Genomic DNA, 112,689 nt, shown 5'->3' with positions numbered 1-112,689 from the left:
CGACGGAACATAGCTCTCTATCCCCAAAGCGCCGGCGACTTCGCCGCACGCCTTGGCGGTGTCACCCGACAGCATATCGATGGACACGCCGCTTGCCTTCAGTATACCCAGGGCCAGCCTGGCATCGGCGCGCACAGCATCCTCGAACGCGAACGTGGCGACAATCATCCCGTTCTTCGTCAGCACCGTCCCGCCGTAGCCAAGTTTACCCTCGCCGCCGGTTCTCGCTTTCCAGCCGGCCCAACCGCGCCTGCCGAGACGCCAGGTGTTGCCCTCGGTGAAGGCTTCCATGCCCAAGCCTGGGTGCTCGCTGACGGATCCGACCTTGGGTTGCGCGGACGAACTGGCAAAACGGGCTATTGCCTTCGAAAAGGGATGGTGGGAATGCGCTGCCATATCAGCCGCGATCGCCAGCATGGTCGGGTCGATCGATGACGCATTGATCAGCCTGGGTTGTCCGAGCGTCAGCGTTCCAGTCTTGTCGAACACCGCGGTGTCGATCATGGCCAGCCGTTCCATGGCCGAACCGTCCTTGACCATGACACCGGCTTCGAAAAGGCGCCGCGCCGCGACCACCTGCACGATCGGCACGGCAAGGCCGAGCGCGCAGGGGCAGGTGATTATGAGAACGGCAATCGCGATCGTCATTGCCTGGTGCCAGTCGCCGCTTGCTGCCATCCAGCCAAGAAACGTCAGCAGAGCGGCAAGGTGCACCACCGGAGCATAGAGCGAGGAGACGCGGTCGGCGATCCTGCGGTATTTCGAGCGGCCGCCCTCGGCGGCTTCCATCAATCGGACCATTTCGGCTAGGAAGGAGTCCTTCGCTGCGGCTGTCGCCGTCATCGTCAGCGGGCCGGTAAGATTGAGCATGCCGGCCTGAATATGCGATCCCGAACCGACTGTTCTGGGCGTGCTTTCGCCCGATACCAGCGAGCAGTCGAGATCCGAGGCGCCGCTGAGGATGGTGCCATCGACCGGGATCCTCTCCGGCCGCGATCAGCAGCCGCATGCCTGGTTCGATCTCAGCGATCGGCAGATAGTCGCGACCGCCTTCACCACGCAACACCACGGCGCCGCGGGCCGCCAGCCGCGACAGCCCGTTGACAGCCGTCCGCGCCCGCTCGCGCATGACATGGTCCAGCGTGCGACCAATCAACAGGAAGAACAGGAGCGAGACGGATGCGTCGAAATAGGCGTGCTTGCCATGGTTGATCGTCTCGTAGAGGCTCATCGCATAGGCCAGCGAAACGCCGACCGCGATGGGGACGTCCATGTTCATGCGCCCGTGGCGCAACGCATTGGCTGCCGAGCGAAAATAGATTCCGCCTGCAAAGAAAAGTGCAGGGACTGCAATCAGCGCCGAGACCCAGTGAAACAGGTCCCGGGTGGCGCCCTCGGCGCCAGACCAGACGGATACCGACAACAGCATGATGTTTCCAGCCGCAAACCCTGCAACGGCGACGGCCCGTATCAAGTCGGAAAGCGTCTTGTCTTTCTCAACCACGTCCGGATCGAACAGATGCGCCTGGTACCCCGAGCGGCCAAGCGTTGCGAACATGGGCGGTATGTCCTCGCCGTGCCAGCGCACCGATACGCGCTTTGTCGACAGGTTTACGCGGGCGCTTTCGACGTGTTCGAGCTTGCCGAGCGCTGTTTCGATGGTGTGGATGCAGGCAGCGCAATGAACGGACGGAACTGACAGGTCGCATTGGTGGAGGTCGCCGCCTAGCGAGCGGCTGGCCAGTTTGATCTCGGCGCTTGAGGGCATGACGGCGGCGGTAAAGTCCAACGCCATTTCAGCGCCAGGCGCACAGCAACTCACAGCATCGCCCCCTTGGCAATCATGATCCGGCGAACATCGCGATAGGGCTTAGCCAGGCCAGCATCGGCATCGATCTCGATAATCCAGACACCGTCCTTTGGCGTGTGCTGGGCACTGAATGCCTGCCCAGTGCCCGCGCCCAAGGTCACGACCTTATCCTCGGCTTCGTAGGCGGGATGACGAAACAGCACCTTTACCGCGCGCAACGGGACCGGCTTGCCCGATGCGTCCATCAATGAATAGCCGAGCTGTCCGGACGCGATGGTCAATTTCCCTGTCCAGCCGAGTGCGGCCTGGGCGCGCCCTTCCTTGGCCTTCTGGTTGAATTGCTGACTGGCGACATAGCTGTTCTCGACCACAAGCCCGGTCCAGCTTGTGTTTGCGAGCGTCGCCATGGTGACGTTGACGCCGATGACGACGGCAAAGAAGCTAACGATTGTGAGCAGCATGTGCTTTCCGGTAAACTCGCGGACTTTCTGCGGTTGGGCGCTCACTTGGCGATCTCCGGTGCGTTGAATGTGGCCGTATATTCGGCTGACTCGACGCCCGCCTGGTCCCTGATCCGGAATGTGAATGTCTGCGCGACACTCGCGATCTGCCCCGACGGTTGGCGCACAAAAACCTTCAGCATCTTCAACCGGTCGGGGTCCGCTACCGTCGTAAAGGACTGTGACGCCGGGAGATCGATGCCGACGGCATTCATTTCGCCCCCAGGCAAGCCTTGCAGGCTGACCTCGATCGTCCTCGGCTCGGGGATCATGTTAAGCAGCTTTACGGTATAGCCGTTGCGTATAGAGCCATCCGACAGGGTGACGAATTGCGGATTGCGGTCATGCAGAACGTTCAGCTCGAGACGCTCGCGCGTCAGCAAGGAATAGAGCAGGGCCAGTCCGATCGCCGACCACGCACCGAGATAGATGAAGGTGCGCAGCCGGAAGATGTTGCGCAGATGGAAGTGTGCCAGGCCGTCGGCGAACGTCCCTTCGGCCGTCCTGACCAATGCCGGGTTTACTGCTGTGGTGCCGCCAGCGGTCGCCAACGACATGTTGGCGTTGTAGTCCGAAAGCGTTGCATAGGCGATCAGGCCGCGCTCGCGGCCGAGCTTTTCCATGACGCCATCGCAGGCGTCGATGCAGAGCGCGCAGGTGATGCACTCCAGCTGCTGGCCGTCGCGGATATCGATCCCCATCGGACAGACCGCGACACAGGCATTGCAGTCGACGCAGTCGCCGACAGGTTGGCCTGCGGTGAGAGCTCTTTGGCGTGGCGCGACCTTGGTTCACCGCGCCAGTCATTGTAGGTGACCGTCAGCGAGCTCTCGTCCAGCATGGCCGCCTGGATCTGCGGCCACGGGCACATATAGGTGCACACCTGCTCGCGCATGAGCCCGCCAAACGTATAGGTGGTCGCCGTCAGCACCAGAATGGTTGCATAGGCGACTGGCGCTGCCGTGCCGCTCACCACGCTCACGGCGAGCGTCGGCGCATCGGCGAAATAGAAGATCCAGGCCCCTCCGGTTGCGACTGCTATTATCAGCCAGATGGCGTGCTTGGATACGCGCAACACGACCTTGCGGGCGGACCACGGACCGGCCTCGAGTTTGATACGGGCATTGCGGTCGCCTTCAACGGCACGCTCGACGACCAGGAACAGATCGACCCAGACTGTCTGCGGGCAGGCATAGCCGCACCACGCGCGTCCGACCGTGGATGTGACGAGGAAGAGACCGACGCCTGCCATCATCAGCAGGCCGGCGACGTAGTAAAATTCCTGCGGCCAGATTTCGATAAAGAAGAAATAGAAACGGCGGTTCGCCAGATCGAGCAAGACCGCCTGGTCGGGAGCGAATGGCCCGCGATCCCATCGCAACCAGGGCGTCAGGTAATAGACGCCGAGCGTGATCGCCATCACCAGCCATTTGAACTGGCGGAAGCGGCCCGAGGCTCGCTTCGGGAAGATCTTCTTGCGCGCCGCATAGAGCGGCTGTCGCAGCTTAGCGGAATTGACCGCCTCGGCCTCCAGCCGTTCCACCTGCGTCTGGTCCAACACGTGTTTCTCCAATGCCGGCAATGACAACGCCTTTTAATCAGTCTTGCCGAAGATCACGGCGCACCGCGTTGATGCAGGTCAAAGTCGCAAGGCCGCAACAAGTCGAGGCCCGGCATGGCCGGGCCTCGTCGCTTGGACGGCCGAGGGCTTAAGAACAGGCCCCGCTTCCTATTCTCCACCGCCAAGCGAATGGACGTAGACCGCGAGCTCCTTGACCTTGGTATCGCCGAGGCGTCCGAGCCAGGCCGGCATGACACCGTGTTTCGGCGAGCGGACCTGCTCTGCGATGGCCGTCTCGCCGGCTCCATAGAGCCAGATAGCGTCGGTCAGCTTGGGTGCGCCGAACTCCCTGTTGCCCTTGGCGTCGGCGCCGTGGCAGGCCGCGCAACTATCGGCGAAGACCTTGGCGCCTGGCCCGATCAGGCTCTCGTCCTTGACCTTGCCGGAGAGGCTGGCGACATAGGCGCTGACCTGTGCGATCTGGTCCGGGGTGATGACGTCGGCAAACGCAGACATCTCCGACATCCTGGTATCCGGATCAGCGGCAAAACGGATGCCGTGCATGATCGTCTGCTGAATCTGGTCGGCCTTGCCACCCCACAGCCAGTCGTCGTCATTCAGGTTTGGAAAGCCCTTCGACCCTTGAGCGCCGGAGCCATGGCACTGGACGCAATTGACCTTGAACGTGGCCGCGCCAGCCGCCACCGCGAATTCGCGCAATGCGTCGTCCGCCGCAATTTCGGATACAGTCTTGTCCTGGATGGCGTTAACAAATTTGACCTTGGCAGTCTCCGCAGCGGCCAGTTCGTTCTTGACCTCGTTGCGGGAAGAATAGCCGAGAACCCCCTTCGTTGCGGAACTCAACATCGGCCACGCCGGATAGGCGATCGTATACGCAGCAGCCCACGCGATGGTGACGTAGAAGGTTATCACCCACCACCGCGGCAACGGATTGTTGAGCTCCCTGATCCCGTCCCACTCGTGACCTGTCGTCGAGATGCCCGAGACGTCATCGATATGCTCGTTGCTCATGATCAGTCGTCCTTGAGCGGTATCTGGGCGGCCTCATCAGCCTGCGTCTTGCCGCCTGGACGGAGCGCAAAGGCAATACAGCCGACGAAGAACAGCGCCATGACAAGCAGGCCCCAGCTATCAGCGAATTCGCGCATCAGATTGTAAGTCATCATCTGTCCCTCAACGGTAGCCGGCGGATTCGTCATAGTTCTTGAAGTCGACGAGCGTGCCGAGCATCTGCAGATAGGCGACGAGCGCGTCCATTTCGGTAACCTGCTGCGGGTTGCCGTCCAGGTCACCGACCTTGGCCTTCGGATATCGGGCGAGCAGCGCGGTGGTGTCGGCATTGGGATCCGCCTGCGCCATCAGATCGGCATTGGCGTGAGCGATCATGTCGTCGGAATAGGGCACGCCGACACGCCGGTTGGCGATGAGATGTGTCGAGAAATCCTTCACCTCGATGGGAGTATCTTTCAGGAACGCGTAACTCGGCATGATCGATTCCGGCACCACCGAGCGCGGGTCAGTCAGGTGTTGGACGTGCCACGTGTTGGAATACCGATCGCCGACGCGTGCCAGGTCGGGGCCCGTGCGCTTCGAGCCCCACTGGAAGGGATGATCGTACATCGACTCGGCCGCCAGGCTGTAGTGGCCGTAGCGCTCGACCTCGTCGCGGAACGGTCTGATCATCTGGCTGTGGCAAAGATAGCAACCCTCACGCACATAGATGTTACGGCCGGCGAGTTCGAGCGGCGTATAAGGCCGCATCCCTTCGACCTTCTCGATCGTGTTGTCGAGGTAGAAGAGCGGCGCGATTTCGACGATGCCGCCGACAGTCACGACCAGCAGCGATCCGACGAGGAGCAGCGTGGCGTTTTTCTCGATGATCGCGTGTTTGTCCATCAAGCCCATGTCTGGTTCCTTATTCGGCTGGCTGGAGAACGGGCGCGGCACCCGGCATCGGCTCTTCTTGGCGCTGATAGCCGCGAATGGTCATGATCACATTGAACGCCATGAGCAGGGTGCCGCAGAGGTACATCGCCCCGCCAATGGCGCGCATGACGTAGTAGGGGTGCATCGCCGCAACGCTCTCGGCGAAGGAATAGACAAGGAAACCCTGCTCGTCGTACTCGCGCCACATCAGGCCCTGCATGATGCCGGACACCCACATGACCGCGGCGTAGACGACGATCCCGAGCGTCGCCAGCCAGAAGTGCCAGGTGACAAGCCGCAGCGAATAGAGCCGCTCACGGTTCCAGAGTTTCGGCACCATGTAGTAGATCGCGCCGAACGTGATCATGCCAACCCAGCCGAGCGCGCCTGAATGGACATGGCCGATTGTCCAGTCCGTGTAGTGCGACAAGGAATTGACCGTCTTGATCGACATCATCGGACCCTCGAAGGTCGACATGCCGTAGAAGGCGATGGCCGCGACCATCATGCGGATGATCGGATCGGTGCGGATCTTGTCCCAGGCGCCAGAGAGCGTCATCAGGCCGTTGATCATGCCGCCCCATGACGGCATCCACAGCATGATCGAAAACACCATGCCGAGCGTCTGCGCCCAGTCTGGCAGGGCGGTGTAGTGGAGGTGGTGCGGCCCGGCCCAGATGTAGAGGAAGATCAGCGCCCAGAAGTGGATGATCGACAGGCGGTAGGAATAGACCGGCCGGTTCGCCTGCTTGGGCACGAAGTAGTACATCATGCCGAGGAAGCCGGCAGTGAGGAAGAAGCCGACGGCGTTGTGGCCGTACCACCACTGGATCAGCGCGTCCTGGACGCCCGAGAAGGCCGAGTAGCTTTTGGAGCCGAGGAACGATGCCGGCATCGAAAGATTGTTGACGACATGCAGCATCGCGACCGTGATGATGAAGGACAGATAGAACCAGTTGGCGACGTAGATGTGCGGTTCCTTGCGCTTCAGGATGGTGCCGAGGAAAAGGATCAGATACGCGACCCAGACGATGGTCAGCCAGATGTCGACATACCATTCAGGTTCCGCGTACTCGCGGCTTTCGGTAATGCCGAGCAGATAGCCGGTCGCGGCCATCACGATGAAGAGCTGGTAACCCCAGAACACAAACCAGGCCAGATTACCGCCGAACAGGCGCGCGCGGCATGTGCGCTGCACGACATAGAGCGACGTGCAAAGCAGCGCGTTGCCGCCAAAAGCAAACACCACACCAGACGTGTGCACAGGGCGCAGCCGGCCGAAATTGAACCATGGCGGGATGTTGAGTTGCGGGTAGGCAAGCTGCAACGCGATAACAACGCCAACCAGCATGCCGACAACGCCCCAGAACACGGTTGCGATCGTCCCATAGCGGATTGGTCCATCCATGTAAGCGGAGGGGTCAACCGGAATTGCCGGTTTGAAATCTGAACTGCGCAACAGAATGGCGGTGAAGCCAGCCAGGACCAGGAACAGCACCCACATGTGCTGGCGGAAAGGTTCATCGACTCCGAAACCTGCGGCCACAAGCGCGGCAAACGCAAACAGGCTTAGTACGACGATCTCTGTGCCAAACTTCATCGCAAGTCCCCGATCTCGAATCCTGACGGTCGCCAAATCCGCGGGTGCATGAATTCCGCAGCCGCTCTTCACTCGCCTTGATCCATGTCAAAGCCGGGCGGTTTTGCTTTGGGCAGCGTCGTACTTCGCGAAAACCGGAGCTAGCGATTGAAGAGGAAGCCATCCCACGCGTCGTCGCTCCGCTTCCGCCGCGGACAAGCCACGAAGACGAAGCGAGACGGCATGCAGGCATCGTCGGCTGCCACAATGATGCACCTGCACCGGGAAAAGCTGCACCTGTGCGAAGCGCTGGAACGAATTGCCGATGCATTGCCCAAAGTCGATCGCTTCACTTGCCTTGCCATCGCAAACAGCATCATTCCACTGCTTCGTGACATCCACCGATATGAGGAGGACGTCATTTATCCAGTTTACGAGGCTGGCCTGTCGGGGGCGGAAGCCGACCTCCAATCCACCCGTAGGCTGCGCACCGAACATGTCGAGGATGAATGCTTCGCGGATGAGGTTACCGACCAGCTTCTAGCGATCGGGCACGGACGTCCGCTCGAGAACGCGGAGGTTCTCGGGTTTATGCTGCGCGGCTTTTTTGAGAGCCTGCGGCGGCATATTGCGTTCGAACGCGAGCACATCCTGCCGCGCATCGCTGAGGTCGATCCTGGTGATGGCAAATGAAACAACCGCGGTGTCTCAATCCCCGCAGCGCTGCTCCAGCCGCTTCATGTCATCGACGACTACATGCCGGTTGGTTTCGATCCGGATCACACCGTCGGACCGCAATCGGGTCAGCTGGCGGCTCACCGTCTCAATGGTGAGCCCAAGAAAATCGCCGATATCGGACCGCGTCAGCGGCAGGTCGAAGCGCGCTGACGGGGCCGCGCAATCCACCGCCGGATCGATATTCCTGGCGATCATGATCAGAAAGCTCGCGACCTTCTCCGACGCCGTCTTGCGGCCTAGTGTCACCATCCATTCGCGTGCCTCATCGAGTTCGTTCAGCGCCTGCTTGAGCAGGCGATGTTCCAGCTCAGGCGATTCCGTCATCATCCGTTCAATGACCGACTTCGGAAATGAGCAAAGCGCGACGGCTGTCGCCGCCTCCGCGTTGATCTCACTTTCCGCCTTGAACGGCCGTCCGAGGAAGTCTGGCGCGAACTGCAGGCCGACAATCTGCTGGCGTCCGTCCGAAAGGCTCTTCGTCAGCTTCACCACGCCGGAAAGCACATTCGAATAGCTGCCGATCGTCTCGGCGTCACCGACCAGTTCAACCCCAGCTTCGATCTGGCGTTTTGACGACGTCCTGGCGAGCCCGACAAGCTGATCAGGATCGAGCGCGCCGCAGACGCCACGGTGCCGCGCTTCGCAGGACTGGCAAAGCACGGGAATGCCGGTGTTGTGGACATCCTGTCTGATCGTCATTGCATCGTCCGAGGCTACCCTGAGGAAATGGGGAGCGCCGCCGCATCGCGTTACTGCCGATGGCGCCAAGCGCATTGATTTAAATCAATGCGCGGCATTGCAGCGCGCCTAGACTGGCGCAATGCAACCGAAAGCAGCGACTGACGCGCGCCCGATTTTGACGGCCGACCCGGCTGAGAACGTGCCACGTTACACGAGCTATCCCACGGCGCCGCATTTCCATGCGGGCGTCGACGCCGTGATCGTCCAGGGGTGGATGAACGCGCTCGAGCACGATGACGAGATATCGCTGTATTTGCATATCCCTTATTGCGACCGGCTTTGCTGGTTTTGCGCCTGTCATACCAAGCAGACGCGCCATTATACGCCGGTGCTCACTTTTCTGACCGCGCTGCACAGGGAAATAGAAATCGTCGGCCGCCTTCTGCACGACCGGGGAAGAGTGCGCGCCGTGCATTTGGGAGGTGGCTCCCCTACCATTCTGAGACCTCAAGACATCCTCGCACTGGGAAAAGTTCTGCGGGATCGGTTCAACTTTCTCCCCGATGCCGGTCTCAGCGTTGAGCTCGACCCGAACGATATGGACGGGGGTCGGCTTGACGCCTTCTCCGCCATCGGGATGACGCGGGCGAGCGTCGGTGTCCAGGATTTCGATCCCAAGGTGCAGAAGGCGATCAATCGGGAGCAAGGCTTTGCGCTGACCAAAGGTGTCGTCGATGCGGTGCGTGCCCGAGGTGTAGGCTCCGTCAATCTGGACTTGCTCTACGGGTTGCCGCACCAGACCTGCGAAAGCGTTTCAGCCACTGTCGCCCAGGCTCTCACGTTAGCGCCGGAGAGGATCGCGCTTTTCGGCTACGCGCATGTGCCATGGTTCAAGAAGCATCAGACGATGATCGATGAGGCCTGGCTGCCCGATTCCATCGCACGTCTGGCGCAGTCGCGGACAGCCGCGCAAATGATCGTCGATGCCGGCTACGAGATGCTGGGCCTCGATCATTTCGCCAAGCCTCTTGATGCGCTGGCGGTTGCCTACCGAGCCGGCCAGGTTCGTCGCAATTTCCAAGGCTATACCGAGGACCAATGCGAAACTCTGATCGGACTTGGTCCGTCCTCGATCAGCCGGTTTCGTCAGGGCTATGCGCAAAATATCGTTGCGACCGGCGAATACGAAAAGGCCGTCAATGCCGGACATATGGCGGTCGCACGAGGTATTGAGTTCAGTCTCGACGATCAGGCTCGGGGTTGGGTCATAGAGCGCCTGATGTGCAACTTCACCTTCTCGGCGTTAGATATTGTCGAGCGCTTTGGAGCGGTCGGTCAAACGCTTCTGCGCGAGGCGAGCCGCCTGTCCACCGGCAGCGCCGGCCAGCTTCTTCGGCTCGACGGTGAGAACTTCGTCGTACCGGTGGAAAGTCGGCCACTTGTCCGGACGGTGGCGGCGAAGTTCGACAGATATCTTGGCAACGGGATCGGCAGACACTCGCTGGCCGTTTGAGTGACCGTCCGGCGGCTGGTTAAAAATGCTCGCCGACTCTGAACGGGCCGATACGGGTACCGGCTGCGATCAGATAAGCGGTTGACCAGCCAATCAGCAGAAAGCCGTTTACGCCCTCCAAGGCCGCGAGGATCCGCCAGTTGTGGGCGGGCACGATGTCGCCATAGCCAACAGTTGAGAAAGTGATCGTCGAAAAATAGAGGGCGGTCTCGAAATCCGGCAGGATTCCCAGAAGACGATAAAGGCCTGCCCACAACCACACCTCGACAGTCATGACGGCAAAAAGTCCCATCACGACGCTGATCATCGCGACGATGCGGCTGCGGCGGCCATGCATGCGAAAACGCGCCACCATATGGCTCATCGCGTGGGTGACGGCGATGAGGCCAAAGGTGTGAATGAGGACCGTCAGGCTAATGACGATTGTGCCGATGAACAGGTTGAGGGCCACGAAAGGAAATTAGAATTCTCGCCGGATGGGTTCCTTGCGCAAAATCAAAACCTGGCGCTGATCTTTCGAGCTGAGGCAACCGGCGACTTTCGTCAAGCTAGACCCTATTGGCCACCAACCGTCGCGGCGGGGGTGAGGCGAAAGAACATCGCCAGCTTCAGGCTTGTCGCGATCCGCTCGGCTCGGTCGACAAACACCGCGGCCGTTTCCGGAGCGAAGAGTTCAGTCGCCGTCTGACTAAAAAGGCCCTGCCAGATCTCGAAATCGGCCTCGGTGACATCCTTCAGCTTGAGGTGCGCCGGCACCGGGCGTCCATGATAGTCACCGCTCTTCAGGATGACCGAGCACCAGAAGTCCGTCATTTTCTCGAGATGAGGTTCCCAATCGCCAACGACTTCGCGCGCGAAAATCGGACCGAGACGTTTGTCCTGCCTGACATTGGTGTAGAATTCACGGACCAATCTTCCGATCGACGTTCGATCGAAGCCGGCATGGTCCAATGGCTGCTCCGCGTCTGGACGCGCCCGGTCGGCCAAAGCTGATTTTAATGTCATCATGTACTCTTGTTCATGTTTATCCCGTCAGGAAAATCCCAGGCGTCGGAGAGTGACCTGCACAAGACTGAGCCGGTCGCGGACGAGACGAAAGCCCAGATTGTCAGGTGGGGTCCCGACCGCGCAGCCGCCGCTCTTGCCGTCTCGGATGAAGTTCGACATGTAGGTGCGGTGGAAGCCTTCCACAGCGTATACGCCGCAGTTTTTTATCGAGCTCGCCGTCTCTGTACCGTCGCTGGCGATTGTCGTGTGGACGTAGCAGGTGGAGGTCCATTCCCAGACATTGCCCGCAATGTCGGCCAATCCTTTTGAATTGATCCCAAAGGCCCCTGCTGCCCTTGGCTCCGGATCGGGCGCGCGCCCGAGCGACGTTTCCTTGCGATACTGATCGAGCCAACGCTGCGCCGGGTTGTTCGGGTCGCTTGCATTTCCCTCTATGTCGCCCCGAAAGCGTTCGCCGGCGGCATAGGCCCATTCGACGTCCGTTGGCAATCGCCAGGTTTCGCCTGTGCGTTCAGACAGCCACTTTGCATAGGCTTCGGCGTCAATGTGACTGATGCCGGTGACCGGAACGTCGCCCCCCTTTCGCATGTCGGCCGGTTTGCAGGCGCCGTCGGCAACGCAACGTGCATAGTCCGTCACACTGACCTGGTACTTCATGATTTCCAGCGGCGCTTCGATGGCCTCTCGGACGACGGGCGCCGCGACGGGATGATTGGCCCGGAGGAATTCTCCGGGCCTGGGGTGGTTGAATGAGCCAGGCTGCAAGACTGCGGATACAGGGGTCGGCAACGGCAGAGCTGGGCTGTCGACGACCTGATTGGCTATGCCCAGGCCGATCAACGTGGCGGCTGCGATGACGCCGAATGTGAAGACAGGATCAAAGGACATGGCGCAAAATCCGGTGACGGGTGCAACCCCGTGGGGGGCCGCGGGGCTGCACCCTCTTCTGTCCTGTTTTAGGAAGCGATTGCCTTCGGCGCCGCAACTTGGGTCATCAGGTCGTCATTCCAGACGCCGCCGTCGACCATAAAGTGGGCGGTTGCGCCCAGTTCAACCGCCTCGATCAGATTGTGGTTCACATAGGCGTAGACGCCGGGCTGCAGGAAAGTATAGAGCGCCGCTCCGGCCGAGCCGCCGCGAATGAACCAGGTTTCAAGATCCTTGGCCGGCGGGTTGGCGAACTTGCCCTGTTCCCAGACGAAGTCACCGTGGCCACCGATCAGGTGGGGACGGGTGTCGCGGTTGGCCTGGGAATGAACGATCAGCACCGTTTCCCCGACCTTCGTCTTCATAGCATGTTCACCAGTCAGCGATCCCGCCTTGCCGTTGAACACGACATGGGTGGGGATCAACCCGCGCATCACCTTCACCGTGTCGTCGTAATTGTCGCCGGCCGAGTCGTACTTCTTGAATTTCCCCTGTTCGTCGCGCGGGATGTAGAAGTCGTTTTCGCCGACATAGTAGATGCGGTCATAGCGGATCGGCTGGCCCTTGTCGTCTTTCAGCCCGTCGCGCGGCAACACCATGACGGCTCCACTCATGCCGGACACGACATGCCACGGGATCATCGCGCCGCCGGGTGCACAATGATAGACGAACGTGCCGGGCCGAGTGGCCTTGAAGCGCAGCGTGACCTGCTCGCCAGGATTGATCAGCGTCAGTCCGCCGCCGCCGAGCGCGCCGGTTGCCGCGTGGAAGTCGATGTTGTGCGCAAGCGTGTTCGTATCGGGATTGATGAGGGTGAGCTCGAGATAGTCGCCTTCATGCACGACCATCAGCGGGCCTGGAATCGACCCATTGTAGGTCATCGCGTTCAATTGCGTGCCATCGGCGTCGATGACGATCGGCTTTTCCTCGATCTTCATCGTGAATTCGACGACCTTTGGGCCGCTTTTGGCAATCTGGTCATGGGCGTGGACGAAAGGCGGCGCCACCAGCGTGACCTTTTCGCGTGGCAGGCCGGCAACTTCCCTCGCACTGGCTGCTGCCGGCATTGCACCTATGGTGGCAACAGCAGCGGCCGTAAGGACAGATCCCAACAAAGCTTCACGTCTGGTAAGCATCTTCATCTCCTTGGTTTTGAGCCGTTGATGCTGCCTGTGTAGACTGGCTGCGAAAAATTTTCTTTGCGCTAACGCAAGCCGCACGCGGTTGGTGAAGTTTCTTTCTTTCTGGAATACTTGCCTTCGCGCGAAGCCTGCCAGTTATTCGCCGGGCGCTGAAAATGAATCAGGCCGGGCTGGACCTCTCCCTGGTCCGCCCGGCCATTCCCTCCGGACATCGCCGGGACGGAGGGGTATCTGTCAGGCTCAGGTCTAGTTGGAAGCGGCCTTGCTCGCTTCCGTGAACAGTTCGGCGAACACCGGCTTTGCCTTGCCGATCTGCTTGACCGCTTGCGCCGCCTCGAGGTTGACGGGCTTGCCGACCAGGATCAGCGCGACCATGCCCATGCCGTAATGGGGAGCGCACTTGACACCATAGAAGCCCTCCTTGGTGAGGGTCACGGTGATTTCTTCGCTCGGCTTTCCCTTGAAGGGTTCGGCGCCGTCCGGGATCATGTCCTTGATGGTCTCGGCGTCGTGGGTCTTGTCGGTCGGCACAAACTTGATCGTGTCGCCGGGAGCCGCGCGAACAAAGGCGGGCTGGAAGACCATCGCACCCTTCTCGCCCTTGTTCAGCATCTGCACGACGTGTTCTTCGGCATTTGCCGCACCGGCAAGAGAGAGCAGGGCGACGGCCGCGGCGATCAGGGGCAGTTTCATTTGGAAATCCTTTCTTGGGTTGTTCACAGCATCAACCGTTGGCCCCTTCTACGCCGCGTCCTCATGGCGCGATTTGCGCTGGCGCAAATTGGCCAGCGAAAACTGTCGCTTCGGGACAGCAGGCAGCGGCGGATCATCCTGCCGCCTTTTTCAGGCGGCGTTCACGGGTCGACGCGCCCGCAAACGTGGCCGAACGAGCATTCGCCCGAACAAAACCGCATAGCCGATGAAGGCAACAACCCAGAACGCCGCCGCCATGTAAAGAAGCGCCGTGGCCGCGGGGGCAAAGGCCGCCACTATTCGCAATATGGCCGCGAGCACAATCGCGACGAAAATTACACATGTGCCAATATCCGCCCGCAATTCGCGGCCGGTGTGGCCTAACGTGGCGCGCGACATGACGGCGAGCGTCATGCAGGCCAACGCCCCGACCCCGAATGCATGAATTCCGGCGACAGCAGGCACCTGTCCTGGAAGGAGAGCGGCTAGTCCGGTGATGAGCAGGCCGATCGGCACGAAGGCAAACGACATGTGCAGGATCAATACCAGAGGATCGCGCAGCGAACGGTCTCCGGCCCAACGGGCAAGCCGGAGGGCGTTGAGGATCGCAGCAGCGATCAGGAGTGCTCCGGCGCCAGCGTTGTCTGGAAAGAACGTCCAGGCAATCAATCCACATGCCGAGAGCAGGATCGTCATGGCGTCGAACCTGCCGAACGGAACCGGCAAGCGCCCCGGTCTCTCCCGCGCCAGCCAGTTGCGGGTGAAGGAAGGAATGATCCGGCCACCGATGACCATGACCAGGACAACTGCGGCGGCAAGACCAAGGCGGCGGCTGATATTCGCCCCCCTTGATAGCGCGCCTCGATATGAAACATGATGTTGGCCGCCAGAAGCGCCGTCACAGGCAGCAGCACCTTGAGATTTCGCCAGTTTCTGCCGGCGACGATTTCCGTTGCGGCGGCGACGACAACCGCAAGAAGAAAGGCGCAATCGGCAATGGCGGCGAGCAGCCAGCCCGTCTGCGCCGAGAAGAAAACGACGACCCGTCCGGCTGACCACAGCAGCACCAACGCCAATAGCGGAAGGCCCTGCAAAGGCAGCCTGCCGGTCCAGTTGGGTATTGCGGTCAATAAGAAACCCGTCACGACAGCGGCCAGATAGCCAAACAGCACCTCATGGACATGCCAGTCCACGGGCGTGAAAACGCTGAAGGTTTCGAGCTTGCCGTAATACAAAGGCAGCCAGAACAGGATGGTGGCACCGCCATACAGCGAGCCTAACAAAAAGAACGGCCGGAAGCCGTTGGCGAGAATGGCCGGATAGGCGCCCGGCCGCGTGCGTGGAATTGCCATGTCATCCCCTGAATTACAATGACCGGTGGACCGGATAGGACCTGTGGGCGGCTGCCGATCCGGACGATTTATGCTGATTTGGGCAAGTGGAATTTGCCGCTGCGCAAACAAAGACACGAAAGTCCGGGAACGCGGCACCTCTTGCTGCTCGTCAGCTACCCGTGAGACAGTCCGTGATCTGGTGGCGATGCGTACGCTGAATGCTTTTGAGTCTAAAGGAGGACCACTTGGGTAGCCTCGATCCCTCGCTGATTTCCGGGCTTCCCGTGTTTGAGGGCCTGGCCGCCACGGACCTCGACCGCATCGTTGGTCAGGCGAGGTCGCTCCGGATCGCCAAGGACCAGTCGGTGTTTGAACAAGAACAGGAAGCGCATTCATTTTTCCTGTTGCTCGACGGACATGTACGCGTCGTGAAATCGACTCCGGACGGTCAGGAAGTGACTGTCCGGTACATAAGTCCCGGTGAATTGATGGGAATAGCCCACGCCTTGGGCCGCACCACCTATCCGGCAAATGCAATAGCTGCCGCCGATTGCGTGGTTCTTGCCTGGCCGAGCCGCTTGTGGCCGGCTTTCGCCGCTGACTACCCCAGTTTTGGCGCCAACACCTACAAGGTCGTCGGCAGCAGGCTGCAGGACGCCCACACGCGCGTCATCGAGATGGCCACCGAACAGGTCGAGCAGCGTGTAGCTCATGCGCTGCTCAAATTGGTCAAGCAGGCAGGCAAGAAAACAGACGAGGGAATTCTGATTGATTTCCCTATTACGCGCCAGAACATAGCCGAGATGACTGGAACGACGCTGTTCACGGTGAGCCGGCTGCTTTCGGCTTGGGAAGACCTGAATTTGGTCAAAGGGGGTCGTCAGAAAGTGACCGTGGTCGCGCCGCACCAACTGCTGTTGATCGCGGAAGGCAGGGCACAGAAGGGCTAGTCCCCACCGCCGACCGTGGCCTGCAAATCCCGGCTCAGTTGTTCCTCGTTGAGGTCGTGCTCGCGTGCCGCATCGGAAACCGTGTGGAACGAAGCAATCGGACAACCGATGCAAAGCATGCCGTGCTGGAGCACGATCCGGATCGCCGCCGGCGACATCCTCATGATTTCGTCCATCGTCGCATCGTCGCTGAATCTATGTTTCATGCTTCCTGTCCGGGCTTCGAGGCAGAGATCCTGCGCCTGTTTTGCAGACGTTCGTTGCGATGGCACAAAGAAGAAGCTCGAGCGGCGTTGCAGTGTCAGTGAACGTCAAACCGGCGATGAACGGGAACAAATTCCGGATACGGGCTGTTGTCATCCGTCCGGGCATCGTGTCCCATGGCCAGGCTAGGTACGTCCGACCTTAAGAAGCTTTGCAAAACTCAGGCTGTTGGGACAGAAATCCTGATAATGGCTTTCGAAATCGAAGGCGGCCAGGTGACCGCGACACTGCCGGAGATGTGGGCAGGTGATGCAGATGCGTGACATGCCACAACGCGCCGCCTGCAGCGCTAGAAGCTGTCTGGGTCGATGCCGGTCGAACGCATGGCTGACGTTAGCAGATCCTCCGAGGCGTAAGGCAACATCATGGCGGCTTCGAATTCGCGTCGCGATAGACCGATGTCGTTCAAAACTTTCGTGCACCTATCCAGAGCCTGCGCCCAGAATTCTTCTCTGGCTGCCTTGCTGCGCTCACGATCAACCAGAAAAGAGATTGCGAACCGCCAAGCTTCGACGGTTTCACTTTTGCGATTGCCTGCCATGAGATCCCCATTTGCCTCGATTGCTTCCTTGGAAGCGATGCCAACGCTCAAAATAGTGCCGAAGCGTTGACCCGTCCTTGCGCTAGCGCAAAGTCTCCCGGTGGCGCAGGCGTCACAATTGTCAGCGTCCTGACAGGTTCGATGATCCAATGTTCACCATCACGCGAAAACTGGCGCTGCCGTCATGGTCGAAGCTTCGACCGGATCGCCATTGAAAATGTTCAAACTGGAATCCTCGAATGAAGCCCAACTATGCCAGCTCCCAGAAAGCCATTCACTGGGTCGTCTTTCTGCTGGTCATCGGCCTTTATGGTCTGACTTACATCGCCGATATCTTCCCGCGCGGTGACCCCGGCCGTGCCTTTGTCTGGTGGCTCCACATCTCATTTGGGCTGCTGCTTTTCGCGCTAGTGGTCATTCGCATCGGCTTGCGGCTGGCGCTGGGGACGCCGGGTCTGCCGGTGGAAATGTCACAGCTTGAACGATGGATGGCCAAGATCGCGCATCTCCTGCTCTACGCGCTGCTTGTGGCCATACCCGTGCTCGGTATCCTGCTCACCTGGTACCGGGGCGATGCCTTGAGCTTCTTCGGCCTTTTCACCATCCCGGCTCCGGTTTCCGCGGACCGCGCCACGGCCGGGTTCATCAGGGAATTGCACAGCCTTTGCGCCAATCTGATCCTTATTCTTGCAGGATTGCATGCCGCTGCCGCCCTTTGGCACCACTACGTCTGGAAGGACGATGTGCTCAAGCGAATGCTGCCCGGAACAAGTGGCTCCTGACCGCAGTTCGCTCTACACCGGTCAAATGCAGGCAGAGTGGTGCCGCTTGCAGCGTCTCAAGACTCTGACACGTTGGTCCTGGATGAAATCGACACTGAAATGGCTGGCGGTGCTTGGTCTGTGCGGGCTCGTTCTCGCCGGCCCTTCCGCCGCGCGCGCCGACGTTGATGATGACGATGATCATGATCGGGCGCGCGACCTTTATGAACGCGGAGAAATCAAAGGGCTGAACAGCATCCTTGGGCTGGTTCAGGCCGAAGCGCCTGGTGACATCGTGGCCGTCGATTTCATCCGGATCGGCAACAGGTGGGTCTATCGTTTCCAGGTCGTTGCCGCCGACGGACGTCGCAGGATCGTCGATGTGGACGCCGGGTCTGGTATCCTCATGCGCGACGGGGGCGGCGGCTGATGAAGATACTTCTTGCTGAAGACGAGCCGCGCATCGCAAGCGACATCGCGGCGGTCCTCAAGTCTGCTGGAATGGCTGTCGATATCGTGAGCGATGGAGAGGCTGCCTGGTTCTCCGGCGACGTCGAGAATTACGACGCGGCGATCCTGGATATCGGATTGCCAAAACTCGACGGTCTCACCGTGCTTAAGCGCTGGCGGGCCAATGCGCGCCGCTTTCCAGTGCTGATCCTGACGGCGAGGGGTCTGTGGACGGAACGCGTCGAAGGCATCAACGCCGGCGCCGACGACTACCTGCCAAAGCCGTTTGAGATGGAAGAGCTACTGGCGCGCCTGCGCGCGATCTTGCGCCGCTCAGCCGGCCAGGCCGCGCCAGTGCTGAAATCGGGACCTTTGGTGCTGGACACGCGCCAGATGCGCATCTTGCTGCGGGACGTTCCCGTCGCACTGTCGCCGCTCGAATATCGGCTGATGGCATTCCTGATGCATCACGCCGGGCGAGTGGTGGCACCGACCGAGCTTGCCGAACATCTCTATGGTTCGGGCAATGATCGTGATCCCAATGCAATCGAGGTCATCGTCGCACGCCTGCGACGCAAGCTCGGCAACGATGTCATCGAAACACGCCGCGGGTTCGGATATTTCATGCCCGACGAGCCGTCCTGATGGGCAATTCGATCCGCCTCAGGCTCTGGTCGGCGGCAACCATATCGATCCTCATTGCCCTTGCCATCGCCGGGGTCGGGCTGCGCTACCTTTTCGAGCTGAATGTCGAACGGCGCATCGTCAGCGAGCTTACCGTCGATCTCAACGAGCTGATCGGCGCGACCAGCTTCGCCACCGACGGTCGGCTGTCGGTCGCGCCGGGCCTGACCGACCCGCGTTTCGCCAACCCGCTGTCCGGTCACTACTGGCAGGTGGAAGACCTGGCCAGCCATACTCTGGTCCGCTCGCGTTCGCTGTGGGACGCAACGCTTGTTTTTCCCGATCAGGGGACCACCGGCGAATTGAGAAAGATCGAGGAGCTCAAAGGACCCGGCGGCGAACTGACCATTGCCGTCGAGCGCACCATCACCGACGCCGATGGCCGGTCCTTTCGTGCCATCGTTGCCGAAGACCACCACAGCGTCGAAGTATCGGTGCGCGAATATGTTCGCGACCTAGTCCCAGCGCTCATCATGCTCGCAGCCGCTCTCATGGCGGCCTTCTTCGTCCAGATCACCGTTGGCCTTGCGCCGCTGGAGAACCTCAGGGTCGCGGTTAGAAACGTAATCGCACAGCGAACCGCCAGGCTTGACGTGGCGGCGCCAAGCGAGGTGCAGCCGCTCGCCGAGGAAATCAACCGCCTGCTCGAAGCGCAGGAGAAGGCGCTCGCACGAGCCCGGTCGCGCGCCACCGACCTGGCGCATGGCCTGAAGACGCCGCTGCAGGTGTTGTCGGCTGACATTCGGGCCTTGCGCAAGAAGGGCGAAACCGAGCTCGCCGACGAGATCGAGAAGAGCGCCGGAGCGATCCGTCGCCATGTCGAGCGGGAACTGGCTCGCGCCCGTCTGGCGCCAGGCGTTTCCAGCAAGGCATCGTGTCGGGTCAAGGAAGCCGCTGCCGGCGTCATCGCCGTCGTCAAGCGCACGCCTGGCGGCAAGCAACTCGCGTTCGTGATCGACGTCGAGGATGATTTCATGGCGCCGATCGATGAAGGCGACCTGTCGGAAATCCTGGGCAATCTGGTAGAGAATGCGGCTCGCTTCGCAAGATCCTCGGTACACATCAGTGCATTTGCAACGGTTGGCGAGGTGTCCATCGCCGTCGCCGATGACGGCCCGGGCATTCCCGATGCGGACCGGGAATCCGCCCTGTCGCGTGGCGTGCAACTGGACAGCAAGGGCGGTAGCAGCGGTCTCGGCCTGGCCATCGTTACAGACATCGTCGAAGCCTATGGCGGCCGTCTGACGATGGCCAATGCCGATCCCGGTCTGGTCGTGACCATCGCCTTGCCTCGGCACGGCTGAGCCGCGCTCAGGCAAAGCCGGGGAAGTAGTCGACCTTTATCCTCGAGCGGCGAACGCCCATCGCCAGCAGCTTGCCACGGAGTGCCCCGACCATGGCCTGCGGGCCGGAAATGTAGAAGGTCCGCTCCAGATAGTCGGGGATGGCGAGACGCACCAGGCGCGCATCGATGTAGCCAGGATACTGCCCGCGTTCAGCGCCGTTGGCGACTGCGAACACCGTCTTTATGCCCAGTTCTCTCTTTGCCGTGTCAAGGATGTCGCGATAGGCGATGTCCTGCTGGGTCTCGGCTCCGTAGAGGACGGTGATCGGCCGCTTTTCGTGGACGTCGAGGAGATAATGCAGCATCGAGCGGAATGGCGTGATGCCGATGCCGCCGGCCAGGAAAGCAATTTTGGCCTCGGGGTCAGCCGGCAGGGTGAAGTCGCCGGCGAGCTGAGAGGCGTGGATCGTGCCGCCCGGCTTCATCGCGCCCAGCGCCTGCTTGAAGGCGCTCGATCGCGGATAGAACTTCACGCCGAGTCGTAAGGATTGCTCCGTGGGCGCCGATGCGACCGTGAAATAGCGACGGTTGCCGCGATTGTCTGAGCGGTCGAGACCAAGCGTCCATTCAAGATACTGCCCCGCCTCGAAGGCGAGCTTGCGCGGTGAGCTGAAGATGAAGTCGTAGCTGTCGTCCGCCGATTGCTCGATGCGTTCGAGCGTGAGCACAAGGCGCCCCTTGGGGCTCACGGCGTATGCAAGCAGATTGCCTGTCAGAAGCGCCAGCTCCGGCGTGAAGTAGAACGAACCGACATGGACGTTGGGCGCAAACAGGAGACCGACGATCGCGGCGAAAGCGATGCGCGGCAAGCGCCTCGTCGGCGCTGTCAGCGGCTCGGTCAGCATCGCGAAGGCGAAGAAGAACAGCGGCGACGAGCCAAGCGTCTCAGTCAGTGCTGTCGCATATTGCGACGGCTCGGTCGTAGATAGGGTCATCGCCAGCGCCACGGCGATGAAGATGACGACGAGATCAAGCCGGCGCAGCTTGCGCACGATGAGCAGGCCACCGGCAAGCACGACGGGAAGCAATGGCAAATTGCCCCCGACCCACCAGGTGGCCGGGTGGTCAAGCAGCAAAGCGGTCAACGCCACGCCCAATGCCGCCGGATTGAACAGGTGCTTTCTGCCGATGGCGAGGATGAATTTGGATGAGACCGCCCAGACGCAGGCGAACATGACCGCGCCGATCCCCTTGAGGTCGGTGGCGGCCACAGGATCGAGGATAAGCGCCAGAATGAAGGCGGTGATGTAGACGGACTCCTGTTGGCAGGAACCTGAAAGACAGCCGCGAAAACCCTGTTGGTGATCCAGCAGGTGGCCAACATCAGTCCCGTCGTGAAGGCGAGAGCGATCGGATCATGCGGCACAAGCTTGAAGAAGCTGAGTATCAAGGCCGTACCCAGCAGGGCAATCAGGTAGTAGAGGACCAGCCGGTACATGGTCTGGTGGTCGAGAAACCGGTCGATGGCCTTGATCATGATTGGCAAAACGCTCCGAAGCCGCTTGTCAGCGTGGCACGGCCGTTGCTGTCCACGACGTAACCCTCGAGGCCCGCCGTCTGTTCGAGAAAGAGAATGCCATCCTGGCCCATGGCGAAGGCGGCGGTGGCGAAACGATCGGCCTCGAACACATCAGACCCGATGACGGTCAGGCTGACGATCTCGGTAATCAGCTCGCCAATCCCAAGCGGATTGTAGATATGCTGCCCGCGCACATAAGTGCCTGACGTCGCGACACCGTGTCCGCGCGGATAGACGACCTTGACGATCTCGTCCGCATTGAAGGGGTTGCGGATGCCTACGCTCCAGTCGAAGCCTGAAGCATTCCTGCCGAAGGACTGTATGTCGCCGCCGGCCTCGATGAAGAAATCGCCGACGCCGGCCCGCTGAACCATCCCGGCCGCATTGCGGATGGCCCAGCCCTTGACGATGCCGGATGGGTCCAGCGATCCGTCGGGCTTGCGGATGTCGAAGTATCCATCCGTCTCATTTTTTGTCTTTGCAGCGAGAGCCATCACTTCCATCATTTCGCCGCTCCAGTCGCGGACCGGAAGGTCGCCGCGGTTGATGGCCGAAATCTCACTGTTGGTCCTGTAGGTGCTGAAGCGTTCGTCGACGCGCTCGAAGTAGTCGAAGACAGCGTCGACAAGGGCTCCGGCCGAGGCGCCGCCGATCTCGACGGTGATGGGCATGCCCATCAAGATCCTGGTGTCGCGCATGGAACTAAGAGGATGCCTGCTTCAATGCACCAGCGAGCGACTGCCTGAAGGCCTTGCTGGTCAATGTTGCGCCCGAGATAATGTCGACATTGGCGCTCTGCGCGCTGATCGCCTCGTCCCGCAGCATCGGCAAAGCTTGCCTGTTGATGCTGATCGAAGTGCGGCGGTCATTCGGATATTTCAGCACTTTCAGGGACGTGAGACGTCCGCCTTGGATGGACGCCTGAATCTGCATGAGACCGTAATAGGCGTCGGTGATTGGACCAACATATGTGCCGTCGGTAAAGCCGTGGCCGGCGGCCTTTATCCTTGAATTCACGGAGGACTTCATGCCGGCCCTGATGACGCGCGCTGGAGTTTGCGGATAATCCGGCCTCGGCCTCGGCCTCGGCTGCGGAATGGGAATGTAGACCGCCGGGGTTACGGCGAAGGATTCTGTATGTGGCGCGGCATGGGCGATGAGTTGAGCTGACGACTGTTCGAGCTGTGGCGCGGACGCCAGGGATATCTGCTGCTGGCTGACTGCAAGCGGAGATTTTTCGGCTGCTATCGGAGTTGTGAAGGCAGGCGGCTTCGAAGCGAGCGTAGCGATCGCGGCCGTGGTTTCGGTGCCAACCGTGGCTGGTGACGTCGCCAGAGGTTCGAGCCGCACGCCCTGCTGCACGATCGCGGGCGAGGGCACCGCCGGTGGCGCGACGGCAGTGGCCGAAGCAGACGCAGGTCTGACCGGCTGCAGCAAGCTCTCGTCGATGGCATCGGCGGGCCCTGCCATGTCGATCGCATCGCTGGTGGAACCCTTGCCCGCCTGATCCCAGACGTAGGCGCTCGAAGACGCGATCACGAACAGCGATAGGGCGATCTGTTTCATCAGTGTCTGCATTTCCGCGTTGAAGCCGGCGAGCGTTGGGCCGCTGCCGGCGGGTTCAAGCGCAATATCTCATGACGAAGCTGACAACTGGCTGTCAGAGCACTTGCCCCGGGAGGAATTTGCCAGCGCGTAACCGTTCGTCGGGTGGCGCGCGAAACATGGACCGACTTGATCTGGTGCAACGCGGACAAGATCGATCCTGCTACTTGCCCGTCATCAAGCGGTGTAAATGCCACTCACGAACGATGGTCTGACTGATTGCAGGGCTATCTGTCGGGTATTGGAAGCAACCATGTTGCATGGGCCTTGTTGAGCGCTCGTGGCGTCAAGACAAAGCAGAAGCAGCCTGATGCACTGTCATCACAACTGAACAGCGCAGATTGTCGACCGCGTCAGGAACCGCTTCTCGCGTCCGTTGTCCAGCGAGAACATGCCGCCGCGACCAGGGACTACGTCGATGATGAGATCGGTATGCTTCCATGCCTGGAATTGCGAAGCTCCGATGTAGAACGGCGCGTCGCCGACGTGGCCGAGCAGTACATCATGGTCGCCGACGATGAACCCGGCACGCGGGTAGCACATGGGCGAAGAGCCGTCGCAGCAGCCGCCGGATTGATGGAACAGTACTGGGCCGTGGTCGGCAATGATCTCGGCAATCAATTCAAGGGCGGCCGGCGTTGCCGTGACCTTTGCATGCATGGCTCTTTCAACTTTCCAGCTTGGGGCGCGGCCCCCTGCGAGGCCGCGCCTGTGTGCCAAAGAGACGATCAGAAGAAGCCGAGCTTCTTCGGGCTGTAGCTGACCAGCATGTTCTTGGTCTGCTGGTAGTGGTCGAGCATCATCTTGTGGGTCTCGCGGCCGATGCCGGACTGCTTGTAGCCGCCGAAGGCCGCATGCGCAGGATAGGCGTGGTAGCAATTGGTCCAGACGCGGCCAGCCTGGATTGCCCTGCCGAAGCGGTACGCGCGGTTGGCGTCGCGTGTCCATACGCCGGCGCCGAGGCCGTAGAGCGTGTCGTTAGCGATGCTGAGCGCTTCGTCGTCATCCTTGAAGGTCGTGACCGATACCACCGGCCCAAAGATCTCCTCCTGGAAGATGCGCATCTTGTTGTGGCCCTTGAACACCGTGGGCTGGACGTAATAGCCGCCGGCCAGATCGCCGGGCAGATGATTGCGAGCGCCACCGGTCAGCACCTCGGCTCCTTCCTGGCGGCCGATGTCGATGTAGGACAGGATCTTGTCCATCTGCTCGGACGAAGCCTGGGCGCCGATCATCGTCGCCGGATCGAGCGGATCGCCCTGCACGATCGCCTCGACGCGCTTGAGGGCGCGCTCCATGAACCTGTCGTAGATCGATTCCTGGATGAGCGCGCGGCTCGGGCAGGTGCACACCTCGCCCTGGTTCAGCGCGAACATGACGAAGCCCTCGATAGCCTTGTCGAAGAAATCGTCGTCCTCGGCGACGACATCCTTGAAGAAGATGTTGGGTGACTTGCCGCCGAGCTCGAGTGTCACCGGGATGAGGTTCTGGCTGGCATACTGCATGATCAGCCGGCCCGTCGTGGTCTCGCCGGTAAAGGCGATCTTGGCGATGCGCGGTGACGACGCAAGCGGCTTGCCGGCCTCGAGACCGAAGCCGTTGACGATGTTGAGCACGCCTGGCGGCAGCAGATCGCCGATAAGATCGGCCCACAGCAAGATGGCGGCCGGTGTCTGCTCGGCGGGCTTCAGCACGACGCAGTTTCCGGCGGCAAGCGCGGGAGCAAGTTTCCAGCATGCCATCAGCAACGGGAAGTTCCACGGGATGATCTGGCCGACCACGCCGAGCGGCTCATGGAAATGATAGGCGACGGTGTCATCGTCGATCTGGGATAGACTACCTTCCTGGCCCCGCACGGCGCCGGCGAAATAGCGGAAATGGTCGATCGCTAAAGGCAGGTCGGCGGCCGTCGTTTCGCGGATCGGCTTGCCGTTGTCCCAGGTTTCGGCGCATGCGAGGAGATCGAGGTTTTCCTCCATGCGATCGGCGATGCGGTTGAGGATGAGCGAGCGCTCTGCCACGCTGGTGCGCGCCCAGGCGTCCTTGGCGGCGTGCGCCGCATCCAGGGCCGCCTCGATATCCTGGGCATCCGAACGAGCAACCTCGCATAGCAGTTGGCCGTTCACCGGTGAGTAGTTCTCGAAGTAGCGGCCGGACCGCGGCTCGGCCCATTTGCCGCCGATGAAATTGCCATAGCGCTTGTCGAAGGGCGCCTTGACCGAGCGTGAGAATTCAACCTTGTTCATGTGTCTTCCTCCCAAAGTTGACGTCGCGGGATGCGACGCTTCGGAAGAGACTTGCTGTTTCCGCCGGTAGTTGTCACCGCACCGGTTACCGTGGATGGACATGATGTGTCGCAGAATTGCGACAGTCATGATTGCTTGGGAGTTCAGTGTGACCGGTGGACATCCAGGCGGTTGAGTTTGCGGTGAAGCGTCGCGCGGCTGATGCCAAGCGCCTGAGCCGCGGCGGACACGTTTCCGTCAGCCCGCGCGAGCGCACGCTGCAGCGCTCCGCGCTCTGCGTCGGCCAGGACTTTGGAGTCACTCTCAGCCCAGCCGAGCAGATCGGCGGCGGGCATCGGCTTGTCGAGGCACTGCTGCGTAAGGCCAAGCGCCAGGCGGGCCGATCGGGTCGCGCCGACCACGAGATCGTCCGCGTCGACGGCGATCAGCGCGCCGGAGCCTTTGTCGGTCACCGGTGCGAGCAGAATGCGCGCTTTTGGGTACGCCATCTTGAAGTTTTCGCTTTCTATCCGACGCACAGCGTCAACCACGGCCATCGAAATAAGATTGGCGAAGGCTTCGGTCAGATCTGCCCGGCAGGACGACACGTCAAGCGCGGCTACCAGGTTCCCCTCGTGATCGTGGATCGGAGCGGTGGTGCAGCTGAGCAGCGTGTTGCGCGTGTGGAAATGCTGGTCGCGGTGAATTGTCAGTACGCGCCGCTCGACCAGACAGGTGCCGATCCCGTTGGTGCCCTGGCTTTCCTCGTTCCAGACGGAGCCAGTCCACAAACCCCAGGAACGAAACGTCTCATCGTCGACGACCGCGCCGCGCCGTTCGACCGGCACGCCGTCGCGATCGGCGAGCAGGACACAGCACCCGACGCCGCCTACTGCAAGATAGAGGCGGTCGAGACTCGATTGGGCAGCCCGGACGAGCGGTTCGATGTGTTGCCGGGCTCGCCCGAGTTCGGTCTCTGTCAGATAATATGGAGGGCTACAGTCGGCCGGATCGAGCCGATGCAAATCGGAAGACCGTCGCCATGAAGCAACCAACGCGGACTTCGCGGCAGCGTCCGAGGCAATCGCAGCCTGGATGCGGTCAGCATGATGGTCGTGTAGAATTTCTCCCATACCTATCCTCCCAATCCTGATGTAATTCCTCCCGATGTGACCGGTCTGCGGTCCGATCAGCGCATAGTCAATTCGTCGAAAGCAGTAGAAGGTGGATGTCTTCCTCTTGGCAATCTTTGAGCGATCATGGGTAGCCGATCGAAAAAGCCTACCGACAGATTGCGGCGCGTTCATTGATCGGGAGCAAATCCGACCATCGCCGCGGTCAAAAATGCTCGCCAGCCTTGCAAGGCCCCATGCAGGTGCCTGCTGCGATCAGTTTGGAAGGCAATGGCCGCAGCTACGAGCGGCGCCTTGGGGACGGCGATCGGACCGGTCTCAACTGCGGCCGCCGAGATCGAACAACCAGTGTAACCGTCCTACCGTTAAGCCTCGCATAACCTCTGCAATCTATGCTGACGCCAGATTGTCGAGGACAACATGAAGCGCAAGTCGATATTACTCTTCGCTTTTCCCGCATTCATCCTGGCGATTATGGGAGGCGAGCGAGCCGCGACGTTCCTGCTCGGAACCTATCCCGCCAGCCCCGCCATGTGGTGGATCTGGCTTGAGCTGCGACCGTTCTCGACCATGTTCTGGCAGCAGGCGCATGTCTATCTCGGCGGATCGATGGCGCTCGATGCGGCCATTATCGTCTTTGCGGCGGGCGCCTGCTGGATGATTTGCCAGGCAAAGAGGTCCGCCGGCATCTTCCTCGCCAATCATGCCGCGCTGCTCTTTGCCGGAAAGATGATTGCGCTGAGCAGCCATGCCGAGACGGCAAGCACGATCGCCGCCTTCACCATTCCGAATGGCTGGCATTTTTCGCTCATGCTCGATTTCAGCCTGAAGAATTGCCTTGTGCTGTGCTTCGGTCTCGCGGCCTGCGCCCACTGCCATGTCGCTTTCCTGCGCGAGGCAAGGCAGCGCGCCGAAGCTCGCGCGGTCCGGATGCTTTCGCTACAGCGCGATCTGTAATCCGCGGTCCAGGCGACGAAAACCGGCCTGCTCAGTTGATCTTCTTGTAATAGACCTTGCCGTCGGGCTGCTGGATGCGCTGGTAGGACGGGTTGGGCCCCGGAGGCGCAACCTTCCTCTTGAACGACGGCCGAGCGTCGGCGGTATCGTCGCCGCTTTGGTCGGCCGCGGCCGCCACCGTGGTATTGTCGAGCATGGCCGGCTCGGATGTGCTTGGCGGCGGCTCGTTGGCGGCAACGGGCTGACCTTGCTCCAGCTTGGCGATATTGCCGTTGATCTGGCCGAAATTCGCCTGCAGCTGGTGGTCCAGCGTCTCGAACCGGCTCTGGAAACCGTTGTTGACGGTATCGATGCGGGCGCCGATCCGCTGCTCGAACTGGCCGAGCTGTTCCAGCCGCGCCTCCATCGTCTTGAGGTCGCTGACGCCGCGATAGAGATAGACCGCAGCCGTCACATTGACGAAGGTGACTAGTGCAGCACCCACGGCCAAAACACCGATCATTCTGGCTCGGCTGGGCCGTCCCGGAGCAGCTTCCCTGTGACCAAGTTCGATTGCCGGAACGTCCGGCTCGCTGATCATCGTCATTCAACCACCACCTTTGCGCCCACCGCGACGCGCTTGAAGAGATCGATCACATCGGTGTTCGTCAGCCGGAAGCATCCGGACGTGCCGTCGAAACCGACGCCCTTGGGATCGTTGGTGCCATGGATGCGATAGAGCGTGTCGCGCCCGTCGCGCGACAGATAAAGCGCCCGGGCGCCGAGCGGATTGTAGGGACCGGCCGGCACCATCGCCGGCAGCTCGGGCCGGCGCGCGCGCATTTCCTTGGGCGGGCGCCATTCCGGCCATTCGGTCTTGGACGCGATCTTGACCGTTCCGGTCCAGCCGAAGCCGTCGCGGCCGACGCTTATCTGGTAACGCAGCGCCTGACCCTCGCCCGTCACCAGGTAGAGCGCCTTCTCGTTCTTGCGGATGACGATCGTGCCTGGCTGCTCGCCGGTCTGGAAGGCGACCGCCTTACGCAGGCTGGGGCCCATCGCCGGGAGCGGCGGCAGCCCCGATCCGGCTCGCGCCAAGTCGCAAGCCGACATTGACGCGATGCCGATCAGGCAGGCCGCCACGAAGCGCGCCGCCATCCGGCGCTTGGAGCTAGCGCTGGGCATTGTCCAGCCGTTCCTTGAATATCTTCTTCAGGTCCTTGTTGAAGCGCGCCCGCCCCTCCACCTCGGAAGGCAGGATGGCCCGGTTCAGCGAATCCGAGAGAAGCGCATTGTCGAGCGCCACCGACTTGATGTGCGGCGCCTTGAAGATCTTCTCCAGCTCGCTGCGCGAAAAATGGTTCCCGAACCATTTGCGCTTATGCTTGTTGGCGACGAGCGTGATGCTGACCGCGTTGCCGCGCAGTTCGCGGATCTTGGTGTAGAGCCGCTTGCCTTGCCGCAGCGACGCGACGTTGAGCTCGAAGACGATGAAGATCTCGTCGCTCGTCGAAAGCACGGAATTGTGCCAGGGCGTTTCGAGATTGGGCAGGTCGATGACGATGTCGTCGAAGCGGTAGGCGACGAGGTCAAGAAGCCGGAAGACGAAATCGCTGCCATGCGGCTCGAAGGGCAGCTGCGGTCGCTCGAACGCGTAGAGGGTGAGGCCGGACGGCCGCGACAGCTTGATGACGTCCATCAGCTCGACATCGAGCCTTTCGGGCTGGCCGATGATGCCCGTCAGGTCGAACTGGTTGAACTGATTGATATAGGCGCCGCAATTGGCGCTCTGGAAATCGAGGTCGACAAGACAGGTGGCGGCCGCGCGCTCAGCCGATTTCGAGGCCAGGTGCTCGGCCGCCGAGAGCGCCAGCGTCGTGGCGCCGGCGCCGCCGCTGGCGCCGATGAAGGTGATGATGCGGCTTTTCGTGCCCTGGTTGCCGGTGTCGTGGAAGGTCACCGCGTTGAGCAGCTCCTTGCCGTCGAGCGGCTTGTGCAGCCAGTCCGAGGCGTTCATCCGCACCAAAACGCGCGTCCGTTCCGAGGTCAGCTCGTCGGAAACCGCGATCAGCGGCACGGACGCCCACAATGCGCGCGCCTCGACAATGCCTGGCCTGGCGAGCAGCTCGCCATCGCCGAGATCGAGGATGACGATGCCCGGACGCGTATCGGCCGGCGGACCTTTCAGAAAGTCGCCCGTCTCGGCAACCCTGACATCATAGATCGCCAGCGCATCGAGCCGCGTCGCCACCTCGCGCTTGAAATTCGGATCCGACGAGAACAACGCCACCTGCTTTCGCTTGGTCGGTGTAACCTTAGTGTTGATGGCGTTCATGGAAAGGTGCTCTTCATGTCTTCGCCCGTGACCGTGCTCAGCATCGAGGGCATGGTGATGTTTCCGAACCCGAGCAGTCCGCCCAGGAAGAAGAACTGGAAGTGATGGTTGACGATGCTGACCGTGATGGTCGGGACAGGACCGTTGGGGCGGGTCCAATAGCCAAGACCCGAGGCCTGATACTGTATCTGAACCTGGGACTTCGTCAGCATCGGCAGGAATGTCTGCATTCCAGCCCGACCACTGCTGCCGCTGAAAATAAAGTCAAAGGCGGCCTGACTTGCGGTGAGGTCCTGGCATGTAGCGCCCGTTCCGCAGGAGCATGAGACTGTTCCAGCTGTGTTGGCCGTGCAGATATAGTTGTACGTGTTGGCTGGAACCGCCTTGCCGACGTCCAGCGAGTCAGCGGGCGTTTTTGCCTCAAGCAAAAGCCCGCTGGCGACCGGGCCGGAGATCTGTGCGAGCCTTGCACCGGCTTGCACTGCCTTGTCGGCCGCGTTCCACTGGTAAAAGGCATATCCGAAGTCGACGAAGCCGAGCAGGAGCGTGAGCAGCAGCGGCATGGCGATGGTCGCCTCGACCATCGTCGCGCCGGACTCCGCTGCCCAGAACCTGCGGCACAGCATCACCATCCGAAGACGCGCTCCTGATGGGCAACTGTGAGGCTGAGTTGGCCGAAACCGAGATAAGACCACAGGCCGAGATCGACGTAAGGATATGTCGTGCTGACCTCCACGACATCGACGGTGCTGGTGGGGCTGAGATAGAGTTCAGTGCCGGTAGCGGAATCGATCGCTTGAAGGGATTTTGACTTGCTGATTGTTACTTCGGTTGTGGTCCATCCTGTGACCCTTGCGCTGCCGCCGGTTATGGCTCCTTTCACGGCAAGGTTCGTTGCATAGCCCGAACAAGTGTCCCAATCGCTACTGCAGCGCGCCATATAGCGAGCAGCGTCCTTGACGCCGGCATCGAGCAGCATGCGTGTGTTGAGGATGTTCGAAAACTCGAAGACGCCGGCCGATAGCAGCAGAACGAACGGTGTCACAATGGCCATCTCGACGAGGGCGGTCCCATCGTCATCGCGTTTAAAACGCCGGATAATTTGTTTGAGCGCGGTCAGCATGGCTCTACCGGTAAAGCTGCGCTTCGTTGCGCTGAAGCTTCTTTAGAGTGCCTTGGCCAACCGAGGTGCTGATGTCTTCTATTTCAGCGTATATGTTGGCGTCCGGCGGTCCTCCCGCAGGTTCCGTAACGAACATGCTGGCGAAAGCCTGCACCGGCAACGTCTGATTGCCGCCTTTGACTGAGTTGTTAACGCAGTCGACGACCGCGACATAGAGCAGCCGCCTGTCGGCACTCTGCGTGGTCGTGTTGCACTGGGGGGCAGTTTTCTCCTGCCCGCTTTTCAGCGTCGGATTGTTGACCTCGTATTTGTAGACGCAATACCGGCTGGGGTTTGCGCCACACGCGGTCAGAACCCCGGAGGTGCTCGCATTGCCGTGATTGACACTCCAATAGCCAGTGAAGTTCCACAGGCCACTGCCAGGCACTCCGGCCTGCGCGCAGCAGCCAGTGTCATGTGGGAGAGCCATGTAATTACTTGCCTGCCCACTGTTTGGAGCGGAATAGGCGCAACTTTTCTTTCCGGCATTCGAGACAACCATGCCTTTGCGGACGTTGGGCGCCGGTGGATTAACAGTCGGATCGGTCTTATACGGGCCACTGTTGTCGTAAAGATCGAAGCGGGTGTTGATGCCCGCGTCGACGGGCGGAATGTTGCCGGGGCGCGTTGTCACCCCGTTTTGGCTGTAACAAGCCGGCGGGTTCGTCACGGCGAACATTTCGGTAATGGTTGCCGTGGACTTGTTGCCCTCGGGAGAAGACAGGAAGCCGTAATTGCCGGGAAGATATTGGGCGTTATTTCCGCCGGTCTGCTCCTTGAGTAAGATCATCGGCTTGCTTGTTCCAGAAACGGCCGTCTGAAGGGCGCCGAGGGAGGTGTAGGGATTGCAGATGAACATCGGCGTGAACTGACAAAGCGCATTGGTGAACCCCGCCACCGCCTGCGGTCGCAGATCCATACGGTCGCCGCCGCCAATGAAGCTGGCTGGAAGGATCGTCTCGAAAGCGCCGGCCCCGTCCGTCGTCGTGCCAGAGGCGTTCACGGTGACTTCCGCGAACTTTACAAGCTTGGGGTCCGTGCTGGCCCAATTTTTTCCGGTGGAGTCGACCCCAACCGCAGTCAAGCTTGTGCTGTCGCTGGCTGGTATGCCCGTCAGGTACGCAACGGTTACGTCGGCCAAAGCGATCTGGTGATCGCCCAACGTCGAAAACCGTGTCTTATTGGCAATAAGGGTCGACACAGCTCGGTTGGCCCGGGTAATGGCGTCTGTATTGCCGTCGAGCTCGGCGGCAGCGCCAAGAGCCAGCGCGTCCACGCCTTTCTGAAGATCGTTGTGCAGCCCGGTGGCACGGCTCATGTCGACGGCAAGCAAGGCGAAGCCAATGAGAACCGGCAGCATAATGGCAACCAGGATCATCGCTATGCCGCGTTGATCGTGCCAGAATTCACGAATGGTCCTCAACATAATCCTACTCTCCATTCGTGTCGGGTGTCCTCGCGCGCCCGACGCGCCGCATCCTTCTCTCTACTTCGCTGCGCTGGTCGCGCTCGACGGCCCGACATTCACCGTCATGTTCGTCGCCGGCGCTGACGTATCTGACGGAAGCTTGTATTTCTGGACCACCGCGACGGACCGTGCACCATTGCCTTCGATCTTCGTGTTGTTGGAAGCCGGATTGTACGGATCGACCGTCTGCAGCAGCTGGTTGGCTTTCTGCGAGTCGCCGGATGCCAACGTCATCGTGTCGTAATTGTTCAGGTAATCGGCCGCGCAGCCCGCGAGTAGGCTGGTGCCAAGAACAACGAGCAGGAGCTTACTTCTTGACATAGACCAGCTTGTCCTTCGATTTCACATCCAGCATGTGGCCGTAAGGGCCGGTGACGCCGTCGCCATGTTCATATTTTCGGATCATGTCCTTGCTGACTTCGAGCTGGCCGAGCAACATGAGCTCCGGGTCGTTGGCGGGCCTCGTCTTGTCGAAAGGAGTCGCCAGCTGCTCGCCGGGCCTCACCGGCCGCACGAGGTGCGGCGTGACGATGACGACCAGTTCGGTCTCTTCCTTCGCCGTGCTCGAATTCTTGAAAAGCGCGCCGACGATCGGCACCTGGCCGAGCCACGGCACCTGGTTTTGCTGTATGGTGTTCTTGCTGGAGAGCAGACCGCCGACCGCGAAACTTTGGCCGTCGCGCAGGTCGACGACGGTCGACAGTTTGCGGTTGGTGAAGATCGGATCGCCGGCGGCGGTGAAGCCGGTCAGGTCGCTCACTTCCGGCGCCAGTTTGATGTGGATCTTGCCGTCGTCCAGCACCACCGGGGTGAAGTTCAAATTCACGCCGAACTGCTTGAATACGATCTCGACCTCACCTTGCCCGTTGACGCTGCGCACCGGCACCTCGCCGCCGGCATTGAAGCTGGCCGTCTCGCCGGAGACGGTGGTGAGGTTCGGTTCGGCCAGGGTGCGAACGACGCCCTTCGCCTCAAGCGCCTCGATGATCAGGTCGACCTTGATGTTGCTGTCGATGATGCGGGTGATCAGAGCGGCGAAAGGATTGGTATTCGACAGGAGATTTCCGACGAGTTCACCTGCCCCAAGTCCTGTGCCGTTCGTGTTGACCGCTGCTGGCCCGGTTCCAACGAGCGTCGTTTTGCTGCTATTCGCGCTCCTGAACGACACCCCAAGATCGCGCCCGGCATTGCGCTTGGCCTCAAGGATGCGCACCGACAGATTGACCTGCTCGCTGTCATCGATCGTCACCGCGTTGATGATGGCGTCGGGGCCATATTGCTGAGTGACCTCCACAATGGATGCCAGCGTCGCGGCGTCCTTGACGTGGCCGCTCAGGCGCACCTTGCCGTTGATCGAGCCGATCTCGATGCGGGCCTTCGGCGCCACCTGGCGGATTGCGACCGCCATATCGCCGACATCCTGGCCGACCTCGATCTGGATGGTGCCAAGCGAGCGCTTGTCTTCGGAAAACAGATTGACGGTGGTGGTGCCGACGGTTTTGCCGATGATGTAGAGCGTCTTGTCGGTCATCGGCTGCGCGTCGGCGATCTTCTCGTCGCCGACAACGATATCGCCCAGTGTCGCATTCACCTGGATCGTCGCGGATTGCGAAACCGGGATGAACACGCGATGGAGCGACGGACGCGACACATCTATGAAGCGGTCAGCAGCCTGGGCCGAATGGCCGAGGATTGCCGATGCGCCCAACAAGGATAGCGCGACCGCCGCTATCCTAAGCCAAAACCGCTGCATCCCCGTCTCCCCGTTTGCTGCCCAAGGCAGCCTTCGCCACGCCGAACCCTCGTCAGTCTTGTCGCGGCACTTCGTATGATTCCAGCTTGATGCCCCGGAACACGCCGACCGTCGCCTGCTTCGGCGGTTCCGGTTTGACGTATTTGATCACTTCCTTCACCTGCTGCTGAGGCGCGGCGGCCACGACCGTAACCGGCTTTGTCTTGCTCATCTGGTCGAGCTGGCTGCCGACCCGCTCGACTGCCTTGGCCAGTCCATCGATCTTATCGTCGGCTTGCTTGCGCGCCGCTTCCTCGGCAGCCTGCCTGTCGAGCTCGGCCTGGCGCTTGGCGACATCGTCCGGCGTGTCGCCTGTCAGATCCGCAAGCGTCACCCTCTCATTCGCCTCGCCCTGGTTGCCGGCAGCCTGGCGCAACGCCAGCGACAATTGCCCGGCGCCCGCCGCGAGCGTCAGCTTCTGGGCGTCCTTGGTGCTGACTTCCACAGTGACTGCTTTCACGACAGTTGGGTTGTCCTTGCTTTCATCGGCCACCTGGTCGACGGCAAGCACCTTAACACTTTGCAGCAGCACGTCGACGAAACTCTTGTCGGCGCCGTCGTCACCACGAACGTTCCGGGTCAAAAGCACGTCAACTCGGTCGCCCGGGAAAACGAATCCCGCGACGCCGAGCACGTCGTTGACGCGGATGGAAACTGCCTTCATGCCCTCACTAAGCACGGCCGACAGCGTCGCGCGCTGGCCCGGGCCGGTGATCTTGGCAGTGAGAATAGGTTCGTTGGCACTGATGGACTGCAGCGCCTGGCGTGCGCCGCTGCCGGCCATCGCCTCTTTGACCGTCTTGAAGGCGCCAGCCGGCACTGCTCCCGCCGGCCATGCAATTTCGCGCAACTTGTCGGCGCTCAGCGTATCGCCGAATTTCAGGGGCACCGCCGCGACCACGACCGTGCTTGCTTGCACGCCGTTGGCCATGGCGTTGCGCTGCCCCGCCAGCCAAATATTGATAAGCACGACCGCCAAAACGCCAAATATCCCGGCGAGTACGATCATAATGAGTGTGTTGGCACGCATTTTTCCCAAGCCCTTTGACGCAAACCCGTGGTAACGCCAGCAGAGTGCGCTTTGTCCGAGATTGACCAAGCCCGCAAGTTTGTCTGCGGGCCTGGTCAGTTCTAGTTCAGGCGGGCGTGCAGCCGATCGTGGTGGTGTTAAGCGCTGTGCAGAGCGCGGTCCACGCGCCGGTGACATAGGCGCCTACCCCGATGATGAACGTGATCGTCGCAGCCGTGATGATGCCGATCAGGATAGAATATTCGACCATAGCAGCGCCGTTTTCGTCGTCGCGGAACTGCCGGGTCATCGTCATGAGCTTCTTCATGTCAATTTCTCCCTTTGGAGGTTTGAACCCGACGAGACAGAGCCAAGGATGAACCCCATACCAAAGCATCCCCCGTCACGTTCAATCCTGGTCGTGCGAAAAAGCAGTGTCAAACGGATTAACGGAAGCTTAACCTTTCAATACTGGAACGGAAGTCGTTTCAATTTTGACAAGGGCTTGATTCGCCTCATTTTTCAACCACTTTAACCATTCATTCACAATTTTGCCACGGTCGTGCCGCACCGCACAAACATTAGGATCCATACATATTCCTTTATATCTAAGGGCTTAGAGGCATGCCTTGCCGGCTTAAGACCAAGGGCCTAGGACTGGTCCTGCGACTTTTGTCTGATAGCCTGGAGCAAAAACTAAATAGAAAACGAGAAATCCAGATTAATTTCTTAACTATGTTGCAAGTAATACGCGGTGTTTCGCGTCCAGACCGCTTGTGCCCTTCGTGGTTAACGCTTAGTTTCCGGACCTGGGGAAATTAAGAGGGGTAGGCGGCATGTTGGGTCGCTTCATCAAAGGGCAGGGTGAGCAAACGGCGCCGCAGGCGTCGCGCGCAGTTGCTGCCGTGAACGGAACAGCCGCCACCATCGTCGCGGAGCCCGAACCGCAAGGTCTCGACTTCCTCACCTTGAAGGTCGAGCTGCATCGTCATCTCATCGATCGCTTCAACCTGACGGCACTGGAAAGCGCCTCCAAGGACGAAATCCTGAACGAGATCCGGCCGATCGTGCGCGAATTCGTGCGTGGCCGGAACGTGCCGTTGAATGCCCGCGAGCTCGATCTGCTGACCAGCGACACGGCGGACGAAATGCTGGGCCTTGGTCCTATCGAGCCGCTGCTTAAAGACGATTCGATCACCGACATAATGATCAACACGCATGAGCGCGTCTTCATCGAGCGACGCGGCATGATCGAGGAAACCTCGATCCGCTTCCGCGATGAGGCGCATCTGTTGCGCATCATCAACAAGATCGTCTCGGCCATCGGTCGTCGGGTCGACGAATCCGCGCCGATGGCGGATGCTCGCTTGGCGGACGGATCGCGCGTCAACATCGCCGTGCGGCCGGTCTCGGTCGATGGTCCGCTGGTCTCGATCCGCAAATTCTCCAGGAATCCCTATTCGCTGGAACGCCTGATGGCGTTGAATTCGATCCGCCAGCCGATGATCGACATGCTGAGGATCGCGGTGCAGGCGCGCAAGTCGATCCTGGTCTCGGGCGGCACCGGCAGCGGCAAGACGACGTTGCTCAACGCACTGTCGAGCTGCATTCCAGCGAAAGAGCGTCTGGTCACCATCGAGGACGCGGCGGAACTGCAGTTGCAGCAACCGCATGTCGGCCGCCTGGAAACGCGCCCGCCCAATGTCGAGGGCAAGGGCGAGATCCGCCAGCGTGAGCTGGTCAAGAATGCGCTGCGCATGCGCCCCGACCGCATCATCGTCGGCGAGGTGCGCGGCGAGGAAGCCTTCGACATGCTGCAGGCCATGAACACCGGCCATGAAGGTTCGATGACCACTATCCACGCCAACACGCCGCGCGACGCCATCTCGCGCCTGGAGCAGATGGTCGGCATGGCCGGGCTGCCGATGACGCATGACTCGATCCGCGCGCAGATCGCGTCGGCCATCGACATCATCGTGCAGACGCAGCGCCTGTCGGATGGCGGAAGGCGGGTCGTCTCCATCTCGGAGATCACTGGCATGGAAGGCAACGTCGTGCAGCTCCAGGAAATCTATCACTATGTCAGGCGCGATGTTGCTGCCGACGGCATGATCATCGGTGATTTCCGCGCCACCGGCGTTCGGCCGCGCTTTGCTCCCGAAGCCGCCACGCAAGGCCTTCATTTCGCCAAGGACGCCTTCAATCCGCAGGTGGCGCTGTAATGCTGACGGGGCAGTCGCTTCTTTATTTCATCTATGTGGTTGCGGCCGCCTCCGTCATCCTCGCCGGCGAGGCTTTTTATATATCCCTTACCCGTCGTCGCTCGCATCGGGTCGCGATCAATCATCGGCTGCGCCGGCTCGCCGATGACGCGCCCGCGGAGCAGACACTGCACAACCTGCTGCGCGAACGCGGCCTGACTGATTCAGGAGACTTTATCTCCGGTTTTGTCTGGCTGAACCGGCTGTACACACAGTCCGGCGTCACCGGAAACCCGATGACGTTCGCTGCGTCTTTCCCACTCGCCGGTTTGGCGCTGGCATTGGTGCTATGGTTTCTCGGTCTGTCGGCGCCGGCGGCCGTCCTTGTTTTCCTTGCTGTAGCTTTCGCACTGCCGCTGTTCATTCTGCGTCGTGCCGGCAAAAAGCGTATTCTGAAGTTTTCAAGGCAATTGCCCGACGCGCTCGACATGATCGTCCGTTCTCTCCGCGCGGGTCACCCGGCCACCGTCGCGATCGGCCTCGTAGGTCGCGAAATGGCGGATCCGCTCGGCACCGAGTTCGGCATCGTCGCTGACGAAATCACATTCGGACTGAGCATTGAACAGGCCGTCAGAAAACTGTCGGAGCGGGTTGGGTTCGAAGGGCTTCATCTGCTGTCCGTTTCGCTTTCCATCCAGGCGAAGACAGGCGGTAACCTTACCGAGATCCTTGCCAACCTCTCATCCGTGCTGCGTGAACGCCAGAAGCTCAGAATGAAGATCAGGGCGCTCTCGGCCGAGGGTCGCGCATCCGCATGGATCATCTCGCTGTTTCCTCTCGTGATGTTCGCGGTGCTGCAAGTCCTCGCGCCCTCATACTATGGCAAGATCTGGGGCAGCCCGTTGGTTGCGCCGGTGTTCCTGACCTTCGGGACCTGGGCGCTTCTCGGCGACTACATCATGTATCGCATGGTCACTTTCGATTTCTAGGAGCGACATGGGCCTTTCGAACTTGAACGACCTGACCCTGCTGGTCTCCCTCGCCGTCTTCGCGGCGGCGGTCGCTCTGTTTCTCTTCGCAGCGCTGGTGTTCCTGCCGGCGATGCAGACGCGCAGACTGGTGACGGGCAGTCTCGTCGGCGACGGGCCCGTGAATCGACGATCGATCCTGGCACAGGATCTTCTCGCCAAGGCCGCGGCGCAAAGGCCGGTCGAGGCCTATTTCAAGTCCATGGAGAAGGAGCGTGACGAGCCGGACGCCCTCGAGGCCAAGCTCTTTCGTGCCGGCTTCTATCATGCCAGCGCACCTGTTATCTATACGCTGTGCAGGCTGGGCGCTGTCGCAATAGGCTTTCTGCTTATGTACGCCTTGATGTCGAAAGCATTGCCGCCGCGGGTGCCAGGCTTCTTCGCTTTCGCGGGCGCCGCCCTGATCGGCCTTGGATGCATCGTCATCCCGAGTATCATGCTCGATCGCTTCGAGAATGCTCAGAAGCAGGTTTACCGTCGCTCCTTTCCAGACTTCATGGACATGATGATCACTTGCGCCGATGCCGGCATGAGCCTGGAGGCGGCGGTCGAACGGGTCAGCCAGGAACTGGCTGGCACGCACAAATGGCTGGGCATCCAGCTCACGATCATGAACCTGCAACTGCGGGCCGGCAAACCGCTCCGCGAAGCCTTGCGCGAGCTCGCCGATCGCGTCGGGCTGGAGGAGGCAAAGGCGCTGGCGGTGCTCTTTCGGCAATCGGAGGAACTGGGCACCAGCCTCACCGATGCCCTGCGCGTTTACAGCTCCGAGATGCGCGGGCAGCGCGTCCTGCAGGCCGAGGAGCGCGCCAACGCATTGCCAGTCAAGATGATGATCCCGCTGGGCCTCTGCATTTTCCCTGTAGTCATGATGGTGATCATGTTGCCTGTGATCATTCGCATGAAGGGCATTTTCTTCTAGTCGTCATATGCTTATGTTCTAAAATGGAATCGGAGAGCACGTTGGGGCACATAGCGAAAAAGCCGATACGCCTCGCCGCCGCGGCAATCTTGTTGGCGGTCCTTGCAGGTTGCCAATCGACCGATGGCGGCGTCGTGCGTACCAATGAGCCGGCCAAGGGCGACTATACCGGCTTCGGCGATGCCTTCGACGGGCTGAAGACGGTGAGCGATGTAGACTACTACGCCTCCGATCAGGCCGTCACTGAGGCCAAGACGCAGTTCCGTTCCGAAAACTACGGCAATGCCGGTGCTCTGTTTTACAAGGCGACCAGGCTTGCGCCGAATGATGGCGTCGCGTGGCTTGGTCTCGCCGCCTCCTGCGACCGCATCCGGCGCTTCGATCTGGCCGACATGGCCTATGGCAGGGCCTACCGGCTGCTCGGCGCGACGCCGGAATATTACAATAATCTCGGCTATTCTTATTTGCTGCGCGGCAAGCTGCAGGACGCGCGCAGCAACTTCCTCAAGGCCTATGAACTGGCGCCCAACGATCCGACCGTGGCCAATAATCTGAAGCTTTTGTCGTCGAGCATCCAAAACGTCGAGCGCTAGCATGTTGATTACCGAATCCCTATTGCTGAAGGCGCTCGCCACCCCTCTGCTCGCATGGATCGCGTGGACCGACTTCACCACCCAGAGGATAACCAATCGCGACGTATTGCTGCTGCTCTGTCTTGGCGCGGGATCACTGTTCCTGCAGTCGCTCCTGTCCGGATCCTGGTGGGACATGGGGCTGAGTGCCATGGCCGGTCTTTTGTTGTTTGTGGCGCTCTTCCCGTTCTGGGCGTTTCGCAAAATTGGCGCCGGCGATGTCAAGCTGATGGCGGTCGTGCCTTTCCTGATCGGTGGCAGCGGCCTCTCGCTGTTTTCCATCCTACTGCTGGCCTTTGCTGTTATCACCGCGATGGTGGTGAAAGCGCCATTCCTGTTGCCTGAGGGCGCGTTCCGGCTCTATGTGCAGCACATGGATCGTAAAGGGGTCGTGCCGTTTGGCGTGCCGATATCGCTGGCCGCGATCTGCACGATAGCGTTCCTGGTCTATAAAAGTCTGGTGCTGGCGAACAGCTCTGGGATCCTCAACCAGCTCAATTGAACCGCGTGGTCCGTTCCGCTGACGGAATACGGGCCACCCAGCATGGTCCTCCGCGACATTCGGTTAATAACAGTCGCCAAAGCGCGAAAGCCACTTCTCATTATATTCGAACATGCTAATGTTCTTGAGTTCGCGGCAGCCTAAGTCACCCCAGTCCAAAGACCGCGATCACGGAGCGCCGGCAAACTCTCCCCCAACCCTGATTATCGGGTTTGCCGGCGCTTGGTCCTCGATGGGCGAGGAGCTTCGTCTGGCGTAAGCAACCGGCTGGCATCGTCGAACATATTTCAACGTTCCCGGTTGGAGCGGGCCGTATTGAACAAGCGACGGTCGCCCTGGTCAGGCTGCGTGTCGCGCCACCACGCCGGGTTGCCGTGACCATTGGGCGTACCAGCCGTCGAACAGTTTGAGCTGCTGCTCGGCATAGCCGCGCTGGCTGTCGGTCAAGGCATCCGTCTCGTTGAAGTGCAGCCTGTATTCGGGATTACCCTTCAGCACCATCATGTGCTTGAAATAGAGCACCAGGTCGGGGCCCTCGTCGAAGGAAGACAGCACGGCGAGCGCGGCGTCCAGCTCCTGCGCGCGCTGGCGCGCCTCGACATCGCCCTTGGCCGCCGCCTGGCTCAGGCTCACGAGATGCAGCACCTCCTTCGGCAACACGTTGCCGATGCCGGTGATGGCGCCGGAGGCGCCGCAATTGACGAAGCCGTGGAAGACGGCGGTGTCGACGCCGATCATCAGCACGACCTCGTCGTCGCGGCTGGTGATGTTTTCCGCCGCATAGCGCAGATCCGCCGGGCCGCCGAACTCCTTGAAGCCGACGAGATTCGGATGTTCCGCGCGCAGCGCGAAGAACAGGTCGGCGCGCGTGGCAAAGCCGTAATAGGGGCTGTTGTAGATCACCGCCTGCAGGTCTGGCGCGGCGGCAAGGATGGCCTTGAAATGGTGGCGCTGCGCGCTCACCGAGGGGCCGCGCGACAAGACGCGCGGAATCACCATCAGGCCGAGCGCGCCGACGTTCTGCGCGTGGGCGGCATGCGCCACCGCCTTGGCCGTATTGACCGCGCCGGTCCCGACGATCACCGGCACGCCAGCCTTCACCAGGCGCTCGACCCCTTCCATGCGCTGCTCGTCGGTGAGCAGCGGCCAGTCGCCCATCGAGCCGCAATAGACCACCGCCGACATGCCGGCCGCGATCAAGTCGCGCCCCTTGCGCGCCAGCGCCTCGAAATCGGGCTGGCGGTCGGGCGTGCATGGGGTCATCAAGGCCGGCATGCAGCCGGAAAAGACATTGGCGCTCATTGGGACTCTCCTTGAGGCTGACTGGCAGATTGACCAGTTTGTCCCGGAGCAGCACTGCTTGCCAAGCAAATAGTCGTGGTCGCCAGCGATAAGCACAGGAGCAACAATGCGCACCAAAGCCTCTATTCGCGTCGTCGGCTGCCATGCCGAAGGCGAGATCGGCGACGTCATCGTCGGCGGCGTGCTGCCGCCCGCCGGCCGTACGATGATGGAAAAGATGATCACGATGCAGCGTGACCACGACCATATCAGGCGCATGCTGATCTGCGAGCCGCGCGGCAGCGTCGCGCGCCATGTCAATCTCCTGGTCCCGTCGACGCGCGAGGATTGCGTCGCCGGCGCCATCATCATGGAGCCGACGGAGTATCCGCCGATGTCCGGCTCCAACACGATCTGCGTCGCCACGGTGCTGCTCGAGACCGGCATGGTGCCGATGCAGGAGCCTGAGACGCGCTTCAAGCTCGACATGCCGGGCGGCGTCATCGAGGTGCGCGCCGAATGCCGCGACGGCAAATGCCAGTCGATCACCTTCCGCAACGCGCCGGCCTTTGCCGAACGTCTCGACGCAGTCATCGAGGTCGAAGGTCTAGGCGCCCTCAAGGTCGACGTCGCCTATGGCGGCATGTTCTACGCCATCGTCGACGCCCAGGCGCTCGGTTTCTCGGTCGTTCCCGACGAGGCTCGCGAACTGGCGGTTGCCGGCGAGAAGGTTCGCCGCGCGGCACGCGAACAGCTCGACGTCGTGCATCCGCAGTTTGATAACGTGCGCGGCGTATCGATCGTCCAGTTCGCCATGCCGTTCCAGGGGCCAGGCAACGTCACGCGCAACACCTGCATCGTCGCGCCGGGGCGCTCCGACCGCAGCCCGACCGGAACCGGCACCTCTGCCCGCATGGCGGTGCTGCAGGCGAGGGGCATGATGAAGGCCGGCGACGTGCTGATCCATGAATCGATCATCGGCTCGCGCTTCACCGGCAGGATCCTGGAACTGACCGAGATCGCGGGGCGCAAGGCGATCGTGCCCGAGATCACCGGGCGGGCCTGGATCACCGGCGAGCACAACTACTATCTCGATCCGACGGATCCGTACCCGCAGGGCTATGTGCTGTCGGACACCTGGGGCACGTCCACGTCGGTGACGCAGTAGGTTACCAGGCGCGCTCCTGCGGCAGCCTACGTGGCTTTGCCGGCAACCGCGTCGACGCCCATCTCTTCCTCGGAAATGTCGTCGAACGAGGCGTAGTTCATGTTGTAGAGGCGGGCGTAGAGGCCTTTGCGCGCCATCAATTGCGCGTGGTTGCCGCTTTCGACGATCTCGCCGTTCTGCAGCACGATGATCCGGTCGGCGCCGCGGATGGTGGCCAGGCGATGGGCAATGACCAGTCCGGTCCGCCCTTCCAAGAGCTTGATCAGCGCCTTCTGGATCAGCATCTCGGTGTAGGAATCGATGCTCGCCGTGGCTTCGTCGAGCACCAGGATCCTGGCGTCGGCCACCAGCGCCCGGGCGAAGCTGACCAGCTGGCGCTGTCCAAGCGAGAGGTTGCCGCCGCGCTGCTCGAGTTCGGTGTCGTAGCCGTCCGGCAACTGCATGATGAAGTCATGCGCGCCGACGGCCTGCGCCGCGCGCACCACTTCGTCGCGGCTGGCGCCGGTCTTGTGGTAGCGGATGTTTTCCAGCACCGTTCCGGAAAACAGGAACGGCTCCTGCAGCACCATGGCGACCTGCTCGCCGAGCGAATCCTGCGTCAGCGCGCGCACATCGTGCCCGCCGACCAGCACCTGCCCCGACCAGACATCATAGAAACGGTGCACCAGCGCCATCGAGCTCGACTTGCCCGATCCGGTCGGGCCGACAAGCGCCACGGTTTCGCCTGGGTTGACGCGAAACGAGATGTTCTTCAGCACCGGCTGGTTCTGGCGGTAGCCGAAGGTGACGTTTTTGAATTCGACCGAGCCGTCCATGTCGCGCGACAGCGTCAGCGCATTTTCCTTGTCGCTGACATCCACCGGCACGTCGAGCACCTCGGAGATACGCTGTCCCGAAGCCATGGCGCGCTGCATGACGCTGTACTGCATGGTGAGCGACCGGATCGGGTCGAAGAAGCGCTGGATGTAGAACAGGAACGCCACCATGACGCCGATGTCGAGCCTGTGCGACAGCACCATCGAGCCGCCGACCACGATGACCGTCGCCATGGCGATGCCGGTCAGCGTATCGACGATCGGCACCATCACCTGCGCATATCTGGCTGACCGCAGATGCGCGTGAAGGTTGGCCAGCACCTTCTCGTCATAGAGGTCGAAATTGACGTGCTGGCGCTCGAGGCTCTGTACGGTGCGAACGCCGTGAATGCCTTCGGCAAGCGCCCCGTTGGCGATCGAATTGGTTTCGTGCGCGGCCATGAAGGCGACCTTGGCGCGCGGCAGCCAGAACAGGCGCACGATGAACAGCGCCGGCATGGTCGACAGCGTCAAGAGCCCGAGCCGGAAATCGAGCCAGAGCAGCACGCTGACGATGCCGAACAACAGCACGATGTCGCCCACCGACATCACCGAGGTCTCGAGGAACTCCTGCATCGAGTTGACGTCGCCCTGCAGGCGCGACATCAGCCGGCCGACCTCGGTCTTGTCCATGAAGCTCAGCGAAACCCGCTGCAGGTGGCTGAACATGGCGCGGCGCAGGTCCGACAGCACGTTCTCGGCCACCTTGCCGACAACGCTCTCCTGCACATAGCTCGCGGCGTAGTTGATCAGGATGATCGCCGCGAAAATGCCGGTCGCCCAGACCATGACGGATCGGTCGGGCCCGCCCGCCGCCATGCCGTGATCGATGGCGTAGCGGATGACCAGCGGGATCGCCAGCTGTGTCAGCGTGAACACCAGCACGGCCGCGACCGAGATGAAAATGCGCACCCGGTACGGTTGCACGAAGCTCCAGATACGCCGCACGATGCGCGGATCGTAGACCTTGCCGAAAACCTCTTCCTCGTCGCGGTGCGAACCGACGACCGCCTTTGTCGGGCGACCGCTGGTGTCGTCGTCTTCCTCGTCGTCATGCGTCGACATCAGGCAGCTCCTTGCGCGGCGGGCCGCTCGTCGTCTGGGCGAAGCTGCAGGTCGTGCAGCGCGCGATAGCGTCCGCCGAGCGCCAGCAGTTCCTCATGCGTGCCGCGCTCGACGATCCGGCCGCCTTCCACGAACAGGATCTGGTCGGCATGCATCAGCGAGCTCAGCCGGTGCGAGATGATGAGCGTGACGCGATCCTTGGCGAAGCGCTTCATCGCCGCGCGTATGCGCTGCTCGGTGCCGGCGTCGACGGCCGCGGTGGAATCGTCGAAGACCAGCACCGAGGGCCGCAGCATCAGGCTGCGGGCAATGGTCAGGCGCTGCCGCTGGCCGCCGGAAAGCGAGGCGCCGCGTTCGCCGACGACGCTGTCATAGCCGGTCGGAAGTCCGATGATGTAGTTGTGCAGTTGCGCGGACTCGGCGGCGCGCTCGATGCGCGTCTCGCGCGCCCAGGGATTGCCATAGGCGATGTTGTTCTCGATCGAGGTGGTGAACAGGAACGCATCCTGCTGCACGATGCCCACCGCTTTGCGCAGCGACCGCAGCGTGACCTTGCGGATATCCTGCCCGTCGATGGTGATGGAGCCGGACGTCGCATCGTAGAAGCGCGGGATGAGATGCGCGATCGTCGACTTGCCGCTGCCCGGCGGGCCGACGATGCCGATGGTGTCGCCGGGCCGCGCCTCGAAAGAAACCCCGGACAACGCCGGCCGGCCGCCGGCGCCCTCGTAGCGGAAGCCGACATTGTCGAAGCGCAACACACCGTCGGTGATGACGAGGTCCTTTGCATCGGGCGCATCCGCGATATCGAGCTCGGTGTCGAGCAGCTCGAACAGCCGCGTGCCGCAGGTCGAGGCGCGGGCGAATGAATTCACCATCAGGCCGAGCTGGCGCACCGGCATCTGCAGGATGGTCATGAAGGTGAGGAACTGGGCGAGCGTGCCGACGCTGATCTGGCCCGCTATCACCTTCTGGCCGCCGAACCACAACACCAGGCCCATGGCGGCAAGGAAGGAAAAGTTCATCGCGCTGGTGTTGGCAACGCGGATGTCGACGCGCTCATTGGCAAGCTCCAGCGCCGACCTTTTGGCGCGGTCGAACTTCTGCAGCTCATGGCGCTGCGCCGCGAAAGCGCGCACGACGCGGATGCCGCCGAGATTCTCATCCATCACCCGGCTCAGCACCGACAACCGTTCCTGCAGCGTCAGCCAGGTGCTGCGCAGCCGGAGCTGCGTGACCGAGGACCGCCAGGCGACGAACGGTACGAAACTCAGGCTGAGCAGCCCGAGCACGAGATCGGTGCTGATCAGGAGATAGGCGCCGACGCCGATCAGCACGCCGAGCAGAACGACGCGTAAGATCCCTGTGGAAAAGAACATGCGCACGCCGTCGAGATCGAGCAGCCCCAGCGTGATCAGATCGCCGGTGTGGACCTTATCGTGAAAGGCGAAGCTCAGGCGCTGGATCTTCTCGTAGAAGGCCAGCCGCAGTTCATAGCCGGTGTGATGACCGACGGCCTCGCCGTAATAATTCTGCGCCATGGTGAAGAGGCCGCGCAGGATGCTGACGGCAAGCAATGTAAGTGCCGTGGTCCACAGCGCCTGCTCCGCGGCAGTGCCGGCGCCCGCGGCCATGACGCCATGCGCCTGATCGATGGCGTGTCCCAACAGGCGTGGAATGAAAAGCTGCAGCGTCGCGGCAATGAAGGTCGAGACGATGGTGATCGCCACCTGCCACGGATGGCGCAGCGTCATGCGCATGATGCGGATGAGGGTGCCGAGGCCTTTGCCCCAGGAGGCTTCCGCCACATGGGCAAACGATCCGCCGCGCTCCGAGCGCCGCTTTTTGCATCCTTATGCACAGGGAAACATCCAAGCCGATCCGGACATTAGCCCGGACGAATGAAACAGACTCAGTTGAGCGGATGCAATGTTACGCGCTTCGAACTTGGCCGTTCAAGGGCCAAAGCCGGCATAGCGCCTGTGCCTGTCGCAAACACCGCTACGGCAGCCGCCACCTGGCCTTCCCGGGCCCCGCGGCGCGGCGGAAAGAAGCAGGGCGGCGAGCGGAGTCGACATTGTGTGAGGATATCACTATATACCGGCGGCCTTCGGCCTCTGGCCCTTGAGTGCGACTGCGAAGTCGCGGTAGGTTGTGCAGTGCGCCGTGCTAAGGAATCGATCCGGAAAACCGGGAAAAAGCAAGCGGAAACAATAGGGTGTATGCTTGACGGCCCCGATCGAACCATCATCATTCTCAACAAACTGAACGTGCCCCTTGAACCTTTGCATCCCTTCGGCTTCACGAACCTTGGGCAAGATGTCTTGCCGGTCGAGGCCGACTCGGCTCGAATGGGGCATGCATCCTTTGCGGGGGTGCGGACGTTCATGGCTACCAACCGGCTTTGCCGCTAGGGAAAGAGCATTATGAGTGAACATGCGATCGAGTTCTTGCGCGGCTGGATTGGCGAGAAAGTTCATTGCCAGCATGCGCCGATCAAGATCGACAAGCACGCCGAGACCCTTGCCAAGGAGTGCTGCGCCAAGGCCGCCGAAGCAGGCATTCTCCTGGAGGATATCCAGGAAGAGGTCGGCGACATCCAGGAGCTGATAGCATCGCGCCTCGAGGAAGCCGTCGAGGAGAATGCTGGCGACACCAAATCGGACAGGCCGTCCGAGTAAGGCGCGGCTCCCGGCCCCTGGCCGGGACTTATTTTTCTGGCAGGGCCTGTTAGGCCTCCAAGCTAGCCAAATTTTTCGCTCAGCCACGTCTTAGGCAGTGCCGGTACGAAATTGCCGTCCCGCCCGGTCATATCCTCATTGGCGACCAGCGCATTGAGGATTGCTTCTTCCACCCCTTGCACCACCGCGTCGAAGAACGGGTCGATGTCGACGTCCGGGATGAAATCCGCGCGCGCCATGCGGCCTGAGGTCGCCAGCGCCGCCTCGGGATTGTTGGTCGAAAAGGCAAGAAAGATGTCGCCCGAGCTGTGATAGCCATAGCCGCCGGTCATGGCGACACCGAGCGGCACGCGCCGGGCGAGCCGCTTCATCTGGTGCGGCAGGAATGGCGCGTCGGTGGCCACGATGGCGATGATCGAGCTCTTTTCGGCGCGCGGCGTGCCTTCGCGGACCGCCGGTTCGGCCAGTTCCGGTCCAACGCGCTGGCCACGGATGGTGAAATTGCGCCTTTTGCCGAAATTTGACTGCACGAACACGCCGAGCGTGTAGCGTCCACCCTGCCATTCGACGATGCGCGATGCGGTGCCGCATCCCGCCTTGAAGCCGAAGGTGATCATGCCGGTGCCGCCGCCGACACTGCCTTCCTCGATAGGTCCGCCGACGGCGCCATCGAGTGCGGCGGCGACATGGTCGAAGCCGACATGGTGGCCGTTGATGTCGTTGAGGAAACCGTCATAGGTCTCGGCCGCCACCGGCAAGCCCCAGGTGCCGAGCGCGTCCGGCAATATCCGGCCTATCCAGCGCAGCGTGCCATCACGGGTGACGCCGCAGGAATGCGTGTTGGTGATGGTGATCGGCAGGTTGAAAGCGCCGGTTTTCTCGATGATATGCGTGCCCGTCAGCTCGCCATTGCCGTTTTGGCTGAACACGCCGGCGAACATCGGCGTCGCAAGCTGCGCAACCGGTCTTGGCAGGATAGCGGTGACGCCGGTCCGCACCGGGCCAGTGCCGACCTGCAGCGCACCGTCGCCGGAAATCAGTGTCGCGTAGCCGACCGACACGCCCGGCACGTCGGTGATGGCGTTGAAGCGGCCGGGCATGCCGTCGAGCGCGATGCCGAACGAGCGCAGCCGCGGCTTGCCGGACGGCGTGCGAAGATGCGGATCGTGACTGCTCATGCAATCCTCAGAACAACGAACCCTGGCTGCCGGGCGCTTTGGTTTTCGCGGATGGCTTGGCGGCGAGCTTCGGTCGCCCACCGCCGCTGGTGGCGATGGCTTCGGCGGTGCCGTCGGCGAATTCGAGCTGCAAGGCGGCCCCCGGCGCCAGCTCTTCGACCCGCTTGATCACCGCGCCGTCGGCATCCTTGACCAGCGCAAAGCCTCGCGCCAGCACCGCCTTGTGCGACAGCGTGGACAATAGCCGGTCGGCCTGGGTCAGCGCCGCGCGCAACCGGTCGAGACGACGTGCCAGCGCCTGGTCCTGCCTGCGCGACAGAGCAAGGAGCGCATCGGCTTGCAATTTCTGCCGCCTGGCGATCGGTGCCGGCGACAGTCTTGCCGCGGTGCGTTTGAAGCGGGCCCTGCGCTCGCGCACGATGGCGAAGAACGCGGCCTGCGCGCGGGCGATGTCGCGGCCGGTCAGCGTGCGTGCCTCGTTGATGCGGCGCGACAGCGTCGCCGGCGTCAGCCGCTGCCGCTCCAGCGTCGCTCGTTTGCGCTCGATGTTGACGGTCAGCCCACGGCCGAGCCGGCTCGTCGCCTCGTCGAAGCGGCGGCGCGGCAGCGCCAGCAACTGGTCGGGCGAAGGCAGGGCCCGCGCTGAGGCGCGCACTGCCTGGCGCTTGCGCTCCAGATGCCGCGAGACACAGGCGTTGAGCCGGGCGCCGAGGCTGGCCAAAGTCGCCTCGAGATCTGCCTTGACCGGCACGGCGATTTCGGCGGCGCCGGTCGGCGTCGGTGCGCGCATGTCGGCGACGAAGTCGATCAGCGTCCAGTCGGTCTCGTGGCCGACAGCCGAGATCACCGGAATGCCCGAGGCCGCGACCGCGCGCGCCAATCCTTCGTCATTGAAGCCCCAGAGGTCTTCGAGGCTGCCGCCGCCGCGCGCCACGATCAGGACATCGGGCTGGCGGATCGGGCCGTCCCAGGTCAAGGCGTTGAAGCCGTTGACGGCCGCCGTCACTTCCTTGCCCGCGGTATCGCCCTGCACCCGCACTGGCCAGACCAGCACATGCAGCGGGAATCGGTCCTTGATGCGGTGGATGATGTCGCGGATCACCGAACCGGTCGGCGAGGTGACGACGCCGATGACTTGCGGCATGAACGGCAGCCGGCGCTTGCGGCCGGCCTCGAACAGGCCCTCCGCCTGCAGCCGGCGTTTGCGCTCCTCCAAGAGCGCCATCAGCGCGCCGGCGCCGGCCGGTTCAAGATTGTCGATGACGATCTGGTAGTTGGATTTGCCGGGATAGGTCGTCAGCTTGCCGCTGGCGATCACCTCCATGCCTTCCTCGGGGCGGAATTTCAGCCTGGACATGGTGGTTTTCCACACCACGGCGTCGATACGCGCCCGATCGTCCTTCAGCGCGAAATATGCATGGCCGGAAGAATGCGGCCCGCGATAGCCCGAGATTTCGCCGCGCACCCGCACATTGCCGAAGGTGTCCTCCACAGTGCGCTTCAGCGCGCCGGAAATCTCGCTCACCGTGTATTCGGTGGCGTTGCTGCGTGATTCGCTTGCTGTTTCACTCATTGCGCGATTGGGGAACGCTTGCCCGCCGACGTCAAGCCGGAACAAACCTCGCTAATATTATAACGTGATTTTAAGGCCGATTTGTTTTGACTGGCCCCTAGGAGAGCCGGCCAGGGACCTGATGAGCGCACGCCACAACAGCAGCCCGTTGACGCATCAGGTCACGCTGACCGTGCTGACGCTCGCCGCCTTCGCGTTGGCCATCGTCGTCGGCTTCGGCTTCTACGCCGCCGACCAGGCCGACCATGCCTCGCTCGAACGCCAAAAACTGTTCATTGCCGATGGGCTGGAGGACCAGGTCGCCGCGGTGCAGCGCGAGCAGGAGAGCATCTCCGTCTGGGACGATTCCGTCACCAACGCCAAAGCTGGCAACCAGGCCTGGATGGCCGAAAACCTCAGTGTCTGGATGTACACCTATTACGGCCATAACCGGGTCTACATCCTGGACAGCGCCAACCATGCGATCCATGCCATGCGGGAAGGCAAGGTGGTCGATGCGTCCAGCTATAGCGAGGACCAGCCGGCATTTCGCGCCACCGTCGAAAAGTTGCGCGCCATGCTGGCCTCGCCGCCAAAGGCCGACACTTCCGGCCAGCTGGCCAAGATGGTTGCCGAGGATCTGGTGTCGCTCGGCGGCCAGCCGGCGATCCTGAGCGTCATGCCGCTGGTGCCGAGCTCGGACCGGATCACCCAGGCGCCGGGCACGGAATATCTGCACGTATCGGTCGAATTCATCGACGATGCGGTGATCGGCAAGATCGCTGGAAAATATCTGCTCGACGGCGCGCGTCTGGTGCCGCTGTCGCAACCGACCGGTCCGGCCGCCATACCGCTGATCGATTCCCGCGGCGTCATCCTCGGCTATATCGGCTGGGATCAGGATCGACCCGGCATCACGCTGGTGCGCAAAGTGGCGCCGGCACTCGCCATAGCGCTGCTCGTGGCCGGCGGCGTCCTACTGTTCTTGTTGCGCAGGCTGCGCCGCGCCTCGGCCGCGTTGCAGACCAGCCAGGACCAGGCGCAATATCTCGCCTTCCACGACACCCTTACCGGCCTGCCCAACCGCGCGCTGTTCGAGGACCGCTTGCGGCGCACGCTTTTGTTCGCCAACCACGACGCGGCAAGGGTGGCGCTGCTTTATCTCGACCTCGACCGCTTCAAGCATGTCAACGACACGCTCGGCCACCCGGCCGGCGACGAGCTGGTGCGGCAGACGGCGGCGAGGCTCAGGCACACGATCCGCGAGGTCGATACAGTGGCGCGGATCGGCGGCGATGAGTTCGCCATTATCCTGCTCGACGTCCGCGACGTCAGGAGCGCCGAGGATATCGCCGACCGGCTGCAGCAGAAGCTGCGCGAGCCGTTCAAGCTGATCGGCGACCAGGTCTTCGTCAGCGCCAGCATCGGTATCGCATTGTCGTTCGGCGAGGAGACCGATGCCGACGACTTGCTGCGCAAGGCCGACATTGCCCTTTACGAAGCCAAGAAGAATGGCCGCGGCCGCTATCAGGTGTTCGCCGGCGACATGGACGACCTTCTGTTGCGCAAGCGCAAGGTCGAGGCGGAATTGCGCAAGGCGTTGAATGGCGGCGGCATAAAGCTCGCCTATCAACCCGTCTTCGCGGCCGACGGCCGCCGCATTCTCGGCGCCGAAGCGCTGATCCGCTGGGGCCACGAGGTGCACGGCGCGCCGCCGGCGGCGCAATTCATCGCCATTGCCGAAGAGCGCGGCCTGATCGGCGAGCTCGGCAAGTGGGCGCTGACCGAAGCCTGCCGCTTTGCCGTCAGAACCGAATTGCCGTGGATCGCGGTCAACATCTCGCCGATGCAGTTGCGCGATAGCGGCTTTGCCGAACAGGTTGCCGCGATCCTCGACGAAACCGGACTCGATCCCGCCCGCCTGCAGTTGGAGACCACCGAAGGCGTGCTGCTCGAGCACAGCGAAACGATCGGCACGGTGATTTCCACGCTGCGCGCATCCGGCATCCGCATCGTGCTCGACGATTTCGGCACCGGTTATTCCTCGCTTAGCTATCTGCGCCGCCAGGCGATCGACAAGTTGAAGATCGATCGCTCCTTCGTGCGCCTGCTCGACGAAGACGACAGCGCCTGCGCTGTCGTCAAGGCGCTGATCGAGCTTGCGCTGGCGCTGAAGGTCGAAGTTACCGCCGAAGGCGTCGAGACCGACGGGCAGAAGGCCCTGCTGGTCGGCATGGGCTGCCATCAGCTGCAGGGCTATCTGATGTCGCCGCCGCTGGAGCCGGGCCAGTTGCTAGCGCTTCCAGGGCTCTCGTCCGGTGAGCTCAAGCGGTCCGCCGTTCGCGCATAGGGCACTTCTCCGTTTCGCGGAAACGGGGAAGCGCCCCATCTTTATTTTCGCCGCAATTCCTTACGGAAAACCGCTTCACACTTTTCCTGGAATTGCTTCAGTCTACCAGCCAGGCATGATCTGGTTTGCCTTGGTCCGCTTCATCTTGGCGAAGGCAAGCGCTGCGAAGTCGAAGCTGCCCGCCTCTTCGCTCAGCGGCACGGAAATGTTGTCGAGGCTTTCGGCGATGTGTCGGGCGAGTGCCGCGACAATCTCCGGCTGCGAGGTCTGGCCGCGCATGATGCCGATGCGGCAGTCGGGCAGCGCGCCGAAGCCGTCGGCTTCGCCAAGCACGCGCATGCCGGGCCTGAGCGCACACTCCGGCAGCACCGAGACCGCCAGGCCGGAGAGGACGGCAGCGGTGATGACGGTCGCCGAAAAGCTGGAAAACAGCACCCGGTAGTCGCGGTTCTGGTGATCGAGCACATCGACTGCGGCGCGCCGCCAGATGCAGTTCGGCCGGCCGAACGCCATCGGCAGGATCTCCTGCTCATGCGTGGCATGGTTGGCCGAGGTGACCCACAACAGCGGCTCGCGCCGCACCACTTCCGACTGGCCGCGCGTATCGTTATGCGTCACCAGCGCCAGATCGAGATTGCCGCGCTTGATATGCTCGACCAGGCCTGGCGTCGGCTCGCAGATGACGGTCAGCTCGACGCGCGGGTTGGAGCGCGAGAAGCGCGCCATGATCTCGGGCAGGAAACGGTCGGCATAATCGTCCGGCGTGCCGATGCGGATCGTGCCTTCGAGCCGCTGGTCGTCGAACGCGGCCAAAGTCTCGCGGTTGAGAAAGATCAGCCGCCTTGCGTAGGACAGCAGCTTGTCGCCTTCCTCGGTCAGCCTGTTGGTGCGGCCGTCCTTTTCGAACAGCGCCTTGCCGATCCGCTCCTCCAGCCGCCGCATCTGCATCGACACCGCCGATTGCGTGCGATGCACCTCTTCGGCCGCGCGGGTGAAGCTGCCGGTGTCGGCGATCGAGATGAAGGTCTGCAACTGATCGAGGTCGAGCGGCGCTTTCATCGGTCCAACCTATCATTGATGTTGATGCTAAAGATTAAAAACATTCGTTGGATTAATCAATCACGCAATGGCAAATTGCCATCGTTCACATGAAAGCACTGCATGTCGCCAAAAAAGTGGTCCCCGGTTTGGGGACAACGACATGCATCGCTTTAAGTGAATCGGAATCGGCGGCGCTTCTCCCAAGGCGCCGATTGACTGATTTCGTCCGCTCGACTCCGAAGGAGAGACCGACATGACCACGATCGAATTCGCCACCGAGACCTCGCGCATCACCACGCGTCCGGCCGTTGCGACGCGTGTGGCCAATGCTCTCGCCAACGCCTATGTCGCCTGGAAAAATCGCCGCGCCTTCTATCGCCTTGGCGAGATGTCGGATGCCGAGCTTGCCGATATCGGCCTGACGCGCGGCGACCTTCATGTCGCCATCGGCGTGCCTTTCGGCCGCGATCCGACGGTGAAGCTGCGCGCCATTGCCAGCGAACGCGCCGACACGGTCGAGGACCTGGCGCGTCAGGTAGCCTGAACGGGCTTGCCTGAATGGGCTTGATTGTCTGAAATTCCGGCCGCGTTGAACCTTTTCAAGGCCTTGCGCGACCAAGATTCATGCAGGCTCCCACACTCCCTGCCGGTTCCCCGCCGGCCCGCCTGCACATTGCCCGGTCCGCCTCCAGGACCGGGCATTTTTTATTACTTCGTCATCCACGGGCGTAGCGACGCGAAGCGGAGCGCAGACCCGAGGATCCATGCCGTGACTCTGGCCGAAGGGCGCGGCCGAGCAGAATTCTTAACCGTTGCAACGCCTTAGCGTCCCGGCATGGATCCTAGGGTCTGCGCGCGTCGTTTCGCTCCTTGCTCCGCCCTAGGATGACGATCCATGCTGCTAGGCGCGAGACCTACAGTCGGTCCATGTCGCGCTTGAACTGGTCGAAGATCGTCCCGACGTTCTTTTCATACTCGTCGCGCTGCTGCGCGCCGGTCTCGAACATTTTGCCGAAAATGTCGTCGAAGGGTTTTTTGGCCGGCCGCCCGGGTTGGTCTGTGGCTGTTGCGGCGCGCTCGGCGGCGCCTGCCGCTGTTGCGGTTGCTGCGGCGCCGGCTGTCCGCCGGGCAGGCCGCCGCCACCCTGGCGCAGCATCTCCTCGAAGATCTTGCCCAGCGGATTGTCACCGTAGGGGCTTTGCGTCGGCTGCGGCTGCGGCTGAGGCCGGCTTTGCGGCTGCTGTGGCGCGCCGCCACCGAACATATCCTGCAGCACCTTGCCGAGAGGATTCTCTCCGTAAGGATTGGGCGCCTGCTGCGGCTGGCTTTGCGGCTGCTGTGGCGCGCCGCCACCGAACATGTCCTGCAGCACTTTGCCGAGCGGGTTTTCGCCGTAAGGATTGGGCGCCGGTTGCGGCGCCTGACGTTGCTGCGGCGCAACGCCGCCCTGCCGCATCATCTCCTCGATGATTTGGCCGAGCGGGTTGTTGCTCCCGCCGCCGAAGCCGCCGGCGGCCCGCATCTGGTTGTTGGTCTGGTTGAACAGCCCGCCCATCATCATCGAGGCCATAGCCGGCAGCATCTGCTGCAGAACTTGCTGGCTGAGGCCGGTCGCCTGAGCGGCTTGGGCGGCGACGGCGCGCGAGAGGTCTTTCGAACCGAAAAGATGGCTGAGTATGCCGTTGCCTTCGTCGATGCCCTGGGGCGAGAAGGCCCGAGTCGCGTCCTCAAAATACCTGGCGTGTTGGCCGCTGGCCATTGCCGTCATGAAGGCGCCCATCCCATAGGGATCGGCGGTGTTGCGCTGGAGTCCCTGCGAGAAGGCGGGCAACAGCGCCTGCACCGCGGCTTGCGTCTGCTGCATGGAGAGCCCGTATTGCTGCGCCAGCGCCTGCATGCCGGCGCCATTCTGGGCTTGTGCAAAGATGTCGAACAGGGACGGCATGGCGTTTCTCCTCCGCAACGATGCTGCGGGAGAGACTAGTTCGTTTCCATCCTCGATTGAAGCGGCTTTTCCAACGTCCTCGGCCAGTAGGACGTACGGTTAATACGCGTATTCCATGAACACTGGCTCGATCGAGTCGCCCCAGCGTGTGTGATAGGCCGACAGCATCTCCTCGGCGCTGGTGGTGCCGCGCGCGACCACTTCGTCGAGCGTGTTGAGGAACGAGGTTTCATCGTAACCGTCGCGGTTCTTCTTGGCCCGGTTCTTCAATCCCATGCGCGAGATGCCGAGCACTTCGCGCGCGACCTCGCGCAAGGTGGTGTTGCGGAATGGCGCCGAGATGCCTTGCTCGGGCACGGCGTTGCGCATCGCCAACGCTTCCTCGAACGTCCAGCTCGCGGTCAGCGTCTCGGCGGCGTCGAGTGCCTGTTCGTCATAGAGAAGCCCGACCCAGAACGCCGGCAGCGCGCAGATACGCCGCCAAGGCCCGCCATCGGCGCCGCGCATTTCGAGGAAGCGCTTCAGCCGCACGTCGGGGAACAGCGTCGACAGATGGTTTGCCCAGTCGCCCATCTCCGGCAGACCGTCCGGTATCTCGTTGCGGGCCGCGCCCGCCATGAACTGGCGGAAGGTGATGTGCGTCATGTCGTGATAGCGGCCGTCGCGGATGACAAAATACATCGGCACGTCGAGCGCCCATTCGACGTAGTCGGCAAAGCCGAAATCCGGCGAGAAGCAGAATTCAAGCATGCCGGAGCGCTGGTTGTCGGTGTCGCGCCAGATGTCGCCGCGCCAGCTCTGCAGCCCGTTCGGCCGGCTCTCGGTGAAGGGCGAGTTGGCAAACAGCGCCGTCGACAGCGGCTGCAGCTTCAGCGACACCTGCATCTTGCGGCGCATGTCGGTTTCGCTTTCGAAGTCGAGGTTCACCTGGATCGTGCAGGTGCGGTACATCATATCGAGGCCCTTGCTGCCGACCTTGGGCATGTAGCGGGTCATGATCTCGTAGCGCGATTTCGGCATTTTCGGTGTTTCGGCCAAGGACCATTTCGGGCTGCCGCCCAGGCCGAGGAAACGGATGCCCATCGGCTCGGCGATCTCGCGCACCTGCGCCAGATGCGCATTGCCCTCGCGGCAGGTCTGGTGGATCGATTCCACCGGCGCGCCGGAAAGCTCGAACTGGCCGCCGGGCTCCAGCGAGATCGCGCCCTGACCGGTCGGCTCGACCAAGCCGATGATGCGGCCGTCATCGATGATCGGATCCCAGCCGAGCTTGTGCTGCATGCCTTCCAGGATGGCGCGGATGCCACGCTCGCCGCCATAAGGCACCGGCGCGTTGCCGTCGACATAGAAGGGAAACTTCTCGTGCTCGGTGCCGATGCGCCATTTCTCGCGCGGCTTGTTGCCCGCGGCCAGGTAGTCGACGAGTTCGTCAACGCCTTCGATCGGCTGGGAATCGGTTGTGTCGCGCGCCATGAATAGCCCCTCAGCAGGCGGCCCGACGGCCGCCGGGGGCTAGATGGACGAAATGCCGGCAGCCGATCAAGCGAAAAATCCTGAGCCACAGGTCAACAGGAATTGAAAGTCGCTCACCGGGCCACCTCTTGCAACAGACGAAGTCCTACCAGTCTCCAATAGTCGCTTGCATCACCGCCAGGGCAGCCACCGCCGCCGTATCGGCGCGCAAAATGCGCGGCCCGAGCGGGATGGCGCTGACGAAGGGCAGCGCCCGCAGCATCTTGCGCTCATCGTCCGAGAAGCCGCCTTCCGGTCCGACCAAGAGCGCGAGCTTTGTCTCGCGCAGTGCCTGTAAGGCCGGCAACGGGTTGTTGGTCGAAGCGTCTTCGTCGCAGAAGATCAGCCGGCGTTCCTTGTCCCAGCCGGAGAGAAGCCTTTCGAATTTTTCGACATCACGCACCTCCGGGACGGCCAGGATACCGCATTGCTCGGCTGCCTCGACGACATTGGCGCGAAGCCTGTCGATGCCGGGCTTTGCCACCTGGGTATGCTGGGTGATGACCGGCTGCAGCACGCCGGCGCCCATTTCGACCGCCTTCTGCACCAGATAGTCGAGACGGCCCTGCTTCAGCGGCGCAAAGCAGTAGACAAGATCAGGCAGCGGCGGCTGCGGCCGTTTCAGGTCAAGCACCTTGAGCCGGACCGCCTTCTTTGATTTGGCCGCGATCGCCGCCGACCATTCGCCGTCGCGACCGTTGAAGACCAGGATCTCGGCGCCTTCACTAAGGCGCAGCACATGGCTCAGATAGTGGCTCTGCTGTTGACCGGCATCGAATTCGAGGCCCGGCCCGAGATCGTCCGGAACGAACAGCCGCTGCATCTTGTAATTCGCGCGCATCGCCGAGCAATGGGCGAGGCGAAGGGCGGCGTCAAGTATTGGCGGTTGGATGCCAGACCGGCGCGAAACCGTGCCGCAAGACCGAGACACTCGTGGCCGGAGTAAGCAGCCGAAGCGGCTCGTTGGCAAGACGGTCGAAACCTATGGGATCTGCGTAACCGGCGAATGACCATTCGATCGCCTTGCCGGCGCGGATCGCATAGGCGGTGCCTCCACGGGCAATCATCGAACCATCCGGCAGGCTGCCGAGTTCTCGCGCGTTCACGGCCAGCGGCCGTCCGCCCGACGCCAAACGCTCCTTGTGCAGCCGCTTGTCGACCATTGGCGCGCGGGGTTCGTCAATGCCGAACGCTTTGCCGAAGCGCGCGACGAAATCGGTCGCCCGCTCGCGCCGGCAGTAGAAGCAGGGCCGGTGGCCGGCGGCCAAAGCCGTCACCTCGTCGAGGAAGAACAATTCCGTCCAGCCGGCTTTGCCACCTGGCCGGTTGCGGCCCATCGGCTCGCGCCGCACATTGCGGAACCGGCACACGCAGATGATCCAGGCTTGTAAGGCCCAGCGTTTCTTCAAAAGCGTCTTTGTCTCGGGGTCATGGATAATGCCGCGATTGCCGGTGAACAGGCCGCGCTCGGGCACGGCATGGATGGCGCCGAACGGATCGACCCGGTTCTGCAGTGGCATAGTCTTCTCTCCCGCACGCATCTTGGCTGAAATACGGGCTGCATGATATCGCTCGCCTCAGCGTTTTCATGTCAGCAGGTTTTCGATGCGGGTCCTGGTCGTGCAGAATTTCGACAATGAAGGCCTTGGCCAGATCGGCGCGGCGTTGGTCGAAGCCGGCGCCGATATCGACCTGCGCAAGCCCTATCGCGGCGAGATGTTGCCTGAGGATAGCAGCGGGCATGACGCGATTGTCGTGCTCGGCGGCGCGCAGAATGCGCTCGACGACGAAAAGTGCCCGTATTTCTCCGGTCTGCTCGACCTGACCCGCGACTTCGCCGACAAGGACCGCTCGGTGCTCGGCATCTGCCTCGGCAGCCAGTTGCTCGCCCGCGCCTTCGGCGGCAGCAACCAGATCGGCGGCGCCACCGAATTCGGCTGGCACCAGGTGTCGCTGACGCCCGCCGCGAAATCCGATCCGGTGCTGGCCGCCTTGCCCGAAACCTTCCCGATTTTCGAATGGCATGACGACACATTCGGCCTGCCGAAGGAAGCCGTGCGGCTGGCTGGCAGCCCTGTCGCCGCAAACCAGGCCTTTCGCCTTGGCCGCGCCGTCTACGGCTTCCAGTTCCACTTCGAGGCCGATACGCCGATGGTGCGCGACTGGAGCACCTCATTTGCCGCGATGATCGCCGAGCGTCATCCCGACTGGAATGACCGGCTTGACGATGAAATGGCCCGCAATGGCCCCGGCGCCGACGCCGCCGGCCTGGCAATAGCCCGCGCCTGGGTGGCCACGATCTGATCACAGAACCTGTCGCAGGGGAGGCGTGGCATAATTGGCACGCCTCAGCGCTTCCGTCTGGGGACAACGCTCTTCTTTCTTGGTTTGTGTCCGGCCGCTCGCCTAGGAGCAATTCCAGGAAAAGTGCGTAGCGGTTGGGCTCGGCGCCTTAGCCGTAGCCTTCCGTCCGGAATTGCGCCGAAACAAGAGATCAACGGCGCGCTTTGTATCGTCGGTGCAACCGCCATGAACCTTTTGTGTGATCCAGCCGACACACCGGCGATACGGAATCTGCTTAGAAGCGTGGAATCGTCGAAACATTGAGACGCATTTTATCGTTTCAACGCATTGGTAACCGCCTCGTGCCCAGATGCTGAAAGCTTAACCAGGGATGACGTCCGTGAAAGCAGCTATCCTGTCTTTTGTAATGCTGTCCGCCATCGTGATCTGCGGCCTGGGCATCTATGCCGCCGACGCAGCCACCAACCACCGTGCCGTCGACGGCTACGGCGTCACCGCCTCGCTCGATTGAGCCAACTCTCTTCCAAAGGCCGGAAATACTTGCTCGGGTAACGCGCCTAGAACGCTTTGCCTTGCACGGTGATGATGCGCTTGTCGTCGCCATTGACGGCCAGCGCGCTCAGCATGCCCGATTTCCAGGCCAGCGTGTCGACGTTGACCCGGTTGGCCCTGACCTCGGCCTCCGGGACGGGTGTGTGCCCATGCACGATCACTTTCGCAAAAAGCCCGGAATGGTCGTGGAATGCATCGCGGATCCAGATCAGGTCCTGCTGGTTCTGATGGTCGAGCGGCACGCCCGGCCTTATCCCTGCATGGCAGAAGAAGAAGTCGCCGAAGGTCACGCAAAACGTCAACGACTGCAGGAAGTCGACATGGCTGCGCGGCACCGCTTTCGCCAGGGCCGCATGTCCTCGCCGCACCGCCTCGGTCTTGCCGTACCAATGAGCGTCTCGCCTGAGATCGACGCCATAGGATTGCGCTGTCTGGATGCCGCCGTAATTCATGAACAGCCCGTCCGGCTCGCCATTGGCGAGAAACTCGAGCATGCCGATGTCGTGGTTGCCGGCGAGCATGATGTTGCGCGGATCGCGTTTGCGCGCCTCGATCAAGAAATCGATGACGCTCTTGAGTCCGGTCCGCGATCGACATAGTCGCCGAGATGGATGATGCGCCAGTCCGACGACGGCGCCCTGTATTCGATCTCGCTTTCGATGCGGCGATGCATCGCCGTGAGCAGGTCATGGCGGCCATGCACGTCGCCGATGGCATAGAGCCGCATGCCATCCGGCCCGCGCGCGTCGAGATAGTGGATACCGGTTTCGGTCAAGGCGAGCGTTTTCCCGACAGGAAGCTGTGGCGGAACCTACCGCCGATCGGTGAACAAGCCCCTAGCGATGCAACTGGTCCTTGCCCATGTCGGTCACCAGGCGCTTGCCGCAGAGCGCCAGCGTGACGTCCATCTCTTTTTGGATGATCTCCAGCGCCTTGGCGACGCCTTCCTTGCCCATGGCGCCCAGCCCATAGAGAAACGGCCGGCCGATATAGGTGCCCCTGGCGCCGAGGCAGAGCGCCTTCAGCACGTCCTGGCCGGAGCGGATGCCGCCATCCATATGGACTTCGATCCTGTCGCCGACCGCATCGGCGATCTCTTCGAGCACCGAGATCGACGACGGCGCGCCGTCGAGCTGGCGCCCGCCATGGTTGGAGACGACGATCGCGTCCGCTCCGGTCTTGGTCGCCATCAGCGCATCCTCTTTGTCGAGGATGCCTTTCAGGATCAGCTTGCCTCCCCAGCGCTCCTTGATCCAGGCAACGTCCTTCCACGACAGATGCGGATCGAACTGCTCCGTCGTCCATGAACCCAGCGACGAGACGTCGCCGACGCCCTTGGCGTGGCCGACAATGTTGCGGAAGGTGCGGCGCTTGGTCCCGGCAATGCCCATCAGCCAGCGCGGGCGCATGGCGATGTTGGCAATGTTGGCCAGCGTCATCTTGGGCGGCGCCGACAGTCCGTTGCGGATATCCTTGTGGCGCTGTCCCAGGATCTGCAGGTCGAGCGTCAGCACCAGCGCCGAGCATTTCGCCGCCTTGGCGCGGTCGATCAAATTGAGCACGAAATCCTTGTCGCGCAGTACATAAAGCTGGAACCAGAACGGTTTCTTCGTCACCGAGGCAACGTCCTCGATCGAGCAGATGCTCATCGTCGACAGCGTGAACGGCACGCCGAATTCTTCCGCCGCCTGCGCCGCCAGCATCTCTCCGTCGGCATGCTGCATGCCGGTCAGTCCGGTCGGCGCAAGCGCCACCGGCATCGACACCTTTTCGCCGATCATGGTCGATTCCAGCGAACGGTTGCTCATGTCGACCAGCACGCGCTGGCGAAACTTGATCTTGGCGAAATCCTCTTCGTTGGCGCGATAGGTGCTCTCCGTCCAGGCGCCGGAATCGGCATAGTCGAAGAACATTTTCGGCACCTTGCGGCGCGCGAGGTCCTTGAGGTCGGCGATGGTGAGGATGTCGCTCATGATGGGTCCCCGCTTGCGTGTCGGCTCGATGTCGCCGGCTTCCGCGCGTTGTCTGAGCCTGAGCCGCGACACGCGTTGCCAGTCGCCGCTGCGCTCGGCTTCCGCCATCGAACGCTCGACATAGGTGATGTGGTCCATGGCCGCCTTGCGCGCCGCGACGGGATCGGCCGCCTTGATCGCGGCGTGAATGGCCCGGTGCTGCGCAAGCAGCGCCTCGCGCGCGCCGGGAACGGTGAAGACCGGAAGCCTGTTCTGGAACACGCCTTCCGAGAGCAGCCTGTAGCAGGAGCGCAAAGTGTGTAAGAGGATCATGTTGTGCGCGCATTCGCACACCGCGTGATGGAACTCGATGTCGATCGCGGCCTCGTCGTCGAAGTCGCCCGTACGGTCGGCTTCGTCCATGCGCGCCATGATGCGGTCGAGCAGCGCCAGATCCTCCGGCGTCGCGCGCCGCGCCGCATATTCGGCCGCCACCGCCTCGATCTCGCGCCGGTACTCGAGATAGTCGGTCACGGCCTTGCGGTGCGTGGAAATGAGATCGGTCACCGGCTTGGTGAAGAGCTGGCCGATAATGTCGGCGACATGCGTGCCGCCGCCGGCCTTGGTCGTCAGCAGCCCGCGGCCTTCCAGCGCCTTCAGCGCATCGCGCAGGATCGGCCGCGAGACATCGAACTGACGCGCCAGCTCGCGCTCGCCGGGCAGCCGGTCGCCGGTGCGCAGCACGCCTTCGAGGATCAGGCTCTCGATCTGCTGCATCACCTCGTCGGCGGTGCGCGAATGCTCGATCCTGGAGAAAATATCGCTCAACGCGGCGCGCCTGGGAATGGAAAGGATGTCGCGCAGATTAAAGCCTCTGTCGCCAACTGGTCAAATTATTTATCCAATTCGTCCCAGCTGGTCGATTTCGACACGGCGCTCTCCGGCCGTCCTGCGCTAAACTTTACTGTTTACGTGCTTTGCCGATTGCCGCAAGACGACGCGACCACACGAAGGTCGAAACCAGGGGGACCAGCCGTGTCGGACGAAACGTCCAACCTCGAATTCCAGCCGCGCACCCAGGGCAGCGTCATGGGCTTTCCCGCGCATGAAGGCAGGCCGGGCGCGCTGGGCGAAGTGCATGCCCGCCCGCATCCGCTGGTCGAGAAGCCGCGCGTCATCGTGCAGCTCTCCTTCATGACCGAGGGCGGCTCTGCCGTTGACCACGCCGTGTTGTCGGAACTGTCGCGGCGCCTCGGCATAGCCGCGCCCGAGCGCCATGCCCGCCACCATGCGATGAAATGGGGCAAGGGCACGCTGCGCTGGGAGCGGCACACGGAGTTCTCGACCTATCTGTGGGAAGGGCCGTTGGTCGAGAACGGCCGCGGCCAGGAGGACTCGCCCTTTGGCAACGGCTTCTCGCCACCGGGCACGGTGATTTCCGGAATTCGTCTTGAAATCCGGAAGTGGACGCAGGCGAGCGAGAAGGTGATCGCCGGCTTCGATCCGACCAGCCTGTGCTATTCGCTGGTCGAGCGTGGGGCGGCCGCCATTATCACCGACTTCCGCCAGGACGGCGATGGCCTGACCCGCATGCTGATACTCGATCGCGGCTTGACGCCGGCCAGCACCGGCGCCCTGTCGCAGCGCCTGATCGACATCGAGACGTACCGCACGCTCGCCATGCTGGGCCTGCCGCTGGCGTTGACCTTGTCCGGCCGCGCCCGCCGCATCGAGGATCGCCTGGCGCAGACCACGCTCGAAATGAAGGCGGCCGAGACCCGCGACAGCCAGACGCTGCTTGCCGATCTCACCGAGCTTGCCGCCGAACTGGAGGCCGATGCCGCCTCCAGCCTCTACCGCTTCGGCGCCAGCCGCGCCTATGACGGCATCGTCACCGAGAGGCTGGAGGCGTTGGAGGAGGAGCCGGTGCAGGGCTACGACACCTGGGCGGGCTTTTTGCTGCGGCGCATGGCGCCAGCCATGCGCACCTGCCGCTCGGTCGAGGAGCGCCAGGCCAATCTGTCGCGCAAGCTTACCCGCGCCACCACGCTGTTGCGCACCTGGGTCGACGTCGAGGTCGAGAAGCAGAACCGCGATCTGTTGGCTTCGATGAACAACCGCGCCCGGCTGCAACTGCGCCTGCAGCAGACCGTCGAAGGCCTTTCCGTCGCCGCCGTCTCCTACTATGTCGTCGGTCTCATCGGCTATCTCGCCAAGGGCGCATCGGTCTTCGGCCACGCCTTCGCGCCGGAAGTCGTCACCGCCGCCTCCGTGCCGGTCGCCATCCTGCTGGTCTGGTGGGGCGTGCGCCGGGTGCGGATGATGCACTCCGAGCCGGCGAAGCATCCGGGAGAATAATCTCCCCCTTGAGGGGGAGATGTCGCCGAAGGCGACAGAGGGGTCGCCTCGCGTGGAGCGCCAACGCTCTACCCGACAAGAAATAACGTTAGCATTTTACGCGCGAGGACCCCTCTGACCGCTTCGCGGCCATCTCCCTCAAGGGAGAAAGCCAGCGGCAGATTGCCGCTGCGGAAGCCTGGAACTGTGCTCGCCGACGAGCACGGTCAAAGCAGCGTTTGCAACGGTCCCGCTTCACTGGTAAAAGATTTTGACCAGTCAAGCGAAGAGGCTGCCCGATGTCCGGCCTAGCCATGCCGAAGCCAGATGCCGAAACAATGCGCCGGCGCACCGAGATCGTTGCCGACATGCGCATCATCGTGCCGGGCGAGGGGGTCGTCGACGCCGTGAACGGAATGCGCGCCTTCGAGAGCGACGGCCTGACCGCCTATCGGCAACTGCCGTTGGTGGTCGTGCTGCCGGAAACGGTCGCGCAGGTGTCGCGTGTGCTCAAATATTGCAACGATCGCAACATCCGCGTCGTGCCGCGCGGCTCCGGCACCTCGCTCTCCGGCGGCGCAATGCCGCTCGAGGATGCGGTGCTCTTGGTGATGAGCCGCTTCAACCGCATCCTTCAAATCGACTATCCCGACCGCATCGTCGTCGCCCAGCCGGGCGTCACCAATCTCGGCATCACCACCGCCGTCGAGCAGGAGGGTTTTTACTATGCGCCTGATCCATCCTCCCAGATCGCCTGCTCGATCGGCGGCAATGTCGCGGAGAATTCCGGCGGCGTGCACTGCCTGAAATACGGCCTCACCGCCAACAATGTGCTGGGCATCGAGATGGTGCTGATGAATGGTGAGGTGGTGCGGCTCGGCGGCAGCCATCTCGACCAGGAAGGCTACGACCTGCTTGGCGTCATGACCGGCTCCGAAGGCCTGCTCGGCGTCGTCACCGAGGTCACGGTGCGCATCCTGAAGAAGCCGGAGACGGCGCGCGCGCTGCTGATCGGTTTTCCGACCAGCGAACAAGGCGGCCAATGCGTCGCCGACATTATCGGCGCCGGCATCATCCCGGGGGCATGGAGATGATGGACCGCCCGGCGATCCACGCGGCGGAAGATTTCGTCCATGCGGGCTATCCCCTCGATGTCGAGGCGCTGCTGATCGTCGAGCTCGACGGTCCAGGTGTCGAGGTCGACCACCTGATCGGCCTGGTCGAGGCGATCGCCTACCGCAACGGCTCGACCACCTGCCGCATCTCGCAGTCGGAGCAGGAGCGACTGAGTTTCTGGGCCGGCCGCAAGGCGGCCTTCCCGGCAGTCGGGCGCATCTCGCCCGATTATTACTGCATGGACGGCACCATCCCGCGCAAGGAACTGCCGAAGGTGCTGGCCGGCATGCGCGCGCTGTCGGAAAAATACGGGCTCGGCGTTGCCAATGTCTTCCACGCTGGCGACGGCAATCTTCATCCGCTGATCCTCTATGACGCCAACGTGCCGGGCGAACTCGACAAGGCGGAGAGCTTCGGCGCCGACATCTTGCGGCTTTGTGTCCAGGTCGGCGGCGTGCTGACCGGCGAGCATGGCGTCGGCGTCGAAAAGCGCGACCTGATGCCCGAGATGTTCAACCAGATCGACCTCGACCAGCAAATGCGCGTCAAATGCGCCTTCGATCCCAACCATCTGCTCAACCCCGGCAAGGTCTTCCCGCAACTGCGCCGCTGCGCTGAACTTGGCCGCATGCATGTGCATCGCGGCCAGGTGGCGTTTCCGGATATTCCGAGGTTTTGATGGGGGCGTGGGACAAGAGTTCCTCGCCCCCGCAAAGCGGGGAGAGGTGGCTCGGGCGAAGCCCGAGACGGAGAGGGGGACGCCCGATGCACCAAGCCGCCGGTCGCCCGAAAAGATCGCCCGTGCGCGCGAGCTTCGCCATGGCGACAATCAGGCCGAGGCGACCCTCTGGAACGAAGTGAAAGCCAAAAAACTCGGCGGCTACAAATTCGTTCGCCAGATGCCGATCGGTTCGTATTTCGCGGATTTTGCGTGCAGAGGCCAAAGGCTGATCGTGGAGTTGGACGGCAGCCAGCACGCCGAAAGCAGTTACGACAGGCGATGCGACGAATTCATGCGTGGCGAAGGCTTCTCGGTGTTGCGCTTTTGGAATCTTGATGTGTTGAAGAACACGAGGAGCGTTTGCGAAACGATCCTTGCGGTACTGGAGGGGCGGCTTGCTGAAGACGTAGTTGCTGCGGACCTGAGGTTCGTTTTCGCAGCCAGGAAGATTGGAGATAGCGCTCTATGATGGCCCCCTCTCCGTCTCGGACTTCGCCCGAGCCACCTCTCCCCCGCTTTGCGGGGGCGAGGAACTAGAGACATCTCATGACCACCTTCACCCCTGGCACCTCCGCCGAAACCCTCTCCACCGTCCAATGGGCGGCGGCGGAAGAATCGCCACTCGAAATCCTCGGCCATGGCTCCAAGCGCGGCATCGGCCGCCCGCAACAGAGCGAGCACACGCTTGACCTGTCGCAGCTCACCGGCGTCACACTCTACGAACCGGCCGAACTGGTGCTGTCGGCAAAGGCCGGTACGCCGCTGGCCGAACTCGAAACACTGCTTGCCCAAAACGGTCAGCAATTCGCCTTCGAGCCGATGGATTACGGCCCGCTCTTGGGCGGCGAGCCGGGCCAAGGGGCGAGACAGGCACAATCGGCGGCGTGCTGGCGGCGAACCTGTCCGGCCCGCGCCGTCTCAAGGCAGGCGCTGCCCGTGACCACATCCTTGGCGTCGCTGCTGTCTCGGGGCGCGGCGAGGCCTTCAAGTCGGGCGGCCGGGTCGTCAAGAACGTCACCGGCTATGATCTGTCGAAGCTGATGGCGAATAGCTGGGGCACGCTGGCCGTGCTGACCGACGTCACCTTCAAGGTGCTGCCCGCGGCCGAGACGGAAGTGACCTTGGCTATTCGCGGCCTGCTCGACGATTCCGCCGTCGCCGCCATGGCGCTGGCGCTCGGCTCCAGCGCTGAAGTGTCGAGCGCCGCGCATCTGCCGGAGCGCATCGCCGCGCGGGTCGCCGATGGCAGGCATGGCAGCGACGCCGCGACGCTGCTGCGCGTCGAAGGGTTTGGCCCGTCGGTCGTCTATCGCATCGAGGCGCTCAAGCAATTGCTCGGCAAGGCCGGACCGCTGGAAGAGATTGCCGGCGAGGCATCGAAGACGCTCTGGCGCGACATCCGCGATTGCCGGCCCTTCGCCGACGGCGGCGCGCGACCGGTTTGGCGCGTCTCGATGGCGCCGTCGCAGGCCCATCACATGGTGATGGCGCTACGCATGCAAGCGGCGGTCGACGCCTTCTACGACTGGCAGGGCGGGCTGGTATGGCTGTCGATGCGCGAGGACGATCCGGAAGCCGACCTTTTGCGCGGCTTGATCGGCAAACATGGCGGCGGTCACGCGACGCTGGTGCGCGCCTCCGCCCCGCATCGCGCCGCCTTGCCGGTGTTCGAGCCGCAGCCGCAGCATCTGGCAGCGCTGTCGGCGCGGCTCAAGGCCGAGTTCGACCCCAAGGCCATCCTCAACCCCGGCCGCATGGCCTAGAGCAATTCCAGGAAAAGTGTGAAGCGGTTTTCCGTCCGGAATTGCGTCTAACTGAAGACTAAAAGAGATGCAGACCAATTTCTCCCTTGCCCAGCTTGCCGATCCGCATGTCGCGGAATCGGAGAAGATCCTGCGCAAATGCGTGCATTGCGGCTTCTGCACCGCCACTTGCCCGACCTATGTGACATTGGGCAACGAGTTGGATTCACCGCGCGGCCGGATTTATCTGATCAAGGACATGCTGGAGAACGGCCGGCCGGCCGACAAGGAGATCGTCACCCATATCGACCGCTGCCTGTCCTGCCTCGCCTGCATGACGACATGCCCGTCGGGCGTGAACTACATGCATCTGGTTGATCACGCCCGCGCCCACATCCAGGAGACCTACAAGCGTCCGCTGCTCGACCGGTTGACGCGCGCGCTGCTCGCCTTCGTACTGCCCTATCCAAACCGCTTCCGCGCCGCACTGAAGCTTGCAGGACTCGGCCGTCCGTTCGTTGGCTTGTTCGAAAAGCTGCCGGCGCTGAAGCCGGTCGCCGCCATGCTCAAGCTCGCGCCATCGTCGCTGCCGCCGGCATCGACAAAGGCGAAGCCGGGCGTGCATGCCGGGCAGGGGATCCAAAGGCGCGGCCGCGTTGCGATCCTCACCGGTTGCGCGCAATCGGTGCTTGATCCGGCCATCAACGACACGACCATGTCCTTGCTGACGAGGCTCGGCGTCGAAGTCGTGGTGCCGGAAGGCGAGGGCTGCTGCGGCGCGCTCGTCCATCACATGGGCCGCGAGGAAGCGGCGCTGGCGTCCGCTCGGAAAAATGTCGACGCCTGGACGCGCGCCATCGACCAGGGCGGTCTCGACGCCATCGTCATCACGGCATCCGGTTGCGGCACGACGATCAAGGACTACGGCTTCATGCTGCGTCTCGATTCGGCCTATGCCGCTAAGGCCGCGCGCGTTTCGGCTCTGGCCAAGGACATCACCGAGTATCTCGCCACGCTCGACCTGCCAGAGCCGGTCCGCAAACCCGGCACGGTCGTCGCCTATCACTCTGCCTGCTCGATGCAGCACGGCCAGAAGATCACCCGCCAACCGAAGGAGCTTCTGACCAGGGCCGGCTTCATCGTGCGCGAGCCGCGCGAGGCCCATCTGTGCTGCGGCTCCGCCGGCACCTACAACATCCTGCAGCCGGAGATTTCGGCCAAGTTACGTGATCGCAAGGTGAAAAACATCGAAGCGACCGGAGCCGAGATCGTCGCCACCGGCAACATCGGCTGCATCACCCAGATCGCGTCCGCGGCAAAGCTGCCGGTGGTGCACACGATAAAACTGCTCGACTGGGCCTATGGCGGTGAGCCGCCCAAAATGGGTTAATCGGAACCAATTCGCGCAAGACAATACGGCAATGACCGATTTGGAAACGTTGGAGATAGAAACCGTCGTCCGGTTGCTCTCGAGGACGCCGCGCCTGACAGTGCAGGCGCGCTATGAAGATTGTTCGGCAATCGTTGCCCGTCATCTAGCGGATGGATCCGGATTCCTGCTTGCGCTGATAAAGGCGGCGATCGAAGGCGACGTTCACCAGACCAATCTGATCGAAGACGCGGTCTCGTTCCTCGACGATGCGGACCTGGGCTGCCTAGCAACCTTCCTGGAGGATGCGGCCGAGCAGGGGGCTGACGTTGAAGATCTGTTGGCCCAGGCCGCGCTGCAAGCGCCCGAATTGTTCGCGGACGACGTGCTGGCTGACATTCCCGATTTTGAGGATTGGCAGGTCCACGCCGATCCTCGCTCGCCGCCGGCCTGTCACCATCTCGTATTCGAGGGCGGCTCCCCGAGTGACTCGCCTTTTCCGACGCACCACAATCACCCCACCTGGCATCTCCCAACCATTGGCGGGCCACTTACGGTTGGCGGCACCGGTTCGGCGACGTGTCCGATCTGTCGGCAGAAATTGACGCACCTGGTTACGCTGGACCGTTTTGGCGAGGATCCACCAGTATCTATTCCGAGGCTCTTGCTCGAAACCTGTGCGAATTCGCTGGAACCGACCTACTATTCGCACGACGCTGCAGGCGTGCCGACGCCGATTGCGCCGTTTCATTCCGCCGATGATTTCACGCCGGAGCCGGCCACAAGCCGGAGCACCGTACACCTGGCACTCACACCGCCGCGCTGGCTCAGGCAGTCGTGGGGCATCAGCAATTCGCGACAGAACCTGTTCCGGCTCGGCGGGCTGCCGTCATGGGTTCAGGGACCGCAATTTCCGCTGGTTCCCGGAACGAATAGGGAAATGAAATTTCTGCTGCAGTTCGACTCGCTGGCGGGATTCTTCTGGGGCAGCGGCGGCATGCTTTACATCTTCTGGGATGAGGAAAGCCGCATCACCTGCCACGTGCCGCAATACACGTAACGAGTATCGTTACTCCGCCGCGAGCTGGTCCGGCACCCCGTAGGTCGCGCGATAAAGCGCGCGCTGGCGGTTGAGCGCCACCATCGTGTTGCGCAGCAGGATCGCCACCGTGAGTGGGCCGACACCGCCCGGCACCGGCGTGATCCAGGCCGCGACCTCCTTGACGCTTTCGGTGTCGACGTCACCGACGATGCGGTTTTCGCCGTCCGGGCCGATCTCGGAATTGATGCCGATGTCGATGACACAGGCGCCTGGCTTCACCATGTCGGCCTTGATCAGCCTGGGCTTGCCGACGGCGACGAACAGCGCATCGGCGCGTCGCGCATGCGCGGCCACCGAGCGCGTCATGTGGTGGCAGACCGTCACGGTCGCGCCTTCGCTCATCAGCAGGAAGGCGATCGGCTTGCCGACGATCTCGGAATGGCCGACGACCACGACTTCGAGCCCCTTGAGGTCGAGCCCGGTCTCTTTCAGCAATTCGACCGAAGCGGCCGCCGTGCAGGGCGCCAGATCGAGCTGGTTGTAGACGATGTTGCCGATCGAGGCCGGGTGCATGCCTTCGACATCCTTGAGCGGATGCACCGCCGCCTGCAGCGTCTTGATCGGAATATGCACCGGCACCGGCCGCTGGATGATGATGCCGGTGACGCGCGGGTCGGCGTTGAGGCCGTGGATCGCGGCTTCCAGCTCGCCGGCGGTGATGGAGGCGGCGAAGCGCCGCTCCTCGAAGCTGATGCCGGCAAGCGCTGCCTTGGCGCGCTGGTTGCGTACATAGACGTCGACCGCGTCGGTGTCGCCGACGGTGATAGAGACCAGTTTTGGCGGAAAGCCTTCGGCCGTGGCGATCGCGGCGTCTTCACGCACCGAAGCGATGATGCGCTGGGCGACCGGGCCGCCTTTCAGGTAACGGCTGTCATCGGTCCGGGACATGGGTGGCACCTCTGCCTTCTAGGGCAGTTCCGGGAAAAACGCCGAGGCGATTTTCCGTGCGGAATTGCGCAAAAACCAAGATTTGTGCACTGCAATAGCAGAGGCGCCCCCTTAAATCAGCCCCGAAAGCGAAACGCCCTGCTTTCGGGGCGACCTGTCGACCTACAAACGAAAAAGGCAGCGCGGTTTCCCGTCGCTGCCTTTTCGTGACCGACCGTATCCCCACACGGCCCGTCCCCCGTTATCTCTTCACCGGTTTAAGCACATCCTGAGGGACTGCACTATGCTTTCGCGGCAACAGCTCGGACGAAAAGGTGCTGCGCCGCCTAACCGACTGATTCGCGACGACTATATCACCTCGACCGTGGTTCCGACATTGACGAGCTCGTAAAGGTCGACCACGTCCTCGTTGCGCATGCGGATGCAGCCCGATGACACCGAGCCGCCGATCGTCCAGGGCTGGTTGGTGCCATGGATCCGGTATTCGGTGGTGCCGAGATAGAGCGCGCGCGCGCCGAGCGGGTTCTCGATGCCGCCGGCCAGATAGGTCGGCAGGTAACGGCCCTTGGCCGCCTCGCGCTTGATCATCTCCGCCGGTGGGCGCCAGTCCGGCCATTGCTTCTTGTCGGTGATCTTGTGCGTGCCCGACCATTCGAAGCCCGGCTTGCCGGTGCCGACGCCATAGCGGCGCGCCTTGCCGTCCTTTTCGACCAGATAAAGGAAGTTCTGATGGGTATCGATGACGATGGTGCCCGGCTTCGCCGGTCCATCATAGGCAACTTCCTGCGGCAAATAGATCGGGTTGATCTGCGGCCGCATGACCATGCGCTTGGCCGGCTGCTGCACGGCCGCCGTGCGCTGCTGGTCGGGCTGCGCCTGGAACAGCCGGCGCAGCGGCTGTTGCGTCACCTGGCGAGTGGGACGCACGATGCCCGGCGCCTTGCCAAGCTGCAGCACCCAGGGTGCTGAAAGGTCTGGGCTGACCATCACCGGCGGCCTGTCGGCATAGCGGTCGTTGGCAAGGGAGGTCGTGGCGCCGGCGGCAAGAACCGCCGCGGCACCTAGCAGGGAACAAAACGCTGTCTTCATCGGAACGCACCTCGATCGTCGAACTCGTCCAAGGGCGGGGAGAGCCCTCTGTCTCGCGATCCTTGGCGCGAAGGGCCAAGCAAAACATGAATCGGAATGCGTAAAATGCTCACTTGTCAGTAAACCTTTTGGTGTGGTTACCGGCCGGTTCAGGAATCTGGTAAAGCCACGGTAAACGCGCCGTTCGAGCGCATTAACGAATGGATTTGCGGCCATGGGAACTGAAAATACCGGCATCCTCGACGGCCCCGACGGCAAGGCGCGCTGCTCCTGGCACGGCAATCTGCCGGACTATCTCCATTACCACGACCATGAATGGGGCCGGCCCGTAACGGACGACCGCCGGCTGTTCGAAAAGATCTGCCTCGAAGGTTTCCAGTCGGGCCTGTCCTGGCTGACCATCCTGCGCAAGCGCGAGAATTTCCGCGAGGCTTTTGCCGGCTTCGACTTCGACAAGGTGGCGCTCTTCACCGACAAGGATGTCGAGCGCCTGCTCGGCAATTCCGGCATCATCCGCCATCGCGGCAAGATCGTCTCGACCATCAACAACGCCAAGCGTGCCCGCGAGATGGTCGATGAGTTCGGCTCCTTGGCCGCCTGGTTCTGGAAATTCGAGCCGGGTCCGGACGAGCGGCCCAAGATCGTCGACCTCGCGCATCTGCGCGCCAACCCGACGACGGCGGTTTCGGTCCGGATCTCGAAGGACTTGAAGAAGCGCGGCTGGAGCTTCGTCGGCCCGACCACGGTCTATGCCTTCATGCAGGCGATGGGCCTGGTCAACGACCATCTCGAAGGCTGCTACTGCCGCAAGGAAGTGGAAGCGGAAAGGAAGAAGCTGAAGCGGCCGAAGTAGGCGCGATCTCCTCTTCTCCCCTTGTGGGAGAAGGTGGCCGCGAAGCGGCCGGATGAGGGTGTTCCAGGGAACGCCGACGCCTCACTTCACTGGAACACCCCTCATCCGTCTCGGCGCTGGCGCGCCGATCCACCTTCTCCCACAAGGGAGAAGGAAAAGAGGCGCCTACTTCTCGAACGTTCCTTTGTGCCCGCTGCCGTTGATGTTCCAGACCAGGCTGGAGCCGGACACCGTCAGCACCAGCCCGCTGAAGCCGCTATCGTCCGGCGTGTGATGGGTGGAAGCCGATCTGCGGCCGGCCGGAATGACTTCGACCGTCGAACCCTTCTTCACCCAGCAGCCTTTGCCGTACTGGTCGTTGGCGCCATAGGCGAGCGCGAACTCGAAGCTGCCGTCTTTCTTCAAGAGCAGCTCGGAGCCGACTTCCATGACGCCGCGCAGATAGTAGTGCCCGGTAAGATGGGCATCGCCGGCCTGGCAGGCATTGGCCGCAACCGGCATGGCAAGCACGAGCGCGCCAAGAACTGATGCGCGACTGAGCGCGCACGCGATTTTCATTCGCATCGCAGATCCCTCGATTGATGGAAATCAGGCGCCGCTGGCGCCGGTCAGGAACAGTCCGGCAAGGATCGCGGCCAACGCCGCGAAGGCCGGATAGATCACCAGCAGCCCGGTCATCAGCGCATCGCGCGCCGACGAGGACTGGCTTGCGTCGACTGCAACGTCGAACGGACCGGCCGGATGGCTGGCCGCTCTGAGCGCATGACCTTCGGCAGGCCGCAACCTGCCGGCCGGCTCGCGGCTGTCGATGTCTTTCGCCGTGATCATTTGCCCGAAGCCCTTGTTTCGGCGCGCTTTATGATCGTCGATTGTGTCGGCAGCATGCCGCGCCGATGGCGGAATTGTTTCGTTTTCAGCGCGGTTTGTTTCGAACGCGCAGGCGCTCTTCCTTCTCCCCTTGTGGGAGAAGGTGGCCGCGAAGCGGCCGGATGAGGGTGTTCCAGGAACGCCAACGCCTCACTCCGCTGGAACACCCCTCATCCGTCTCGGCGCTGGCGCACCGATCCACCTTCTCCCGCAAGGGGAGAAGGGAAAGTGCTCGCCCTTGCCGCCCTAACCCGCATCGTTTAGGAAACGCGCGCCCATTACCAGAAAAGATCATCCCATGGCCGACAAATCCGAAAAGACGAAAGCGCGGCTGCCGCGCGGTTTTGCCGACCGCAGCGCCGAAGACATCCGCGCCGTCGAGAAGATGATGGCGACCATCCGCTCGGTCTATGAGCTTTACGGCTTCGAGCCGGTCGATCAGCCGATGATCGAATACACCGATGCCCTGGGCAAGTTCCTGCCCGACCAGGATCGGCCGAACGAAGGCGTCTTCTCGTTCCAAGACGATGACGATCAGTGGCTGTCGTTGCGCTACGACCTGACCGCGCCGACGGCCCGCTTTGTCGCCGAGAATTTTGAAAAGCTGCCGAAGCCCTATCGCAGCTATCGTTCCGGCTGGGTGTTCCGCAACGAGAAGCCTGGCCCCGGCCGCTTCCGCCAGTTCATGCAGTTCGACGCCGACACCATCGGCACGCCCGGCGTCGCCGCCGACGCCGAAATGGCGATGATGATGGCCGACGTGATGGAAGCGCTCGGCATCAGGCGCGGCGACTACATCATCCGCGTCAACAACCGCAAGGTGCTCGACGGCGTGCTGGAGGCGATCGGCCTTGGCGGCGAGGAGAATGCAGGACGCCGGCTGACGGTGTTGCGCGCCATCGACAAGCTGGACAAGCTCGGGCCAGAAGGGGTTCGCCTGCTCTTGGGTGAGGGTCGCAAAGACGAGAGCGGTGATTTCACTAAAGGCGCCGGACTCAATGAGGCGCAGACATCAAAGCTCCTCGATGTCTTTGGGCCGGAGAAAGTTCATTCGATTCAGACGGTGCACTACGAAGGGGTGGTCCTTGACGACGATGACGTCTCTCCCAACATGGGTGAGGGGTTCAGGGTCCTCAACTCCCTTCTCATTGATGATTGGGAAGAGATCCTAGGGGAAACGGAAATTGGAAGACAGGGACTGGAAGAACTCAGACAAATAGCTGCACTGCTAACGGCTTCCGGATATGGAACCAAACGAGTGAGGATCAGTCCCTCCGTCGTGCGCGGCCTCGAATACTACACCGGCCCGGTCTTCGAAGCCGAGCTGCTGGCGGAAATCCCCAATGAGGACGGCCAGATCGTACGCTTCGGCTCGGTCGGCGGCGGTGGTCGCTATGACGGGCTGGTCTCGCGCTTCCGCGGCGAGCCGGTGCCGGCGACCGGCTTCTCCATCGGCGTGTCCCGTCTGATGACGGCGCTGAAGAATCTCGGCAAGCTCGACATCTCCGATGTTATCGCCCCGGTCGTCGTTCTCGTCATGGACAAGGACACGGAGAGCCTCGGCCGCTACCAGAAGATGGTCGCCGATCTGCGCGCCGCCGGCATCCGCTCCGAAATGTATCTCGGTGGCGCCGGCATGAAGGCGCAGCTGAAATACGCCGACCGCCGCGGCAGCCCGGTCGCCATCATCCAGGGCGGCGACGAGCGCGCCAAAGGCGAGTTGCAGATCAAGGATTTGATCGAAGGCGCGCGCATGTCCGCCGAGATCATCGACAATGCCGAATGGCGCGCCGCAAGGCCGGCGCAGGTGACGGTGGCGGAAAGCGAGCTGGTCGCCGAGGTGAGGAAAATCCTGGCGGCGCAGGCGGCCGATCGCGCGAAAGGTGGCGCTTGAGCCCCCTCTCTGGCCTGCCGGCCATCTCCCCCTCAAGGGTGGAGATTGGATGTCGCCTATGCTTTCGCCAATCTCCAGCGCCGAAGGAAGGCGCTGCGCTTTGAACTGCTGATCTCCCCCTTGAGGGGGAGATGTCCGGCAGGACAGAGAGGGGGGCCTCGCGCCAAGCCTATCGATGACCTTCCGCCCCGCCATCGCCACCGCCATCACCGACCTCTTCGCCACTCGCGACACCCATGCGGTCGAAGTCGCCGTGCTGCAGCCGGCCGATCCGTTCCTCGACATGGCTGGCGAAGACTTGCGCCGCCGCGTCTTCCTGACCGAGAGCGAGACCGGCAAGACGCTGTGCCTGCGCCCGGAATTCACCATTCCGGTCTGCCTTGACCACATATCCAGCCAGGCCGGCACACCGCGTCGCTACTCTTATCTCGGCGAGGTCTTTCGCCAGCGCCGCGAGGGCGGCAACGAGTTCTTCCAGGCCGGCATCGAGGATCTCGGTGATCGCGACATAGCAGCCGCCGATGCCCGCTCGCTCGCCGACGCGCATGCGCTGCTGTCGCTGGTGCTGCCAGGGCAGAAGCTGGCGATCACGCTCGGCGACCAGACACTGTTCGAAGCGGTGCTGGCAGCCCTTGGCCTGCCGCGCGGCTGGCGCATGCGGCTGGCGCGTGCCTTCGGCTCGGCGCCGATGCTGGAGGCCGCCCTGGCCGATCTCGCCAACCCGCCGCGCAACAGCCAGCTTGCCGGGCCGGTCGCCATGCTGGTGCTCGACGGCGATGCGGAGGCTCTTGCCGCGCATATCGCCGACGGTATGGAACAGGCTGGCCTTTCCGCCTCGTCCGGGCGCGCGCCGGCCGACATCGCCAGGCGGCTGATCGAGAAGGCGGAACTGCGGAGCGTCAGGCTGTCGAACGAAGCCTTCTCGGCGTTGAAAGGCTTTCTCGAGATCGACGTCACGCTGGGTGAAGCGACCGCCGAGCTCGAAAACTTCGCCGTCGGCGCCGGCCTGTCGCTAGGCCCGGCCCTGGAGAATTTCGCCACCCGCGCCAAGGCGATCGAAGCCCATGGCCTGCCGGCGGCAAGCATCCGCTACGACGCCGCCTTCGGCCGGCCGCTCGATTATTACACCGGTCTGGTCTTCGAGATCGCGGCGGAAGGTGGCGACCGCGCGCTCGCCGGCGGCGGCCGCTACGACCGGCTGCTGACGCTGCTCGGCGCCAAGAAGCCGATTCCCGGCGTGGGCTTCTCGGTCTGGCTCGACCGCATCGAGGCTTTGCGGGAGAACGCCAGATGATCACGCTGGCGATCCCGTCGAAAGGCCGTCTCAAGGAACAGTCGCTGGAAGTGCTGGCCAAGTCCGGCCTCGCCGTCGCTTTGCCGGAGGACGACCGCAAATACCGCGCCCGCATCGATGGCCTCGACAATGTCGAAGTGGCCTTCCTGTCGGCGTCCGAGATAGCCGGCGAGATCGGTCAAGGGGCTGTCGACCTCGGCATCACCGGCGAGGACCTGGTGCGCGAGAACCTCGCCGACTGGGAAGCGAGTGCCGAAATTGTCGCCCGTCTTGGCTTCGGCCATGCCGATGTCGTGGTCGCGGTGCCCGACATATGGCTCGATGTCGAGAGTATGGCCGATCTCGACGATGTCGCCGCTGATTTCCGCCAGCGCCATGGCCGGCGCTTGCGCATTGCCACCAAATACTGGCGGCTGACGCAGCAGTTCTTCTCGCTGAAGCACGGCATCCAGGTCTACCGCATCGTCGAAAGCCTCGGCGCCACCGAGGGCGCGCCGGCAGCGGGGCTGGCCGACGTCATCGTCGACATCACCACCACCGGCTCGACGCTGCGCGCCAACCATCTCAAGGTGCTCGGCGACGGCACGATCCTGAACTCGCAGGCCTGCCTCGTGGCGTCCAGAAAAGATCGTGCGCCGGCGGATGAAGCCGTGCTTCGCGACATCGCCGCGAAGATGGGTGCCCTCCCTCCTTCCTGAGGACCGGGAACCACCCATACCAACGGCGGGTTTCCTCTACCCCGGCAGGCTGATAGGTTGGCCTATCCCGAGGAGGAGACGGCGATGGCGATCAAACTCGACGAACTCCAGAACGCCACCAATCTGCGGGGGCGCAAATCGCGTGGCACCTTCATTGCCCCGGTGGACGGCACGGCGCATGTCTCGGGCGACCGCTCGGTGCCGCTGCTCGATAAGACCATCCCGCAGCTGTTCTCCGACACCGCAAGCAAATACGCCACGCAAGACGCCGCCGTTTTCGTCGGCCAGGACAAGCGCTTCACCTGGGGCGAGCTGTCGGACACGGTCGACGCTTTGGCCGCCGGCTTCCTGGCGCTCGGCCTGGAAAAGGGCGACCGCGTCGGCATCTGGTCGCCCAACCGCTGGGAATGGCTGGTGACCCAATTCGCCACTGCGCGCATCGGCCTGATCCTGGTCAACATCAACCCGGCCTACCGGCTGACCGAGCTCGAATATGCGCTGAACAAGGTCGCTTGCCGGGCGCTGGTCACCGCCGCGCTGTTCAAGACCTCCGACTATCTCGGCATGATAGAGACGCTGGCGCCGGAACTCGCCACCGCGGAGCCCGGCAAGCTGAAGGCAAAAAAGCTGCCCTCGCTCGAAATCGTCATCCGCATGGGCGACGACAACTCGCCCGGCATGTTCAATTTCGGCGACGTGCTGGCCATGGCCGGGCGCGACGAGCATGACAGCCTCGACCGCATCTCGGAGAGCCTGAAGCCGAATGAGGCGATCAACATCCAGTTCACGTCGGGCACCACCGGCGCGCCGAAGGGCGCGACGCTGACGCATTTGAACATCGTCAACAACGGCAATTTCGTCACCTCGGCGATCAAGCTGACCGTCGACGACCGGCTCTGCATCCCGGTGCCGCTCTATCACTGCTTCGGCATGTCGATGGGCACGATGGGCTGCGTTTCCAAGGGCGCGACCATGGTCTTCCCGGGCGAGGGTTTCGATGCCGGCGCGACGCTCAAGGCCGTGGCACAGGAGCGCTGCACAGGGCTCTACGGCGTGCCGACGATGTTCGTCGCCATGCTCGACCATGCCGACTTCGCCAGCTTCGATCTTTCCAGCCTGCGCACCGGCATCATGGCCGGCTCGCCTTGCCCGATCGAGGTGATGAAGAAGGTGGTGTCGCTGATGCATATGTCCGAGGTGACCATCGCCTACGGCATGACCGAGACCAGCCCGGTCTCTTTCCAGAGCAGCGTGGACGACCCGCTGGAAAAGCGCGTCTCAACCGTTGGCCGCATCCATCCGCATGTCGAGGTCAAGGCCGTCGGCGCCGACGGCTCGACCGTGGCGGTCGGCGCGCCGGGCGAGCTCTGCACACGCGGCTACTCGGTGATGAAGGGTTATTGGGACGACGCGGAAAAGACGCGCGAGGCGATCGATGCCGACGGCTGGATGCACACCGGCGACCTCGCCACTATCGACCCCGAGGGCTATTGCAACATCGTTGGCCGGGTGAAGGACATGGTCATTCGCGGCGGCGAGAACGTCTATCCGCGCGAGGTCGAGGAATTCCTCTACCGCCACCCCAAGATCAAGGAAGTCCAGGTCTTCGGCATTCCCGACGCCAAATATGGCGAGGAGCTTTGCGCCTGGATCGTGTTGAAGCCCGGCCAGATCGCCACCGAGCAGGAGATCAAGGCTTTCTGCGCCGACCAGATCGCCCACTACAAGATCCCACGCTACATCCGCTTCCGTACCGAATTGCCGATGACGGTAACCGGCAAGCCGCAGAAGTTCCTGATGCGTGATGCGATGGTCGAGGAACTCGGGCTGGTGGCGCAAAAGACGGCGTGAAACTGGATTGACCCGAAATAGTCAGTCTTTGAAAACGCGCCCAAGGCGCGAACTGCCAACCATGCTTGTTTGGACGGGCGAATGGATAACGAGTTTCCAAATTTCGCGGCGCTGAAAGCCGCCAAAACCGAAAACGTAGACTTTCGCATCGTCATCCGGCGCGGCGCCCGAACCGGCAATGCGATCGTTATGGCCCCCCATGGCGGGAAAATCGAACCCCGCACATCCATGATCACCGAGACGATAGCAGGGCGCGATCTCGATATGTATTGCTTCGAAGGCCTCATGCCGGATGCCAATCGAGAGCTTCACATAACATCCAGGAACTTCGACGAGGAATCCGCGCTCGAACTGTTGCGGACAAAGTCCACGGTCGTCGCTATCCACGGTCGCCAGGATCGGGAAGATCCCTCGACAGTCTACATGGGGGGCAAGGACGAGGCGTTGGTTTCAGAGATAGTCGAGCATCTGCGGCAGGCCGGCTTCAAGACACAAAATGATAACCATCCGTTTCCCGGTATCCAGGATACGAACATCGTCAACCGAGGACTGACGGGGAGGGGCGCACAACTGGAAATACCCTTCTCGCTGCGCCGTCGACTCGGGAGCGAGCCGGAACTTCTGGAAAAATTCTGTGGAGCTGTTCGCAAGGCAATCGAGATATTCGATGCCCGAAATGGTGTTCAATCCTGGGCCGTGTCCTAGCTGGAGGAACCGTTTTCCCGCCGTGCCCGCCCTGCCGAGCGGCTCGTCGTTTCATGGACGAACCGCTCGAGGAATCTCAGGCTGCCGTCGAATAATCCGTGTAGCCCCTGGCGTTGCCACCATAGAACGTCGCCTTGTCCGGGACGTTCAGTTCGACATTCTGCTTCAACCGGCTGACAAGGTCGGGATTGGCGATGAACAGCTTGCCGAAGGCGACAAGATCGGCGTAGCCGTCGGCCACGGCCTTCTCGGCCAACTGCTTGTCATAGCCATTGTTCACCAGCCATGCCCCGCTTCCACCGGTCTTGCGATAGGCGGCCTTGAGCTCCGCGTAGTCGAACGGCCTGTCGCCTTGGCTGAAGTCGCGCGCGCCGCCGGTCGCTCCTTCGACGATATGGACATAGGCCAGGCCGCGGCCGCCCAGGCCGGCGACCACATGGTTGAACAGCGGCTGCGGGTCGGCATCCGAAGTGTCGTTGGCGGGCGTCACCGGCGACAGCCTGATCCCGGTCTTGCCGGCGCCGATCGCACCGGTGACCGCGTCGACCACCTCGAACAGCAGGCGCGTCCGGTTCTCGATGGAACCGCCATAATTGTCGTTGCGATGGTTGGTGCCCGAGCGCAGGAACTGGTCGATGAGGTAGCCGTTGGCGCCATGGATCTCGACGCCGTCGAAGCCTGCTTCCTCGATCGCCGCCTTGGCGGCGCGGCGGAAATCATCGACGATGCCGGGCAGTTCGGTCGCATCGAGCGCGCGCGGCTCGGAAGTTTCGACGAACTCGCCGGCGCCATCCGGCTTGACCAGATAGGTCTTGGATTTTGCCTTGATCGCCGATGGCGCCACCGGCTTGCCGCCGCCGGGCTGCAGCGTGTTGTGCGAGATGCGACCGACATGCCAGAGCTGGACCACGATCTTGCCGCCGCGCGCATGCACGGCGTCGGTGACACGTTTCCAGCCGGCAAGCTGTTCCGCGCCATAAAGACCGGGCACATCAGCATAGCCTTGGCCCTGATGGCTGATGGCGGTGGCTTCCGTCACGATCAATCCAGCCGTGGCGCGCTGGCTGTAATAGGTGACCGCGAGGTCGCCGGGCACCGCATTGGGTGAGCGATTGCGCGTCAGCGGCGCCATGACGATGCGGTTCGCCAGCGTCAGGTCGCCAGCGCGCAGAGGATCAAACAGGGTAGTCATGAGAAATGCCTTTCATGCATTCTTGGGGGCGGGGAAGGATTGTCAGAGATCGGACAGGGCGGCCTGAAAGGCGGCGATGGTTTCTTCGTTGCGCTTGTAGAATACCCATTGACCGACCCGTCGGGTGGTGACGAGGTCGGCCGACGCCAGCGTCGCCAGATGCGCCGAGACGCTCGACTGCGCCAGGCCGCGATTGTCGAACTGGCTGGCGCAGACACCCATCTCGAGCGGATGCGCCTGTTCGGCGAAGTGCTGTTCAGGCTCCTTCAGCCACGCCAGCACATCGCGCCGAAACGGATGCGCCAGCGCCTTCAATATGATGTCGTTGTCCATCTTCACCTGCATCGATCTCACCCGATACATAGATCGGGCAGAGACGATATGGCAGGAAATCCATGCCATTGTTGACGGCAATTGGAGAAAGTCGCTGCCTTACACGGCCACAGGCCGGAACGGACGAGCGCAAATGGCAGGTACTTCAGAGATGGTCTGCCACGGCCTCTCAAGCCGCCAGCACGGCCTGGTCCAGCCCGCGGATAATCCGCGCCAGCTCCACGCACTCGTCCTGGCGAGCCCTGTTGCGGCGCCATGCCAGGCAGATCATGCGCTGCGGCATCGGATCCTGGAAGGGCACGATTCGCAAGTCCGGCATGACGCCGGCAGCGCTTGCCGCCATTTCCGGCACCAGCGTGACGCCGAGCCCATGCGCCACCATCTGCAGCAGCGTGGTGAGGCTGGTCGCGCCATAGCTTGCCATCGCCACCGGCCGGACATTGCCGCAGACGGCCAGCGCCTGCTCGCGCAGGCAGTGCCCTTCCTCCAGCAGCATCAGCCGTTCCAGCGCCGGGCTTTCCGGCGGCACCGGCGGTGAAGCGAAGGCCGGGTCGCCGGTCGGCACGGCGAGGAAGAAGCGGTCGGGGAACAGATCTTCGGTGACGAGACCCGGATGATCGAGCGGCAGCGCGGCGATGAAGGCGTCGAGCCGGCCTGAAACCGCGTCCTCGACCAGCGATGCGGTCACCGCCTCGCGCAATTCGAGCTGCAGCACCGGATACTGCTTCTTCAGTTCCGGCAGCACATGCGGCAACAAATAGGGCGCGACCGTCGGAATGATGCCCAGGCGGAAACGGCCTTCCATGGAAGGGCGGCCCCGCCGCGCCGTCGTCTCGACGTCACGTATGTCGGCCAGGATGCGTTCGATGCGCGGCCGCAAGGCAAGCGCCTCGTCGGTCATGCGCACCGTCTTGCCGCCGCGCTCGAACAACAGGCAGCTCAGCCGCGCCTCCATTTCCGCGATCTGCGCGGAGAGCGCCGGCTGACTGACGCCGGCGAGCTTGGCGGCGCGGCCGAAATGCAGCGTCTGCGCCAGCGCGTCGAAATATTGCATCTGTCGGACAGTGAGGCCAATCATAAGCAAAGGTTATCAAAACAAACAGGAAAGGCAATTTGTCTTTATCGTCCGGCCGCCTTAGTCTGGAATCATTCCAGATCGGCGCGGGGCGCTTTCAGCCCCGACAGCTCGGCAAAACCTCGGCAAAAAATCGGAGACGAAGATGGACGCGAAAACCGACGACAACAGCGCGGGCAAGTGCCCCGTGGCGCATGGATCCACGGCGAGGACCAATCGTGACTGGTGGCCGAACCAGCTCGACCTTGCCGTTCTACACCAGCAGTCGAACCTCTCGGACCCGATGGGCGAGGATTTCGACTACGCCAAGGAATTCGCCAGCCTCGACCTCGATGCGGTGATCAAGGATTTGCACAAGGTCATGACGGATTCGCAGGACTGGTGGCCGGCCGATTTCGGCCATTACGGCCCGCTCTTCATCCGCATGGCCTGGCATAGCGCCGGCACCTACCGCATCGGCGACGGCCGCGGCGGCGCGGGTGCGGGCCAGCAGCGGTTCGCGCCGCTGAACAGCTGGCCGGACAACGCCAATCTCGACAAGGCGCGCCGGCTGTTGTGGCCGGTCAAGCAGAAATACGGCCGCAAGATCTCCTGGGCCGACCTGTTGATCCTTACCGGCAATGTCGCGCTGGAATCGATGGGCTTCAAGACCTTCGGCTTCGCCGGCGGCCGCGCCGACGTCTGGGAACCCGAACAAGATGTGGACTGGGGTTCGGAAACCAAGTGGCTTGACGACAAGCGCTATTCCGGCGATCGCGAGCTCAGCGGCCATCTCGGCGCTGTCCAGATGGGCCTGATCTACGTCAACCCGGAAGGCCCGAACGGCAAGCCCGATCCGCTGGCCTCGGCCCGTGATATCAGGGAAACCTTCGGCCGCATGGCCATGAATGACGAGGAAACCGTGGCGCTGATCGCCGGCGGCCACACCTTCGGCAAGACGCACGGCGCCGGCGATGCGTCGCTGGTTGGCGCGGAGCCGGAAGGCGCCGGCATCGAGGCGCAGGGCCTCGGCTGGTCGAGCAAGCACGCCTCCGGCGTTGCCGGCGACGCCATCACTTCGGGCCTCGAGGTGACATGGACGACGACGCCGACCAAGTGGAGCAACAATTTCTTCGACAACCTGTTCAACTACGAATGGGAGCTGACGAAGAGCCCGGCCGGCGCCCATCAGTGGACGCCGAAAGGCGGCGCCGGCGCCGGCACGGTCCCGGACGCGCACGATCCGTCGAAGAGCCGCGCGCCGGCGATGCTCACCACCGACCTCGCGCTGCGCGTCGACCCGGCCTATGAGAAGATCTCGCGCCGCTTCCATGAGCATCCGGACCAGTTTGCCGACGCCTTCGCTCGCGCCTGGTTCAAGCTCACCCATCGCGACATGGGTCCTGTCGCGCGCTATCTCGGGCCGCTCGTGCCGAAGGAAGAGCTGATCTGGCAGGATCAATCCCGGCCATCGACCATGAACTGGTCGGCGAGGCTGACATCGCTTCGCTGAAGGCGAAGATCCTGGCGTCCGGCCTCTCGGTCTCCGAGCTGGTCTCGACCGCTTGGGCTTCAGCCTCGACCTTCCGCAACTCCGACAAGCGCGGCGGCGCCAATGGCGGCCGCATTCGCCTTGAGCCGCAGAAGGACTGGGAGGTCAACCAGCCGGCCCAACTTTCGAAGGTGCTGGCCAAGCTTGAAGCCATCCAGACCGAGTTCAACGCGGCGCAGGCCGGCAACAAGAAGGTCTCGCTCGCCGACCTCATCGTGCTTGGCGGCGCCGCCGCTGTCGAGAAGGCCGCCAAGGATGGCGGTGAACCGGTGAATGTGCCGTTCACGCCGGGCCGCATGGATGCTTCTCAAGAGCAGACGGATGTCCACTCCTTCGCCGCGCTCGAGCCGAAGGTCGACGGCTTCCGCAACTATGTCAGAGGCAAGCCGCCGATGTCGGTTGAGGCGATGCTCGTCGATCGAGCGCAACTGCTTGGCCTGACGGCGCCGGAGATGACGGTGCTGGTCGGCGGCCTGCGCGTGCTCGGCGCCAATGTTGGAGGCTCCAAGCGTGGTGTGTTCACCGACAAGCCTGGCACGCTGACCAACGACTTCTTCGTCAACCTGCTCTCGATGGCGACTGTCTGGGATCCGGCGGCCGGCTCGACCCCGGGTTCGGACGAGGTCTACGAAGCGCGCGACCGCAAGACCAAGCAGGTGAAGTGGACCGGCACGCGCGCCGACCTGATCTTCGGCTCGCACGCACAGCTGCGCGCGTTGTCCGAGGTCTACGGTTCGGGTGACGCCAAGGCGAAGTTCGTCAAGGATTTCGTCAAGGCATGGACCAAGGTGATGAACGCCGACCGCTTCGAGATCGCCGCGAAGTAGGTCGTATCCTCCCAGGAAAAAGGCGCGGGGTCCTGCCCGCGCCTTTTTCGTTCGGCCTTGGAGGCCGTTCAGTTTTTCTCGAAGACGCCCGCCTTGGCGACGACGCCGGCAATGGCGCCGCCGATCAGCGGCGCAACGATGAACAGCCAGAGCTGGCTGAGCGCAGCACCCCCGGTGAACAGCGCCGGGCCGATCGAGCGCGCCGGATTGACCGAGGTGCCGGTCACCGGGATCATGGCGAAGTGGATGCCCGCCAGCGTCAGGCCGATCACCAGCCCGGCAAAAGCGGTGGTATGCTTGGCGTTGGTGACGCCGAGGATCACGGTGACGAAGGTGAAGGTGCCGATCAGCTCCCACAGGAAGGCCGAGCTCATGCCCCATTTGGCCTCGTCCCAGCCATTGGCGCCGAAGCCGCCGGTGTGGCCGCCGGCCTGGCCGGAAACGATGATCCACAGCGCCAGCGAGGCGATGATGGCGCCGATGATCTGCGCGATCCAGTAGGGGATGACATCCTTGGCCGGCATCCGCCCCGCCAGGAACACGCCCAGCGTCACTGCCGGGTTGAGATGCGCGCCCGAGATCGGGCCGATCGCATAGGCCGCCGCGATCAGGCCGATGCCGAACGCCAGGCCGATGCCTTCCTGGCCAAGCGGCAGCGCGCCGCCGAAGCCGCCCGTGACCACGGAGGCCGTGCCGATGAACACCAACAAGAACGTGCCGAGAACTTCTGCCAGATAAGTCTTCATTGCCCTCTCCTCATAGGACCCGCCTGAACCGCGTTGCTCGCGTCGCGAATCACCGGCGAAAGAGTATTCCTACCGGTGAATCTTGAAAAGCACGGTGGTTAAGCCAGGCGGCTTGCTTGCGCGCGCCAGTTGATTGCATTAGGGGCGATCATGTATTGCTGAAACTGCTCAAACCTTCTTGCGGATCAGGCAATTCATGTTGCCGGTCCGGTTTCCAGCATCGGCTGTTTCGCCGGGCTCGGAGGGCGACGCATGAGCGCCGCAACAGAACTGTTTCAATCCTGGCTGGAAAAGCTTTAAGAGCGGCCGGAACAATGCGGAACGACGGAAGACAAGAATGCGATTGGGCGGAAGGCTGGCGGCGGCCATAGAGGTTCTGGAAGACATCGACCGGCGGCATCGGCCGGTGGCCGACGCCTTGCGCGACTGGGGCCTGTCGCACCGCTTTGCCGGCGGCGGCGACCGCGCCGCGATCGGCAACATCGTCTATGACGCCTTGCGCCGCAAGCGTTCCGCCGGCTGGCTGTTCGGCGCGGACACGCCGCGCGCCATCGGCTTCGGCGCGCTGTTGCTCGAATGGGGTCAGACCGCGCAGTCGCTCAACGACGCGCTCGATGGCGACAAATTCGCGCCGCCGCTGCTCAGTGCCGCGGAACTGAAGGCGACGGCCGGCCATCGGCCTGCCGATGCGCCGGACGCCGTGCGGGCCGATGTTCCCGACTGGTGCGTGCCTCTGCTTGAGAAAGCCTATGGCGGCGCCTGGGTCGCGGAAGGGGCAGCACTCGCCAATCGCCCGCCGCTGGATCTCAGGGCCAACACCTTGCTGGCCGGGCGTGAAAAGGTGCTGGCCGAGCTGCAGGGCACCGGTGCGGCGCCGGCGGCAATCGCGCCGCATGGCATCCGCATCCCACCGATCGACGGCGACGGCCGGCATCCGAACGTCCAGGCCGAGCCGGCTTTCCAGAAGGGCTGGTTCGAAGTGCAGGACGAAGGCTCGCAGCTTGCCGCCGCCCTTGCCGGCGCCGAGCCCGGCATGCAGGTGCTGGATTACTGCGCCGGCGCCGGCGGCAAGACGCTGGCCCTGTCGGCCGAGATGGACAACCGCGGCCAGCTCTTTGCCCACGACTCGGAAAAGGTCCGGCTGGCGCCGATCTTCGAGCGCATCCGTCGCTCGCACAACCGCAATGTGCAGATCGTCAGCAAGCTGGCGGAGCTTGCGCCGCTCACCGCTCACATGGACATCGTGCTGATCGACGCGCCTTGCACCGGCAGCGGCACCTGGCGCCGCCGCCCGGATGCCAAATGGCGGCTGACCGATCGGCAGCTCGACGCCCGCCGGGCCGAGCAGCAGGCGATCCTCGACACTGCCCAGGCCTTCGTCAAACCGGGCGGGTTGCTGGTCTATATCACCTGTTCGGTTTTCGACGCCGAAAACGGCGAACAGGTCGCGGCTTTCCGCGCACGCCATGAAGGCTTTGCGTCGATCGATCATCGGAGGCTCTGGAACGAGCGCTTCCCCGGCCACGGGAAGGCCGCTCGCATCGCCGACACCGGCGGCATCTCGCTGTCGCCGGCGCTGAGCGGCACGGATGGTTTCTATTTCCATGCCTGGCGCAAGACTGCCTGAGCGCGTGGCTGAACAGGCTTTGCTGCGCTGCAACATAAGAGATTGCCTGTCCCGCTCGGCTCTGCAATAAGCTTCGCCAGCAAAACGAGAAGGCGAAGGCCATGGCAGCAGCCAAGATCGTACCCGCTCCCGACTTCGAGGAACGCGTCAGGACTTCCTTCGCCCGGCAGAAAGCGATGGCGACCATCGGCGCCGAGCTGACACTGGTGACACCCGGCATCATCGAGATCGAGATGCCTTATTCGGCGGCACTGACCCAGCAGCATGGCTTCCTGCATGCCGGCGTGATTTCCACCGCGCTGGACTCCGCCTGCGGCTATGCGGCCTTCTCGCTGATGCCGGAGAATTCCGGCGTGCTGACCATCGAGTTCAAGGTCAATCTGCTGGCGCCCGGCAGGGGCGAGCGTTTCCTGTTCCGCGGCTCGGTGACCAAGCCCGGCCGCACCATCATCGTCGCCGATGGCCAGGCTTACGCCTTCGCCGCCGACGGCGAGGCCAAGCTGATCGCCACCATGACCGGCACGATGATGACCGTGGTCGGCCGCGACGGGATCGAGGGCTGATCGATGGCAAGCGCCGTGCAGATTGCGGGCAGAAACGTTCTCTTCGTCATGGCGGTGGAGGCTGAATACGGCCCACATCTGAAAAAGCTGTTCGACCCCCTGATGACCGGCGTTGGCCCGGTGGAGGCCGCCGTGCGGCTCGCCGCCGAGCTTGCCGCGTTGAAGGCCGAAGGCTCGCTGCCAGACCTGGTCGTCTCGCTCGGCTCGGCCGGCAGCCGCGGACTGGAGCAAACCGAGATCTACCAAGCTGTTTCGGTGAGCTATCGCGACATGGACGCTTCGCCGCTCGGCTTCGAGAAGGGCGCGACGCCTTTCCTGGACCTGCCGGTCACGGTGCCGCTGCCCTTCGTCATCCCCGGCATCAAGACCGCCGCGCTCTCGACCGGTGGCGCGATCGTCACCGGTGCCGCCTATGACACAATCGATGCCGACATGGTCGATATGGAGACCTTCGCGTGCCTGCGCGCCTGCCAACTCTTCGGCGTGCCGCTGATCGGCCTGCGCGGCATTTCTGACGGCGCGGCCGATCTCAGGCACGTCAACGACTGGACGGAATATCTCCACGTCATCGACGAGAAGCTGGCCCAGGCGGTCCAACTGCTGGAACAGTCGATTGCGTCGGGCGCAATCGATCTTCAGACCCGCTGACGCGGCAGGTTTTTAGCGTTGCCGAACAGCACCCCGATCATCCTGAATCGAACGGCGTTGTCGCGGTTGACGTAGGTGACGGACCCCGGCTCATGGTCCAGGGTCCAGCGCCCGGTTACACCCGTGTCCCAGTCCGTGACATAACCATCATCGAGCATCCGCCAGCGCCCGCTGCGCGCTTCGCCATCATCGAGCAGCATGTGCGCGGCACCGTCGTTTTCGAAATAGACGTAAGCCTCCTTGCCGTTTCGCTCCAACACATGGGTCGCGCCCGGAATGAGGATCGCGAGATTTTCCTTTTGCAGTGCCGTCATGTTTTTCTCCTGAGTGAAGTCGGCGATTGCCTCGACCGGCGCCGCCACGTAAGGTGGGTAAGTAGTCAAGATACTTGACTACTTAGAGGGTGTTTTGAATTTGGTCAAGGAGCTTGACGAAAATACCGAGGCGTTGCCCGATCATGTCGGCTGGCGGCTATGGCAGGCGAGCCGTGCCTGGCAGGCGGAGTTCGCTGCCGCCATGCGGGCCGCTGGCCACTCCTGGTTCAGCGAAGCGCGCGCCGGGCTGCTCGGGCACATCCCCCGCGGCGGCACGCGCCAGGCGTCACTGATCGAACGCTCTGCAATCTCCAAGCAGGCAGTTCAGCAATTGCTCGACGGGTTGGAGATGGACGGCGTTCTGGAGCGTTTGCCCGATCCCCGCGACGGCCGTGGCAAGCTGGTCCGCTATACGCGCAAGGGCCTGGACGCCTTGCGAGACGGCGATCGCGTCAAGCTCCAGATCGAACAGAGTTACATCGCCCGTCTCGGCCAGCAGCGGTTCGCGGCCCTGATGGACGCCCTGCGAGCGCTCGAGCCTAGGCACGCAGAGGCTATCGATCGAGAGCCTGGCGCTCAGTGAACGGCACAAGCTTACGCCCATTGCGCCGAATCGGTTCTTTCTCTAAAGGCTCGCCATGACGACAGCCAATCGCCCCGACGCCGTCCCGCCCAACACTGTCCTGATCATCGATTTCGGCAGCCAGTTTACGCAGCTCATCGCCCGCCGCATCCGCGAGGCCGGCGTCTTCTCTGAGATCGTGCCGTTCCAATCGGCCGAAGCCGCCTTCAAGCGCATCAATCCAAAAGCCGTGATCCTGTCCGGCGGTCCGGCCTCGACCGGCGATATCGGCAGCCCGCGCGCGCCGCAGATCGTCTTCGACGCCGGCGTGCCGGTGCTTGGCATTTGTTATGGCCAGATGGCCATGTGCGTGCAGATGGGCGGCATTGCCGAAAGCTCCAACCACCGCGAATTCGGTCGCGCCTTCGTCGAGATCGAGAAGGAAAGCCCGCTGTTCGAAGGCCTGTGGGCGCCGGGCCAGCGCCACCAGGTGTGGATGAGCCATGGCGATCGCGTCATCGAATTGCCGCCGGGCTTCAAGGTGCTCGGCAAATCGGAAAGCTCGCCCTTCGCCATCTTCGGCAATGTCGAGCGCAAGATGTACGGCATCATGTTCCACCCCGAAGTGGTGCACACGCCGGATGGCGCCAGACTGCTCCGGAATTTCGTCCACAACATCGCCGGCATCGAGGGCGATTGGACGATGCGCGCCTATCGCGAGCACGCGGTCGAGACGATCCGCCAACAGGTCGGCAAGGGCAAGGTGATCTGCGCGCTGTCGGGCGGCGTCGATTCTTCGGTCGCAGCGCTTCTGATCCACGAGGCGGTCGGCGACCAGCTCACCTGCATCCTCGTCGACCACGGCCTGATGCGCAAGGACGAGGCGGCAGGCGTGGTGGAGATGTTCCGCCAGCACTACAATCTGCCGCTGATCCTGGTCGACGCTTCGGACAAATTCATCTCGGCGCTGGAGGGCGAGAGCGACCCGGAAAAGAAGCGCAAGACCATCGGACGCCTGTTCATCGAGGTCTTCGAGGAAGAGGCAAAGAAGCTCGGCGGCGCCGATTTCCTGGCCCAGGGCACGCTCTATCCCGACGTCATCGAAAGCGTCTCCTTCTCCGGCGGCCCGTCGGTGACGATCAAGTCGCACCACAATGTCGGCGGCCTGCCCGCGCGCATGAACATGAAGCTGGTCGAGCCGCTGCGCGAACTGTTCAAGGACGAGGTGAGGGCGCTTGGCAAGGAGCTTGGCCTGCCCGAAAGCTTCATCGGCCGCCATCCCTTCCCGGGTCCGGGCCTGGCCATCCGCTGTCCTGGCGGCATCACGCGCGAGAAGCTCGAAATCCTGCGCGAGGCCGACGCCATCTACCTCGACGAAATCCGCAAGGCCGGCCTCTACGATGCCATCTGGCAGGCCTTCGCCGTGCTCCTGCCGGTGCAGACGGTCGGCGTGATGGGTGACGGCCGCACCTACGAATTCGTCTGCGCGCTGCGCGCCGTCACGTCCGTCGACGGCATGACGGCCGACTTCTACCACTACGACATGAATTTCCTCGCCGCCACCGCCACCCGCATCATCAACGAGGTGAAGGGTATCAACCGGGTCGTCTATGACGTGACGTCGAAGCCGCCCGGCACAATCGAGTGGGAATAAAGCTCGGTCGTTCGCCAGCATTCGGTGACTATCGCCGAAACCCAATTAAGCGCTTGAATTTAATCTGCTTTGGTCTCTACGTCTATCGCTGACTATCGCCCCTAAGCGGAATCATTTGGCGGTAGATCTGACGGCATTCCTTTTCGCGCCATCTTCCCTACAGACTGATGCCGTCACTGCGCCGGACTCAAGCATGTTGGCGTCTTTCGAGGTAAAGCATTGAATTGTATTGGCTCTCACAGAGCCTTGACGGTAAAACGAATGACGGTAAAACTAGGCATTGAACAACCCTAGATGCGCCCCACCCGTCTCCTCCTATGCTCACCGACATCGCGCTTAAGAAGCTGAAACCAAAAGATAAAATATACAAAGTCACCGATCGTGACGGTATGTACGCGACCGTGGCTCCCACAGGGCAGATATCATTCCGATACGACTACCGAGTGAATGGTCGGCGAGAGACAGTGACGCTCGGTCGCTATGGTGAGGGAGGCATCTCGCTAGCAGAGGCGCGTGACCGCTGTCTTGCCGCACGAAAAATGGTGGCAGCCGGAAAATCGCCTGCCCAGGAAAAGCAGCGTGACAAGCGGCGCCTGTCTACGACGGCTACGTTCGGTGATGCCGGCAGAGTATGGTTTAAAGAGGCGAAGATGGCGGACAGCACGCGCTCGATGCGCAAAGCCGTCTTCGGTCGAGACATCTTGCCGATTTGGGACAAAAGACTCTTGACAGAAATCACGTCGGACGACTTGAGGGCGCTCTGCGCAAAGGTCAGGGACCGGGGCGCACCAGCAACGGCCATTCATGTCCGGGATATTGTGAAGCAGGTCTACGGTTATGCCATTCTGCACGGCGAGAGGATCGTCAATCCGGCGGACGAGGTAGGACCGGCCTCGATAGCTACCTTCGAGGCGAAAGACCGGGCGTTGTCACCCGCAGAAATTCGAATCATGCTGAAGGAGTTGGAAAATGTGCCGACTTTGCCAACCATTCGGCTGGGCCTAAAGCTGATCCTGCTCACGATGGTTCGGAAAAGTGAGCTTCTGGACGCGACGTGGGATGAGGTCGACTTCGAGAGCGCGATATGGAGCATTCCCAAAGAGCGAATGAAGCGGAAGAAGCCACATAATGTCTACCTGTCCCGCCAATCCCTCGACATCATGATTGCGCTCAAGACCTGCGCTGCTAACTCTCGATACGTGCTTCCATCTCGCTACGACGCCGACGAACCCATGTCGCGCGCGACTTTCAATCGGATTACTATGGCGATTGTGGACCGCGCAAAAAAACAAGATCTGCCGCTTGCTCCCTTTACGGTGCATGATCTACGGCGGACAGGCTCCACGCTCCTAAACGAGATCGGATTCAATCGCGACTGGATCGAAAAATGCCTCGCCCACGAAGACAGTCGCTCCTCCCGCGGCGTCTATAACAAGGCTGAATACGAACCGCAGCGGCGCCACATGCTGCAGGAATGGGCCGACATGATTGAAGCGTGGGCGGCTGGCAGCAAACACTCACCCACACTGCAGCCGATTTCCGGGGCAGCCGTCATCCTCGATCCGATTTGACGGGTCTCGTCTTTCGCGACCGCACGTCTGGTCCCGGGGCCAGTTCGATCGAACCAGCTGAGGACGCGTTCCGCCGTTCCTGAATCCACGCTTCGACTTCTCCCAGGTCCCAAACGACGCAGCGGGGGGCCAGATTGAACCGTCGGGGGAACTCGCCTCGTTGTTCCATTTCATAAATGGTCGTGTCCGATAGCGGGACGATTTCTCGCAATTGCGATCGGCGAACCGTTCGCACGACCTGTCGCGCCTCAATGTGCGGTAGAACCGGAAGGGGGCGATCCGCTGGTGCGGCCTCTATGTCCTGGCAGCTTTCGTGTTGAGTTTGCTTCTGCCGTTTGACCATTTGCATACCGAAGGGCTCCTTCGGGCCAATGATCGCGCATCTGCTCCAATCTGATTATAGCTCTCAACTACGTTCACATCGTCTCCTTTGACCAACCGGCAGGTTTAGGGTCTTGCTCACGAGCACACCGACTTCGCGACTGTGTGTCGAAGGCCTGCTGTCTCTTGGGCTGTTTAGACCGGTCCTCTTCGCTCACGGTCAATCTTTTGCATGGATCCACGTCGGGTGGATTCATGTAGTCCCGGTATCCAGGTCCTCATCGCTCGGATTCTCGGCTTGCGGAATGAACCTGATCGTCTCGGCGATGTCGCGGCGGGCGACGGTCCCGATGACGCGCCGCCGTTGCTCATCTCTTTCTGCCTCGCCGTGTTCGAGGACGGGATGGAGCACCAGGCCATCCATTACGGGCTGGATCACGCGCTCGTAAAGCTGGGCCAGGTTCACCTGAAATATCCGACGGACTTGCTCACCCAGGACCATCATGGCGTTCGCCACCTTCGGGACCAAGGAGACCGGTGAGATTCAACGATTCGCTGGCGTTCCCAATGTCCACAGCCTTGACTCTTCTACGCGCAGGCATGTCCCATATCTGTCCCGCAATTCGAGGAAGATAAATTTCATATGAGCCCCTACTCAGACGTCGCGTTCGGGGCCGTTGCCGGCCTGGCGGGTTTCGGCTGGGATTTGCGATAACTTGCCATTCTGCAGGCGACCTCATCGGGGTCATTCGCCGCCAGATTCGAGAACCAAAATAGCGGCCCCCGTCAACGTCAGGCTTGGCCAACTTCTCTTGAAAACTCCTTGGGGCGGAGCGTCTCTCACGGGGGATGCGCGACTTATCAAGCCCAGCCCTTTTTCGATTTGAGCTCCGACGCCTTTGAACCTGCTTTGTGGGCTACTGCGGAAGGGCCAAGCCAAGGTCTGAGTATATCGGCCCGAGTTCCTCATCGGTCAGTAAACCGGGCGAGGTGGCGATGCTCGGAAAATTGCCCACCACGAAGTAGAGCAATAAGATCGAGGGCAAGGCGAATACGGTTTGGTCCTCTCGCCGGCCCTTAATGCGCTCCATGATGAAATCCTTGGTGTTCAGCCAAAGGAGGATGTCTTCGATTGAGCTCTCGCCGGCCAGTGGGAGGTACGCGTCGATCAGCTCACCGTCGAGAGTGGTGACAGTCGCGTCCACGCCGATCTTGTCTCGGTAGTATACGGACAAGGCGTCGATCAGTGCCTTGACGCTCTTGACCGATGCGTCGATGAGGTTGCCGACTTGGCGGAAGTAGTCGTCGGTCGCTTCGATCAGCGCCATCGCCTTTGCCGCAGCCCGCATCATCTCAGGCGTCGATTTTACGCTCGGCTTGTAGATTGTGTCATGGGTGACTTCGCTGAAGGCATGCTGCAGCAGCGTGCGGACCTGGATCTCGCACGGAATGTCCAGCGGCATAGGGACGCCCTCGAAGACGATCCCCGCTTTTGCCCGAACCACGTAGTGGACCGACTGGTACCCAAACTCCCAAGGCTTGCGGGCTCGCTCCTCAGCGAAGTCCCGCGCCTTTTCCCAGAACCAGTATCTGTCGCCGAATTCGGTGATCGCCTTCTCGACGATGGGTATTTCGTCGGAAGTGAGCACGACGAAGCGGATGCCCACCTTGTCCTCGATGTCGTCATACGGGCTTGCGTAGCCCTTGCCGCGATAGAGTGCCTTCTGGATAAGTGACTTGCTCTCCTTCAGCCTATGCTTAACCGGAAGGCGCAAGAACAAGTCCGGCGCCTCCACTTGGGTTGAGAGCCCGTCGATGACCGTGTGGATGATGAACCTGCCCCACGCATCGTAGTACTGCTGCTCCGCCTCCCAGCGCCGCAGGATCTCGAACTCGGTCGTCATAACTGTTCGGTGACTGGCCTGCGGACCGTGATCCTGGTCCAGCTTGCAGCCTCGCCTTCGGAGATATCGCCTGGCGGCACATCCTCGATTGTCACGGTGCCATTCCGTATCGCGTCCGGGGACGCCGAGAACTCAATGTCTGGACCGAACTTGTACTTCCGGCGCCGCAGCCTACCACCCATCTCGCTGATGTCCCGAACCACGGCTCTATTGATCGGGAATTTCTTGGCTTCGAGAAACTTGTTGAACGGGTCGCGCAATTCGGGTGGTAGATACGTATCGCCGAACTGTTGCGAGGTGAACGTGGGTGCCTGATCTACCTTGACGAAGGCGAACAGCGCGTCGCCCAGGTCCCTTTGGAGATCTCGGTCATTTACCAATGTTCGAACGAATTCCTTCGTGAGGTCGAAGAACTTGGCGGTTTCGTATTTCCCGCTCTCAGGAAACGCGCAGCCAAGAAAGCCATCGTAGAAATATACGGCCGCGTTCTCTCGGCGGGCGGCGGTGATATTGCTGTCGAATACAAAGCATCGCCAACTTGTGCTCGCCGTGACGCCGACATCTTCGGAGATGAACATAGCAAGCTTGTAAAGCCTCGTGGCTGGCGTCAGGAAGATGTTCTCGAGGAATTCGGTCACGACTTTTGCCGCAGCCAGTCGGCGTTGAAAGCCGGACTGCATCTCCGCTTTAATTACCCCTACGAAGGGCTTTCCGTCGCCACCGACTTTTCCATCGAAGACTAGAAGCATTCCCCCGGGGATCCCTCGTGATTTCTGTGCGTCAGCGAGGGCATCGGCCATGTGATTGGAGATGTTAGGAAAATCGGTGTCGGTTGCGAGAACAAGACGTCGAGCCGTTCCAACTACGCTCGCGTCATCGGTCTTTACTATCTGCATCTCTATGCTCTTGGACTGTGCGGAGAGCGCGTCGGTGATACGCATCCCAAAATGACTGAGAGCCTTGGCATCTAATATTTCGAGCTCCTTGCCGTAGGATGGCGGCACTACATTGGGCCCGTCTTTCCTCTGGAATACCTCGTGCATAACGACTCGGCCGATAGAAAGATTCTCTACAAGCAAAACTCAATCCCCACTTCGAAAATATTGGAGAATGTTATTCTGAGCGGGTTAAGGAAGGATAATCAGAACAAAGCAAGAACACAAGGGTCCCTTCGCACGAAGAGTGACCGGTGGAATCGTGGGCACGGGTACGCCACTCGGCGCTGAACTGCGGGGTGACGCCCGTCGAGCCCGTACTCCATCGTGAGGCCTCGGACGTCTCATTTGGAGGAAATCGTTCTGTCTCATTCAAACTCCCATCTTGCGCACAATAAGGCCGTGGCGTGGAGGTCATCCGTACGCATCGAGGCGGCAGTGGAACTTAGGGATCGGGGTGTTAAAGCGATTACTGGTGCCTGTGGTTTCATGGCTTTTTTTCAGGAGGATGTCGAAGCTGCGGTCGAAATCCCGGTGTTCTTGTCCAGCCTGATGCAGATTCCTTTCATCCACGCTCTGTGCGGCGGCAGCGTCGGTCTCATCACCGCGAATGCCTCGCGCCTGACGCCGCGACATTTCGAGGCCTGCAAAGTGCCTTCCACCGTTCCGCTTGCCATTGCCGGAATGGAAGATCGCACGGAGTTTCGCGAGGCCATCCTCGAAGAGCGTGGAACGCTCGATTCCGCCGCTATCGAACGGGAAGTGACGGAGGTTGCGCGCGCTCTGGTGGAGCAGAACGCGGATGTCCGTTCGATCCTGCTTGAATGCAGCGACCTGCCACCCTATGCCCATGCGATACAGGCGGCCACCGGCAGGCCGGTTTTCGATTTCATCACGATGATCGATTACGTCCAGCAAAGCACGGCGCGCAAGCCGTACTTCGGCGGTATGTAGGCGGCAGTCGATCCGGCCTTGGTGCCATCGTCGTCGTTTGAACTTCGAGTGCGCGGAGCGGATCAAACCCAGCGACGTTTCCGACAGCGAAACGGCTTGGTTGTCCACCACACTGGCGGCTGCATCTGAACAAAGGCAGGCCGGGGCAGCCTTGCTAGCGGTGAGTTTGACCAATATCTACATGCGGAATCCGCGAACCAGGCGGCACACGCGTCTCAGCAGCTTGGCGCCGCCATTCCTTTGCGACACCCGCCTGGACGGGGCGCTGCGCGCATGCCGTCCCGCGCCACACACCGACCGGATCGAGCTCAGACTGAGGGGTTTCAGGCAGGGTGGAGAACCTTCCGCCGTGCTTCCCCGCCGAAAACTGGCCTTCTGGCTTCGCACAACTTTACATTCGCCTACAACACCCGAAAATGGGGCCGATAGTTTCGCCCAGTCGCGCAGATGCCGCAAAGACAAGGGCGGCATTGCTGCCGCCCTTGGGGATTGGTGAGAGGCGCAGGCCTCAGAAACCCATACCGCCCATGCCGCCGCCCATGCCGCCCATGCCACCGCCGCCCATGCCGCCAGGCATGCCGCCGCCGCCAGCCGACTCCTTCTTCGGAGCCTCCGCGATCATGGCTTCGGTGGTGACGAGCAGGCCGGCGACCGAGGCCGCGTCCTGGAGAGCCGTGCGCACGACCTTGACCGGGTCGACGATGCCCATGGCGATCATGTCGCCATAGTCGCCGGTCTGGGCGTTGTAGCCGAACGTCGCGCCCTTGTTCTCAAGGATCTTGCCGGCAACGATCGAGGCTTCCGCACCGGCGTTCGAGGCGATCTGGCGGGCCGGAGCCTGCAGCGCACGACGCACGATGTTGATGCCGGCGGCCTGGTCGGCATTGGCGCCGGCCGCCTTGATGTTGGCCGAAGCGCGCAGCAGGGCCACGCCACCGCCAGCAACGATGCCTTCTTCCACGGCCGCGCGGGTCGCGTTGAGGGCGTCATCGACGCGGTCCTTCTTTTCCTTGACTTCGACTTCCGTCGCACCGCCGACGCGGATCACGGCAACGCCGCCGGCGAGCTTCGCCAGACGTTCCTGCAGCTTCTCCTTGTCGTAGTCCGAAGTGGTCTCCTCGATCTGCTGCTTGATCTGGGCAACGCGGCCCTGGATCTCGGCCTTCTTGCCGGCGCCGTCGACGATGGTGGTGTTCTCCTTGGAGATCGACACCTTCTTGGCGCGGCCGAGCATGTTGAGGCCGACGTTCTCGAGCTTGATGCCGAGGTCTTCCGAGATGACCTGGCCACCGGTGAGGATGGCGATGTCTTCCAGCATGGCCTTGCGGCGATCGCCGAAGCCCGGAGCCTTGACGGCGGCGATCTTCAGGCCGCCACGCAGCTTGTTGACGACGAGCGTGGCCAGGGCCTCGCCTTCGACGTCTTCCGAGATGATGAGCAGCGGCTTGGAGGTCTGCACGACGGCTTCGAGAACCGGCAGCATCGCCTGCAGGTTGGAGAGCTTCTTCTCGTGGAGCAGGATGTAGACGTCCTCGAGTTCGGCAACCATCTTGTCGGCGTTGGTGACAAAGTAGGGCGAGAGGTAGCCGCGGTCGAACTGCATGCCTTCGACGACTTCCAGCTCGGTCTCGGCGGTCTTGGCTTCTTCAACCGTGATGACGCCTTCGTTGCCGACCTTCTGCATCGCTTCGGCGATCATCTTGCCGACCGACTCGTCGCCATTACCCGCAATCGTGCCGACCTGGGCGACTTCCTCCGAGGTCTTGATCTTCTTGGCAGCATTGCCGAGCGCCGCGACGACTTCGGTCACGGCCAGATCGATGCCGCGCTTCAGGTCCATCGGGTTCATGCCGGCGGCAACCGCCTTGTGGCCTTCCTGGACGATCGACTGCGCCAGAACGGTCGCGGTCGTGGTGCCGTCGCCGGCGATGTCGTTGGTCTTCGAAGCGACTTCGCGGACCATCTGCGCGCCCATGTTCTCGAACTTGTCTTCAAGCTCGATTTCCTTGGCGACGGTGACGCCGTCCTTGGTGATGCGCGGGGCGCCGAACGACTTGTCGATGACGACGTTGCGGCCCTTGGGGCCGAGCGTGACCTTCACCGCGTCGGCGAGGATGTTGACACCGCGCAGCATGCGCTCGCGGGCATCACGGGAGAATTTTACGTCTTTGGCAGCCATTTTTTAGCTCCTGGCAGGGGCTTGGGGTAAGCCCGAAATTCAGTTGACGGTGAGGCCTGATATCAGCCGATGATGCCCATGATGTCGGATTCCTTCATGATCAGAAGGTCTTCGCCATTGAGCTTGACTTCGGTGCCCGACCACTTGCCGAACAGGATGCGGTCGCCGGCCTTGACGTCCAGCGGGACCAGCTTGCCAGCTTCGTCGCGAGCGCCGGAGCCGACGGCGATGATCTCGCCTTCCTGCGGCTTTTCCTTTGCCGTATCCGGGATGATGATCCCGCCGGCGGTCTTGGATTCGGATTCGACCCGGCGAACGACCACGCGGTCATGAAGCGGCCGGAAATTCGACTGTGCCATGTTTTTTCCTCGATGAGAGCGGTGAGAAACACCGTCCGGCCACGCCGGACAAACTGCAAAGCCCGGCTTTGCCGGACCCGTTGTTAGCACTCACCACGAGTGAGTGCTAACAACGGGAGGATTAAGGGGTAAGCCGGAGATAGTCAAGGCGAAATAGGGCAGGCGAACGAGCAAAAGTTTCATCAAGCTCTCAGGCAAGGCGACCACGGCACGTGAGGCGAAGCTGGCACCAACCGGCCGGAGATACCAAGGAAAACAAGCGCGCCTGACTAAGCGCTGCAAGGTCAGCCGAGCCGGTGCAGAAGCAGGCGACGGCCAATTGGCGGACGCCGATCTCGAAATGCGCGACAGCCGCCTCGGCACACACGATCGCCGCGGGCAGCACGCCGGCCGCCTGCCCGGCAGTGCCGGCGCCCATACGGATGGCCTTCGCCACGTCGACACCGTTGCGAATGCCGCCCGAAGCGATCAGCTTCACTGTTGGCAGCGCCCGACGTGCTGCCTGGACGCTGGCCAGGGTCGGAATTCCCCAATCCGCGAACGCCATCGCTACTGCACGTCGGCGCGATCGCGGCCGCGCTCGCCCTCCACCGCGGCCCAACCGGTGCCGCCGGCGCCGGCGGCATCGATCACCGCCACGGCCGCATCGACGAGCGCAGAGGCTAGTGGTCGAGCCTGACCAGTTTTCTCAACGCGTAAATCTGGCCGGCCGGAACGACCGGCGGGAATTATCGGAAGAGCAGACGGACCGTTTGCGAAAATCATGGTTCAATTCCTTGGTCGGTGGGAGCGAAACCCGGCCAGTAGTGGCCGTCAGGCGTCGGCCGCTTGCCGAAGATGGCCTGACCGACGCGCACGACAGTGGCGCCTTCCTCGATGGCTTCCTCGAAGTCTCCGGTCATGCCCATGGAGAGCCCGGTCAGCGCGGCGTTGTGCTTCACGGCTTCGTCCCGCAGCCGGCGCAGCAGAATGAAGCAAGGCCGCACCTTGGCCATGTCGGAGGAAAACAGCGCAAGTGTCATTAACCCGCATGGCCGGAGACGGGGAAGCTGATCGAGCCTCTCCACGAAGGGCAGCACTGCGTTCGGATGGAGGCCGAACTTGCTGTCCTCGCCAGACGTGTTGACCTGCACATAGACGTCGAGGAAGCGATCTTCGCGCTCCAGCCGCGTGTTCAGAAGGTCGGCGAGCTGGAGGCTGTCGAGCGCATGAAACTCACGCGCGAAGCGGGTCAGATATTTGGCCTTGTTGGTCTGCAGATGTCCGACGATGCTCCAGTCGATGGCGAGATCGTGAAGCGCCTCGCACTTTGACATTGCCTCCTGGATTTTGTTTTCGCCGAAGGTGCTGATGCCGACCTCGAAGGCGTATCGCAGGATTTGGGTCGGCACCGTCTTGGTGATCGGCAGCAAACGCACGGAGGCTCGGTCGCGCCCGGCCCGTGCGCAAGCAAGCGTGATGCGCTCTTCAACCGACGCCAGATTGGTGCGGAAGCGGGTAAGGGGATTAGGCCCGAAGCGTTCGACGTCCTCGGGCGAAAGCGGCGGATTGTTCGTGCCCATTGTGATCTGCCCATCCGCCGATTGAAACAGTTGAACACTCCTGCTGACTTCGCCATTTGGCATTCTCAGCAGTGCGACAAGTTTCGACAATTTATGTTCGCCTACCATTCCCAGCGGCTTTGGAGTGCTAAGAGCCTGTGAATTTCTTTGAAGAATCCGTTGCAACGCCTGCACGCTGCGCGGAGGCTGATCAGGCAGCGAGACTTGCGAACTGCTTGGGCCAGGAGGCATTCGGATTGAAGGCGTATCTCGCTTGTGGTTTGCTCAAATTCAGGACGCAGGGGTTGCTGCCGCTTGACTTACATTTTGTCGGCCAGCCGACTACGGCTGTCGCCGCATCACCGCACCTGCGCACAGGTGCGCTTCGCGAGGAAGTCCATTCGGGAACAAACCCACTCGCAGTGCTGGTAGTCGGCAAGCGGTTTTGTCGCTGCCGGCGTAGGTTGGGGACAGATTGTCTAAATAGTCCTGCGGAGCCGAGGGCCGACTTCCTCGAACCCGTTCCGTAAGTAGAAATCGAGCGTGCGTTTCCATTTTGGTTGCGCGGGTGCTCCAACCTCAAGTCGCTTCCAACCACGAGCGCGGCCTTCCTGCAAGCCGACCTCGAGCAGACAAGGGGCAATCCCTTTGGAGCGCATCTCGGGTCGAACATACAGCTCCGAAATCTGGCCGAACTTGCCTCCTGCATAGATCGCCGTGCACTCATTCAGTACGATTATGCCGGCCGGCTCGCCACCTTCACTTGCGATCACAGCGACCGCGCCAGCGTTGGCAAGCACTGTCGCCGCGCTTTGTTTGACGAAGTCGGGCGTGGGCGCTTTCCCGCCAGAGAGTTCATCGAGTAGCGCGTGAATGAAACGGGCGACCGTCTCTGCGTCCAATGAGCTGGCCCGTCGAGTAGATACGGAAGGCATGGTTTCTCCTTCTCCTAGGGGTCGGCGTCCCGATTCCTGCTGCCAATCGCAAGGTGCGCTGGCAAAAAATGGAACTGGGAATCCGCATGACGGAGGCTGCTCTCCTGTATGGCAAGCCATCTTGGGAATTGCAAAACCGTCGCACGCTCGTCCAAGCCAGGAATCCCTTACACCATCTGACCGCACTCGAAGCAAGATTCTGGTTAGCTGCTAGCGAGGACCGAGCTTGCGGACCCCGACAGACCCCATGGTCAGCGTCGGGCGATTTCCCCAATCAGCCGAACATATTCGCCTTCCGGTTGCCCATATGTGCCAGCTGCTTGGGCAACGAGGCCATGGCGGTCTCGAATGACGATTTCACCTCGTCGCGAACGGATAAGGCCGCGCCCCTCGAGCAGTTGGAGCCCGACGGTAACTCCCGGCCGCCTCACGCCGAGCATAACAGACAGAAACTCGTGGGTGATGGCAATGTATGTGTCGTGGATCCGGTCGTCACACATCAGGAGCCACCTCGCCAAACGCTCTTCAAGGCTGGCTCGTGCGTTCATAAGGGCCGTATAGCTGGTTTGAATGTGAAGATAGTGGACATAGCGCAAAAGGAAGGGACGTAACGTCGGGCTGTCCACCAGAGCCGCCTTGAATGGCTCAACTCCGATGCGAAGTGCATTGCCTGCCAATTGCACGTAACAATCGTGCGCGGCATAGTCGGCACCCATCACCAGCGCGGGACCAGTCATACCCTCTAAGCCAATGAGGCCAACTTCGGCATCCTTGCCGTCCGAAGTCATCGCGACAACAGAGCCGATGCCTTCCTCGAGGAAGTAAACCGCCTCTATCCTTGAACCGGCAGTCTCCAACGGCATTCGCAGATCAAGGGCACATCGCTCAAAATGCGGCTCCAAACGCGCGAGGTCATCCGCGTTAAGCCGTCGCAGCAATTCGTTTTTGTAGGAAGCATTCACCGGATTGGTCATGGCTCAATCCCACTTGGGGCAAGAGCATTCCAATCTCCTTGCCATCCGCGCCCGTAAAAACGTGCAGACGATCTTGTGACACTACGCGCCTTGTTACGACAATGACAGCGGAATGCGAATCGATGCACGGCGAGCCCCCGCCGCGTGATTACAAAAGACGCGAGAAGTATGTCAGAGTGGGAAACGTACCAAACTCAGCTTTGTACGAAACCGACATTCTGAAGCCTCAGCTCTTTCCCGTTAACTGCCGTCCTAGCGCGCCGATTCCCTTGAGCTTCGTGAGAAGCGCACGAAGTCCGGATTTAGAGCCGGCGCGCTTTCAAAACGTAACTGTTCACTGAGAACGACGCCTCGCGCTCGGGGATGCGGCTAGATGCAACCGCTCCCCAAGGCCGCAGCGCATCCGGTCGGCCGCGTTGGGGGCCGCAGGATTTATGTTGTCGTTCGCCGATCGCTCGGATCTACGATTGCTCGGAAAGTTGCGTCGGCGGGACGTTAGCAACACTCAGCGTGTCCGATAGAAATGCCCTAGTGGCGGCTGACGGATCTATTCTGTGCGGGGACACTTGAGGATCGACTGATGTCAGCCCGGGGCCGTCTGGTCCAATGTCGCGCGGATAGCGCCGAATCCCAACTCGTTGATGATCATGTTGTGGTGACTGGCCGTCACCACATCCTGCAGGATGGACGGCCGCTCGGACTTGCCTCTGTTCGAGCTCAGTTTCCGCTGATGACGCGCAGGAAGAGTGAGCATGAGGTACTTTGGCGAATTCAACCGGCCAATCTACATTCGCGCTGCCGCGAGAATGTTGTGCACGCTCGGCCTCAATGCGCAAGGTCCTGCCGCACCGCACTTCCGTGGTTATCGGGCGTCCGCGACGCATGGGCACGGTCCGAGATCACGAGTGCAGTAGGCACTGGCTAGCATGCCGCGCCCGGCTGTGAACGAGGCGACATGACATTGCCGTGTATACGCAGGTGCGCGCGCCGGGGTCGCTTGCTTTTAGCGAACTTGCATGGCTGAATGGTTTATGAAAACGGCCGGGGGCTACATGACCATATACCTGTTTCTCAATAGTGTCGCTGCATTAGGCTTGCTTTATCCCACTCTACTTTATTCTCAGCTGAACCGACCATTCTCGAGACTTCACGGCCAGGCAGGGAGTCGCGTGGGACCGAAGATTAGCTGCGGTGATTGAGGCGGATTTCGGTTGAGGAAAACAGTGCGGCCTGTCGTTGCCGGGTGGAGGGGAGCGTGGCGATGGGCTTGAGCAGATTTGAGAGACCAGTCGTCGTTCAGGTCAACCGTAACAGCTCTGAACGCATCGTGCTTGACGTGAATGACGCGGCAACTATTTTGATGCGGGATCTTCGTTCTCAGACCAAGAAACGGAATGCAGCGATGGATGCCTGCCTGCACGTGTTGCGTGGTGAGGCTCATCCACCAACTGCAAGGCGGGCATTCGTTGCGGCCGCGCTCGAGGCGAAGATTCTACGCGGCGATTAGACCAGCTCGAACGTCGGCCGGATACCCATTCTGGTTCAATCCTCCTCCCGCTCGAAGCATAGAATGGGAAGTCCCCTCTGCGTGATCATGGCGCGATCAAGCAGGGTGGCGTGGAGCATGCATCCGGTGATCTAAATTTAACAGCTTCCAACGCCCGCAGACTTGGCTCAGCTATTGAACAGAAATGCCGCCTGGAACTCCCGAAGGGCGCCTCGACCGGCGCAGGGGTTTCATTTTAAGATCACCTCGACGCATCGCGGACCCCTCGCGCCCGACCACCGCCTGCTTCATACCACCAACGGACTTGCTTCGAAGACATTTGCTCAGTGTTGATCGCCACTTCCCTTATTCCAAAGCTTCCGCCACAGGACGGAACACGTTTCATAGCCACCCGGTAAATCGTGCCTTTGGCGTGATGCACGACCTGCTCCGCATCATCGAAGCGAATGACGGGAGCCGAGCGGCCGAATTTCTCGTCCTGCGCCCTGTCATGTCACTCGGCATCCGTGGAAGAAAGTACCGTCCCTAAGCGTAGACGGGCAAGGCCGGGTCGCGAACTGATCCAGGTCAGGGTAGTCCACCGCCACCCCAGATAGGTAGACGGCCACACTGCTTAAGAAGACGAAACGCTGGGCAGGCATAGCCACCGACGTAGCGTCACGCGGCTTCATGCGCCTTATTCGGACGAATCCTGATGTCGGCCCGCTGGCGCGGGCCGGACGGCCTGATCGCCGTCTTCAACCTCTAAAACGGAGAGCAGTCGTGGCAATCCCTCCTTACACAGCTCCTTCGCGCAATGCCTATGATATCGTGATCGTTGGTGGCGCGGTAGTCGGCTCGTCGACGGCGTATTGGCTGAGCCAGGCACTGGGTAAGGACGCCGCGATCCTCGTCATCGAACGGGACAGCAGCTATGAATTCTCTTCGACGGCGCTTTCCACCAGTGCGATCCGCCAGCAATATTCCAATCCGATCAACGTGAAGATCAGCCAGTTCGGCATCGAGATTATCCGGGGGTCCAGGAACGAATGGCGCCATTCTACACGCCTGGGCTGGCGCCCGATCTCGGCTTCAAGGAACACGGATATCTTTACTGCTGCTCGCCAGAAGGCGTGCAAGCGGCGCGCGAACGGGTCGACTTGCAGCGCAGCCTCGGTGCCCACACCGTGTTCCTCGAGCCCGGCGCTTTAAAGCAACAGTTTCCGTGGCTGAACGTGAGTGATCTTGGCGGCGGCTCGTGGGGCGCTCGCGATGAGGGCTGGTTCGATTCCATGGGGATGCTGAATGGCTTCCGCCGCGCAAGCTGTGCCAGCGGCGTCGAATATATCGACAATGCCGTGACCGCACTGGATGTCGTTTGCGGGCGAGTCATGTCGGTCCGGCTGGCGACGGGCGAAACGGTGACCTGCGGAACCTTGGTCAACGCTGCCGGCCCGCGGGCCCAGCAGGTCGGCCGCTATGGCCGGCCTCTCGATCCCGTAGCGCCTCATAAGCGCTACAGCTTTGTCTTCGCCAGCGCCAATGCGATCCCAGGCCGCATGCCCATTGTCATCGATCTTTCCGGCACATTCGCGCGTCCGGAAGGCGAGCTTTTCCTCGCTTCAACACGCCACAGGGCGACGGCCCGGCCGGCTATGACGACTTCGAAATGCATTTCGATGAGTTCGACGAGTATATCTGGCCGGCTCTGTGGCACCGCATTCCGGCCCTCGATGCTCTGAAAGTGCAAACCAGTTGGACCGGACATTACGAGTACAACATGCTCGACCACAACGGCATCGTCGGTTTCCACCTTGAGGTGACGAATTTCATGTTCGCCAATGGCTTCTCAGGCCACGGCCTGCAGCAGTCCCCCGCGGTCGGCCGGGCAGTGTCGGAGCTGATCATCCACGGCGGGTTTCAGACGCTGGACCTGTCGCCATTTTCCTACGAGCGAATTTCGCGCAACGAACCGTTCCTCGAGGAGGCTGTGATCTAGACCATCGAGGCCGCTGGGTTGTCTTGCGATGAGGCTAACTACGACGTTGGAATGATCGGTCGCATGTCACCCGGCGGCTCAAGGAGGGAGATGGCGCTTTAGCTTACGTGCCCACCTGAACCTTGTATCGTGATCCGCCTAGCCAAGGAGACCCAACAGCTGCCGAAGTTAGTGCCGAACTGGAGGTGGCGGCGAACTTCTCACGCTTTTTGCAACAAGGCTCCGCAGGGATGTGCGACCCGATGATTGCCGCGGCCGCGCTCCACGCCTGCGACCCATGTTCATTTCAGGAATCTGGCTGCGGCTGGGCCCTCAAATTGACTTGTCTTGGTCAAAAGCAACCCATCACACCAAACGTGGGTCTACGCAGCCCCACTCACAAGCGGCAGCAGCATCCGGAAAAAAACCACGTCCATTGAGATTTGCAGTTGCGCCCAAAGTCCGCGGAGTTCGCTGCCTGCCCGGCATCGTGGATGCGCCCCCCAGGCCTCCATAGCTATTTACCCATCGGGTTAAGCCTGGGGGCAGGGAAGATTTGCTCCCCAGGTTAATAGCTAGGGCGATCGTCTAGAAGCGACACACCCGGAAATGGTAGCACCTTCGCCTGTCGGCGGGGTTGTTTGAATTCTTCGAAGGCGACCGCCTCAATTATAACGTCCAAGGCTTCGCGCCCCGTCCGGCTCATCGGGTCATCACCACCAAGATAGTGATACGCTCGATCTAAATGCACCCGGGCGGCGGAAAAATCGCTCTTCATGTAACCTCTCAGTAGCCGCCCGCGTCAGCCCTCTACGAGGTCAGTGTCGCGCAACGGTCAATTTACACAGGACAATTTGATTCAAATTTGACACGACTAGGGGGAGTAGCTCGCTCGGATTGATATCATGCCAGCGCTGTGCGCGACGGTGAGAGCTTGCCTCGCAAGCCGCTGCGCAAGGATGTGGTCACATATCCCGAGGGACGGGAGGTGCTGCGCTCCCTCGGCACACACGGTGAGCGCGATGGGTAGGGGTCGAGAACTGTAATCCGTCGGTGGTCAGCACACCGCTCGAACGCGGGGCTTACGATTGGGCACCTAATCCTAAACGGGCCAGGACTTCGGCGACCTGGTACTTCGCGGCAGCGGAAACCGGCTTGATTGGCCGTGGGGGCTGGGTGGAACAGATTTCGAGGAGCTCGGCGATAGCGTAGACAATGCGAAGGCTCGAGAACGTTTTAAAAAGCTCCCACACGGGAGCCAGCGTGGCGCCTATCCGGTGTACTTCTGTGTGGTCGCCGTGCTGAGCCGCTCTGACCATCCCCAGGCAGGGCTCGGGCAAGATGCCACCGAGGACGCTGTACCATGTATCGGCGCCCGCAATCAGGGCCGCCGTGGCGTTCCAGTCGCCGCTGTAGCCGATCGAGAATCCTTTCGGCAAAATTTCTTTCTGGTGCGCAAGTTGGCCTTCGATAGCATCGCCCCGGTCCGCTGAGTTTTTCATAGCGAGGATCTCAGGCAACTGTCCCAGACGCGCGATGAGTGCTGGCGTGAAGCGAAAATGCGTGTTTCCAGGATTGTCGTAGATCACGATAGGAAGGCCACTTTCGCGCGCCACTGTCGAAAAATGCTCGAAAACTTCGTCCTCAGTGAGCGGACTGTATGACACAGCGGCAAGCAATCCCGCGGCTGCGCCGAGGGCCTTCGCATCACTTGCATATTTTACCGCTTCATCGGTGCGCAAAGCGCCCACGCCCACGAGCGGGACTCGTCCACCGTCTCGTCCAGCGCCTCGGAAATTGCCCGGCGGCGTTCCTCGCGTGACAGATACATGTAAGTGCCGGTGCTGCCGAGCAGGCCGATGGAATCCACCTTTGCTGCACAAAGCCGCGCTATGAGCTTTCGAAGCGCCAGGACATCGACGGTGCCGTCACTATCGCTTGGCGTTATTGGGAAGGCCAAAGGCCGCTCAGGAAAGCCATGCTGAAGCTCCCGTCGTTAGATTGCGTGAAGCGTTGGCCATCAGACCCCTTCCAGCGCCTGCTCGAGATCGGTGATCAAATCGGCGGCGTCTTCAAGCTCTACCGACAGGCGCATGAGGTCGTCGCCGACTGCGTCAGGCAAATGCGCGTTCTTGCGGATTGACTTGCGCGAGCGGGTCAGGATTGCCGGAGGATAGATGAGACTGTCAGCATCGCCAAGGCTGACTGCCCTGGTGATCAGCGTGAGACGGTCCATCATACGGCGCGCGCCCTCGAACCCAGTTTCGAGAGCCAACATGCCTGAGCCGTTCGACATCTGCCTGCGCGCGATCTCAGGGTCGGGATGAGAGCGGAGAAACGGATAGCTAACCCAAGCCACAGCCGGGTGCGTCGAGCGCCTGAGCGACCGCGAGCCTAGAGGCACTGTGACGCTCCATACGCAGCGTGAGTGTCTTCAGCCCGCGCAAGATCAGGAATGCGGACATGGGCGAGAGCGCTGCCCCGGTGAGATAGCGCAGGCCAGTTTCGCGCAACAGGTGCAATATCTTCGCATCGCCGAGTATGACACCGCCTAGCGCATCGCCATGTCCGTTGATGTACTTGGTCAGCGAATGGATCACGATGTCAGCTCCGAGTTCCAGCGGACGCTGGAGGGCGGGCGAGGCGAAGGTGCTGTCGACCGCGACCTTCACCCCGCGAGAATGGGCGTGTTCGGCAATGGCAGCGATGTCGAGGATACGGCTCAGCGGGTTGACCGGCGTCTCGAAGAAAACGAGCCGGGTCCTTTTCGGTGATGGCCCCATCGAGATTACTGGGATTTGACAGGTCGAGGGCAACGACCTTGATCAAAATGCGGCAGCCCCTGTTCGACCATGGCGAGTGTATTGCCATAAACGGTGTTGTGGACGATGAGTTCGTCACCTTGCGTAAGCAGCGAAAGGATCAACGTGCCGAAGGCCGCCATCCCCGAGGCGAGTACCAGCCCAGCTTCGGCTCCTTCGAGATTGGCGAGCCGCTTTTCGAGGACCTCGGTCGTCGGGTTGTATTCGCGTGCGTAGAAGTCTTCCGCCAGGCGCTGCGGCGGCTTCGTTTGCTGTCACGCTTTCAAATCTAGGTCGATGTAAGAAACACAGGCGTCTGAACGGAATTGCAAAAGCCAGCCGGATCGTAGCCGTGATGGATGGCCCGGGTGGCGAATGCGAGATCAACCTCGTTCCGGAGCGGCATTGATATTGCCTCGTTTTCAAGCGGATCTTCGGCGCTGGTCATCGGCTTTAGCCCTCTTGATTTCGGGGACAATGCCGTCACACTAACTCAGATGGAACGTCCAGTTGGCGATGAAAGAAATGGTCCAGCCTTCCCCTGCCGCTTCGACAGCTCGCTCGCAAGGTCTGGGCGCGCGCCAGATCTGCGAAGCTCTTCGCGAGCAGATCCTGGGCGGCATCTATGAAACGGGCAGCCAGCTGCCGTCGTCCCGCGGCCTCGCAAATGAACTCGGTGTGTCGCGAACCACGGTGACGGTGGCATATGACCAACTGGTCGCCGAGGGTTTCATTGAGGTCATCCAAGGCGCAAGACCCCGCGTTGCAGCTTCGCTAGTCGGGAGTAAAGCAACCAGCGCGGTGCGGAAACGGACTGGCCCGATCCACCTTTCCAGCTACGGCGAGCGACTGCGCGCCAGTCCTCCACGGCCCGACTACCTCCCCAACCGCCTCAAGCTCGATTTCCGGTATGGCGACCTCGCGCCATCTGATTTCCCGGCACTGACGTGGAAGCGCGCGATGAACGCGGCGATGTCACAAAGTCCCGGAAGGCTGGCCTATCACGATCCACGCGGTTCGCATCGCTTGCGCCAGGCGCTGCAGGGATATTTGTGGCGCGCCCGAACGCTTAGCTGCCGGGTCGAGCAGATCCTCGTCGTGAGTGGATCACAACAGTGCCTGGACCTTTGCGCGCGTCTGCTGCTGGATCCTTCTGACAGCTTCGTGATCGAGGATCCCTGCTATAGAATGGCGCGCCTCGTCTTTGCCAGCACAGGAGCCACTCCAGTGGCTGTCGCCGTCGATAGCGAAGGCATGAAGACGGAGCTGCTGCAGGAAGTCCCGGCGCGGCTGGCCTATGTCACCCCGTCGCACCAGTTCCCGCTCGGCGGCGTCTTGTCGATTTCGCGGCGCTATCAACTCCTCGAATGGGCTCGGCGCAACGACGCCTATATCATCGAGGACGATTACGATGGCGAGTACCGGTACGACATTCGTCCGGTGCCCCCGTTGCATAAGCTGGAAGACCGCAGTTCCGTGATCTATGTTGGGACGATCTCCAAGACACTGTCGCCGATGCTGCGCATCGGCTACCTGGTGGTTCCGGCCGAGTTGCAAGATGTCTTTGCGACGGCCAAGCAGCTTCTCGACAGGCATTCTCCGGTTGCCGAACAGGAGGCCCTGGCCTCACTTATCGAGAGCGGTGGTTATGAAAGCCATGTGCGACGCGTCCGCCGTCTCAACGGCGAACGCCGAGAGGCGTTGCTTGCCGTCCTTCAACGCGCGTTCGCAGACAGCATTGTCATCGAGGGTGCTGATGCAGGGCTGCATGTCGTCGTCTGGTTCAGGGATCTTTCTCGGTCGCTGGAGGACATCCTGGTTGAAGAGGCGCGGCGGGTCGGGGTGGGCATCCATCCGATTTCATCGCTGTACATTCGAGATGAAGGCCGTGCTGACCGGATTGGACTGGTGATGGGCTATTCCGCCCTGACCATTCGGCAGATCGAGAATGGCGTTCGGCTCCTTACTGGCGCTGTCCAACGGGTAAAAAGCCTTGCGAGCACTCGGCAACATCCTCAATAACCGGCCTGACGGTGCACAGGCCTGGCTCGTGACCCCAGAGTCACGCCGGCAGCGATCGCAGACTGGATCAGCAAGACTTGCCATGACTGGCTCTGTCGACCAGTCCGGGGCCCGGGCAGTAGTCTGACCCTGCGACCTGGAGAAGAGAGTTCTCAACGAGACTCTCACATGCAGTGGAAGCAAGGCGCCGTGCGGCCGGCTTAAAGGAGGAAGCGTTGATGGATTTTCCGCTGATCGACGAGGAAATAGCAGAGATCGCACCTGACTTTCGCGCTATCAGCATTCTTGTTGATGCACAGGACAGTGCACGAGGCGTCATGGCTCGAGACGTGTTGGGAGAGGCTTGCGATTTCGTCCGAGCGGGAGGACCCGCCTGGGGAGAAGCGCACTTGGCCAATTGGGCGGAGGCATACGTCCGATTCGGAGCGAAACCAAACCGGACGCCGTGCTCGGCGCACGCATTGAAAAAACGGGTGGAGCGGGACGGCCGCATCCCATCAATAAATCCTGTCGTTGACCTCTACAATGCAGTGAGCCTGCGTTTCTCGATACCCGTCGGCGGCGAAAATTTCGATGCATATGTCGGCAAACCACGGCTGACGATTGCGGAAGGAATGGAGTGCTTCCATACTGTTTTGAATGGGGAAGCGGTCGTCGAAAACCCTTCCAAGGGGGAGGTCATCTGGCGCGACGATCTGGCAGCTACATGTCGACGCTGGAACTGGCGGCAGGGCACGCGGACCCGGTTGGAGACGGTGGGCGGCCGCATGTGGTTTATTTTGGAAAGCTTAGCAGCGAT

At 62.0% G+C, this 112,689-nt stretch carries 100 protein-coding genes and 12 pseudogenes (2 of these 112 only partly in view); 45 read left to right on the top strand and 67 right to left on the bottom strand.

The annotated features are described in order from the left end of the window. From ACVDG8_RS14020 to ccoN, 7 genes and pseudogenes are all read right to left on the bottom strand, one after another. Positions 1-1,822: pseudogene (locus ACVDG8_RS14020) on the bottom strand (cation-translocating P-type ATPase); it reaches 459 nt to the left of the window's first position. After that, positions 1,819-2,316, bottom strand: coding sequence for a FixH family protein (locus tag ACVDG8_RS14015; protein WP_447255178.1), 498 nt, complete (start codon positions 2,314-2,316; stop codon positions 1,819-1,821). The pseudogene ACVDG8_RS14020 and the gene ACVDG8_RS14015 overlap by 4 nt, the downstream one beginning before the upstream one ends. Further along, positions 2,313-3,871, bottom strand: a pseudogene (ccoG, locus tag ACVDG8_RS14010) (cytochrome c oxidase accessory protein CcoG). The gene ACVDG8_RS14015 and the pseudogene ccoG overlap by 4 nt, the downstream one beginning before the upstream one ends. Positions 3,872-4,039: 168 nt before the next feature. Continuing rightward, entirely contained in the window at positions 4,040-4,903 is an 864-nt protein-coding gene (gene ccoP, locus ACVDG8_RS14005; RefSeq protein WP_447255176.1) for a cytochrome-c oxidase, cbb3-type subunit III, read from the bottom strand. Between the two features lie 2 nt (positions 4,904-4,905). Then, a complete protein-coding gene (locus ACVDG8_RS14000) occupies positions 4,906-5,055 on the bottom strand; it encodes a cbb3-type cytochrome c oxidase subunit 3 (RefSeq protein WP_447257345.1) in 150 nt (49 codons plus the stop codon). Between the two features lie 10 nt (positions 5,056-5,065). Next, positions 5,066-5,797 carry a cytochrome-c oxidase, cbb3-type subunit II gene (gene ccoO, locus ACVDG8_RS13995; protein WP_447255175.1) on the bottom strand — a complete coding sequence of 244 codons (732 nt, stop codon included), beginning with the start codon at positions 5,795-5,797 and terminating at the stop codon, positions 5,066-5,068. 10 nt (positions 5,798-5,807) lie between these two features. Beyond that, positions 5,808-7,418 (bottom strand): cytochrome-c oxidase, cbb3-type subunit I, encoded by a 1,611-nt coding sequence (gene ccoN / locus ACVDG8_RS13990; RefSeq protein WP_447255174.1) that lies wholly within the window; start codon positions 7,416-7,418, stop codon positions 5,808-5,810. Positions 7,419-7,640: 222 nt separating this feature from the next. Between ccoN and ACVDG8_RS13985 the strand changes: the two genes are divergently transcribed. Beyond that, positions 7,641-8,090 carry a hemerythrin domain-containing protein gene (locus ACVDG8_RS13985; protein ID WP_447255173.1) on the top strand — a complete coding sequence of 150 codons (450 nt, stop codon included), beginning with the start codon at positions 7,641-7,643 and terminating at the stop codon, positions 8,088-8,090. A 15-nt stretch (positions 8,091-8,105) separates the two neighbouring features. Here ACVDG8_RS13985 and ACVDG8_RS13980 read toward each other — a convergent pair whose 3' ends face one another. Beyond that, the gene (locus tag ACVDG8_RS13980) at positions 8,106-8,834 is read right to left on the bottom strand and encodes a Crp/Fnr family transcriptional regulator (RefSeq protein ID WP_447255172.1); all 729 of its coding nucleotides are present in this window, start codon (positions 8,832-8,834) and stop codon (positions 8,106-8,108) included. 121 nt (positions 8,835-8,955) lie between these two features. On the opposite strand from ACVDG8_RS13980, the gene hemN reads away from it, so the two are divergent. Further along, positions 8,956-10,329: an oxygen-independent coproporphyrinogen III oxidase gene (hemN, locus tag ACVDG8_RS13975; RefSeq protein WP_447255171.1), complete on the top strand. Its 1,374-nt coding sequence runs from the start codon at positions 8,956-8,958 to the stop codon at positions 10,327-10,329. A 19-nt stretch (positions 10,330-10,348) separates the two neighbouring features. Here the strand turns inward: hemN and ACVDG8_RS13970 are convergent, their stop codons facing one another. From ACVDG8_RS13970 to ACVDG8_RS13945, 6 genes and pseudogenes are all read right to left on the bottom strand, one after another. Beyond that, the gene (locus ACVDG8_RS13970) at positions 10,349-10,780 is read right to left on the bottom strand and encodes a potassium channel family protein (RefSeq protein ID WP_447255170.1); all 432 of its coding nucleotides are present in this window, start codon (positions 10,778-10,780) and stop codon (positions 10,349-10,351) included. A gap of 104 nt (positions 10,781-10,884) precedes the next feature. Next, on the bottom strand, positions 10,885-11,334 hold the full coding sequence (locus ACVDG8_RS13965; protein WP_447255169.1) for a group III truncated hemoglobin: 450 nt from the start codon (positions 11,332-11,334) through the stop codon (positions 10,885-10,887). 27 nt (positions 11,335-11,361) lie between these two features. Further along, on the bottom strand, positions 11,362-12,177 hold the full coding sequence (locus tag ACVDG8_RS13960) for an SUMF1/EgtB/PvdO family nonheme iron enzyme (protein ID WP_447255168.1): 816 nt from the start codon (positions 12,175-12,177) through the stop codon (positions 11,362-11,364). A 116-nt stretch (positions 12,178-12,293) separates the two neighbouring features. Further along, the gene (nirK, locus tag ACVDG8_RS13955) at positions 12,294-13,400 is read right to left on the bottom strand and encodes a copper-containing nitrite reductase (protein WP_447255167.1); all 1,107 of its coding nucleotides are present in this window, start codon (positions 13,398-13,400) and stop codon (positions 12,294-12,296) included. A 252-nt stretch (positions 13,401-13,652) separates the two neighbouring features. Continuing rightward, positions 13,653-14,099 carry a pseudoazurin gene (locus tag ACVDG8_RS13950; RefSeq protein WP_447255166.1) on the bottom strand — a complete coding sequence of 149 codons (447 nt, stop codon included), beginning with the start codon at positions 14,097-14,099 and terminating at the stop codon, positions 13,653-13,655. A 150-nt stretch (positions 14,100-14,249) separates the two neighbouring features. Next, positions 14,250-15,451: pseudogene (locus tag ACVDG8_RS13945) on the bottom strand (NnrS family protein). Positions 15,452-15,678: 227 nt separating this feature from the next. Between ACVDG8_RS13945 and ACVDG8_RS13940 the strand changes: the two are divergent. Beyond that, positions 15,679-16,383, top strand: coding sequence for a Crp/Fnr family transcriptional regulator (locus tag ACVDG8_RS13940; protein WP_447255164.1), 705 nt, complete (start codon positions 15,679-15,681; stop codon positions 16,381-16,383). Here the strand turns inward: ACVDG8_RS13940 and ACVDG8_RS13935 are convergent. Next, positions 16,380-16,559 (bottom strand): DUF1858 domain-containing protein, encoded by a 180-nt coding sequence (locus ACVDG8_RS13935; protein ID WP_455707753.1) that lies wholly within the window; start codon positions 16,557-16,559, stop codon positions 16,380-16,382. The two genes, ACVDG8_RS13940 and ACVDG8_RS13935, sit on opposite strands and share 4 nt — an antisense overlap. A gap of 377 nt (positions 16,560-16,936) precedes the next feature. Further along, on the bottom strand, positions 16,937-17,239 hold the full coding sequence (locus ACVDG8_RS13930; RefSeq protein WP_447255162.1) for a hypothetical protein: 303 nt from the start codon (positions 17,237-17,239) through the stop codon (positions 16,937-16,939). A 188-nt stretch (positions 17,240-17,427) separates the two neighbouring features. Between ACVDG8_RS13930 and ACVDG8_RS13925 the strand changes: the two genes are divergently transcribed. From ACVDG8_RS13925 to ACVDG8_RS13910, 4 genes are all read left to right on the top strand, one after another. Beyond that, the gene (locus ACVDG8_RS13925; protein WP_447255161.1) at positions 17,428-17,970 is read left to right on the top strand and encodes a cytochrome b; all 543 of its coding nucleotides are present in this window, start codon (positions 17,428-17,430) and stop codon (positions 17,968-17,970) included. A gap of 82 nt (positions 17,971-18,052) precedes the next feature. Then, positions 18,053-18,379 (top strand): PepSY domain-containing protein, encoded by a 327-nt coding sequence (locus tag ACVDG8_RS13920; RefSeq protein ID WP_447255160.1) that lies wholly within the window; start codon positions 18,053-18,055, stop codon positions 18,377-18,379. Continuing rightward, positions 18,379-19,044, top strand: a complete 666-nt coding sequence (locus ACVDG8_RS13915) for a response regulator transcription factor (RefSeq protein WP_447255159.1) — start codon at positions 18,379-18,381, stop codon at positions 19,042-19,044. The genes ACVDG8_RS13920 and ACVDG8_RS13915 overlap by 1 nt, the downstream gene beginning before the upstream one ends. Then, on the top strand, positions 19,044-20,387 hold the full coding sequence (locus ACVDG8_RS13910) for a sensor histidine kinase (protein WP_447255158.1): 1,344 nt from the start codon (positions 19,044-19,046) through the stop codon (positions 20,385-20,387). Before ACVDG8_RS13915 ends, ACVDG8_RS13910 begins: the two co-directional genes overlap by 1 nt. A 7-nt stretch (positions 20,388-20,394) precedes the next feature. Here ACVDG8_RS13910 and ACVDG8_RS13905 read toward each other — a convergent pair whose 3' ends face one another. From ACVDG8_RS13905 to ACVDG8_RS13880, 6 genes are all read right to left on the bottom strand, one after another. After that, a complete protein-coding gene (locus ACVDG8_RS13905) occupies positions 20,395-21,639 on the bottom strand; it encodes an RnfABCDGE type electron transport complex subunit D (RefSeq protein WP_455707752.1) in 1,245 nt (414 codons plus the stop codon). 262 nt (positions 21,640-21,901) lie between these two features. Then, the gene (locus ACVDG8_RS13900) at positions 21,902-22,618 is read right to left on the bottom strand and encodes an FAD:protein FMN transferase (protein ID WP_447255156.1); all 717 of its coding nucleotides are present in this window, start codon (positions 22,616-22,618) and stop codon (positions 21,902-21,904) included. A gap of 31 nt (positions 22,619-22,649) precedes the next feature. Beyond that, complete coding sequence (locus ACVDG8_RS13895) at positions 22,650-23,513, bottom strand: FMN-binding protein (RefSeq protein ID WP_447255155.1); 864 nt, start codon at positions 23,511-23,513, stop codon at positions 22,650-22,652. A gap of 360 nt (positions 23,514-23,873) precedes the next feature. Continuing rightward, on the bottom strand, positions 23,874-24,212 hold the full coding sequence (locus tag ACVDG8_RS13890; protein ID WP_447255154.1) for a DUF779 domain-containing protein: 339 nt from the start codon (positions 24,210-24,212) through the stop codon (positions 23,874-23,876). 68 nt (positions 24,213-24,280) lie between these two features. Then, positions 24,281-25,798: an aldehyde dehydrogenase gene (gene adh / locus ACVDG8_RS13885; RefSeq protein WP_447255153.1), complete on the bottom strand. Its 1,518-nt coding sequence runs from the start codon at positions 25,796-25,798 to the stop codon at positions 24,281-24,283. A 143-nt stretch (positions 25,799-25,941) separates the two neighbouring features. Continuing rightward, complete coding sequence (locus tag ACVDG8_RS13880; protein ID WP_447257344.1) at positions 25,942-26,910, bottom strand: GAF domain-containing protein; 969 nt, start codon at positions 26,908-26,910, stop codon at positions 25,942-25,944. 420 nt (positions 26,911-27,330) lie between these two features. Between ACVDG8_RS13880 and ACVDG8_RS13875 the strand changes: the two genes are divergently transcribed. Then, positions 27,331-27,867, top strand: a complete 537-nt coding sequence (locus ACVDG8_RS13875) for a hypothetical protein (RefSeq protein ID WP_447255152.1) — start codon at positions 27,331-27,333, stop codon at positions 27,865-27,867. A 31-nt stretch (positions 27,868-27,898) separates the two neighbouring features. On the opposite strand, the gene ACVDG8_RS13870 is transcribed toward ACVDG8_RS13875, so the two are convergent. From ACVDG8_RS13870 to ACVDG8_RS13825, 10 genes are all read right to left on the bottom strand, one after another. Then, the gene (locus ACVDG8_RS13870) at positions 27,899-28,369 is read right to left on the bottom strand and encodes a hypothetical protein (RefSeq protein WP_447255151.1); all 471 of its coding nucleotides are present in this window, start codon (positions 28,367-28,369) and stop codon (positions 27,899-27,901) included. 80 nt (positions 28,370-28,449) lie between these two features. Further along, positions 28,450-29,031 carry a L,D-transpeptidase gene (locus ACVDG8_RS13865; RefSeq protein WP_447255150.1) on the bottom strand — a complete coding sequence of 194 codons (582 nt, stop codon included), beginning with the start codon at positions 29,029-29,031 and terminating at the stop codon, positions 28,450-28,452. After that, positions 29,018-30,181 carry an AAA family ATPase gene (locus ACVDG8_RS13860; RefSeq protein ID WP_447255149.1) on the bottom strand — a complete coding sequence of 388 codons (1,164 nt, stop codon included), beginning with the start codon at positions 30,179-30,181 and terminating at the stop codon, positions 29,018-29,020. Before ACVDG8_RS13860 ends, ACVDG8_RS13865 begins: the two co-directional genes overlap by 14 nt. Then, a complete protein-coding gene (locus tag ACVDG8_RS13855; RefSeq protein WP_447255148.1) occupies positions 30,178-30,813 on the bottom strand; it encodes a TadE/TadG family type IV pilus assembly protein in 636 nt (211 codons plus the stop codon). Before ACVDG8_RS13855 ends, ACVDG8_RS13860 begins: the two co-directional genes overlap by 4 nt. Beyond that, positions 30,807-31,304, bottom strand: coding sequence for a TadE/TadG family type IV pilus assembly protein (locus tag ACVDG8_RS13850; RefSeq protein ID WP_447255147.1), 498 nt, complete (start codon positions 31,302-31,304; stop codon positions 30,807-30,809). Before ACVDG8_RS13850 ends, ACVDG8_RS13855 begins: the two co-directional genes overlap by 7 nt. Positions 31,305-31,308: 4 nt before the next feature. Then, positions 31,309-32,769 (bottom strand): TadE/TadG family type IV pilus assembly protein, encoded by a 1,461-nt coding sequence (locus tag ACVDG8_RS13845; protein ID WP_447255146.1) that lies wholly within the window; start codon positions 32,767-32,769, stop codon positions 31,309-31,311. A gap of 60 nt (positions 32,770-32,829) precedes the next feature. Next, on the bottom strand, positions 32,830-33,132 hold the full coding sequence (locus ACVDG8_RS13840; protein ID WP_447255145.1) for a hypothetical protein: 303 nt from the start codon (positions 33,130-33,132) through the stop codon (positions 32,830-32,832). Then, positions 33,119-34,564 (bottom strand): type II and III secretion system protein family protein, encoded by a 1,446-nt coding sequence (locus ACVDG8_RS13835; protein WP_447255144.1) that lies wholly within the window; start codon positions 34,562-34,564, stop codon positions 33,119-33,121. Before ACVDG8_RS13835 ends, ACVDG8_RS13840 begins: the two co-directional genes overlap by 14 nt. A 52-nt stretch (positions 34,565-34,616) precedes the next feature. After that, on the bottom strand, positions 34,617-35,633 hold the full coding sequence (cpaB, locus tag ACVDG8_RS13830) for a Flp pilus assembly protein CpaB (RefSeq protein ID WP_447255143.1): 1,017 nt from the start codon (positions 35,631-35,633) through the stop codon (positions 34,617-34,619). A 106-nt stretch (positions 35,634-35,739) separates the two neighbouring features. Beyond that, complete coding sequence (locus tag ACVDG8_RS13825; RefSeq protein ID WP_447255142.1) at positions 35,740-35,940, bottom strand: Flp family type IVb pilin; 201 nt, start codon at positions 35,938-35,940, stop codon at positions 35,740-35,742. A 508-nt stretch (positions 35,941-36,448) separates the two neighbouring features. Between ACVDG8_RS13825 and ACVDG8_RS13820 the strand changes: the two genes are divergently transcribed. From ACVDG8_RS13820 to ACVDG8_RS13800, 5 genes are read left to right on the top strand one after another with little or no spacing between them, the layout of a single operon-like run. Next, positions 36,449-37,834 carry a CpaF family protein gene (locus ACVDG8_RS13820; protein WP_447255141.1) on the top strand — a complete coding sequence of 462 codons (1,386 nt, stop codon included), beginning with the start codon at positions 36,449-36,451 and terminating at the stop codon, positions 37,832-37,834. Beyond that, positions 37,834-38,802: a type II secretion system F family protein gene (locus ACVDG8_RS13815; protein ID WP_447255140.1), complete on the top strand. Its 969-nt coding sequence runs from the start codon at positions 37,834-37,836 to the stop codon at positions 38,800-38,802. The genes ACVDG8_RS13820 and ACVDG8_RS13815 overlap by 1 nt, the downstream gene beginning before the upstream one ends. 7 nt (positions 38,803-38,809) lie before the next feature. Then, a complete protein-coding gene (locus ACVDG8_RS13810) occupies positions 38,810-39,763 on the top strand; it encodes a type II secretion system F family protein (RefSeq protein ID WP_447255139.1) in 954 nt (317 codons plus the stop codon). 23 nt (positions 39,764-39,786) lie between these two features. Continuing rightward, positions 39,787-40,356, top strand: coding sequence for a tetratricopeptide repeat protein (locus tag ACVDG8_RS13805; protein ID WP_447255138.1), 570 nt, complete (start codon positions 39,787-39,789; stop codon positions 40,354-40,356). Between the two features lies 1 nt (position 40,357). Then, positions 40,358-40,897 (top strand): A24 family peptidase, encoded by a 540-nt coding sequence (locus tag ACVDG8_RS13800; RefSeq protein ID WP_447255137.1) that lies wholly within the window; start codon positions 40,358-40,360, stop codon positions 40,895-40,897. A gap of 339 nt (positions 40,898-41,236) precedes the next feature. On the opposite strand, the gene ACVDG8_RS13795 is transcribed toward ACVDG8_RS13800, so the two are convergent. Further along, on the bottom strand, positions 41,237-42,199 hold the full coding sequence (locus ACVDG8_RS13795) for a dihydrodipicolinate synthase family protein (protein WP_447255136.1): 963 nt from the start codon (positions 42,197-42,199) through the stop codon (positions 41,237-41,239). Between the two features lie 106 nt (positions 42,200-42,305). Here ACVDG8_RS13795 and ACVDG8_RS13790 point away from each other — a divergent pair, with 106 nt between their 5' ends. Then, positions 42,306-43,346 carry a proline racemase family protein gene (locus ACVDG8_RS13790; RefSeq protein ID WP_447255135.1) on the top strand — a complete coding sequence of 347 codons (1,041 nt, stop codon included), beginning with the start codon at positions 42,306-42,308 and terminating at the stop codon, positions 43,344-43,346. A 26-nt stretch (positions 43,347-43,372) separates the two neighbouring features. Here ACVDG8_RS13790 and ACVDG8_RS13785 read toward each other — a convergent pair whose 3' ends face one another. Continuing rightward, on the bottom strand, positions 43,373-45,265 hold the full coding sequence (locus tag ACVDG8_RS13785) for an ABC transporter ATP-binding protein (RefSeq protein WP_447255134.1): 1,893 nt from the start codon (positions 45,263-45,265) through the stop codon (positions 43,373-43,375). Next, complete coding sequence (locus ACVDG8_RS13780; RefSeq protein WP_447257343.1) at positions 45,265-47,025, bottom strand: ABC transporter ATP-binding protein; 1,761 nt, start codon at positions 47,023-47,025, stop codon at positions 45,265-45,267. Before ACVDG8_RS13780 ends, ACVDG8_RS13785 begins: the two co-directional genes overlap by 1 nt. 666 nt (positions 47,026-47,691) lie before the next feature. On the opposite strand from ACVDG8_RS13780, the gene ACVDG8_RS13775 reads away from it, so the two are divergent. Then, positions 47,692-47,946 (top strand): hypothetical protein, encoded by a 255-nt coding sequence (locus tag ACVDG8_RS13775; RefSeq protein ID WP_447255133.1) that lies wholly within the window; start codon positions 47,692-47,694, stop codon positions 47,944-47,946. A 62-nt stretch (positions 47,947-48,008) separates the two neighbouring features. Here the strand turns inward: ACVDG8_RS13775 and ACVDG8_RS13770 are convergent, their stop codons facing one another. After that, complete coding sequence (locus ACVDG8_RS13770; protein WP_447255132.1) at positions 48,009-49,124, bottom strand: DmpA family aminopeptidase; 1,116 nt, start codon at positions 49,122-49,124, stop codon at positions 48,009-48,011. A 7-nt stretch (positions 49,125-49,131) separates the two neighbouring features. Further along, positions 49,132-50,697 (bottom strand): exodeoxyribonuclease VII large subunit, encoded by a 1,566-nt coding sequence (gene xseA, locus ACVDG8_RS13765; protein ID WP_447255131.1) that lies wholly within the window; start codon positions 50,695-50,697, stop codon positions 49,132-49,134. Between the two features lie 121 nt (positions 50,698-50,818). Between xseA and ACVDG8_RS13760 the strand changes: the two genes are divergently transcribed. After that, on the top strand, positions 50,819-53,026 hold the full coding sequence (locus tag ACVDG8_RS13760; RefSeq protein WP_447255130.1) for a bifunctional diguanylate cyclase/phosphodiesterase: 2,208 nt from the start codon (positions 50,819-50,821) through the stop codon (positions 53,024-53,026). A 102-nt stretch (positions 53,027-53,128) separates the two neighbouring features. On the opposite strand, the gene ACVDG8_RS13755 is transcribed toward ACVDG8_RS13760, so the two are convergent. Beyond that, the gene (locus tag ACVDG8_RS13755; RefSeq protein WP_447255129.1) at positions 53,129-54,085 is read right to left on the bottom strand and encodes a LysR substrate-binding domain-containing protein; all 957 of its coding nucleotides are present in this window, start codon (positions 54,083-54,085) and stop codon (positions 53,129-53,131) included. A gap of 235 nt (positions 54,086-54,320) precedes the next feature. On the opposite strand from ACVDG8_RS13755, the gene ACVDG8_RS13750 reads away from it, so the two are divergent. Then, positions 54,321-54,611, top strand: a complete 291-nt coding sequence (locus ACVDG8_RS13750; protein ID WP_447255128.1) for a DUF1127 domain-containing protein — start codon at positions 54,321-54,323, stop codon at positions 54,609-54,611. A 370-nt stretch (positions 54,612-54,981) separates the two neighbouring features. Here the strand turns inward: ACVDG8_RS13750 and ACVDG8_RS13745 are convergent. From ACVDG8_RS13745 to ACVDG8_RS13730, 4 genes and pseudogenes are all read right to left on the bottom strand, one after another. Further along, a pseudogene (locus ACVDG8_RS13745) lies at positions 54,982-56,012 on the bottom strand (DUF937 domain-containing protein). A gap of 99 nt (positions 56,013-56,111) precedes the next feature. Then, a complete protein-coding gene (locus ACVDG8_RS13740; RefSeq protein ID WP_447255126.1) occupies positions 56,112-57,485 on the bottom strand; it encodes a glutamate--cysteine ligase in 1,374 nt (457 codons plus the stop codon). Between the two features lie 145 nt (positions 57,486-57,630). Beyond that, positions 57,631-58,365 carry a 16S rRNA (uracil(1498)-N(3))-methyltransferase gene (locus ACVDG8_RS13735; protein WP_447255125.1) on the bottom strand — a complete coding sequence of 245 codons (735 nt, stop codon included), beginning with the start codon at positions 58,363-58,365 and terminating at the stop codon, positions 57,631-57,633. A 31-nt stretch (positions 58,366-58,396) separates the two neighbouring features. Beyond that, positions 58,397-59,044: a hypothetical protein gene (locus ACVDG8_RS13730; RefSeq protein ID WP_447255124.1), complete on the bottom strand. Its 648-nt coding sequence runs from the start codon at positions 59,042-59,044 to the stop codon at positions 58,397-58,399. An 85-nt stretch (positions 59,045-59,129) separates the two neighbouring features. On the opposite strand from ACVDG8_RS13730, the gene ACVDG8_RS13725 reads away from it, so the two are divergent. Continuing rightward, entirely contained in the window at positions 59,130-59,828 is a 699-nt protein-coding gene (locus ACVDG8_RS13725; protein ID WP_447255123.1) for a type 1 glutamine amidotransferase, read from the top strand. 379 nt (positions 59,829-60,207) lie between these two features. Continuing rightward, positions 60,208-60,339, top strand: a complete 132-nt coding sequence (locus ACVDG8_RS13720) for a hypothetical protein (protein ID WP_371011307.1) — start codon at positions 60,208-60,210, stop codon at positions 60,337-60,339. Between the two features lie 46 nt (positions 60,340-60,385). Here the strand turns inward: ACVDG8_RS13720 and ACVDG8_RS13715 are convergent. The 3 genes and pseudogenes from ACVDG8_RS13715 to ACVDG8_RS13705 form a co-directional block, all read right to left on the bottom strand. Beyond that, a pseudogene (locus ACVDG8_RS13715) lies at positions 60,386-61,155 on the bottom strand (metallophosphoesterase). Between the two features lie 61 nt (positions 61,156-61,216). Beyond that, the gene (locus ACVDG8_RS13710) at positions 61,217-62,356 is read right to left on the bottom strand and encodes an alpha-hydroxy acid oxidase (protein ID WP_447257342.1); all 1,140 of its coding nucleotides are present in this window, start codon (positions 62,354-62,356) and stop codon (positions 61,217-61,219) included. A 180-nt stretch (positions 62,357-62,536) separates the two neighbouring features. After that, positions 62,537-63,109 (bottom strand): annotated as a pseudogene (locus ACVDG8_RS13705) (FCD domain-containing protein); the annotation flags it as partial. A gap of 258 nt (positions 63,110-63,367) precedes the next feature. Between ACVDG8_RS13705 and ACVDG8_RS13700 the strand changes: the two are divergent. The 6 genes and pseudogenes from ACVDG8_RS13700 to ACVDG8_RS13675 all read left to right on the top strand — a co-directional run bounded on the left by ACVDG8_RS13700 (position 63,368) and on the right by ACVDG8_RS13675 (position 70,677). Continuing rightward, positions 63,368-64,690 (top strand): DUF3422 family protein, encoded by a 1,323-nt coding sequence (locus ACVDG8_RS13700; RefSeq protein ID WP_447255120.1) that lies wholly within the window; start codon positions 63,368-63,370, stop codon positions 64,688-64,690. Between the two features lie 278 nt (positions 64,691-64,968). Next, positions 64,969-66,464, top strand: a pseudogene (locus tag ACVDG8_RS13695) (FAD-linked oxidase C-terminal domain-containing protein). 46 nt (positions 66,465-66,510) lie between these two features. Beyond that, a complete protein-coding gene (locus ACVDG8_RS13690) occupies positions 66,511-66,975 on the top strand; it encodes an endonuclease domain-containing protein (protein WP_447257341.1) in 465 nt (154 codons plus the stop codon). A 77-nt stretch (positions 66,976-67,052) separates the two neighbouring features. Then, positions 67,053-68,269, top strand: a pseudogene (locus ACVDG8_RS13685) (FAD-binding protein). A gap of 67 nt (positions 68,270-68,336) precedes the next feature. After that, positions 68,337-69,638 (top strand): glycolate oxidase subunit GlcF, encoded by a 1,302-nt coding sequence (gene glcF, locus ACVDG8_RS13680; RefSeq protein ID WP_447255117.1) that lies wholly within the window; start codon positions 68,337-68,339, stop codon positions 69,636-69,638. Between the two features lie 31 nt (positions 69,639-69,669). Beyond that, positions 69,670-70,677, top strand: coding sequence for a hypothetical protein (locus tag ACVDG8_RS13675; protein ID WP_447255116.1), 1,008 nt, complete (start codon positions 69,670-69,672; stop codon positions 70,675-70,677). Positions 70,678-70,686: 9 nt separating this feature from the next. Here ACVDG8_RS13675 and ACVDG8_RS13670 read toward each other — a convergent pair whose 3' ends face one another. Both ACVDG8_RS13670 and ACVDG8_RS13665 read right to left on the bottom strand, forming a co-directional pair. Next, entirely contained in the window at positions 70,687-71,607 is a 921-nt protein-coding gene (locus ACVDG8_RS13670; protein ID WP_447255115.1) for a bifunctional 5,10-methylenetetrahydrofolate dehydrogenase/5,10-methenyltetrahydrofolate cyclohydrolase, read from the bottom strand. A 348-nt stretch (positions 71,608-71,955) separates the two neighbouring features. Continuing rightward, positions 71,956-72,696 (bottom strand): L,D-transpeptidase, encoded by a 741-nt coding sequence (locus ACVDG8_RS13665; protein ID WP_447255114.1) that lies wholly within the window; start codon positions 72,694-72,696, stop codon positions 71,956-71,958. A 214-nt stretch (positions 72,697-72,910) separates the two neighbouring features. Here ACVDG8_RS13665 and ACVDG8_RS13660 point away from each other — a divergent pair, with 214 nt between their 5' ends. Next, a complete protein-coding gene (locus ACVDG8_RS13660; RefSeq protein WP_447255113.1) occupies positions 72,911-73,549 on the top strand; it encodes a DNA-3-methyladenine glycosylase I in 639 nt (212 codons plus the stop codon). A gap of 165 nt (positions 73,550-73,714) precedes the next feature. Here ACVDG8_RS13660 and ACVDG8_RS13655 read toward each other — a convergent pair whose 3' ends face one another. Beyond that, positions 73,715-74,107, bottom strand: a complete 393-nt coding sequence (locus tag ACVDG8_RS13655) for a hypothetical protein (protein WP_447255112.1) — start codon at positions 74,105-74,107, stop codon at positions 73,715-73,717. Between the two features lie 30 nt (positions 74,108-74,137). Then, on the bottom strand, positions 74,138-74,377 hold the full coding sequence (locus tag ACVDG8_RS13650; protein ID WP_447255111.1) for a hypothetical protein: 240 nt from the start codon (positions 74,375-74,377) through the stop codon (positions 74,138-74,140). A 337-nt stretch (positions 74,378-74,714) separates the two neighbouring features. Between ACVDG8_RS13650 and hisS the strand changes: the two genes are divergently transcribed. From hisS to ACVDG8_RS13625, 5 genes are all read left to right on the top strand, one after another. Continuing rightward, on the top strand, positions 74,715-76,310 hold the full coding sequence (gene hisS / locus ACVDG8_RS13645; protein ID WP_447255110.1) for a histidine--tRNA ligase: 1,596 nt from the start codon (positions 74,715-74,717) through the stop codon (positions 76,308-76,310). A gap of 175 nt (positions 76,311-76,485) precedes the next feature. Next, positions 76,486-77,604 (top strand): ATP phosphoribosyltransferase regulatory subunit, encoded by a 1,119-nt coding sequence (locus tag ACVDG8_RS13640; RefSeq protein WP_447255109.1) that lies wholly within the window; start codon positions 76,486-76,488, stop codon positions 77,602-77,604. Next, on the top strand, positions 77,601-78,302 hold the full coding sequence (gene hisG / locus ACVDG8_RS13635) for an ATP phosphoribosyltransferase (RefSeq protein WP_447255108.1): 702 nt from the start codon (positions 77,601-77,603) through the stop codon (positions 78,300-78,302). The genes ACVDG8_RS13640 and hisG overlap by 4 nt, the downstream gene beginning before the upstream one ends. An 84-nt stretch (positions 78,303-78,386) precedes the next feature. Further along, positions 78,387-80,153, top strand: coding sequence for an AMP-binding protein (locus tag ACVDG8_RS13630; RefSeq protein WP_455707751.1), 1,767 nt, complete (start codon positions 78,387-78,389; stop codon positions 80,151-80,153). Between the two features lie 81 nt (positions 80,154-80,234). After that, positions 80,235-80,858, top strand: a complete 624-nt coding sequence (locus ACVDG8_RS13625; RefSeq protein WP_447255107.1) for a poly-gamma-glutamate hydrolase family protein — start codon at positions 80,235-80,237, stop codon at positions 80,856-80,858. Positions 80,859-80,934: 76 nt separating this feature from the next. On the opposite strand, the gene ACVDG8_RS13620 is transcribed toward ACVDG8_RS13625, so the two are convergent. From ACVDG8_RS13620 to ACVDG8_RS13610, 3 genes are all read right to left on the bottom strand, one after another. Continuing rightward, a complete protein-coding gene (locus tag ACVDG8_RS13620; protein ID WP_447255106.1) occupies positions 80,935-82,050 on the bottom strand; it encodes an alkene reductase in 1,116 nt (371 codons plus the stop codon). A 42-nt stretch (positions 82,051-82,092) separates the two neighbouring features. Beyond that, positions 82,093-82,383 (bottom strand): ArsR/SmtB family transcription factor, encoded by a 291-nt coding sequence (locus ACVDG8_RS13615; RefSeq protein WP_447257340.1) that lies wholly within the window; start codon positions 82,381-82,383, stop codon positions 82,093-82,095. A 169-nt stretch (positions 82,384-82,552) separates the two neighbouring features. Beyond that, positions 82,553-83,461, bottom strand: coding sequence for a hydrogen peroxide-inducible genes activator (locus ACVDG8_RS13610; RefSeq protein ID WP_447257339.1), 909 nt, complete (start codon positions 83,459-83,461; stop codon positions 82,553-82,555). Positions 83,462-83,603: 142 nt separating this feature from the next. Here ACVDG8_RS13610 and katG point away from each other — a divergent pair. Next, positions 83,604-85,816, top strand: a pseudogene (gene katG / locus ACVDG8_RS13605) (catalase/peroxidase HPI). Between the two features lie 68 nt (positions 85,817-85,884). On the opposite strand, the gene ACVDG8_RS13600 reads toward katG, so the two are convergent. Continuing rightward, positions 85,885-86,562 (bottom strand): MIP family channel protein, encoded by a 678-nt coding sequence (locus ACVDG8_RS13600; RefSeq protein ID WP_447255104.1) that lies wholly within the window; start codon positions 86,560-86,562, stop codon positions 85,885-85,887. Between the two features lie 337 nt (positions 86,563-86,899). Between ACVDG8_RS13600 and ACVDG8_RS13595 the strand changes: the two genes are divergently transcribed. From ACVDG8_RS13595 to ACVDG8_RS13585, 3 genes are all read left to right on the top strand, one after another. Next, entirely contained in the window at positions 86,900-88,189 is a 1,290-nt protein-coding gene (locus tag ACVDG8_RS13595) for an RsmB/NOP family class I SAM-dependent RNA methyltransferase (protein ID WP_447255103.1), read from the top strand. Positions 88,190-88,290: 101 nt separating this feature from the next. Continuing rightward, the gene (locus ACVDG8_RS13590) at positions 88,291-88,752 is read left to right on the top strand and encodes a PaaI family thioesterase (RefSeq protein WP_371011042.1); all 462 of its coding nucleotides are present in this window, start codon (positions 88,291-88,293) and stop codon (positions 88,750-88,752) included. A 3-nt stretch (positions 88,753-88,755) separates the two neighbouring features. Beyond that, on the top strand, positions 88,756-89,400 hold the full coding sequence (locus ACVDG8_RS13585; RefSeq protein ID WP_447255102.1) for a 5'-methylthioadenosine/S-adenosylhomocysteine nucleosidase: 645 nt from the start codon (positions 88,756-88,758) through the stop codon (positions 89,398-89,400). On the opposite strand, the gene ACVDG8_RS13580 is transcribed toward ACVDG8_RS13585, so the two are convergent. After that, positions 89,388-89,714 (bottom strand): hypothetical protein, encoded by a 327-nt coding sequence (locus ACVDG8_RS13580; RefSeq protein WP_447255101.1) that lies wholly within the window; start codon positions 89,712-89,714, stop codon positions 89,388-89,390. The genes ACVDG8_RS13585 and ACVDG8_RS13580 overlap by 13 nt on opposite strands. A gap of 94 nt (positions 89,715-89,808) precedes the next feature. Between ACVDG8_RS13580 and ACVDG8_RS13575 the strand changes: the two genes are divergently transcribed. The 3 genes from ACVDG8_RS13575 to ACVDG8_RS13565 all read left to right on the top strand — a co-directional run bounded on the left by ACVDG8_RS13575 (position 89,809) and on the right by ACVDG8_RS13565 (position 93,501). Then, positions 89,809-90,297, top strand: coding sequence for a MarR family winged helix-turn-helix transcriptional regulator (locus ACVDG8_RS13575; protein WP_447255100.1), 489 nt, complete (start codon positions 89,809-89,811; stop codon positions 90,295-90,297). A 55-nt stretch (positions 90,298-90,352) separates the two neighbouring features. After that, positions 90,353-91,930, top strand: a complete 1,578-nt coding sequence (gene guaA, locus ACVDG8_RS13570) for a glutamine-hydrolyzing GMP synthase (RefSeq protein ID WP_447255099.1) — start codon at positions 90,353-90,355, stop codon at positions 91,928-91,930. Between the two features lie 317 nt (positions 91,931-92,247). Next, positions 92,248-93,501: a tyrosine-type recombinase/integrase gene (locus tag ACVDG8_RS13565; RefSeq protein ID WP_447255098.1), complete on the top strand. Its 1,254-nt coding sequence runs from the start codon at positions 92,248-92,250 to the stop codon at positions 93,499-93,501. On the opposite strand, the gene ACVDG8_RS13560 is transcribed toward ACVDG8_RS13565, so the two are convergent. The 4 genes from ACVDG8_RS13560 to ACVDG8_RS13545 all read right to left on the bottom strand — a co-directional run bounded on the left by ACVDG8_RS13560 (position 93,482) and on the right by ACVDG8_RS13545 (position 96,805). Beyond that, positions 93,482-93,736: a helix-turn-helix transcriptional regulator gene (locus ACVDG8_RS13560; protein WP_077382326.1), complete on the bottom strand. Its 255-nt coding sequence runs from the start codon at positions 93,734-93,736 to the stop codon at positions 93,482-93,484. The two genes, ACVDG8_RS13565 and ACVDG8_RS13560, sit on opposite strands and share 20 nt — an antisense overlap. 339 nt (positions 93,737-94,075) lie before the next feature. Further along, positions 94,076-94,327 carry a hypothetical protein gene (locus ACVDG8_RS13555; RefSeq protein WP_447255097.1) on the bottom strand — a complete coding sequence of 84 codons (252 nt, stop codon included), beginning with the start codon at positions 94,325-94,327 and terminating at the stop codon, positions 94,076-94,078. A gap of 412 nt (positions 94,328-94,739) precedes the next feature. After that, positions 94,740-95,726 carry a GTP pyrophosphokinase gene (locus ACVDG8_RS13550; RefSeq protein WP_447255096.1) on the bottom strand — a complete coding sequence of 329 codons (987 nt, stop codon included), beginning with the start codon at positions 95,724-95,726 and terminating at the stop codon, positions 94,740-94,742. Continuing rightward, complete coding sequence (locus tag ACVDG8_RS13545) at positions 95,723-96,805, bottom strand: nucleoid-associated protein (RefSeq protein WP_447255095.1); 1,083 nt, start codon at positions 96,803-96,805, stop codon at positions 95,723-95,725. The genes ACVDG8_RS13550 and ACVDG8_RS13545 overlap by 4 nt, the downstream gene beginning before the upstream one ends. A gap of 204 nt (positions 96,806-97,009) precedes the next feature. Between ACVDG8_RS13545 and ACVDG8_RS13540 the strand changes: the two genes are divergently transcribed. Beyond that, entirely contained in the window at positions 97,010-97,615 is a 606-nt protein-coding gene (locus ACVDG8_RS13540) for an aspartate/glutamate racemase family protein (RefSeq protein WP_447255094.1), read from the top strand. Between the two features lie 508 nt (positions 97,616-98,123). Here the strand turns inward: ACVDG8_RS13540 and groL are convergent. The 6 genes and pseudogenes from groL to ACVDG8_RS13510 all read right to left on the bottom strand — a co-directional run bounded on the left by groL (position 98,124) and on the right by ACVDG8_RS13510 (position 103,603). Next, a complete protein-coding gene (gene groL, locus ACVDG8_RS13535) occupies positions 98,124-99,794 on the bottom strand; it encodes a chaperonin GroEL (RefSeq protein ID WP_447255093.1) in 1,671 nt (556 codons plus the stop codon). 62 nt (positions 99,795-99,856) lie between these two features. Then, positions 99,857-100,153: a co-chaperone GroES gene (gene groES, locus ACVDG8_RS13530; RefSeq protein ID WP_224662280.1), complete on the bottom strand. Its 297-nt coding sequence runs from the start codon at positions 100,151-100,153 to the stop codon at positions 99,857-99,859. A gap of 190 nt (positions 100,154-100,343) precedes the next feature. Next, positions 100,344-100,837 (bottom strand): annotated as a pseudogene (locus ACVDG8_RS13525) (alpha-hydroxy-acid oxidizing protein); the annotation flags it as partial. 77 nt (positions 100,838-100,914) lie between these two features. Beyond that, on the bottom strand, positions 100,915-101,715 hold the full coding sequence (locus tag ACVDG8_RS13520) for a YggS family pyridoxal phosphate-dependent enzyme (RefSeq protein ID WP_447255092.1): 801 nt from the start codon (positions 101,713-101,715) through the stop codon (positions 100,915-100,917). 458 nt (positions 101,716-102,173) lie between these two features. After that, the gene (locus ACVDG8_RS13515) at positions 102,174-102,596 is read right to left on the bottom strand and encodes a GNAT family N-acetyltransferase (RefSeq protein ID WP_447255091.1); all 423 of its coding nucleotides are present in this window, start codon (positions 102,594-102,596) and stop codon (positions 102,174-102,176) included. Between the two features lie 284 nt (positions 102,597-102,880). Then, a complete protein-coding gene (locus ACVDG8_RS13510; RefSeq protein ID WP_447255090.1) occupies positions 102,881-103,603 on the bottom strand; it encodes a Crp/Fnr family transcriptional regulator in 723 nt (240 codons plus the stop codon). Positions 103,604-104,864: 1,261 nt separating this feature from the next. Here ACVDG8_RS13510 and ACVDG8_RS13505 point away from each other — a divergent pair. The 4 genes from ACVDG8_RS13505 (at position 104,865) to ACVDG8_RS13490 (ending at position 107,088) form a co-directional block, all read left to right on the top strand. Then, a complete protein-coding gene (locus ACVDG8_RS13505; RefSeq protein ID WP_447257338.1) occupies positions 104,865-105,110 on the top strand; it encodes a DUF982 domain-containing protein in 246 nt (81 codons plus the stop codon). Positions 105,111-105,872: 762 nt separating this feature from the next. After that, entirely contained in the window at positions 105,873-106,301 is a 429-nt protein-coding gene (locus ACVDG8_RS13500; RefSeq protein WP_455707750.1) for an FAD-dependent oxidoreductase, read from the top strand. Then, complete coding sequence (locus tag ACVDG8_RS13495) at positions 106,223-106,831, top strand: NAD(P)/FAD-dependent oxidoreductase (protein WP_455707749.1); 609 nt, start codon at positions 106,223-106,225, stop codon at positions 106,829-106,831. Before ACVDG8_RS13500 ends, ACVDG8_RS13495 begins: the two co-directional genes overlap by 79 nt. Next, a complete protein-coding gene (locus tag ACVDG8_RS13490) occupies positions 106,759-107,088 on the top strand; it encodes an NAD(P)/FAD-dependent oxidoreductase (protein WP_447255088.1) in 330 nt (109 codons plus the stop codon). Before ACVDG8_RS13495 ends, ACVDG8_RS13490 begins: the two co-directional genes overlap by 73 nt. A gap of 547 nt (positions 107,089-107,635) precedes the next feature. Here the strand turns inward: ACVDG8_RS13490 and ACVDG8_RS13485 are convergent. The 3 genes and pseudogenes from ACVDG8_RS13485 to ACVDG8_RS13475 form a co-directional block, all read right to left on the bottom strand. Continuing rightward, positions 107,636-107,845: a hypothetical protein gene (locus ACVDG8_RS13485; RefSeq protein WP_447255087.1), complete on the bottom strand. Its 210-nt coding sequence runs from the start codon at positions 107,843-107,845 to the stop codon at positions 107,636-107,638. A 304-nt stretch (positions 107,846-108,149) separates the two neighbouring features. Next, positions 108,150-109,047 (bottom strand): annotated as a pseudogene (locus tag ACVDG8_RS13480) (dihydrodipicolinate synthase family protein). Between the two features lie 40 nt (positions 109,048-109,087). Then, positions 109,088-110,274 (bottom strand): annotated as a pseudogene (locus ACVDG8_RS13475) (trans-sulfuration enzyme family protein). Between the two features lie 110 nt (positions 110,275-110,384). Here ACVDG8_RS13475 and pdxR point away from each other — a divergent pair. Both pdxR and ACVDG8_RS13465 read left to right on the top strand, forming a co-directional pair. After that, positions 110,385-111,890, top strand: coding sequence for a MocR-like pyridoxine biosynthesis transcription factor PdxR (pdxR, locus tag ACVDG8_RS13470; RefSeq protein WP_455707837.1), 1,506 nt, complete (start codon positions 110,385-110,387; stop codon positions 111,888-111,890). 215 nt (positions 111,891-112,105) lie between these two features. Continuing rightward, positions 112,106-112,689: the 5' portion of a B3/B4 domain-containing protein gene (locus tag ACVDG8_RS13465; RefSeq protein WP_447257336.1), read on the top strand. It continues 139 nt past the right edge of the window; the window shows 584 of its 723 coding nt (coding positions 1-584); the start codon lies at positions 112,106-112,108; the stop codon falls past the right edge of the window.

The sequence above is a fragment of the Mesorhizobium sp. ORM8.1 genome (assembly GCF_053005525.2).
The sequence above is the reverse complement of the archived record's forward strand: the minus strand, read 5'-3'. Positions and strand labels throughout refer to the sequence as shown.

Excerpts from the sequence above, each read along its gene's own strand:
- ccoP (WP_447255176.1), bottom strand. The coding sequence starts at position 4,903 with ATGAGCAACGAGCATATCGATGACGTCTCGGGCATCTCGACGACAGGT.
- ACVDG8_RS14000 (WP_447257345.1), bottom strand. The coding sequence starts at position 5,055 with ATGACTTACAATCTGATGCGCGAATTCGCTGATAGCTGGGGCCTGCTT.
- ccoO (WP_447255175.1), bottom strand. The coding sequence starts at position 5,797 with ATGGGCTTGATGGACAAACACGCGATCATCGAGAAAAACGCCACGCTG.
- ccoN (WP_447255174.1), bottom strand. The coding sequence starts at position 7,418 with ATGAAGTTTGGCACAGAGATCGTCGTACTAAGCCTGTTTGCGTTTGCC.
- ACVDG8_RS13985 (WP_447255173.1), top strand. The coding sequence starts at position 7,641 with ATGCAGGCATCGTCGGCTGCCACAATGATGCACCTGCACCGGGAAAAG.
- ACVDG8_RS13980 (WP_447255172.1), bottom strand. The coding sequence starts at position 8,834 with ATGACGATCAGACAGGATGTCCACAACACCGGCATTCCCGTGCTTTGC.
- hemN (WP_447255171.1), top strand. The coding sequence starts at position 8,956 with ATGCAACCGAAAGCAGCGACTGACGCGCGCCCGATTTTGACGGCCGAC.
- ACVDG8_RS13965 (WP_447255169.1), bottom strand. The coding sequence starts at position 11,334 with ATGACATTAAAATCAGCTTTGGCCGACCGGGCGCGTCCAGACGCGGAG.
- nirK (WP_447255167.1), bottom strand. The coding sequence starts at position 13,400 with ATGCTTACCAGACGTGAAGCTTTGTTGGGATCTGTCCTTACGGCCGCT.
- ACVDG8_RS13950 (WP_447255166.1), bottom strand. The coding sequence starts at position 14,099 with ATGAAACTGCCCCTGATCGCCGCGGCCGTCGCCCTGCTCTCTCTTGCC.
- ACVDG8_RS13935 (WP_455707753.1), bottom strand. The coding sequence starts at position 16,559 with ATGGACGAAATCATGAGGATGTCGCCGGCGGCGATCCGGATCGTGCTC.
- ACVDG8_RS13925 (WP_447255161.1), top strand. The coding sequence starts at position 17,428 with ATGAAGCCCAACTATGCCAGCTCCCAGAAAGCCATTCACTGGGTCGTC.
- ACVDG8_RS13920 (WP_447255160.1), top strand. The coding sequence starts at position 18,053 with ATGAAATCGACACTGAAATGGCTGGCGGTGCTTGGTCTGTGCGGGCTC.
- ACVDG8_RS13915 (WP_447255159.1), top strand. The coding sequence starts at position 18,379 with ATGAAGATACTTCTTGCTGAAGACGAGCCGCGCATCGCAAGCGACATC.
- ACVDG8_RS13910 (WP_447255158.1), top strand. The coding sequence starts at position 19,044 with ATGGGCAATTCGATCCGCCTCAGGCTCTGGTCGGCGGCAACCATATCG.
- ACVDG8_RS13900 (WP_447255156.1), bottom strand. The coding sequence starts at position 22,618 with ATGCCCATCACCGTCGAGATCGGCGGCGCCTCGGCCGGAGCCCTTGTC.
- ACVDG8_RS13895 (WP_447255155.1), bottom strand. The coding sequence starts at position 23,513 with ATGAAACAGATCGCCCTATCGCTGTTCGTGATCGCGTCTTCGAGCGCC.
- ACVDG8_RS13890 (WP_447255154.1), bottom strand. The coding sequence starts at position 24,212 with ATGCATGCAAAGGTCACGGCAACGCCGGCCGCCCTTGAATTGATTGCC.
- adh (WP_447255153.1), bottom strand. The coding sequence starts at position 25,798 with ATGAACAAGGTTGAATTCTCACGCTCGGTCAAGGCGCCCTTCGACAAG.
- ACVDG8_RS13880 (WP_447257344.1), bottom strand. The coding sequence starts at position 26,910 with ATGGGAGAAATTCTACACGACCATCATGCTGACCGCATCCAGGCTGCG.
- ACVDG8_RS13875 (WP_447255152.1), top strand. The coding sequence starts at position 27,331 with ATGAAGCGCAAGTCGATATTACTCTTCGCTTTTCCCGCATTCATCCTG.
- ACVDG8_RS13870 (WP_447255151.1), bottom strand. The coding sequence starts at position 28,369 with ATGATCGGTGTTTTGGCCGTGGGTGCTGCACTAGTCACCTTCGTCAAT.
- ACVDG8_RS13865 (WP_447255150.1), bottom strand. The coding sequence starts at position 29,031 with ATGCCCAGCGCTAGCTCCAAGCGCCGGATGGCGGCGCGCTTCGTGGCG.
- ACVDG8_RS13860 (WP_447255149.1), bottom strand. The coding sequence starts at position 30,181 with ATGAACGCCATCAACACTAAGGTTACACCGACCAAGCGAAAGCAGGTG.
- ACVDG8_RS13855 (WP_447255148.1), bottom strand. The coding sequence starts at position 30,813 with ATGGTGATGCTGTGCCGCAGGTTCTGGGCAGCGGAGTCCGGCGCGACG.
- ACVDG8_RS13850 (WP_447255147.1), bottom strand. The coding sequence starts at position 31,304 with ATGCTGACCGCGCTCAAACAAATTATCCGGCGTTTTAAACGCGATGAC.
- ACVDG8_RS13845 (WP_447255146.1), bottom strand. The coding sequence starts at position 32,769 with ATGTTGAGGACCATTCGTGAATTCTGGCACGATCAACGCGGCATAGCG.
- ACVDG8_RS13840 (WP_447255145.1), bottom strand. The coding sequence starts at position 33,132 with ATGTCAAGAAGTAAGCTCCTGCTCGTTGTTCTTGGCACCAGCCTACTC.
- ACVDG8_RS13835 (WP_447255144.1), bottom strand. The coding sequence starts at position 34,564 with ATGCAGCGGTTTTGGCTTAGGATAGCGGCGGTCGCGCTATCCTTGTTG.
- cpaB (WP_447255143.1), bottom strand. The coding sequence starts at position 35,633 with ATGCGTGCCAACACACTCATTATGATCGTACTCGCCGGGATATTTGGC.
- ACVDG8_RS13825 (WP_447255142.1), bottom strand. The coding sequence starts at position 35,940 with ATGAAGAAGCTCATGACGATGACCCGGCAGTTCCGCGACGACGAAAAC.
- ACVDG8_RS13820 (WP_447255141.1), top strand. The coding sequence starts at position 36,449 with ATGTTGGGTCGCTTCATCAAAGGGCAGGGTGAGCAAACGGCGCCGCAG.
- ACVDG8_RS13815 (WP_447255140.1), top strand. The coding sequence starts at position 37,834 with ATGCTGACGGGGCAGTCGCTTCTTTATTTCATCTATGTGGTTGCGGCC.
- ACVDG8_RS13810 (WP_447255139.1), top strand. The coding sequence starts at position 38,810 with ATGGGCCTTTCGAACTTGAACGACCTGACCCTGCTGGTCTCCCTCGCC.
- ACVDG8_RS13805 (WP_447255138.1), top strand. The coding sequence starts at position 39,787 with ATGGAATCGGAGAGCACGTTGGGGCACATAGCGAAAAAGCCGATACGC.
- ACVDG8_RS13800 (WP_447255137.1), top strand. The coding sequence starts at position 40,358 with ATGTTGATTACCGAATCCCTATTGCTGAAGGCGCTCGCCACCCCTCTG.
- ACVDG8_RS13795 (WP_447255136.1), bottom strand. The coding sequence starts at position 42,199 with ATGAGCGCCAATGTCTTTTCCGGCTGCATGCCGGCCTTGATGACCCCA.
- ACVDG8_RS13790 (WP_447255135.1), top strand. The coding sequence starts at position 42,306 with ATGCGCACCAAAGCCTCTATTCGCGTCGTCGGCTGCCATGCCGAAGGC.
- ACVDG8_RS13785 (WP_447255134.1), bottom strand. The coding sequence starts at position 45,265 with ATGTCGACGCATGACGACGAGGAAGACGACGACACCAGCGGTCGCCCG.
- ACVDG8_RS13780 (WP_447257343.1), bottom strand. The coding sequence starts at position 47,025 with ATGCGCATGACGCTGCGCCATCCGTGGCAGGTGGCGATCACCATCGTC.
- ACVDG8_RS13775 (WP_447255133.1), top strand. The coding sequence starts at position 47,692 with ATGAGTGAACATGCGATCGAGTTCTTGCGCGGCTGGATTGGCGAGAAA.
- ACVDG8_RS13770 (WP_447255132.1), bottom strand. The coding sequence starts at position 49,124 with ATGAGCAGTCACGATCCGCATCTTCGCACGCCGTCCGGCAAGCCGCGG.
- xseA (WP_447255131.1), bottom strand. The coding sequence starts at position 50,697 with ATGAGTGAAACAGCAAGCGAATCACGCAGCAACGCCACCGAATACACG.
- ACVDG8_RS13760 (WP_447255130.1), top strand. The coding sequence starts at position 50,819 with ATGAGCGCACGCCACAACAGCAGCCCGTTGACGCATCAGGTCACGCTG.
- ACVDG8_RS13755 (WP_447255129.1), bottom strand. The coding sequence starts at position 54,085 with ATGAAAGCGCCGCTCGACCTCGATCAGTTGCAGACCTTCATCTCGATC.
- ACVDG8_RS13750 (WP_447255128.1), top strand. The coding sequence starts at position 54,321 with ATGACCACGATCGAATTCGCCACCGAGACCTCGCGCATCACCACGCGT.
- ACVDG8_RS13740 (WP_447255126.1), bottom strand. The coding sequence starts at position 57,485 with ATGGCGCGCGACACAACCGATTCCCAGCCGATCGAAGGCGTTGACGAA.
- ACVDG8_RS13735 (WP_447255125.1), bottom strand. The coding sequence starts at position 58,365 with ATGCGCGCGAATTACAAGATGCAGCGGCTGTTCGTTCCGGACGATCTC.
- ACVDG8_RS13730 (WP_447255124.1), bottom strand. The coding sequence starts at position 59,044 with ATGCCACTGCAGAACCGGGTCGATCCGTTCGGCGCCATCCATGCCGTG.
- ACVDG8_RS13725 (WP_447255123.1), top strand. The coding sequence starts at position 59,130 with ATGCGGGTCCTGGTCGTGCAGAATTTCGACAATGAAGGCCTTGGCCAG.
- glcF (WP_447255117.1), top strand. The coding sequence starts at position 68,337 with ATGCAGACCAATTTCTCCCTTGCCCAGCTTGCCGATCCGCATGTCGCG.
- ACVDG8_RS13675 (WP_447255116.1), top strand. The coding sequence starts at position 69,670 with ATGACCGATTTGGAAACGTTGGAGATAGAAACCGTCGTCCGGTTGCTC.
- ACVDG8_RS13670 (WP_447255115.1), bottom strand. The coding sequence starts at position 71,607 with ATGTCCCGGACCGATGACAGCCGTTACCTGAAAGGCGGCCCGGTCGCC.
- ACVDG8_RS13665 (WP_447255114.1), bottom strand. The coding sequence starts at position 72,696 with ATGAAGACAGCGTTTTGTTCCCTGCTAGGTGCCGCGGCGGTTCTTGCC.
- ACVDG8_RS13660 (WP_447255113.1), top strand. The coding sequence starts at position 72,911 with ATGGGAACTGAAAATACCGGCATCCTCGACGGCCCCGACGGCAAGGCG.
- ACVDG8_RS13655 (WP_447255112.1), bottom strand. The coding sequence starts at position 74,107 with ATGAAAATCGCGTGCGCGCTCAGTCGCGCATCAGTTCTTGGCGCGCTC.
- ACVDG8_RS13650 (WP_447255111.1), bottom strand. The coding sequence starts at position 74,377 with ATGATCACGGCGAAAGACATCGACAGCCGCGAGCCGGCCGGCAGGTTG.
- hisS (WP_447255110.1), top strand. The coding sequence starts at position 74,715 with ATGGCCGACAAATCCGAAAAGACGAAAGCGCGGCTGCCGCGCGGTTTT.
- ACVDG8_RS13640 (WP_447255109.1), top strand. The coding sequence starts at position 76,486 with ATGACCTTCCGCCCCGCCATCGCCACCGCCATCACCGACCTCTTCGCC.
- hisG (WP_447255108.1), top strand. The coding sequence starts at position 77,601 with ATGATCACGCTGGCGATCCCGTCGAAAGGCCGTCTCAAGGAACAGTCG.
- ACVDG8_RS13630 (WP_455707751.1), top strand. The coding sequence starts at position 78,387 with ATGGCGATCAAACTCGACGAACTCCAGAACGCCACCAATCTGCGGGGG.
- ACVDG8_RS13625 (WP_447255107.1), top strand. The coding sequence starts at position 80,235 with ATGGATAACGAGTTTCCAAATTTCGCGGCGCTGAAAGCCGCCAAAACC.
- ACVDG8_RS13620 (WP_447255106.1), bottom strand. The coding sequence starts at position 82,050 with ATGACTACCCTGTTTGATCCTCTGCGCGCTGGCGACCTGACGCTGGCG.
- ACVDG8_RS13615 (WP_447257340.1), bottom strand. The coding sequence starts at position 82,383 with ATGGACAACGACATCATATTGAAGGCGCTGGCGCATCCGTTTCGGCGC.
- ACVDG8_RS13610 (WP_447257339.1), bottom strand. The coding sequence starts at position 83,461 with ATGATTGGCCTCACTGTCCGACAGATGCAATATTTCGACGCGCTGGCG.
- ACVDG8_RS13600 (WP_447255104.1), bottom strand. The coding sequence starts at position 86,562 with ATGAAGACTTATCTGGCAGAAGTTCTCGGCACGTTCTTGTTGGTGTTC.
- ACVDG8_RS13595 (WP_447255103.1), top strand. The coding sequence starts at position 86,900 with ATGCGATTGGGCGGAAGGCTGGCGGCGGCCATAGAGGTTCTGGAAGAC.
- ACVDG8_RS13590 (WP_371011042.1), top strand. The coding sequence starts at position 88,291 with ATGGCAGCAGCCAAGATCGTACCCGCTCCCGACTTCGAGGAACGCGTC.
- ACVDG8_RS13585 (WP_447255102.1), top strand. The coding sequence starts at position 88,756 with ATGGCAAGCGCCGTGCAGATTGCGGGCAGAAACGTTCTCTTCGTCATG.
- ACVDG8_RS13580 (WP_447255101.1), bottom strand. The coding sequence starts at position 89,714 with ATGACGGCACTGCAAAAGGAAAATCTCGCGATCCTCATTCCGGGCGCG.
- guaA (WP_447255099.1), top strand. The coding sequence starts at position 90,353 with ATGACGACAGCCAATCGCCCCGACGCCGTCCCGCCCAACACTGTCCTG.
- ACVDG8_RS13565 (WP_447255098.1), top strand. The coding sequence starts at position 92,248 with ATGCTCACCGACATCGCGCTTAAGAAGCTGAAACCAAAAGATAAAATA.
- ACVDG8_RS13555 (WP_447255097.1), bottom strand. The coding sequence starts at position 94,327 with ATGATGGTCCTGGGTGAGCAAGTCCGTCGGATATTTCAGGTGAACCTG.
- ACVDG8_RS13550 (WP_447255096.1), bottom strand. The coding sequence starts at position 95,726 with ATGACGACCGAGTTCGAGATCCTGCGGCGCTGGGAGGCGGAGCAGCAG.
- groL (WP_447255093.1), bottom strand. The coding sequence starts at position 99,794 with ATGGCTGCCAAAGACGTAAAATTCTCCCGTGATGCCCGCGAGCGCATG.
- groES (WP_224662280.1), bottom strand. The coding sequence starts at position 100,153 with ATGGCACAGTCGAATTTCCGGCCGCTTCATGACCGCGTGGTCGTTCGC.
- ACVDG8_RS13520 (WP_447255092.1), bottom strand. The coding sequence starts at position 101,715 with ATGGGCACGAACAATCCGCCGCTTTCGCCCGAGGACGTCGAACGCTTC.
- ACVDG8_RS13510 (WP_447255090.1), bottom strand. The coding sequence starts at position 103,603 with ATGACCAATCCGGTGAATGCTTCCTACAAAAACGAATTGCTGCGACGG.
- ACVDG8_RS13505 (WP_447257338.1), top strand. The coding sequence starts at position 104,865 with ATGGGCTTGAGCAGATTTGAGAGACCAGTCGTCGTTCAGGTCAACCGT.
- ACVDG8_RS13490 (WP_447255088.1), top strand. The coding sequence starts at position 106,759 with ATGCATTTCGATGAGTTCGACGAGTATATCTGGCCGGCTCTGTGGCAC.
- ACVDG8_RS13485 (WP_447255087.1), bottom strand. The coding sequence starts at position 107,845 with ATGAAGAGCGATTTTTCCGCCGCCCGGGTGCATTTAGATCGAGCGTAT.
- pdxR (WP_455707837.1), top strand. The coding sequence starts at position 110,385 with ATGAAAGAAATGGTCCAGCCTTCCCCTGCCGCTTCGACAGCTCGCTCG.